The organism is Bradyrhizobium macuxiense, from assembly GCF_007993935.1.
In the GTDB taxonomy this organism is placed as follows: Bacteria; Pseudomonadota; Alphaproteobacteria; order Rhizobiales; family Xanthobacteraceae; genus Bradyrhizobium; species Bradyrhizobium macuxiense_A.
Window position 1 is genome coordinate 344,701 of record NZ_VITY01000008.1, and the last position, 96,675, is coordinate 441,375.

The 96,675-nt window shown below is 64.8% G+C and carries 87 protein-coding genes, 1 tRNA gene and 1 other RNA gene (1 of these 89 only partly in view); 42 read left to right on the forward strand and 47 right to left on the reverse strand.

The genetic code is table 11. The annotated features are described in order from the left end of the window. The 3 genes in view from FBZ93_RS22645 to FBZ93_RS22655 are tightly spaced (each overlapping or abutting the next) and all read left to right on the forward strand, a layout consistent with a single transcriptional unit that may run on beyond the window. Positions 1-553, forward strand: partial view of an isochorismatase family protein gene (locus FBZ93_RS22645; protein WP_146988595.1) — the 3' portion only. It extends 23 nt beyond the left edge of the window; the window shows 553 of its 576 coding nt (coding positions 24-576); the start codon falls outside the window, past its left edge; it ends in the stop codon at positions 551-553. Next, positions 540-869, forward strand: a complete 330-nt coding sequence (locus FBZ93_RS22650; RefSeq protein WP_146988596.1) for a hypothetical protein — start codon at positions 540-542, stop codon at positions 867-869. Before FBZ93_RS22645 ends, FBZ93_RS22650 begins: the two co-directional genes overlap by 14 nt. After that, a complete protein-coding gene (locus FBZ93_RS22655) occupies positions 866-2,113 on the forward strand; it encodes an MFS transporter (RefSeq protein WP_146988598.1) in 1,248 nt (415 codons plus the stop codon). The genes FBZ93_RS22650 and FBZ93_RS22655 overlap by 4 nt, the downstream gene beginning before the upstream one ends. A gap of 132 nt (positions 2,114-2,245) precedes the next feature. Here the strand turns inward: FBZ93_RS22655 and FBZ93_RS22660 are convergent, their stop codons facing one another. The 6 genes from FBZ93_RS22660 to FBZ93_RS22685 form a co-directional block, all read right to left on the reverse strand. Next, positions 2,246-3,463 (reverse strand): acyl-CoA dehydrogenase family protein, encoded by a 1,218-nt coding sequence (locus FBZ93_RS22660; RefSeq protein ID WP_146988600.1) that lies wholly within the window; start codon positions 3,461-3,463, stop codon positions 2,246-2,248. 61 nt (positions 3,464-3,524) lie between these two features. Beyond that, complete coding sequence (locus FBZ93_RS22665) at positions 3,525-3,953, reverse strand: phasin family protein (RefSeq protein WP_167529169.1); 429 nt, start codon at positions 3,951-3,953, stop codon at positions 3,525-3,527. Between the two features lie 16 nt (positions 3,954-3,969). Then, the gene (phaZ, locus tag FBZ93_RS22670; protein WP_246667598.1) at positions 3,970-4,908 is read right to left on the reverse strand and encodes a poly(3-hydroxyalkanoate) depolymerase; all 939 of its coding nucleotides are present in this window, start codon (positions 4,906-4,908) and stop codon (positions 3,970-3,972) included. After that, the gene (locus FBZ93_RS22675; protein WP_146988606.1) at positions 4,901-6,604 is read right to left on the reverse strand and encodes an alpha/beta fold hydrolase; all 1,704 of its coding nucleotides are present in this window, start codon (positions 6,602-6,604) and stop codon (positions 4,901-4,903) included. Before FBZ93_RS22675 ends, phaZ begins: the two co-directional genes overlap by 8 nt. Beyond that, complete coding sequence (locus tag FBZ93_RS22680) at positions 6,601-7,077, reverse strand: MaoC family dehydratase (RefSeq protein WP_146988608.1); 477 nt, start codon at positions 7,075-7,077, stop codon at positions 6,601-6,603. Before FBZ93_RS22680 ends, FBZ93_RS22675 begins: the two co-directional genes overlap by 4 nt. Before the next feature lie 42 nt (positions 7,078-7,119). Next, complete coding sequence (locus FBZ93_RS22685; RefSeq protein ID WP_146988611.1) at positions 7,120-8,772, reverse strand: fatty acid--CoA ligase; 1,653 nt, start codon at positions 8,770-8,772, stop codon at positions 7,120-7,122. Between the two features lie 431 nt (positions 8,773-9,203). Between FBZ93_RS22685 and FBZ93_RS22690 the strand changes: the two genes are divergently transcribed. Beyond that, positions 9,204-10,262 carry an AraC family transcriptional regulator gene (locus tag FBZ93_RS22690; protein ID WP_146988613.1) on the forward strand — a complete coding sequence of 353 codons (1,059 nt, stop codon included), beginning with the start codon at positions 9,204-9,206 and terminating at the stop codon, positions 10,260-10,262. Between the two features lie 141 nt (positions 10,263-10,403). Here the strand turns inward: FBZ93_RS22690 and FBZ93_RS22695 are convergent, their stop codons facing one another. The 16 genes from FBZ93_RS22695 to FBZ93_RS22770 all read right to left on the reverse strand — a co-directional run bounded on the left by FBZ93_RS22695 (position 10,404) and on the right by FBZ93_RS22770 (position 25,761). Further along, a complete protein-coding gene (locus FBZ93_RS22695; protein ID WP_349643263.1) occupies positions 10,404-10,580 on the reverse strand; it encodes an MJ0042-type zinc finger domain-containing protein in 177 nt (58 codons plus the stop codon). Positions 10,581-10,695: 115 nt separating this feature from the next. Further along, positions 10,696-11,112 carry a hypothetical protein gene (locus FBZ93_RS41365; RefSeq protein ID WP_246667599.1) on the reverse strand — a complete coding sequence of 139 codons (417 nt, stop codon included), beginning with the start codon at positions 11,110-11,112 and terminating at the stop codon, positions 10,696-10,698. A gap of 105 nt (positions 11,113-11,217) precedes the next feature. After that, positions 11,218-12,117, reverse strand: a complete 900-nt coding sequence (locus tag FBZ93_RS22705; RefSeq protein ID WP_349643264.1) for a lytic transglycosylase domain-containing protein — start codon at positions 12,115-12,117, stop codon at positions 11,218-11,220. Between the two features lie 38 nt (positions 12,118-12,155). Further along, on the reverse strand, positions 12,156-12,689 hold the full coding sequence (locus tag FBZ93_RS22710; RefSeq protein WP_146988617.1) for a YbjN domain-containing protein: 534 nt from the start codon (positions 12,687-12,689) through the stop codon (positions 12,156-12,158). A 13-nt stretch (positions 12,690-12,702) separates the two neighbouring features. Continuing rightward, the gene (locus tag FBZ93_RS22715; protein WP_146988619.1) at positions 12,703-13,755 is read right to left on the reverse strand and encodes a peptidylprolyl isomerase; all 1,053 of its coding nucleotides are present in this window, start codon (positions 13,753-13,755) and stop codon (positions 12,703-12,705) included. Further along, complete coding sequence (locus FBZ93_RS22720; protein WP_074131824.1) at positions 13,752-14,345, reverse strand: hypothetical protein; 594 nt, start codon at positions 14,343-14,345, stop codon at positions 13,752-13,754. Before FBZ93_RS22720 ends, FBZ93_RS22715 begins: the two co-directional genes overlap by 4 nt. Before the next feature lie 2 nt (positions 14,346-14,347). Further along, entirely contained in the window at positions 14,348-16,258 is a 1,911-nt protein-coding gene (locus tag FBZ93_RS22725) for a putative porin (RefSeq protein ID WP_146988621.1), read from the reverse strand. Between the two features lie 73 nt (positions 16,259-16,331). After that, complete coding sequence (locus tag FBZ93_RS22730; protein WP_246667600.1) at positions 16,332-17,150, reverse strand: TonB C-terminal domain-containing protein; 819 nt, start codon at positions 17,148-17,150, stop codon at positions 16,332-16,334. Further along, positions 17,147-17,692 (reverse strand): hypothetical protein, encoded by a 546-nt coding sequence (locus FBZ93_RS22735; protein WP_246667601.1) that lies wholly within the window; start codon positions 17,690-17,692, stop codon positions 17,147-17,149. Before FBZ93_RS22735 ends, FBZ93_RS22730 begins: the two co-directional genes overlap by 4 nt. Before the next feature lie 19 nt (positions 17,693-17,711). Then, positions 17,712-18,116, reverse strand: coding sequence for an ExbD/TolR family protein (locus tag FBZ93_RS22740; RefSeq protein WP_024578845.1), 405 nt, complete (start codon positions 18,114-18,116; stop codon positions 17,712-17,714). A 5-nt stretch (positions 18,117-18,121) separates the two neighbouring features. Then, positions 18,122-20,149, reverse strand: a complete 2,028-nt coding sequence (locus tag FBZ93_RS22745) for a DUF2341 domain-containing protein (protein WP_146988776.1) — start codon at positions 20,147-20,149, stop codon at positions 18,122-18,124. 5 nt (positions 20,150-20,154) lie between these two features. After that, on the reverse strand, positions 20,155-21,822 hold the full coding sequence (locus tag FBZ93_RS22750) for a ShlB/FhaC/HecB family hemolysin secretion/activation protein (RefSeq protein WP_246667602.1): 1,668 nt from the start codon (positions 21,820-21,822) through the stop codon (positions 20,155-20,157). A gap of 264 nt (positions 21,823-22,086) precedes the next feature. Continuing rightward, the gene (locus tag FBZ93_RS22755; protein ID WP_146988625.1) at positions 22,087-23,070 is read right to left on the reverse strand and encodes a FecR family protein; all 984 of its coding nucleotides are present in this window, start codon (positions 23,068-23,070) and stop codon (positions 22,087-22,089) included. A 462-nt stretch (positions 23,071-23,532) separates the two neighbouring features. Then, a complete protein-coding gene (locus FBZ93_RS22760) occupies positions 23,533-24,075 on the reverse strand; it encodes an RNA polymerase sigma factor (protein ID WP_146988627.1) in 543 nt (180 codons plus the stop codon). 190 nt (positions 24,076-24,265) lie between these two features. Beyond that, positions 24,266-24,994 carry an energy transducer TonB family protein gene (locus FBZ93_RS22765; RefSeq protein ID WP_146988629.1) on the reverse strand — a complete coding sequence of 243 codons (729 nt, stop codon included), beginning with the start codon at positions 24,992-24,994 and terminating at the stop codon, positions 24,266-24,268. Next, positions 24,991-25,761: an STN domain-containing protein gene (locus FBZ93_RS22770; protein WP_146988631.1), complete on the reverse strand. Its 771-nt coding sequence runs from the start codon at positions 25,759-25,761 to the stop codon at positions 24,991-24,993. Before FBZ93_RS22770 ends, FBZ93_RS22765 begins: the two co-directional genes overlap by 4 nt. Positions 25,762-26,180: 419 nt before the next feature. On the opposite strand from FBZ93_RS22770, the gene FBZ93_RS22775 reads away from it, so the two are divergent. The 6 genes from FBZ93_RS22775 to FBZ93_RS22800 all read left to right on the forward strand — a co-directional run bounded on the left by FBZ93_RS22775 (position 26,181) and on the right by FBZ93_RS22800 (position 33,720). Further along, a complete protein-coding gene (locus FBZ93_RS22775) occupies positions 26,181-26,888 on the forward strand; it encodes a TetR/AcrR family transcriptional regulator (protein WP_167529170.1) in 708 nt (235 codons plus the stop codon). A gap of 20 nt (positions 26,889-26,908) precedes the next feature. Continuing rightward, positions 26,909-27,880 (forward strand): ABC transporter permease, encoded by a 972-nt coding sequence (locus FBZ93_RS22780; protein ID WP_074126794.1) that lies wholly within the window; start codon positions 26,909-26,911, stop codon positions 27,878-27,880. 41 nt (positions 27,881-27,921) lie between these two features. Further along, complete coding sequence (locus FBZ93_RS22785; RefSeq protein ID WP_074126795.1) at positions 27,922-28,938, forward strand: sugar ABC transporter substrate-binding protein; 1,017 nt, start codon at positions 27,922-27,924, stop codon at positions 28,936-28,938. 71 nt (positions 28,939-29,009) lie between these two features. Further along, on the forward strand, positions 29,010-31,133 hold the full coding sequence (locus FBZ93_RS22790; RefSeq protein ID WP_146988635.1) for an ABC transporter permease: 2,124 nt from the start codon (positions 29,010-29,012) through the stop codon (positions 31,131-31,133). Beyond that, the gene (locus FBZ93_RS22795) at positions 31,130-32,227 is read left to right on the forward strand and encodes a hypothetical protein (protein WP_167529171.1); all 1,098 of its coding nucleotides are present in this window, start codon (positions 31,130-31,132) and stop codon (positions 32,225-32,227) included. Before FBZ93_RS22790 ends, FBZ93_RS22795 begins: the two co-directional genes overlap by 4 nt. Beyond that, a complete protein-coding gene (locus tag FBZ93_RS22800) occupies positions 32,224-33,720 on the forward strand; it encodes a sugar ABC transporter ATP-binding protein (protein WP_146988637.1) in 1,497 nt (498 codons plus the stop codon). Before FBZ93_RS22795 ends, FBZ93_RS22800 begins: the two co-directional genes overlap by 4 nt. Before the next feature lie 88 nt (positions 33,721-33,808). Here FBZ93_RS22800 and FBZ93_RS22805 read toward each other — a convergent pair whose 3' ends face one another. From FBZ93_RS22805 to FBZ93_RS22830, 6 genes are all read right to left on the reverse strand, one after another. Then, positions 33,809-34,186 (reverse strand): hypothetical protein, encoded by a 378-nt coding sequence (locus tag FBZ93_RS22805; protein WP_146988638.1) that lies wholly within the window; start codon positions 34,184-34,186, stop codon positions 33,809-33,811. Between the two features lie 270 nt (positions 34,187-34,456). Then, complete coding sequence (locus FBZ93_RS22810) at positions 34,457-34,741, reverse strand: DUF5658 family protein (RefSeq protein WP_246667603.1); 285 nt, start codon at positions 34,739-34,741, stop codon at positions 34,457-34,459. After that, positions 34,728-35,528, reverse strand: a complete 801-nt coding sequence (locus FBZ93_RS22815; RefSeq protein WP_146988640.1) for a sterol desaturase family protein — start codon at positions 35,526-35,528, stop codon at positions 34,728-34,730. Before FBZ93_RS22815 ends, FBZ93_RS22810 begins: the two co-directional genes overlap by 14 nt. A gap of 259 nt (positions 35,529-35,787) precedes the next feature. Beyond that, the gene (locus FBZ93_RS22820; RefSeq protein WP_146988642.1) at positions 35,788-37,527 is read right to left on the reverse strand and encodes an SEL1-like repeat protein; all 1,740 of its coding nucleotides are present in this window, start codon (positions 37,525-37,527) and stop codon (positions 35,788-35,790) included. Then, the gene (locus FBZ93_RS22825) at positions 37,524-39,233 is read right to left on the reverse strand and encodes an Hsp70 family protein (protein WP_146988644.1); all 1,710 of its coding nucleotides are present in this window, start codon (positions 39,231-39,233) and stop codon (positions 37,524-37,526) included. Before FBZ93_RS22825 ends, FBZ93_RS22820 begins: the two co-directional genes overlap by 4 nt. A gap of 101 nt (positions 39,234-39,334) precedes the next feature. Continuing rightward, the gene (locus FBZ93_RS22830) at positions 39,335-40,237 is read right to left on the reverse strand and encodes a LysR family transcriptional regulator (protein ID WP_146988646.1); all 903 of its coding nucleotides are present in this window, start codon (positions 40,235-40,237) and stop codon (positions 39,335-39,337) included. Positions 40,238-40,363: 126 nt separating this feature from the next. Between FBZ93_RS22830 and FBZ93_RS22835 the strand changes: the two genes are divergently transcribed. Together FBZ93_RS22835 and FBZ93_RS22840 are read left to right on the forward strand one after the other, a co-directional pair. After that, positions 40,364-41,140 carry an SDR family oxidoreductase gene (locus tag FBZ93_RS22835; RefSeq protein ID WP_146988647.1) on the forward strand — a complete coding sequence of 259 codons (777 nt, stop codon included), beginning with the start codon at positions 40,364-40,366 and terminating at the stop codon, positions 41,138-41,140. A 39-nt stretch (positions 41,141-41,179) separates the two neighbouring features. Beyond that, complete coding sequence (locus FBZ93_RS22840; RefSeq protein WP_146988649.1) at positions 41,180-42,202, forward strand: glutathione S-transferase family protein; 1,023 nt, start codon at positions 41,180-41,182, stop codon at positions 42,200-42,202. A 145-nt stretch (positions 42,203-42,347) separates the two neighbouring features. On the opposite strand, the gene FBZ93_RS22845 is transcribed toward FBZ93_RS22840, so the two are convergent. The 3 genes from FBZ93_RS22845 to FBZ93_RS22855 all read right to left on the reverse strand — a co-directional run bounded on the left by FBZ93_RS22845 (position 42,348) and on the right by FBZ93_RS22855 (position 46,061). Further along, positions 42,348-43,481, reverse strand: coding sequence for a helix-turn-helix transcriptional regulator (locus tag FBZ93_RS22845; RefSeq protein WP_167529172.1), 1,134 nt, complete (start codon positions 43,479-43,481; stop codon positions 42,348-42,350). A 232-nt stretch (positions 43,482-43,713) separates the two neighbouring features. Continuing rightward, on the reverse strand, positions 43,714-44,310 hold the full coding sequence (locus FBZ93_RS22850; RefSeq protein ID WP_146988651.1) for a hypothetical protein: 597 nt from the start codon (positions 44,308-44,310) through the stop codon (positions 43,714-43,716). 14 nt (positions 44,311-44,324) lie between these two features. Then, complete coding sequence (locus FBZ93_RS22855; protein ID WP_146988653.1) at positions 44,325-46,061, reverse strand: YadA-like family protein; 1,737 nt, start codon at positions 46,059-46,061, stop codon at positions 44,325-44,327. Between the two features lie 552 nt (positions 46,062-46,613). Between FBZ93_RS22855 and FBZ93_RS22860 the strand changes: the two genes are divergently transcribed. Together FBZ93_RS22860 and FBZ93_RS22865 are read left to right on the forward strand one after the other, a co-directional pair. Continuing rightward, entirely contained in the window at positions 46,614-48,644 is a 2,031-nt protein-coding gene (locus FBZ93_RS22860) for a YgiQ family radical SAM protein (protein WP_246667609.1), read from the forward strand. A 341-nt stretch (positions 48,645-48,985) separates the two neighbouring features. Further along, the gene (locus tag FBZ93_RS22865) at positions 48,986-53,809 is read left to right on the forward strand and encodes an NAD-glutamate dehydrogenase (protein ID WP_246667604.1); all 4,824 of its coding nucleotides are present in this window, start codon (positions 48,986-48,988) and stop codon (positions 53,807-53,809) included. Positions 53,810-53,999: 190 nt separating this feature from the next. On the opposite strand, the gene FBZ93_RS22870 is transcribed toward FBZ93_RS22865, so the two are convergent. The 3 genes from FBZ93_RS22870 to FBZ93_RS22880 form a co-directional block, all read right to left on the reverse strand. Next, on the reverse strand, positions 54,000-54,269 hold the full coding sequence (locus FBZ93_RS22870) for a hypothetical protein (RefSeq protein WP_146988656.1): 270 nt from the start codon (positions 54,267-54,269) through the stop codon (positions 54,000-54,002). 172 nt (positions 54,270-54,441) lie between these two features. Continuing rightward, positions 54,442-54,518, reverse strand: a tRNA-Arg gene (locus tag FBZ93_RS22875). 155 nt (positions 54,519-54,673) lie between these two features. Then, positions 54,674-56,152, reverse strand: a complete 1,479-nt coding sequence (locus FBZ93_RS22880; RefSeq protein WP_146988658.1) for a sensor histidine kinase — start codon at positions 56,150-56,152, stop codon at positions 54,674-54,676. Between the two features lie 364 nt (positions 56,153-56,516). On the opposite strand from FBZ93_RS22880, the gene rpmH reads away from it, so the two are divergent. From rpmH to dapE, 11 genes are all read left to right on the forward strand, one after another. Further along, positions 56,517-56,651: a 50S ribosomal protein L34 gene (gene rpmH, locus FBZ93_RS22885; RefSeq protein WP_008542748.1), complete on the forward strand. Its 135-nt coding sequence runs from the start codon at positions 56,517-56,519 to the stop codon at positions 56,649-56,651. Positions 56,652-56,683: 32 nt separating this feature from the next. After that, positions 56,684-57,082, forward strand: a complete 399-nt coding sequence (rnpA, locus tag FBZ93_RS22890) for a ribonuclease P protein component (protein WP_074127686.1) — start codon at positions 56,684-56,686, stop codon at positions 57,080-57,082. Between the two features lie 3 nt (positions 57,083-57,085). Beyond that, the gene (gene yidC / locus FBZ93_RS22895) at positions 57,086-58,969 is read left to right on the forward strand and encodes a membrane protein insertase YidC (protein WP_146988659.1); all 1,884 of its coding nucleotides are present in this window, start codon (positions 57,086-57,088) and stop codon (positions 58,967-58,969) included. 113 nt (positions 58,970-59,082) lie between these two features. Further along, complete coding sequence (gene yihA / locus FBZ93_RS22900; protein ID WP_146988661.1) at positions 59,083-59,736, forward strand: ribosome biogenesis GTP-binding protein YihA/YsxC; 654 nt, start codon at positions 59,083-59,085, stop codon at positions 59,734-59,736. Then, positions 59,733-60,101, forward strand: a complete 369-nt coding sequence (locus FBZ93_RS22905; protein ID WP_146988663.1) for a DUF423 domain-containing protein — start codon at positions 59,733-59,735, stop codon at positions 60,099-60,101. Before yihA ends, FBZ93_RS22905 begins: the two co-directional genes overlap by 4 nt. Before the next feature lie 211 nt (positions 60,102-60,312). After that, positions 60,313-61,206, forward strand: coding sequence for an acetylglutamate kinase (gene argB, locus FBZ93_RS22910; protein ID WP_029083632.1), 894 nt, complete (start codon positions 60,313-60,315; stop codon positions 61,204-61,206). Between the two features lie 86 nt (positions 61,207-61,292). Then, on the forward strand, positions 61,293-62,279 hold the full coding sequence (locus FBZ93_RS22915; RefSeq protein ID WP_146988786.1) for a DUF1036 domain-containing protein: 987 nt from the start codon (positions 61,293-61,295) through the stop codon (positions 62,277-62,279). 162 nt (positions 62,280-62,441) lie between these two features. Continuing rightward, positions 62,442-63,140, forward strand: coding sequence for a pyrimidine 5'-nucleotidase (locus FBZ93_RS22920; protein WP_146988665.1), 699 nt, complete (start codon positions 62,442-62,444; stop codon positions 63,138-63,140). A gap of 222 nt (positions 63,141-63,362) precedes the next feature. Next, entirely contained in the window at positions 63,363-64,208 is an 846-nt protein-coding gene (gene dapD, locus FBZ93_RS22925; RefSeq protein WP_146988667.1) for a 2,3,4,5-tetrahydropyridine-2,6-dicarboxylate N-succinyltransferase, read from the forward strand. A gap of 151 nt (positions 64,209-64,359) precedes the next feature. After that, on the forward strand, positions 64,360-64,980 hold the full coding sequence (locus tag FBZ93_RS22930; protein ID WP_167529173.1) for a DUF805 domain-containing protein: 621 nt from the start codon (positions 64,360-64,362) through the stop codon (positions 64,978-64,980). A 17-nt stretch (positions 64,981-64,997) separates the two neighbouring features. Beyond that, on the forward strand, positions 64,998-66,152 hold the full coding sequence (gene dapE / locus FBZ93_RS22935) for a succinyl-diaminopimelate desuccinylase (RefSeq protein WP_146988671.1): 1,155 nt from the start codon (positions 64,998-65,000) through the stop codon (positions 66,150-66,152). Positions 66,153-66,438: 286 nt separating this feature from the next. Here the strand turns inward: dapE and truA are convergent, their stop codons facing one another. The 3 genes from truA to def are packed head-to-tail and all read right to left on the reverse strand — an operon-like array spanning position 66,439 to position 68,680. Continuing rightward, positions 66,439-67,176 carry a tRNA pseudouridine(38-40) synthase TruA gene (gene truA / locus FBZ93_RS22940; RefSeq protein ID WP_146988673.1) on the reverse strand — a complete coding sequence of 246 codons (738 nt, stop codon included), beginning with the start codon at positions 67,174-67,176 and terminating at the stop codon, positions 66,439-66,441. Beyond that, positions 67,176-68,111, reverse strand: a complete 936-nt coding sequence (gene fmt / locus FBZ93_RS22945) for a methionyl-tRNA formyltransferase (protein ID WP_146988675.1) — start codon at positions 68,109-68,111, stop codon at positions 67,176-67,178. Before fmt ends, truA begins: the two co-directional genes overlap by 1 nt. 41 nt (positions 68,112-68,152) lie before the next feature. Then, positions 68,153-68,680 carry a peptide deformylase gene (def, locus tag FBZ93_RS22950; RefSeq protein WP_074130988.1) on the reverse strand — a complete coding sequence of 176 codons (528 nt, stop codon included), beginning with the start codon at positions 68,678-68,680 and terminating at the stop codon, positions 68,153-68,155. A gap of 169 nt (positions 68,681-68,849) precedes the next feature. On the opposite strand from def, the gene FBZ93_RS22955 reads away from it, so the two are divergent. Together FBZ93_RS22955 and FBZ93_RS22960 are read left to right on the forward strand one after the other, a co-directional pair. Next, positions 68,850-70,058 (forward strand): DNA recombination protein RmuC, encoded by a 1,209-nt coding sequence (locus FBZ93_RS22955; RefSeq protein WP_146988676.1) that lies wholly within the window; start codon positions 68,850-68,852, stop codon positions 70,056-70,058. A 298-nt stretch (positions 70,059-70,356) separates the two neighbouring features. Further along, positions 70,357-71,730, forward strand: a complete 1,374-nt coding sequence (locus FBZ93_RS22960; protein ID WP_146988678.1) for an AmpG family muropeptide MFS transporter — start codon at positions 70,357-70,359, stop codon at positions 71,728-71,730. Between the two features lie 139 nt (positions 71,731-71,869). Here FBZ93_RS22960 and FBZ93_RS22965 read toward each other — a convergent pair whose 3' ends face one another. The 5 genes from FBZ93_RS22965 to ffs form a co-directional block, all read right to left on the reverse strand. Then, positions 71,870-72,298: a hypothetical protein gene (locus FBZ93_RS22965; protein ID WP_167529174.1), complete on the reverse strand. Its 429-nt coding sequence runs from the start codon at positions 72,296-72,298 to the stop codon at positions 71,870-71,872. Between the two features lie 146 nt (positions 72,299-72,444). After that, complete coding sequence (recR, locus tag FBZ93_RS22970; RefSeq protein ID WP_074130985.1) at positions 72,445-73,050, reverse strand: recombination mediator RecR; 606 nt, start codon at positions 73,048-73,050, stop codon at positions 72,445-72,447. Between the two features lies 1 nt (position 73,051). Then, positions 73,052-73,372 carry a YbaB/EbfC family nucleoid-associated protein gene (locus FBZ93_RS22975; protein ID WP_146988679.1) on the reverse strand — a complete coding sequence of 107 codons (321 nt, stop codon included), beginning with the start codon at positions 73,370-73,372 and terminating at the stop codon, positions 73,052-73,054. 21 nt (positions 73,373-73,393) lie between these two features. Further along, positions 73,394-75,235, reverse strand: coding sequence for a DNA polymerase III subunit gamma/tau (locus tag FBZ93_RS22980; protein ID WP_146988681.1), 1,842 nt, complete (start codon positions 75,233-75,235; stop codon positions 73,394-73,396). Positions 75,236-75,346: 111 nt separating this feature from the next. Beyond that, positions 75,347-75,443: signal recognition particle sRNA small type (gene ffs / locus FBZ93_RS22985), an RNA gene on the reverse strand. A gap of 110 nt (positions 75,444-75,553) precedes the next feature. Here ffs and FBZ93_RS22990 point away from each other — a divergent pair. The 6 genes from FBZ93_RS22990 to FBZ93_RS23015 all read left to right on the forward strand — a co-directional run bounded on the left by FBZ93_RS22990 (position 75,554) and on the right by FBZ93_RS23015 (position 80,453). Next, positions 75,554-75,973, forward strand: a complete 420-nt coding sequence (locus FBZ93_RS22990; protein WP_050419929.1) for an HIT domain-containing protein — start codon at positions 75,554-75,556, stop codon at positions 75,971-75,973. Positions 75,974-75,979: 6 nt separating this feature from the next. Next, on the forward strand, positions 75,980-76,930 hold the full coding sequence (nudC, locus tag FBZ93_RS22995) for an NAD(+) diphosphatase (protein WP_146988683.1): 951 nt from the start codon (positions 75,980-75,982) through the stop codon (positions 76,928-76,930). A 79-nt stretch (positions 76,931-77,009) separates the two neighbouring features. After that, positions 77,010-77,957 carry a sugar kinase gene (locus FBZ93_RS23000; protein ID WP_146988685.1) on the forward strand — a complete coding sequence of 316 codons (948 nt, stop codon included), beginning with the start codon at positions 77,010-77,012 and terminating at the stop codon, positions 77,955-77,957. A 76-nt stretch (positions 77,958-78,033) separates the two neighbouring features. Next, on the forward strand, positions 78,034-78,534 hold the full coding sequence (locus FBZ93_RS23005; protein ID WP_024578797.1) for an Lrp/AsnC family transcriptional regulator: 501 nt from the start codon (positions 78,034-78,036) through the stop codon (positions 78,532-78,534). A gap of 160 nt (positions 78,535-78,694) precedes the next feature. Next, positions 78,695-79,006 carry a hypothetical protein gene (locus tag FBZ93_RS23010; protein ID WP_246667605.1) on the forward strand — a complete coding sequence of 104 codons (312 nt, stop codon included), beginning with the start codon at positions 78,695-78,697 and terminating at the stop codon, positions 79,004-79,006. Further along, positions 78,987-80,453 (forward strand): methyl-accepting chemotaxis protein, encoded by a 1,467-nt coding sequence (locus FBZ93_RS23015; protein ID WP_146988689.1) that lies wholly within the window; start codon positions 78,987-78,989, stop codon positions 80,451-80,453. Before FBZ93_RS23010 ends, FBZ93_RS23015 begins: the two co-directional genes overlap by 20 nt. A gap of 340 nt (positions 80,454-80,793) precedes the next feature. Here the strand turns inward: FBZ93_RS23015 and FBZ93_RS23020 are convergent, their stop codons facing one another. The 4 genes from FBZ93_RS23020 to hrpB form a co-directional block, all read right to left on the reverse strand. Further along, positions 80,794-82,293: a phosphomannomutase/phosphoglucomutase gene (locus FBZ93_RS23020; protein WP_146988691.1), complete on the reverse strand. Its 1,500-nt coding sequence runs from the start codon at positions 82,291-82,293 to the stop codon at positions 80,794-80,796. Positions 82,294-82,654: 361 nt separating this feature from the next. After that, positions 82,655-83,167: a TIGR02281 family clan AA aspartic protease gene (locus tag FBZ93_RS23025; RefSeq protein WP_146988693.1), complete on the reverse strand. Its 513-nt coding sequence runs from the start codon at positions 83,165-83,167 to the stop codon at positions 82,655-82,657. A gap of 177 nt (positions 83,168-83,344) precedes the next feature. After that, positions 83,345-84,811 (reverse strand): NCS1 family nucleobase:cation symporter-1, encoded by a 1,467-nt coding sequence (locus FBZ93_RS23030; protein ID WP_146988695.1) that lies wholly within the window; start codon positions 84,809-84,811, stop codon positions 83,345-83,347. 300 nt (positions 84,812-85,111) lie between these two features. Then, positions 85,112-87,580: an ATP-dependent helicase HrpB gene (gene hrpB, locus FBZ93_RS23035; protein ID WP_146988697.1), complete on the reverse strand. Its 2,469-nt coding sequence runs from the start codon at positions 87,578-87,580 to the stop codon at positions 85,112-85,114. A 225-nt stretch (positions 87,581-87,805) separates the two neighbouring features. Between hrpB and FBZ93_RS23040 the strand changes: the two genes are divergently transcribed. The 9 genes from FBZ93_RS23040 (at position 87,806) to FBZ93_RS23080 (ending at position 96,266) form a co-directional block, all read left to right on the forward strand. Further along, complete coding sequence (locus FBZ93_RS23040) at positions 87,806-88,897, forward strand: acyltransferase family protein (protein WP_146988699.1); 1,092 nt, start codon at positions 87,806-87,808, stop codon at positions 88,895-88,897. 517 nt (positions 88,898-89,414) lie between these two features. Next, positions 89,415-90,026 carry a sigma-70 family RNA polymerase sigma factor gene (locus FBZ93_RS23045; protein WP_146988701.1) on the forward strand — a complete coding sequence of 204 codons (612 nt, stop codon included), beginning with the start codon at positions 89,415-89,417 and terminating at the stop codon, positions 90,024-90,026. Between the two features lie 412 nt (positions 90,027-90,438). Further along, positions 90,439-91,146 carry a cytochrome c biogenesis CcdA family protein gene (locus FBZ93_RS23050; protein ID WP_146988703.1) on the forward strand — a complete coding sequence of 236 codons (708 nt, stop codon included), beginning with the start codon at positions 90,439-90,441 and terminating at the stop codon, positions 91,144-91,146. Between the two features lie 18 nt (positions 91,147-91,164). Beyond that, entirely contained in the window at positions 91,165-91,743 is a 579-nt protein-coding gene (locus FBZ93_RS23055) for a thioredoxin family protein (RefSeq protein WP_146988704.1), read from the forward strand. 127 nt (positions 91,744-91,870) lie between these two features. Then, entirely contained in the window at positions 91,871-93,277 is a 1,407-nt protein-coding gene (locus FBZ93_RS23060; protein ID WP_146988706.1) for a cytochrome ubiquinol oxidase subunit I, read from the forward strand. Beyond that, entirely contained in the window at positions 93,274-94,275 is a 1,002-nt protein-coding gene (cydB, locus tag FBZ93_RS23065) for a cytochrome d ubiquinol oxidase subunit II (RefSeq protein WP_146988708.1), read from the forward strand. The genes FBZ93_RS23060 and cydB overlap by 4 nt, the downstream gene beginning before the upstream one ends. Next, the gene (locus FBZ93_RS23070; RefSeq protein WP_146988710.1) at positions 94,275-94,403 is read left to right on the forward strand and encodes a DUF2474 domain-containing protein; all 129 of its coding nucleotides are present in this window, start codon (positions 94,275-94,277) and stop codon (positions 94,401-94,403) included. Before cydB ends, FBZ93_RS23070 begins: the two co-directional genes overlap by 1 nt. Positions 94,404-94,572: 169 nt before the next feature. Further along, positions 94,573-95,166 (forward strand): L,D-transpeptidase, encoded by a 594-nt coding sequence (locus FBZ93_RS23075; protein ID WP_146988712.1) that lies wholly within the window; start codon positions 94,573-94,575, stop codon positions 95,164-95,166. A 62-nt stretch (positions 95,167-95,228) separates the two neighbouring features. Next, on the forward strand, positions 95,229-96,266 hold the full coding sequence (locus tag FBZ93_RS23080; RefSeq protein WP_146988714.1) for an amino acid ABC transporter substrate-binding protein: 1,038 nt from the start codon (positions 95,229-95,231) through the stop codon (positions 96,264-96,266). Positions 96,267-96,474: 208 nt separating this feature from the next. On the opposite strand, the gene FBZ93_RS23085 is transcribed toward FBZ93_RS23080, so the two are convergent. Continuing rightward, on the reverse strand, positions 96,475-96,675 hold a 201-nt coding region (locus FBZ93_RS23085; protein ID WP_146988716.1), incomplete at its 5' end, for an IS30 family transposase.

Here is a 96,675-nt window from a genome sequence, read left to right on the forward strand (position 1 = left end):
GATCACCGCCCTCATCGTCGTCGATCTGCAGGCCGGGCTCGCCGGCGCGCCCTTCGTCCATCCGTTCGGAGACGTGGTGGCGCGCGCCTGCGCGCTCATCACTGCGTTTCGGCGGTGCGGACTGCCGATCGTGCTGGTCAATGTCGACGGCACGGCACCCGGACGAACCGAGCGCCCGCGCCCCGGCGGCGCATTTCCCGACGGCTGGACCGATCTGCTCCCGGAGCTTGACCCGCAGCCGGCTGACATCGTCGTCACCAAGCGGACCTGGGGCGCGTTCGCCAGCACCGATATCGAGAACCAGCTCCGAGCTCGCGGCGTTACCCATGTCGTGATCGTCGGCGTTGCCACTGGCACCGGCGTCGAATCCACGGCACGGCAGGCCTTTGAGGCCGGCTTCAACGTCACGCTCGCGATCGACGCCATGACCGATGCACGACCGAACGCCCATGACTACAGCATCGAGCACGTATTCCCGCGGCTCGGCGAAACCGGCTCGACGCAGGAGATCATCGATCTGCTTGAAAGGACCCACGCCCATGAACTGGCTTGACCTCGTCGCCTACTTCTTCGGCGGCGCCTTCCTCACCAACGCGATCCCCCACGTCGTCGCCGGCATGATGGGCGAGCCGTTCCAGAGCCCGTTCGCGAAGCCGCCGGGCGAGGGCCTGTCGTCATCGACCGTCAACATCGTATGGGGTTTCTTCAACCTCGCCGTCGGATATCTGCTGGTCTGCCGTGTCGGCGACTTCGGCCTCCGAACCACCAGCGATGTCGCCGCGCTCGGTCTTGGCGGCCTCCTGATCGGTCTGTTCCTGGCGCGGCGGTTCGGACGGTTTCACGGCGGGAATGATCCTCAGCGAACATGAGACGCGTCTTTCGATCGCTCGCGAGCTTCAACTACCGGGTCTGGGCCGCCGGCGCGCTGGTGTCCAACATCGGCACCTGGATGCAGCGCGCCGCCCAGGACTGGCTCGTCCTCACCCAGCTGACGAATCATAGCGCATCCGCCGTCGGCATCGTGATGGCGCTGCAGTTCGGCCCGCAGCTCCTGCTGATGCCCTGGTCGGGCCTCGCCGCCGATCGCTTCAACCAGCGCCGGCTCCTGATGGTGACGCAGGCGACGATGGGCACACTGTCGCTCATCCTCGGCATTCTCACCGTCACCGGGCTGGTGCAGCTCTGGCACGTCTATGTGTTCGCGTTTCTGTTCGGCTGCAGCGCCGCCCTCGACGCTCCGGTCCGCCAGACCTTCGTGGCCGAGCTGGTCGGCGATAAAGACCTGTCGAACGCCATCGCGCTGAACTCAACCTCGTTCAATGCCGCGCGCATGGTCGGCCCCGCGATGGCCGGCTTGCTGATCGCCTCGGTCGGCACCGGCTGGGCGTTCCTGTTCAACGGGGCGTCCTTCATGGCGGTGCTGACCTCGCTGTGCCTGCTGCGCAAATCCGAGCTTCGGCCGAATGCGCGCGCGCTAAGCACCAGGGGCGGCATCACGGAAGGGTTTCAGTATGTCTGGTCCCGCTCCGATCTCAGGGCGACCCTGGTCATGCTGTTTCTGATCGGCACCTTCGGGCTGAATTTTCCGATCTTCATCTCGACCATGGCGGTCGGCGTCTTCCATACCGACGCGCGGGGTTTTGGTCTGTTGTCATCGATGATGGCGATCGGCACGATGTCGGGAGCGCTGCTGGCGGCGACCCGCGATCGGCCGCGCTTTGTCGCGTTGACGCTGGGCTCCGCGATCTTCGGCGTTGGCTGCACCCTGGCCGCACTGGCGCCGAACTACTGGCTGTTTGCCGCCGCCCTCGTCGTGATCGGCATCGCTTCGTTGACGGTCCTGAATACCTCGAACGCACTGATGCAGCTCTCGACCGAACCGGCGATGCGCGGGCGTGTGATGGCGCTGCGGCTCGGCGTTGCGCTCGGCGGCACGCCGATCGGCGCACCGATCGTCGGCTGGGTCGCCGATCATCTCGGCCCGCGCTGGGCGCTCGGCGTCGGCGCTGCCGCAGGCTTTGCCGCCGTACTCGTCGCGCTCGGCATGCTCTCGCAGGCCAACGCCGCGGCCGGGCATGGCAGCGGACATGGCAGCATGCCGCCGGCCGAATGAGGGCAATCGCGGAGCTCAATCCACGTCATTGCGAGCGAAGCGAAGCAATCCATCGCTGCCGACCGCGCGGAAAGGTGGATTGCTTCGTCGCTTCGCTCCTCGCAATGACGGGGTTGGACGCCTTGCAACGCCTCACACGAAGGCGCTCAACCCCGTGATCGACTTGCCGACGATCAGGGTGTTCATCTCGCGGGTGCCCTCATAGGAGTAGATCGCCTCGGCATCCGCCACGAAGCGGCCGATATGGTTCTCGAGCAGGATGCCGTTGCCGCCGAGCAGCTCGCGCGCATAACCGACGGTCTCGCGGCATTTGACGGTGCAGAATGCCTTTGCCAGCGAGGCGTGCTCATCCAGCATCACGCCCTCGTCCTGCATCTGTCCGAGCCGCAGCATCATCGCCTGCGTCGCGGTGACATTGCCGAGCATCCTGACCAGCAGGTCCTGCACCAGCTGGAAGCCGCCGATCGGCCTGCCGAACTGCTGCCGCTCGGTCGCATAACGCAGCGCGTGCTCATAGGCGCCCATCGCGCAGCCGACGGCGAACCACGCCACGCCGGTGCGGGTCACGCGCAGCACTTTTGCGGTGTCCTTGAACGTGTTGGCGTTCTGCAGCCGGTCCGCCTCGGGCACGCGGCAATCCTTCAGGGTGATCAGCCCGTTCTGCACCACGCGCAGCGCCATCTTGGTCTTGATCTTCTCGACCGAGAAGCCGGGATTGTCCTTGCCCACCACAAAGCCCTTGACCTGGTTGGAGCCCTCCTCGCGCGCCCAGATCACGTTGATGTCGGCGAAGGTAGCGTTGCCGATCCACTTCTTCTGGCCGTTGAGGATCCAGACGTCGCCCTCGCGCCGGCAGGTGGTCAGCATCCCGCCTGACGTCGCCGAGCCGACCAGCGGCTCGGTGAGACCGAACGAGCCGATCGTTTCGAAGCGCATCATCGCAGGCAGCCAGCGCTGCTTCTGCGCCTCGTCGCCGCACAGATAGATCGAGCCCGCCGAAAGCCCGGTATGCACGCCCCAGAAGGTCGCAACCGAGGAATCGACTCGCGCCAATTCCATCGCGACAAAGCCGTTCAGCAGCCAGCTGCCGCCGGCGGCGCCATAGCCCTGGTAGCCGACGCCGCCGATGCCGATCTCGGCCATCTTCGGGATGATCGCGAACGGGAATTCGTCGCGGCCCCAAAACTCCTCGATGACGGGCGCCACCACGCCTTCGGTGAACTCGCGCACGCGCCGCACCAGCGCGCGCTCCTTCTCGTTCAGGACGCGGGCAATCCCGTAGAAGTCGCCGTTGATCGGCGGTGGCGCATAGTCCGGCTTGGCCGCCCGTGTTGCCTGCGCGTTAGCCATGGTGTCCTCCCTGATGCGTGGCGAGGCTTTGCTTGATGGGCCGTGATCCCGACAGACGATCTCAGGCCGATTTGTTCGGACGCACGCTGGCGCGGAACTCCTCGAAACTCTCCTTCATGCGATCCTGAATGATCTTGACCGCATCCGATGTCGACTGCCGCGCCGTCGACGCACTGTCCTGGGCGCCCTTCACCGCGATGTCGAACATCTTCCGGGCGAACTCGGTCTGCAGAGCGAGGTTCTCGTGGACCTTCCCGAGCGGCTTGTATTCGCGCGCCAGCGTCGAGGCCTCGCGCAGGCCCGCCTCCAGCACCTCGCGCTGCTTCTGCGCCACAGATTGTGCGCCTTCGGCCGCGACCCTCGCGCTCTTGCCAAGCGCCTCGAGGTTCTTCTTCTGGGCCTGCAGCAGTTCGTCCACGTTCAGCTTCGGCAGGCCGAGATCGCCGCCGAACTTCCGCAGCATATCGATATATGAGCTGTTATCCGTCATGATATCCTCCCTGGGGTTACGACTTCTGGTGCCCGCCTCCGGATGTTGGAACGAGATCCCTGAGGTAACTGGTCGTGCGCGAAAGCAGGGTCGACGACGTGGCCTGACGGCTCTCATCGGCGAGAAACACCTCGATCAGGCCAGCGGTCTCCGCCGGCCGCGTCACCATGAACAGATGCCCGTCGTCGATCAGGTGCAGCTCGGCATTCGGGATCATGCTCGCCATGATCTGACCGTTGACCGGAGGAACCAGCGGATCGTCGCGGCCCATCAGGATCAGCGTCGGCTGTGGCAGCGACCACAGCCAGGGCAGGCTGGTCCAGCCGGTCATCGCCAGCAGCTGATAGAAGTAACCCATGCTGCGCGCGCCATGCATCGCGGCCGCATGCCGGCCGATCAGTGACGGGTCGTCGCGAAACGCCCCGCCATAGATGTCGGCGGCGATGCTCTTCATATAGCCCTTGTCGGTGTAGCGGCGCGGCGTCGCCATCTTCCACAGCACCGAGGGGCTTGCCGGCACCATGGTGAAACCCGGCGCGGTCGCGGCCAGCACCAGCCGGCGGCAGCGCTTCGGAAACTGATGCGCGAATTGCTGCGCGATGCCGCCACCCCAGGACACGCCGGCGACGTCGACTTCGGCATAACCCAGCTCGGCAACGAGTTCGGCGGCAAGCCGCGCCAGTGTCGACGGGCGATAGGGCCACGCCGGCCTCGGCGAGCCGCCGACGCCGGGCACATCAAAGATGATGGCGGTGGTGCCGGTGAGCGCATCGAGGAACGGCTTCGCCAGCTCCCAATTGGCGCCGATGCCGTTGAACAGCAGCAGCGGCGGCGCGCGGCCGTCGCCGTGCCGGATCGCGACCTGAAGCAGCTGGCCATCGATTGTGACCTGCCGCGTCTCGATCGCGCCGCGCTGCGCGCTCGCCGTATCGGCGCTGATAATATCCTCAGTCAAAGACATAGGTTCCTGGTGCTTTCGTAAGGGGCGGATGGCGCGCGCTGCCGAGCGAAGTGGGCGCGCTGATCTCGTCGCCCGAGCGCGGCTGCAACCAGTCGCGCCAGTCGAGCCACCAGCTGCCCTTGCGCTTCTCGGCCGAGGCCATGAACGCGTCGGGCTTGTCCGCGGACACCGGCCCGATCATGAAGGACGCCTTCGGATTGCTCGGCGGATTGAGCAGGCTCTGCAGGTGCCCGCTGTTCGACAGCACGAAGGTGGTGCCCTCGCCCATGATCTGGGCCGTCTTGTAGACGCCCTTCCACGGCGTGATGTGGTCAGTCACTCCGGCGACGACGTAGCTGTCGGCCTTGACCTTGCTCATGTCGATGGTCTTGTCGTTGAGCGTGAGCTTGCCGGCGTTGACGAACGGGTTGCTGAAATAGAGATCGAGATAGTCGCCATGCAGCGCCGCCGGCAGGCGGGTGGTATCGGCGTTCCAGTACAGGATGTCGAAAGCCGGCGGCTGATTGCCGAGCAGATAGTTGTTGACCCAGTAGTTCCAGATCAGGTCGTTGGGCCGCATCCAGGCGAACATCCGCGCCAGATCGTGCCCGTCGACGATGCCGCGCAGCTGCGAGGACGCCTTCGCCGCACGCATGGTCTCCGGCGTCATCAGGCAGCCGAACGCGCTCTCCTCGGCCGAGTTGGGATCGAGCAGGCAGACCGCCAGCACCAGGTTCTTGATCTTCTTCTCGGCCGCGGAGCCGAGCGTCGCGAAATACGCCGTCGAGGTGATGCCGCCGGAGCAGGAGCCCATCATCGAGATGTCCTCGCTGCCGGAAATCTCGCGCGCCGCGTCGACCGCCTCGTCGAGCGCCGCAACATAAGTGTCGAGCCCCCAGTCGCGGTGCGCGGCGGTCGGGTTGCGCCAGCTCACGGCGAAGACCTGGATGCCGCTCTCCAAAAGGAAGCGGACCATGCTCTTGTCTGGCGAGAGATCGAGCGCGTAGTACTTGTTGATCTGCGGCGGCGTGATCACGAGCGGTCGCTTCCTGACCACCGGCGTCGTCGGCGTGTACTGGATCAGCTCCAGCAGCTCGTTGCGGAAAATGACTGCGCCGGGCGTGGTCGCGAGGTTCTCGCCGACCTTGAAGGCGCTCATGTCGACCATCGACGGCATGCCGCGATTCTGCGTCAGGTCGCCGATATAGTTCTTCAGGCCGCTCCACAGGCTTTGCCCGCCGGTGTCGATGAACTTGCGGACCGCCGCCGGGTTGGTGATCATCGTGTTGGTCGGCGCCACCGCATCGATCAGGATTTCCGTGATCAGATGCGCGCGCTGCTTGTCGATGTCGCTGAGGCTGGTCTTGTCGACCAGGCCGTTGACCGCTTCGCCCCAGGCCAGATAGGCCTTGAGCAGGCCGCTATGCAGCGAGCTCTCCTTCCAGGTCGGATCGGCAAATCGCTTGTCGCCCGCCTTCGGCGCACGCTCCGACTTGCCGGCGGCAATGGAGCCGAGCTCGCTGACGAACGACAGCCACTGCTCGGTCGCGACCTTCGGTTCGTTGATGACGGCCTTGAACAGGATGCCGGCGCCCTCGACCAGATCCTGGCCCTGAATGCCGACCAGAGGATTGAGCGCCAGCGTGTTGCGCGAGGCGGCCTCGGACATGTCGGAGGCCGGCTGATCCGGACTGCGATTTTCGGTGCTCATTGCTTTGCTCCCGCTGCGGGGATCAGAAGCGCCAGCGTCTCGGCGATCAGAGCAGGCTTCTCCGATCCCTCGACCTCCAGCGTGTTCAGGGTCTTCATGATCACCTGGCCGCCGTCCCTCGGCTCGATGGCGGACAGCACGACGCGCAGCCGCACCCGCGCGCCTGCCGGCACCGGCGCCAGGAAGCGGACCTTGTCGACCCCGTAGTTCAGCCCCGCGGCGGCATCGCACGGAATGATGCCGACCTGCATCGCCAGCGGCGCGACCATCGCGAGCGTCAGATAGCCATGCGCGATCGGACCGCGGAACGGACTTTCGCGCTTCGCCCGCTCAACGTCGACGTGAATCCATTGGTGATCGCCGGTGCAGGACGCGAAAGTGTCGATACGCTGCTGATCGATCGTAACCCAGTCGGAAAGTCCGAGCTCCTTGCCAACGTGCTCGCCCAGCCCGGCCATTGTGAGGCTGCTCATGATGTTGTCCCTCCTCGATCCGTTCTCGGCTGCACTTGACCGTCACATGTCGCCGTATTGCTCGCGCAGCTCCTTCTTGTTGATCTTGCCGACGCTGGTCTTGGGAATGCTGTCGATGAACAGGATCGTCCCGGGGATGCCGTATTTCGAGATCACGCCCTGGTCGGCGAACACCTTGAGATGCTCCTTGATCACGGCATCGCTGACGTCGTCGGCGCCGGAGGGCTTCTTGACCACGAGCGCGAGCGGCCGCTCGCCCCATTTGTCGTCCTTGACACCGATCACCGCGGCCTCAGCCACCCCTGCGCATTGCGAAATCAGATCCTCGATCTGCAGCGAGGAAACCCATTCGCCGCCGGTCTTGATCACGTCCTTGATCCGGTCGGTGATGTGGACGTAGCCGCCCGGGCTGACCACCGCGATATCGCTGGTGTGCAGATAGCCGCCGGCCCAGAGCTGCTCCGAGCCTTCGGGATTGTTGTAGTAGCCCTGGGTGAGCCAGGGCGCGCGCAGCACGATCTCGCCGGCGGACTTGCCGTCATGCGGGATGTCCTTCATGTCGGGATCGACGATGCGCAGGTCGACCAGCGGACCGGCGATGCCCGCCCGGGTGCGGAATTCGACCTCGCCGTCGGGGTCGCCGCTGAGATCCTTGGAGCTGACGTGGGACACCGCGGCCAGCGGGCCGGTCTCCGACATGCCGTAACCGGCGAAGATGTCGATGCCGGCCTCCATTGCCTGCTTGGCCAGCGCCTTCGGCAAGGCGGAGCCGCCGATCACCATCTTGAGACCCTTGAGATCGACCTTGGCCGCGGCGGCGGCGTTGAGCAGCATCTGCAGGACGGTCGGCACGCCATGGGTGAAGGTGACGCCTTCGCTCTTGATCAATTTGACCAGCATCGCCGGCTCGTAGCGGCCGGGATAGACCTGCTTGGTGCCGGCCAGCGTCGCCGACCAGGGGAAGCCCCAGGCGTGGACGTGGAACATCGGCGTGATCGGCATATAGACGTCGTCGCGCGAGAAGCGGCCCTGCGACCCCGCCATGCCGAACAGCGCCAGTCCCGCGATCGTGTGCAGCACGAGCTGGCGGTGGCTGTAATAGACCCCCTTGGGCAGACCGGTAGTACCGGTCGTGTAGAAGGTGGTGGCCTGGGTGTTCTCGTCGAAGTCGGGAAAGTGGTAATCGGGCGAGGCTGCCGCAAGCAGGTTCTCATATTCGCCGATGAAGGACAGGCTGCCGGTCTGCGGCGCCGGCCGGTCCGACATCACGATCATCCGCTTCACATTCGGGAGCTGTCCCTTCATGCCTTCCAGCAATCCGACGAACTCGTCGTTGACGAGCAGCGTCGACGCGCCGGCGTGGTTGATCGTGTAGGCGATCTGCTCGGGCGACAGACGGACATTCACCGTCTGCAACACGGCCGCCATCATCGGGATCGCGAAGAACGCTTCGAGGAAGCGATGGCTGTCCCATTCGAGCACGCCGACCGTGTCGCCGGGCTCGACGCCGGCCTTGCTGAGCGCCGAGGCGAGGCGGCCGATCCGTTCTCTGGTCTGTCGATAGGTCTGACGCTTGAGATCGCGATAGACGATCTCCTGGTCCGGCGCCTGCACACGCGGCGTGTGCCAGAGCTGCTTGAAGATGAGCGGATATTGATACGCGGATGGTGCAGTCTGAATCAGCCTTCCAACCATGGAAGCCTCCCTCGACCTGGCATGTCCTCCGACCGTGACGTCCGCAGTTCTTGAGCGCGCGGATCGCGTGGTCTGCCGTCTCGCGTCACGACGGTCTGACCGTGTGACATTAGGACGAAGCCTCGCGTGATGCCCGAGATTTGTGAAGGTCCGAATCGGACATCGGCAGGGTCTTAAGCGGACAAGCTGCTCTCACAGGCGGCAACGGTCCTGGCGAAATTTGCTCGGCTTGCCGGCTTCACCGTTGTCTCGCCGTTGCCGTTCTTGTTGCTACGCAACATGGATGACCCATTGATAGGTTGGATTGGCCTTGGGTTGCGCCGCGAACCGGATATGTTTCGAAGCGATGGCGGGCGGGAATCGGCTTGCCCTGATATTGCGATGTCCTGCTTCCGGATTGAAGGAAAGGCTGGTTCACCTTGCAACCAACCGTGCGACTGAAGACGCCTGGGGGCTCTCGCAACGACATCCTGACCGTCGGCACCCGCGACAAGGTCTATGAGGCGACCAAGCTTGGCGCTGTCTTCGACATGCTGGCCGGCGCCGGCGTCCCGGCCGACGCCATCCTGCGCGACACGAACATTCCATTGGCCGACGTCCATTCGCCACAGGCGCGGATCTCGCTGACGCAGCTGCTGACCGTGTGTCAGAACGCATTGCGCCTGTCGAAAGACCGTCATCTGCCCTATCGCATCGGCGCATCGATCCACGTCTCGACGTACGGAATGTACGGCTATGCGCTGCTGTGCTGCCCGGACTTCCGCAAGGCGATGGAATTTGCGATGCGCTACCACGCGCTCGCGGCACCGCTCGCGGCAATCGACTTCACCGAGGACAAGGCCCATGCGCGATGGACCATCGAGCCCAATCTGCACGCACTGACCGATTCCGCGCTCTATCGGTTCGTCGCCGAGATGCAGATCGGCATCCACATCTCGCTGATGCGCGACGTCATGGGGCCGGGCTTCGCCCCCACCGAAATCACGCTCGCCTATCCGCAAGGCTCAGACTTCGATCTTCCGCTCGATCATGTCGGATGCCCGGTGCGGTTCGATCAGCCGGCCAACCAGATCGTGTTCAAGGCGCAATGGCTGGATCGGAGCGCCGATCTCGGCAACAAGACGACGTATCCGACCATCGTGGCCTTGTGCGACGACTTACTGGGAGACTTGAAACTACGGACCGGGGTGGCCGGGAGAATCCGCGCCATCCTGCTTCGCGACATCGCAAATCCCCCGACTTTCGAGGCGATCGCGAAGCAGCTCGGCATGAACGACCGGTCGCTGCGGCGCCAGCTTCGTCAGCAGGGCTTTTCCTTCCGCGGGCTGCACGACGAGTTGCGCACCCAACTTGCGCTGAAATATCTCCGCAACACGACGCTGGCCAACGAAGATATCGCATTGGCACTCGGGTTCAGCGACGCGGCGAACTTCAGGCGCGCGTTCCACCGGTGGACCAACAAGGCACCGAGCGATATCCGCGGCGAATAACTGCCGGTCACGATCGCTCACTGCCTCGCTTGCGAGGATCCGACGCAGCTTCGGTTCTGATTGAGTCAGAACCGAAGCTCCGGATTCTTGCTTGACGCGCTTTCTTCACGCGAACCGGGGTCCACTTCGCTCGAAAACGCTCTAATAGGCGTAGGACGTCTTGCCCGGCTGCACGGTCAGCCGAAAGGCAACATCGGTCGAACCGTCCATCAGCTCGATGATGTGGTCGCACACCAGGCAGCGAAACTCGCCGGCGATGCCGCCCTTCGACGTCAATTCGATCCGGCGATAGCCGGCCTGGCAATGGGGGCACGTCACGTCAGATTTTCGCATGGAATCAGCAAACCGTTGCTCTCTCTATTTTCCATATGCCCATCGTCAGAAATGTGACGGCGTCACGATCTGTGAGAGATAGAAGTGACTTCGCGTAAAATTATCGATGGCTGTAAACCGGCGCCGCCGGGCGATAGGGAAACGCCGAGACCCCGAAGTTGCGGCCATATTGCTGCTGCACCGCCGGGACGTTGACCACACCGACCTTGAGATCCGACGATTTCGCGTCGATCGGCGGCGTGTTGGTCACGGGCGGATTGACCTGATCGACCTGCTTCTTCAAGCGCTCGTTGATGCAGCCGAGCGAGGCCGCATCGCCGCAACGCTCGGCCGGCGCGCCGCTGCCACCTCGTGTCGCAGCCCGGCCGGCGCCGCCATTGGTGTCGCGGTTGAGGTTGAGGGCCGGCGGCGGTGTGCCGACGACAATTTCCGGCAGCGGCGTGTGTTGCTGCGTCTGTGCTTCCGCCTGCATCGCCGTCAATCCGGCAACGGCGATCGCCAACATGATCACTTTCATCGGTGCTGCTCCTTGCAGAACCAGAGCTGTTTCAAACGATAGGAAGTCAGGGGCAGATATCAAGCGAGGATAGGCAACGCTGTGAACATGAGAGGCGCGGCCTTGCTATTTCCCTCCCCGGGCCTGGATCACAAGCGCGTTGAGCCGCGTGTTGAGCGCGACGAGATCGACGCGCCCGATGCGTCCGCCTCCGCCGAGGCACTTGCGGCCACATCCGCCGCCACCACCACCGCCGCGCCCGGGTTCACCGAACGTTGCGACCGGTACGGTTCCCGTCACCCGAAACCCGCGGGCAAACAGCCGGGCGCGCACCGCCACGCAATAATTCACCGACAGATAGGAGAAGCGGGTCTCGCCATGGCCGGCGCGGTACTTCATGACCGCGGTGCACAGGTCACCGCCGGCAAGACGCCACGCCTGTGCAAGGTACATGACACCGAAGTGAATGTTGTTTTCGGGAATGGCGAGTTCGGCGAGCGAGCCGGAGAAGCCGAGCATGCGCGCGGTCGAGGGCAGCAGCTGCATCAGCCCGATTTCACCGACGCCGCCGATCACGTCGGGATTGTAGCCGCTCTCTACCCCCATCACCGCCTCGGCGATCTCCGGCGCGAGCCCGCTTCCCGCCGCCTCCTTCTCGATCAGCGCGCGATAGCGCATGCGCGAATCCGACAGCGCGGGCTGGCTTGCCGGCGGAGGCAGGAATGTCTTCCCGCCGGCATCCTTCGGCGTATCCTTCATCGCATCCTTGGCCGGCGCGGCCGGCTTCGTCGGCTCGGCCGGCGGCTTTGCCGTGACATCGGCGGAAGGCTCGGCCTGGTCGACGGCGGCAAAGCGCGTGCTGAACGATGACGCCGGCGTCTCTCCTTCGGCATGAACCGGCTGCGCAAGACAAAGCGCGAGTGCAAATGCGCCGGCGACGCCGCCGCCCCGACGACGCGCAGGATCGATCAGCTTCCGCGTTCGGCGGAAGCTGATCGCCTTCATCGTGGGACCGTCGTCTTTCATCGGTCGCTTGCGGTCCTGATGGTCGCGCGTCGGCACGACTACTGGATGGTGGGAACTGCCTCGGCTTCCGCGGCGCGCTCAAGCGACGGCTGCTGGGCCGGCGCAGCGGGCTGCGGGGCGGCCGCAGTCGCGCCGTTGCGCACCGCGAGCTTCGGCAGCTCCTCGCGCAGATAGGCGATCAGCTCCTGAACCAGTCGGTCCCAGATCTCGATCTGCGCGCGGACAAAGTTCGGCGCCACCCCGCCGGCGACGGAGACATCGAGGCAGAACATCAGGAACGGTTGGCTGTACTGCAGCCGTCCGAACCGCCGCGTCGTGTTCCAGCGATTGACGAGGTCGAGCGGCAGCTCGCCCTGCACTTGAAGCGTGGTGACCAGCGTGGCGTCGACAAAGCTCTGTTCCTCGCCGACCAGCTGGTTTCCCGGCCGGATCTCGAAGCCAAGCCCCGCCGTCGCCGAGCGCAGATAGGTCGTGTTGGCGACCGGATCGGTCAGCGTTTCGACGCGATAGCCGACGCTCTGGAAGCTGTCGCGCAATCCTTCGATGGTGAGCCTGGTGATGGTCTCGGACATTGTGGTCTCCGTATTACTTCTTCGATGCGTCGAGCAGGCTCGACAGCGCAAGTTCGTTGAGGACGGGCGGATGCTGCTTCAGCAGCTCGGCGAGATAGGCTCGCCGCATCATGTTCGACCGCTCGGAGCGGATCTGCAGCACCAGCTGGTCGCGCACTTCCGGCAAGGTGCGGGTGTAGGACGCCTTGGTGTCGATCAGCTTGATGATGTGCCAGCCGTCGTCGAGCTTGATCGGCTCGGACACGCTGTTCTTGGCGAGCCCTATCACCTGGCTGCGGATCTCCGGACGGATCTGGGTCTCGGCAACCCATCCGAGGTCGCCGGCATCCTTGGCGGCGTTGTTGTCGCCGCGCGCGATCGCCGCGAAGTCGGCTCCCGGCGCCTTCAGCTTGCGCTGCACGTCGTCGAGTTCTTGCCTGGCCTTGTCCTCGGCGGCCTTGTCGCCCTCCTTCGGAGCGGCGATGAAGATCTGCGAGAGCTGGAATTGCCGCGGCATCAGGAATGCGGCGCGATTGGCCTCATAGACCTTTTGCAGATCGTCCTCGCTCGGGAAGTTCGCCGGCGGCGTCGACACCGATTGCAGATAGAGCTCGACCACCGCGCCCTCGCGGGCCCGCTCCAGCTGCGCCGCGATGGCCGGTTGCTGATCCCACTTCTTCGCCACCGCCTCTTGCAGCACGAGGCGGTTGGCAAGCAGCAGCCGGACCGCCTGGCTGAGCATGGCCGGATCCTTGGCGAGCGCAGCCTGCTCGCGCGGCGCAAGCGCTGCGACATAGCTGCGCAGATCGTCGGCCGAGATATTGGTCTCGCCGACGCGGGCGATGACATTCTCCGGAGCGGCGGCGGGCTTCGGCGCGGCCGCGACCGGAGCCGGCGCGGGCGTGGCGGCGGCTTGCGCCTGCGCCGCGGGCTGCGGCTGCGGTTTCCTGACCGGAGCCTGCGTAGTGCGCGGCGCGGGAGCCTGTGTCTGGACCTGCGCCGGTGCATCGATCGGCGCAACGAAGGTTGCGACGACGGCGGCGAGGCCGATCGAGCGAAGCGGCTTCACGAGAATGGCGGTCGTCATGGATTCACCTTCTGATCGAGGAACTTGTCCTGGCTTTCCTGCAGCTGGTTCTGGATTTCGACCCGGCGCTGCTGAATCATCGGCTCGCGCGACACCACGATCTCGCCGATGGTCAGGTCCTTGTAGCGCTGCACCATCTCCTTGCCGGCCTTGACCAGTTGGGTGTTCTTGGCGATGCAGCTCTTGGTGCTGGCCTTGTAGGCGGTGGCCTCGCCTTCGAACTTGGCGCGCTCGGCGTCCTTGGTGCGGGCGACGGTGGCCGCCTCCTCATAGGCCGACTTCCACTTCTCCAGTGTCTCATCGCGTTCGGCGAGCCGCTGATTGAACTCGTCGACCGCCTCGCGATGTTCCTTGTCGGCCTTCTTCAGCTGCGCCTTGAGGTCGTCGACCTCCTTCTTGGCCGCCGCCTTTTCGCGATCGGCGTCGGCGATCTTGGCTTGCATCGCCGTGCGCTGGTCTTCCAGCGCACGGGTCTGCGCCGTCGCGCTGCGCAGGGCCTCGCGCAGGCGGTCGGTCTCGGACTGGGCGAACGCGGTGCCGGAGCTCAGCGCTCCGACCACCATCATCAGGACAAAGAGTGCGATGCGCATGGTCAGAACTTCGCGTTGAGGTCGACTTGCAGGACGTCGACGGCATAGGGGCTGCCGGCGATGCTGTTGGCGCTCATCCAGCGCAAGGTCGCCCAGACATTCTCGCCGAGGCCGATATTGCCGCCGACGAAATAGCCCTTGAGGTTGGTGCCGCCGAGACCGAAGTCGGAGTCCGCGAAGGCATCGATGGTGGCGTCGGATTCCAGGTATTTGTAGCCGGCGTGGACGTTCCAATCCCAGAGATGCTTGATCTCCCTGTTGCCGACGGTGACACGACCGAGCCAGCCCTGATTGCCGCCGTTGAATGCGCCGGGCGTGGTGCCGCCATCCGGGCTCGGCCCGCGATTGTTCATCAGCACGCCGTAGGTTGCGGCCGCGGCGTTCATGGCAGAGCGGCTGAACGCCGTGTTGTTGACGTACTCGCCGTCGAGCACGATGTGGGTCGGATGGAAATGTCCGAGATCGAGCTGCCCGCTGACGACCACCGGGCGATACTGGCTGACCAGTCCGAAGTACTCGAACTGATTGATCTGGCCGCCATTGTTACCCGTCCCGATCGGATCGGCGATGATCTGACGCAGCGGGAAATAGGTGTTGCCCTTCTGCGCGAAGCCCGGCCGCGTCAGGTCAGTATCGCAGACGTCAGATGCCGACGAGACCCGGCAAGGGCTCGAGAACTGGCCCTGAACGTTGTCGAAATCGTAGAACGCGACGCCGAAGCGGAATGAGTATTCCGGGCTGAAGCGGGCGTTGAAACCGACCTGGCCTCCGAACAGCCATTTGTCGTGGCTCGGAAACTTGCTCGGCGGTGAATTCAGATTGTTCGGATCGACCGGCAGATTGTTGCCGGCGTTGAAATCGGTGTTGTAGATCGGGAACGCACCGCCCACCACGAACGGCGTGAAGCCTTCCCACACCTCGTGCTTGGCCTGAACGGCGAAGCCGTCGAAGCCGAGCTCCCGGTACCAGACGAGATCGGTCGGCGACCAGAATGGATTGTCGATACGGCCTGCGGAGATCCTGAGATCGTCGCCCCACGTCTGCCAGTTGATGTAGCCGCGGTCGAGCCAGACGCCATACTTCGAGAAGTTGCCCGCGCCTCCGCCAAGGGTCTGGTTGGTCGACACCGGCGAGCTGTTCTCGCCGGTCGCAATGCGCAGGCCGGCCGAGAACCCGTAAAGCAGATCCGCTTCCATGCCGAGCCGGCCGCGGAACCGGAACTGGTTGCGATCCTGCGTGGCGTCGTAGGTCGGCCCGAACGTGGTGCTCGAGATGTCATAGGGCGGGCCGGAATTGATCGCGTTGTAGTTGGCAGCACCGGCCTGGTCGTTGCCAGCAGGGAAATAATTGCCCTGATAGCGCACGCGCGCATCGCCGTAGAAGCGGATGCGTTGCGCCCATTCGGGATAGGTTCCGGGCGACGCCCAGTTTTCTTTCTGCGCCTTGGCCATCACCTCCTGCTTAATCTCTTCCCGTAACTGTCTTTTGACGACTTCGGGAACGTAGGTGACGTGCCTTGTGCCGGGCGGCTGCGCCGCCGCGGCGGCCGCGGTTGCGGCCTTGGTGGCGTCGTCGGCCTTGGCCGTGGCGTCCTTGGCGGCCTGGCGGGAGACATAGGCTTCGTCCTCGGCCTGCTTGATCAGCGCCTGGGCCTGCTCCTCCTTGAGGACGCCCTGCTGCACCAGCAGATTGACGAGGTTGACGGTGGCGTTCGACGATGTCGGCTTGGTGCTCGACACTTTCGGCTTCTTGACATCGGTCTTGGCATCGGTGCGCTTCGCCGCGGCGGCGGGAGCCTGGTCGGCAGCCTGGTCCGCGGTCTGGCCCACGGCCGGCGTTGCGCAGGCAAGCGCGCCCAGCGACACCGCAAGCGGCAACGCGCGCCATTCTGCGTGAGCTCGTTTCTTAAACATCAGTCCCCCAGTTCTCACTCGCACAATTGAAGTTCGCAGGTTGGTCGTTCGTAGGTTGGTCGTCGGTTGATCGTCAGCTCGGCCGCCGCGCGGTGACGCGTGTGACCACCGGCATCGGCATGTCCTTGGGCGGCGGCTCGCGCAGCGTGAGCTGGCCGATCACCTCGTTGCGGAGCGCCGCATCGACCTCCGGACTGCCGGACGACGGCGTCAGGACGACGCGGGTGATGTGGCCGGAGCCGTCCACCCACAGCCGCACCTGGATCTGCGTCGCCATGTTGCGCGTCTTCGGATTGGCGCGGATCGCGGCCTCGATCTGCGAGGTGATGATGGTGGCGTACCAGCCGAAGCGGCTGCCGCCTCCGCCGCCACCGCCATACGGGCTGCCGCCGGGCTTGCCGCCGAGATTGAACAGATCGCCGGGTCCGGTCGGCTTGGCGTCGAGCGACAGCGGACCGGGCGGCTCGTCGTTCTTGGCCTCCTTGGCCGGCTCGTCCTTCGGCTTGTCGACCGGCTTCTCTTCCTTGAACTCGGGCTCCGCCATCTTGGGCTGCTCGATCATCTTCTGCTCGGGCTGCGGCGGTGGCGGCGGAGGCGGAGGTGGCGGCGGCAGCGTCACATTGACGATGGTGAGATCGCGCACCTGGCGCGGCGGCGGCATATCGTCGTGGCCGAGGAAGAAATAGACGATGCCGCCAAGGAACAGCGCGATCACCGCCACAACAGCACCGTAACGCAGCAGCACACTGCGCTCGCCCTTCCGGGCGGCCGTGCTGTTGCGGGCGGGCGTCGGCGCCGCGGCAGGTGCGGGCGCCGCGGCTGCCTCGTGTTCATCGGCCGGCGGCGTTGCGCGCGCGGCCTGCGCGTTCTGGTCCCGCATCGGCGCGTTCATGGCGCGGCCTCCACCGAGGCGCGATCGCGCAACCTGTCATTGACGTACTGCGTGACGAAGCTCGCGAGCGCGCCGAAATCCGTGGTCTTCAGGATGACCTTGGTGTCGGGGCCTGCTTCGATCGCGGCGTGAAAGGTCTCGATCTCGCTCAAATAGTCCACATAGGCCGACGCATCGATCGAGAGGCGGGCCCACGGGCAGCGCGAGATCGTCAGCCACAATGGATCGTCGGCGGGCTCGCGGCCGGCGACGTACCGGCGCAACGCATCCGCGAGCTTGACCAGCAGCGCCTCGCCGTGAAGCGGAAATGCCACCACCTCGCCGCGCGGTTCCTCGCGCAAGTCCGCGGCGACCGGCGCCAGCGGGAGCCCTTCGCCGATACCGGCGCGGATCGACGCCTGCGACACCGGCTCGGCGCGCGTGACTTCCGCGGCACCGCAGCCGTGATCGCAACCTTGATCGGACGACCGCGTCATGCTGCTCAGCCACGACCGCAGCGTCCTGCGCTCGGTCAGTGGGAAGGGTGCTGGCTTGGTGATCATGGCGTCGCTTCCGGCCGGCTCACTTCACGAGCGGCTTGGTGGCAAGACCGACCTGGCTCAGGCCGATGCGGCTGAGCAGGTCGAACACATCCATCACGCTCTGATACTGCGCCTGCGCGTCGCCGCGCAGCACCACGGGAAATTCCGGCGTCAGCGCCTTCTGCTGCACCAGCCGCTGCTCGAGCTCGGGCAGCGTGACCGGGATCGTGTCGAGGAAGATCTTGCCGTCATTGGCGACCGTGATCGCCTTGGTGGTCTGGGTCGCAAGGCTTGGCGCTGCCGAGGCCTTCGGCAGATTGACCTTCTGCCCCTGCACGGTCGCGGTCGTCATGATGATGAAGATCACCAGCAGCACGTAGGCGAGGTCCAACATCGGCGTGATGTTGATGTCGTCATAGGGCTTGGAATCGGCCTGGATCTGCATCGCCGTTACTCCGCGGCGATGCGGTGTTCGATCGGGTCCGGCCGGTCGGCGGAATAGAATTCCGCCATCTTGGTCACGAACTCGTCGACGAAGACCTGAATGTCGTTGGTCAGGTCCTTGATCCGGGAGATCAGGTAGTTGTAGCCGAACAGCGCCGGGATCGCGACGCCGAGACCGGCGACGGTTGCCACCAGCGCCGCGGCGATGCCGGGTGCGATCGCGTTGACGTTGACGTCGCCGCTCGCCGCGATCGCCGCGAAGGTGATCATGACGCCGACCACGGTGCCGAGCAGGCCGAGGAACGGACCGCCGGAGATCGCGATGGTCAGCACCACCATCAGGCGGTTGAGCCGCTGCATCTCCTTGACGACGCCGCTATCGAGCGCCGCGCGGATCGCCGCGATCGAGACTGCCGACAGCACCGGAGCGCGCTGCGAGTTGCTGAAGCGATGACGGATTTCCGCGGCGCCGATGTGGTAGATGCGGTAGAGCGAGGACGAGCGCATCATCTTGGCGTCGGCTTCGGTGAGGCGTCCGCCCAGCGTCGAGACGTCGTCGGCGTCGCCGCGATCCAGCATGGTGAGATCGGCGGCGATCTCGCGGAAGCCCTTCATGAACTGGGCATTCGCCCTGGCCTGCTTGTTGAGATACGAGGCCTTGTCGATCATCACCACCCAGCTGATCGCGGCCATGATCAGAAGAATGCCGATCACCACCCAGCCGTCGAGCGTCACCGACTTCAGGATCACCGCGAAGTAGCCGGACAGCCAGCTTGCGGTCTCTTCATCGACGCTGAAGGCCATCAGCTTGGCCTGGTCCGGCCCCTGCCCGATCGCCATCACCTTGATGAGCCCGGCGGGCCGCGCGACCTTGCTGATCTGCAGCTCGTCGATGTCGCCGACAAAGCCGGCCATTGCGGCAGCCGGCGCCGGTGCCGGCGTTGCCGCCGCATCCGGCGTCGCCGCAGGCGCGGCGCCACCGTCCGCAGCCGACGCATCAGGGGGCACTGACGGTGTTGCTGCGGACGGGGCCGTCGCAGGCGCGATCGGAGAAGCGGAGGTCGACGAATCCCCTCCGATCAGGCCAACAGTATTGAGAGCCGGCAGGCTCGCGCTGAGCGCGGCGTAGGATGCGCCGTCGAGATAGAGCGTGACCTGGCCGTTTGCCGCAACCACGGCGACGTGATGCCAGCTGCCGGCCGCGACCGGCGCTCCGGCGGTCGAGCGCTGCACGGCGCCCGCCTTGGTGACTTCAACGAACGGGCTGCCATTGTCGACACCGATCACCAGCGCGTTGGCGCCATCACGCCGGCTGAACAGCGCAGCATTCGGCTGCAGCGCGGCCGGCTTGATCCAGGCCGACCAGGTCAGCGCGGCGCCATCAGGCGATGCGAGCGACGGCGAGGCCGGCACGGTCACCGGCGCGCGGCCGTCGAGCCGCAGCCCGGTTCCGATCAGCGAGCCATCCGCCGGCTGGCCGACGCTTTGCGCGTTGTTGGCCCAAACCGAGGAATCGATCGCCGGCGTGCCGCGCTCGTTGAAGTGATAGACCGTCAGGGTGTCCGGATCGTAGGTTCCCTTGGGGTCGCTGGTCGCGAGCGCTTTCTTGTTGCCGTAATAGAGCCAGATATCGGTCCGCGCGCCCGGTGCGATGTTCGGCACCGCAACCCAGACCAAGCCTTCGCCGAGCAGCGAGTCGAACTTCTCGATGTGATGCTTCAGCGGCGTCTTGTCGTCACCGGCGACGAATCGCAGATCGCTGCCGTCGTCCTTCGCCGCGCTGAAGCGGAAATTGCCGACATGCAGCCGCACCAGCACCGGCGTCGCCCCGATCGGATCGGTGACGTTGGCGCCCGACGCGCTGACGTCGACCGTGATCTTCTTGCGCAGCGACCATTCGTCGTTCCACCAGGCATTTGCCGGTGCGAGCGTCGTCAGCAGGGCGACGAGCCCGAACAACAATGCCGTCGCGACGTTCGCAATACCTCGGCGCAGCGCCGGCCGGCGCGTGCGTCGCTCGAGAGTAAGATCCATCCCCATCAGAATTCACCCCAGATTCGGAAGTTCACGCGCGGACTATTGGCGTGCGTGTATGCTTGAGTAACGCCCGGCACCGAAAACGCGACCATGCCGTTGAAATATTCGAGCGTCTTGAATCGCGTGCCGACGCCGTAGCTCCATGCGACGAATGACGACTCCTGCCCCGGAAGCGGCTGCTGAATCGACGCGTACCCGCCGTCCATGAACGTGAAGAAGCGCCAATCGTTGAAGGTGACGAAGCGCGGCTTGCCGTCGCCGGTTTCGCTCTTGAGCTCGCCTTGCAGCATGCTGCCGACATTGGGCGTGCGCAGCTCGAAATTGGCGACCGCACCGTTGTCGCCGAGCACCTCAGACTCGAGGTAGCCGCGAACGGTATCGAGACCGCCGAGGCTGAACTGCTCGCTCGAGACCAGCGGACCGTCGGCGATCTGCCCCTGCACCTTGCCGTAGAGCTGGAAACCTTCCGGCAGCTCCTGGGTATGCGAGACGTCGAGGTTGAGGTGGGTGAAGCTCGGCGAAGCCTTGAAGCGTTTCGCGTCGAACTCGTCCCACGGGCTGCTCAGCGTCCGGATGTTGTAGGTGACGCCGGCATTGAACTGCGTCGTGAACTTCTCTTCCTGGAACGTCGCGCCATAGCTCGCGACGACAGGATAATAAGTGACCGGCGACGAGAAGCCGTCGGTGCCGAGCTTCACGGTCTGGTCGAAATGCTTGTAGTCGACGCCGACCGACAGCGTGTGGAACAGGCCTTCGCGCGTCGGCAGGGTGATCACGGCTCGCTCGCCGATGATCATGCCCGGACCGACCACGTTGGTGCCGCCGATGGTCGCGACATTGCTGTTCGACTTGACGCCGTAGAACAGCAGATTGAGCCAATCGGCGTTCGGGATCCGCGCCATGTAGGAGCCGGAGAACACCTCGGCATCGCTCGGACGTTCCGGCGCAACCTGATAGGTGAAGCTCAAGGAATGACCGAGCTGCCACAGATTGTCATAGTGCACGGTGGCGGAGACGCGGCTCGCCGTGGTCGACGGCGATTGCCGATTGTTGGCTTCGAGGCTGGCGTGGAACGGCGCCTTGTCCTCGACGTTGAGGTCGACGTCGACGGTGCCCGGCGCCACGCCGGCACGCAGCGCCGGGGTGACGCGGCGATCCGGCCACTGGTTGAGCGACACGATGTCCTTGGTGACATCGGTGAAATTCGGAACGCTGCCTTCCTTCAGCGAAGGCGCACTGTCCTTGATCCGGTCGAGATCGAAATAGCGCGAGTTCTTCACCCGCAGCCGCCCGACCTTCAGTTCGGTCACCTTGAGGGTGACCACGCCGCCGGTGACGTTCTGCTGCGGGACCGCGACGCTGACTGTCTGGAAACCCTTGTCGTGATACGCCTTCTCCAGCGCGGCCCGCGCCTTCTCGACGTCTTCCGAAGTCTTGCCCGGACCGAGGAACGGGTAGATCGCCTCCTCGATCTCGACCTGCGGCAGCTTTTCGGCGCCCTGTACGGCAAAGTCGTCGATGTCGAAGCGCTGCAGCGGCGCCGGCGGCTTTTGCGCCGGCGCATTCGCCTGGGCCGGCCGCTTGCCCGCTGCCGGCGCGGCGGCAGCAGAATCCTTCGCTGCTTCCTTCGCCGCATGCGCCGGAGCGACGGCTGTTACGGAGCCAGCCACGGTGAGTGCCGCAGCCGACACAAGCAACCCGACCCGACATCGCGGACGATGCCCAGAAACCCAATGATGTCTTCGACTACGCACAGACGTCCCACTTAGTTCGCGCAGACGCGCGCCATCGCGACTGGAAGGCCGCGATGACGACGCCTTACTCAGAAGACGTCTGGGCGAACGCAAACCCGCAAAAGAATCTGCGGCGTCGCGGAATAAATTTTTGGTTTGTTAGGAAGTCGAGCGGCGCTGCGTCGATTCGTTCGACTTTAGTCAGCTCATCAGCACCACACCGCCAGGCAGCGATGTGATCCGCGCGCCGAACAGCTGCTCGACCTGCGCGACGAAATTGTCGAGCTTGTCGACCTGGAATGTGCCGTTGACGAGCCGGCGCTTCAGTTCCGCGTTGGTGATGATGATCTTTCCGGCCCGGTACCGGTTCACCTCGTCGACGACGCTCGCCAGCGGCCGGTCGCGGAAGATCAACAATCCGGTCTGCCAGGCCGCGACCTGCTTGGCGTCGACCGGAAGCGATGCCTGCAAACCCGCGCGCGAGTAGCTGACCTGTTCGGCCTTGCGGAGCTGCACGGAGTGGCCGTCTTGCTCGACGGTGACGATGCCGTCGAGGCACGTCACCGAAACGACGCCATCGAGGCAGCGCGCGTTGAAATCGGCCTGCAGCGCACTGATACGTCCGTCCCGCGCCAGCATCACCAGCGGCGTCGACGACGACCTTCGCGCGACCACCGAGGCCTCGCCCGAAATCAGTTCGACCCGCGTCTCGTTCGGCGCGGGCCGTAGCGCCAGGCTGGTCTGGGTGTTCAATTCAACCGAAATGTCGGGCGCCAGCATCACCTTGCGCTGTTCGCCCTTTCCGGTCCGGTAGTCAGCCGAGAGCTCGTCGATCGACGGCCACATGTCGAGTGGCGGACGGATCATCATGTAGCCGGCCGCAGCCGCAATCGCGCCACCGAGCACGATGCGGCGCGTCAACAGGCGCGACGACCGGGGCGGCAACGCCACGACCGAAGCGGTTGCGGCCTGTTCTTCGGCAAGCTCCTTCGCCGCGACGCCGGCGCTGCGAAACAGCCGGGCCGCCCTCCTGAACGCATCCTCGTGGTCAGGACTTTGCGCGCGCCAGCGTTGCAAAGCATCGACGTCGGCGCGTGTCGGCGCACCGGCTTTCAGCCGAACAACCCAGTCAAGCGCCTCATCCAGCAACGGATCGGGCCCGGAAGTGCGGGTCGGCTCGGTCACGACGGATCGCTCATCACCCTGCTCGCCAAACCTCAACCTCCACGCGTCGAGCACATAGCGAAGGTCGCTATATAGACGATTCCGACGGCAGCAGGGCACCGCAATCGGCTGTTGCGCACAACGCAGGCAGAAACATCCGGCAATCGCAGCTCGCGCAGCATCGCGCACGACATGGCAGCGCGGCGACTGCCTGCCGGACCGATCGGGTCTGAACCTGTTTTCAAGCGGCTCAACACTTCCAGCGAACCTTTCCCAGGCACCCAAACGGTCCTTATGCGATCGCTCTCTACTCTATAGACGACGGAAAGCCTGCTATCCCGCAGAACAGAGGTCGAAAATCCTGCAGCTTGTGACCCCTGACTTCTGGTCAAGCGATTGCAGGCGTTGGAAATAGTTCCGCGCAATAAATTTCGACGGCGCGTTGCGCGTTGACTGCGCGCGTCACGGCCGCGGCGAATTCGATCACGAACGGGGACGAGGACCGCCGAGACGACGGATCAAAGTATAGTCGAGGCAATGGGCGCAGTGGCTCAAGGCCAGCTTCAAATCGCTTTCCACCGTTCGCACGCTGACGCCGAGACGGGTCGCCACATCGTGCGGCGTCCGTCCCTCGATCGTAATACTATAAAGTACATCGCGCGGCCGCTCCGGCAATTCGGCCAACGCCCGCTTGAAGGCATCAATATCGGATCGCGCCTCGACGATTCTCGCCGGGCCTGGTCCGTCGTCACTCACATCAAGCAATGAATCGATTTCGGCCGCGCTGACGCGGAGATTCTGCGCCTTCTGGCGATCCCGCGCGATGTTGATCGCGATGCGGAATATATAGTCGGCGGGGCTGCGGATCGGCACTGCGTCCGTGACCCGCTCCAGCCGCAGGAATGTCTCGTGCAGGGCCTCGTACGCGAAGTCCGACGATCCCAGACGGCGGGTCAATTTCTTGACGAGCCCGTCGTAATTGTCTGCCAGCTGGCCCCGCAGCCGCACTCGATTGATTTCAGCCACGTTTCGCGGCCTCCCAGACACCAGCCTGATATCCAGATTGCATTGTTCTTGAAGCTGCCAATCTCGTAACGGCCTGGCACAACACATTTATGACGGCAACAAGTCGACACCGAACGACACGCAAGCTGGTGCACCGCGGTCACATCCAAACAATGAACCGGCGCAGCAGGCCGACGGTGCCGCGATCGGATCAGGCCGGGTCGAACACCAGGGTGATCTGGATATTGAGCCGGTCGGGCAGCGCCGACGGGATCGACGGCAGCGGCTGCGCCCGCCGGATCGCGTCGACGGCCGCCTTGTCGAGCACGGCCTGTCCAGAACTGGTCTTGACCCAGACTTCAAGCAGCGTGCCGTTCCGCTGCATGGAGAACAGCGTCTCGACCGCCCCGTGCAGCCGCCCGAGCCGCGCCGCATTCGGATAGCGCTGGTAGCGCGCGACATGACGAAGCAGCGTCTGCTGAAACTTCACCGCGACACTGTTGGGCGGCGCATCGGCAGGCGACGGCGTCGGACGCAGGCTCGGCACGGCCGGCTCCGCCGGCATCGGCTCCCGCGCCGGGGCCGCGGTCAGATTGTCGATCGGCGGATCCGAGCTCTCCAGCGACACCTCGGTCCGGCTCGCGAGCGTCGCGGTTTGCGGCTGCGACACCGGAGCAACCGGGATCGGCGCGGGCGATGGGCTCGGCAGCAGCCGAACCTGGACGATCGAGCTCTGCTCCCGGCTTGCCGGCCCAGCCGGCGGTTGCAGCCGGATCCAGTAGATTCCTCCGACGAACAGCAGCGTCGCGATGGCCGGCACCAGCAGCAGGCGCAGGATCTCACCCGAAGTCCACGCGTTCGGATCCTCGGGATGGAACAGCAGCGTCATCGGCCTCATGCCGCGCGCGCCGCCGGGTCCGCTGGTGTCGTTGGCGCTCATTGGAACGATTTCACCCGGATCGCGATCCGCACCGGCTGCGAGGCGTTCGCGGGGGTCGTTCGGCTGACGGTCAGTCCTTGCAGCGCCGCGGTCACGGCTGCATCGCGGTTCTGATCGCCGGTCGAGCGCAACAGCTGGGTTCGCTGGATCGTGCGCGAGGGATCGATCCACAGATCGACAACGAGCTGATAGCTGCCGCCGCGCGACCCGATATTCTTCTGCAACGCCTTTTGAATGTCGAACTGCAGGCTCTCGCTGTAGTCGCGCAGCGCGCCGGCGTCGTTGCCGTCGCTGCTCGCCCGCACCTGCAGCGTGCCGAGCGACAGATCCGCGGTCGCAAGCGGGCTCGCCGGCGGATGGTCGGTGCGCACGCTGCGCGACGCGAGGGTGATGGCATCCGGACGAATATACTGGACCTTCAGGTCGGTTCCCGTCAGCAGCAGGTTCAGTGCATCCTCCGGCGTGAGGCTGCCTTCGACCGACGTCGACTTCCGGCCGGTTGCAGAATTGCTCTCATAGAGCACCTGCACGCCGGTTCGCTCGCCATAGGCCTGGAGCGCGCCGGCAAGCTGCTGGGCTGGGATGTTGAACTCGATCGGCGCCGATGCGGCAACCGTCACGTGCTGCTGCGCGGCAACCGCGCAGATGCTGCCGATCAGCAGCGCGGCACAAATCCCGAACAGATACCGCGGCGTTGCGGAGGCCCCCGGAGCGTTGGCGCTGATCGAAGCGCCCGCGCGTGCACCATATGATCCAACTGCCGTCATAACCTTGCTTCGGCCCAAAGTGACCGCGGGTGAAATTCGGCCAGCATGTCTGTGCGGGTTAGGCTTCCGGCCAGCGAACCTGCGTTCTTTATATCTGGAATGTGACGGCCGTCTAACCGGCAATCCGGCCGGCAGGCTGCCGGAAATTTGTGCTGACCTTTCAGCGTGAAAAGTTCCCGAGCATCGCAGCAGCGGCGCCGAGCTCGGGGCGAGCGGTGCGGCGCGACAAAAAAACGAGCGAGCGCTCTCTCAGAAAATTTGCTCATCCCCCTTTTCCGAACGCCGGTTCGTGGGCTAGGAATTAGGCAAGGGCGTAAAAGCCCAGCCTGGACCGGCAACAAAATGAAATGGTCCGGGAACATAGCCAGGGAGGCAACGTGGGTCTCGCGCGTCAGCGGCCGGGGACGAATGCGTTCGCTATGGACGTGCTTTGCGCACGCATCCTCGAACGGCATCGGGATTCCGTTCGAGTCCAGAAACCGCATCTCGCCGTTCCGAACCTCACGCGCATCATCGGCGCCACGCTGACGCTTTCCAACAAGCACGGCTTTCACGCCACCACGCTGCGCCAGCTCGCGGAAGCCTCCGGCCTCAGCATGGGCGGCCTCTACACCTATTTCGACAGCAAGCCGACGCTGCTGTCGATGATCCTCGGCGAGGTCGCCGAGACGGTGGCGGAGGTCCTCAACCAACCGCCCGCCGACGTCAAGCAGGATGCGCGCAAGCATCTGCACTGGATCATCGCCACCCATGTCCGCATGAGCGAGGCGATGCAGCCCTGGTTCGTGTTCTGCTTCATGGAAGCGAAGTCGTTTCCGCCCGCGGAGCGCCAGCGTGCCATCGAGATGGAGGTGATGACCGAGAAGATCATCGCCGGCGTCCTCAAGCAGGGCGTCGCCAGCGGCGCGTTCGCGATCGATCAGGTCACGCTGACCGCCTCGCTGATCAAGCCGCTGCTGCAGGACTGGTACGTCAAGCGCGCGAAATACCGCCGGCGCGGCACCTCGATCGAAACCTACATCAACGCCGTCAGCACGTTCGCCGACGCCGCGGTCGCCGGCAAGACGCGGCCCGGCCGCATCGCGACCGGCTCGCGCAGCAAATCCAGGCAGACGGCGCACCCATAGCCCTAGGGAAGGACGAGGCAATGAAGCGATTGCGATTCAATCAACAGGAGATCGTCTTCGCCGTCTTTGCCGTGCTGTTCCTGGCGTTCTCGATTTTCCTGCGCGGCTTCCTCACGCCCGAGAACATGCTGACGCTGCTGCAGAACGTCGCGGTGCTCGGCATCCTCGGGCTCGCCATGGCGATCGTCGTGATCGGCCGCGGCATCGACATCTCGCTGATCGCAGCCCTCGCGGTCCCTCCGGGGCTGGTGCTGCAGATGGTGCAGAACGGCCACTCGCTGCCGGCCTCGCTGCTGACCGCCGTGCTGCTCACGATCGCCTTCGGTCTGGTCAATGGCTGGCTGATTGCCTATGCCGAGGTCCCTTCGCTGTTTGCGACACTGGCAACCGGCCTGCTGCTCGCCGGCCTCGGGCAGGCCGCGCTGTTTCAGCTCGACGTCGTGCAGTGGAGTGACGGCATGAAGGGCTTCGAGCGGCTCGGACAGGGCACCATCCTCGGCATCCCGACCTCGATCGTGATGTTCGCGATCGCCTGCGTGGTGGTCGCCTTCCTACTGCGCCAGACGCGCTGGGGCGCCTATATCTACGCGATCGGCGACAATCCCTACGCGGCTCGCGTCACCGGCATCCCGTCACGCCCGATCATCGTGCTGCAATATGTCGTCGCGGCGCTGATCGGCTGCTTTGCGGGCCTGGTGATGGCAGCGTCCGTCAACTCGATGCCGACCCGCGTCTTCAATTCGACCCTGATCTACGACGTCATCCTCGTCGTGGTGCTCGGCGGCATCGGCCTGTCGGGCGGCCGCGGCGGCGTGCTCAACGTCATCATCGGCACGCTGCTGATCGGCACCATGCTGAACGGCATGACCATCATGGACATCTCCTACGCCGGACAAAACCTCGTCAAGGGTGTCGTCCTGCTGCTCGCCGTCATCACGGATTCATTCCTGAATCCGCGCAACGAAGAAACGGCACAGCAGGGCGACATCTGAACCAAGTCCAAGAACGATCAATCACGACCAAGGAGGAAGCAATGAAATACGCTGTCAGGACTGCAAAGGTGATCGCCGCAGCGCTCGGCCTCGCGGCCATCGCCGCACCGGCTCTGGCCCAGCAGGGCCTGGACGAGCCGTTCCAGAAGCCGTTCAAGGAGTCGCTCGCCGGCAAGACGGTGGCCTACGTTCCGGTCGCCATGAACTTCGACCTCACCGAAGGCTGGTACGCCGGCATGAAGAAGGAGCTCGAGCCGTTCGGCGTCAAGTTCGAGATCCGCGATCCCAACTGGAACACCAATGCCGGCGCGCAGGCGGTGACCTCGCTGATCTCGGAGAAGCCGGCCGTGATGGTGATCCACAATCCGGACGTGCAGACCTACGCCAAGCTGCTGCAACGCGCCGAGAACGAAGGCATCTACGTGATCCAGATCAACATGGGATCAGCCTATCGCTCTTCGGCCTTCGTCGGCGCCAACTGGATCGAGATCGGCGAGAAGGACACCGAAGCCGTGGTCAAGGCCTGCCAGGGCAAGTCGAACAAGATCGCCGTCGTGCAGGGCGCGCTCTCGGCGGCCGCCAGCGCCTACACGCTCAAGGGCGTCGAGAACGTGCTCGCCAAGCATCCGGAGATCAAGGTGGTCTCGAGCCAGGCCGCCGACTGGGATGCCGCGAAAGCCAAGGCGATTACCCAGACGGTGCTGAAGCAGAATCCTGATCTCTGCGGCATCGTCGGCTTCTGGGACGGCATGGATATCGGCACCGCGGCCGCAGTGAAGGAAGCCGGCCTGACCGGCAAGGTGTTCGTCGCCACCTCCGGCGGCGGCGAGCGCAAGGGCGCCTGCGAACTCGTCAAGTCCGGCGCCTTCGACCTCAACTTGAGCTACGACGTGCCGACCCAGGCCGCACAGATGGCCGGCACCATCAAATGGCTGCTGTCGTCGGGCGCCAAGGCCGGCTCGATCAAGGGTTCGGAGTACACCACGCTGATTCCGATCACCAAGGAGAATGCGGACAGCCAGACCGCGTGCTGGAATCTCAGTGACCTGAAGAAATAACCCGGCCACTCCGCTTGACGTCCCGGGCGCCCCCCGGGACGTCAATCTCAGAAAATCGAAGCCTTGCTGGAATGCCGATGCGCGACACCTTGACGAGCCTGCGTTACCGCTACTGGCCGGATCATCTCCTCGGCGAGATCCTGTCCAAGCGTTGGACCGAGACCGCAATTCCGGTGATCCTGCTCCTGATCGTCGGCTTCGCGCTCAGCCGCTCCATCGATCATTTCCTGTCGCCGTCGAGCCTTGCCGATACCGCACGGCAGGCCGGCGAGATCGGCTTCATCGGGCTCGGCATGGCGTTGGTCGTCATCGTCGGCGGCATCGATCTGTCGGTCGGCTCGATCTTCGCGCTGACGGATTTCTGCGCGCTCTATCTGCTCGACGTGCTGAACTGGCCGGTGCCGGCGGTTGTCGTGGCCACCCTTGCCTGCGGCGCGCTGCTCGGCGCCGTCAACGGCGTTCTGATCGGATACTTGCGGCTACGCGCCTTCATCACCACGCTGATCACCCTGATCATCTACCGCTCGGCGTTCGATCTGTTGATCCAGCGCTACTCCAACTCGATCGCCGCGGCGTTTCCCGACATCCCGTCCTGGAATTTCATCGGCGGCGGCGACGTGTTCGGCATTCCGAGCGTCGCCTTGGTCTATATCGCGATCGCGATCTTCGGCCATATCTTCATGACCCGGCTGCGCCCGGGCTGGCACATCACCGCGATCGGCGGCTCGCGCCGCTCGGCCTATAATTCCGGCATTCCGGTTCGCCGTACCATCGCGCTGTGCTATGTCGCCAGCGGTGCGCTGACCAGCATCGCCGCGCTGTTCTTTGCCGCGCGCCTCGGCACCGTCGGCGGCGACATCGGTGTCGGCCTCGAGGTGATCGTGCTGACCGCGACCGTGCTCGGCGGCATCACGCTCGGCGGCGGCAAGGGCTCGGTCGCCAAATCGCTGGTCGGCGTGCTGATCGTGCTTCTCATCACCAACGGCCTGACCACGCTGAACGCGCGCGGCGGCATCAACCGGATGGCGCTCGCGGGCATCCTGCTCGTGGCCGCCATGGTCGACATCCGCTGGCAGAAGAACCGCACCCGCATCATCAGCAAGGTCTATGTCGCGCCGACCTATCACGCGTTGCCGCCGCCGCCGGCCACCGAGATCGGCCGGGGCGGCCCGTTCGAGCAGAACGACAAGCTGCGCGACGTCGAACTGATCGGGCTCGGCCGCATCGAGGCGCCGGAGGACGTGATCCTCGATCGCCACAACAATCTCTACGCCGGCTCGCGCCATGGCGACATCATGCGCTTCTTCGCCCCCGACTATCAGCGGATGGAGGTGTTCGCCCATATCGGCGGCCAGCCGCTTGGCATGGCCTTCGACCGCCAGGACAATCTCTATGTCTGCATCGGCGGCATGGGCCTCTACCGCATCAAGCCCGATGGCACCGTCGAGAAGGCGACCGACGAGACCAACCGCAGCATGCATTCGGTGAACGACGACAGCCGACTGCGGCTGGCCGACGACCTCGACATCACCGACGACGGCCTGATCTTCTTCTCGGAAGCAACCGTCCGGTACGAGATGGATGAATGGCCGATCGACGGCCTCGAGGCGCGCGGCAACGGCCGCATCATCTGCTACGACACCAAGACCGGTGCCACGCATACCGCGCTGCGCGGCCTCAAATTCCCCAACGGCATCTGCGTCGCCAGCGACGGCCGATCGATCCTGTTCGCCGAAACCTTCGGCTGCTCGATCAAGCGGCTGTGGTTCGCGGGGCCGAAGAAGGGCCAGGTCGAGGTGGTGATGGACAATCTGCCGGGCTATCCCGACAACATCAATCTCGCCTCCGACGGCAATTACTGGCTGGCGCTGGTCGGCATGCGCAGCCCCTCGCTCGACCTTGCCTGGAAGATGCCGGGCTTCCGCCGCCGCATGGCCAAGCGCGTGCCGGTCGACGAATGGCTATTCCCGAACATCAACACCGGCTGCGTCGTCAAGTTCAACGAGCAGGGCAAGATCCTCGAATCGTTCTGGGACCTGCGCGGCGAGAACCATCCGATGATCACCTCGATGCGCGAGCATCGCGGCTATCTTTATCTCGGCGGCATCATGAACAACCGGATCGGCCGCTACAAGCTGGAGAACGCCGACCCGAACTTCGTGCAGTACGACAAGCGCTGGGGGAAGGCGTCGTGATCGCGGCCGTCAGGGAATTCGCCAACCGCTTTCTCGGCCGTGGCGAGGCCACCATCACCGTGCCGTCGTTCGACGGCGCGCTCAAGCCAAATCAAAAGCTTGAAGCCGCGACCACCTTGCTGGAATGCGAGGCGCCCGAGGACCTCGCAACCGACGGCCGCAACCTTTATGTCGCCGACGGCCGGCGCCTGCTGCGGCTCGACGGCAGCACAGCTGTCGAGCTGCGCAGCTTCGAGCAGCCGATCTCGGCGCTCTGCGCGCTTGCCGACGGCGGCATCGCGGTCGCGCTTGGCGGCCGCGAGGTGCGCCTCTACGCCAATCCCGTCTCCGGCGAGCCGAGCGTGACATTCAGCGACGCTGCCTTCAATGCGATCAACGCGCTGGCGTCGGCGGGTGACGGGACCTTGATCGCCACCGACGGCTCGGCGACCTGCGGCGTCGACGATTGGGCGCGCGACCTGATGGAGCTGAATCGAAGCGGCCGTGTGTTCCGGCTCGATCCCAAGACCCGATCGGTGAAGCCGCTGGCCGCAAAGCTCGGCTACGCCTTCGGCGCCTGCGCGCGCGGCGATGGCGTGCTGGTCAGCGAGAGCTGGCGGCATCGTCTCGTCCTCGTCACGGATGGCAAGGCGCCGCAGATCGTGCTGGGCCACCTGCCGGTCTATCCGTCGCGGCTGTCGAAGGCCGCGGGCGGCGGCTATTGGCTCACCGCGTTCACCGCCCGCACCCAGTTGATCGAATTCGTGCTGCGCGAGCCGGCGTACCGGCGCCGCATGATGGCCGAGATCGACCCGGCCTATTGGGTGGCGCCGCGGCTGCGCTCGGGCTTCTCGTTCAAGGAGCCGATGCAGGGCGCGCACATCAAGACGATGGGCGTCATCAAGCCATGGGCGCCGCCGCGCTCCTACGGCCTCGTGATCCGGCTCGGCGAAGACGGCAAGCCGCTCTATTCGCTGCACAGCCGGGTCGACGGCATCAACCACGGCGTCGTCGCGGCGCTCGAGCTCGGCGGCGACCTCGTGCTGATCGCCAAGGGACCGGGCCGCGTGCTGAAACTGGCCCTCGCAGGGCTTGCCGAGGAGGTCGGCTCATGAGCGACACCGTGCTGTCCCTGCGCAAGGCCACCAAGCTCTACGCCGGCGTGCCCGCCATCGAAGGCGTCGACTTCGACCTTCGCCGCGGCGAGATCCACGCGCTGGTCGGCGAGAACGGCGCCGGCAAATCGACGCTGACCAAGGTGATGGCCGGCGTCGTGACATTGACCTCGGGCAGCATGACGGTCGACGGCTCCGACGTCGCGCCGCGCACGCCGCTCGAGGCGCGCAATCTCGGCATCGCCATGGTGTTCCAGGAGAACAGCCTGGTGCCGACCATGACGGTCGCGCAGAATCTGTTTCTCGGGCAGGAGAAATTCTACAACCGGCTGCGCGGCATCTACATCGCCGCCCAGCAATTCCTGCAATCACTCAATTTCGACGTGACACCGACCGCGACCGTGAGCGGGCTCGGCGCCGCCAAGAAGCAGATGGTGGAAATCGCCCGCGCCGTCCTGCACAAGGCCAAGGTCATCATTTTCGACGAGCCGACCGCATCGCTGACACCGGAGGAGAAGAAGTACTTCTTCGACCTGGTCCGCGACCTCAAGAAGCGCGGCGTCTCGATCGTCTTCATCTCACACGCGCTGGAAGAGGCCCTGCTGCTCGCGGACCGGATCACCGTGCTGCGCGACGGCAAGCACGTCATCACCGATGACGCGGCGAAATTCGACCGCGCCGCGATCGTGCAGGCGATGGTGGGCCGCGACCTCTCGAACACGCTGTACGGCGCGCGGAAGGCCAGCGTCCGGCCGGCCGGCGCCCGCGTGCTCACGGTGCAGAATCTGAAGATGGCGCCGATGGTGAAGAACAATTCGCTGTCGGTGTTTGCCGGCCAGATCACCGGAGTGTTCGGCCTGGTCGGCGCGGGCCGCACCGAGACCTTCAAGATCGTATCCGGCGTCTTGAAGCGCGACTTCTTCCACGGCGGCGAGATCCTGCTGCATGACAAGCCGGTGCGCTACCGGGTTCCGGCGCCGGCCGTCAAGGCCGGCATCGCCTATGTGACCGAGGATCGCAAGGTCGAGGGCTTCTTCGAGACCGCCTCGATTGCCCGCAACATCTATCTCGGCCTGCTGTCGAAGTTTCCCGGCGGGCGGATGATGCTGTCGCGGCGCGAGACCAACACAGTGGGCAAGAGCTGGATCCAGCGGCTCAAGGTCCGCGCCATCGGCGACGAGGCCAAGGTGGTCGAGCTGTCAGGCGGCAACCAGCAGAAGGTGGTGATCGCGAAATCCCTGGTGCAGGAGCCCGAGCTGATCATCTTCGACGAGCCGACACGCGGCGTCGACGTCGGCGCCATCGTCGAGATCCACGAGCTGATCAACCAGCTCGCCGACGAGGGCAAGGCGGTGGTGGTGATCTCGTCCTATTTGCCCGAGATCATGGCGCTCTCCGACCGCATCCTGGTCTCGCGCCAGGGCAAGGTGGTCGAGGAATTCTCCGCGCTCGAAGCCACCGAGGAGAAGATCATGTACGCGGCGATCCATTGATCATCGGGCGCTCCACCGGCCGGTAGACCAGCCAGGACGCTACGCGAAACGCGTCATCGGCGTCACCGCGAGCCCGATGTCGTGCACGCTATTGCTTTGGACCAACGGTCCCGGTCGCCTTCAATCTCGCCGACCTCACCCAACCCGAGACGTCGTTGCTCGTGCCTGGATGGAAGTACGTCACCGACGACCAGCCATCACTGGTCTGCGCATAGGCGACGAGCTCGTCATTTGGAATCACGAACACCCCGCTGATCGGACAGTGAAGATTCGGCGCGGAGTAGAATTGCAGCCGTCCCTTGCCCGTCACCACATTGGCGAGCGGCGGCGACAGTATCGGGACGCGGCTGGTGCCCGACCGCGGCTCCTTGCAGCTCGACGGCGTTTGCGCGTGCACGGTTGCATCCAGGGCCCCCAGCATCAGGGCGCCGGCGGCAATGCAGGCGAGAGCAAACCTGTCCGACATCATTCATTCTCCCGATCGCGCTACGCGATCACACGTCATTTCAGAGTTTGTCGCCGGACAGGACGGGCAGGTTCTGCGCGCTCAAACGAAAGTTTGCGCGCCCGCAGCCCGGAGCGCTCGCGCCGCACATCGATCGCGCCGTCGAGAAGCTGCTGCTTGAGCGAACCGATGGTCGGCGCGACGCGCCGTTCCGCTTCATCGTGCCTGCAGCAAGAAGCGCTCGGCAGGACGAGCGCTTCGCAGGTTCCGGCGACGAAATGCGTGTCCGGTTCAGTTTCCGGCGATGATGACGAGGTTGTTCAAGACCGGCGTCGAGCAGAAGGCGACGACGAGAGCGATGTTGTAGACATTGTTGCTGCGCCAAAGCAGCCACGTCAGGACGAACGTGAGACCGAGCTTGGGGACCAGCCACCATACGCCGAACCATGTCTGCGCCATGTGCATGAACGGGTTCAACTCGCCCAGCCCGAGATTCAGGATCACATTCGTCGACTCGAGATCGGCGTATCCGAGAAGCAAGGCGACGAACAGCAAGAGACCCTTAACCCAGTTCATTCTTAGACTCCCCACGCCGAAGATGCCGGATCGGCCAGATTATGCTGTTGATGATGTCCGCCCGCTCAGGAGGCACAAGTCCTGTTGCCGGATACTCGTCCGGCTTCGGCACCCACGCCGTGCCGAACAGAATGTCCAGGAGCGGGAAGAAGGCGGCAAAGTTCTTGTCGCGGTGCTCGATCTGGACCGAATGATGGATCCGATGCCATTGCGGATTGTTGATCCACGTCACGAAACGGCCGAGCGGGATGCGGACGTTGAGATGCGCGCAAGCATCGGGCACGAAGAAGATGAATGCCGCAGCGATCGCCATGTCCGGCGGGATCCGAAACAGGATCGCCATGATCGGAAGAAAGGCGTCGGACAGCACCCTTTCCAACCAGAAATGCCGGCCGCCGGTGATGAACGTAATGCCGTTCGCACTGTGGTGGAACGAGTGCATGGCCCAAAGAAAGGGGATCGCATGCTGGAGCCGGTGGAATGTGTATTTGTAGAGATCGAGCGCCACCACGACGATCGCGAACGAGACGTACCACCAGTAACCTTCGGTCGGCAGCTTGATCCAGCCAAATCCGGCATAGCTTGCAATCGCGCCCGCGCTGATCGCAGCAAGCGGGGCGAACAGGTGCTCCAACCCGACGCTCACGATGACCGCCAGCCAATCAGCACGAAACTCGTCGCTGGAAACGGGCGCAATGGGCCACGTCTTCTCCAGGATACGGCTGCCGTAGACGATCCCCAGAAGGACCGCCGCGCAAAAGACGGCGTTTGAAATCTCACTCGACATGAGAAACGACCCGCCGGTTCAAAGGCCGGACAAAATGAACAAAACATTCTGCCGCCTATAGACTGAAAAAGCTTATTTTTTCTCAACGCCCCGACGGACGCAAGCGGGGTTTTACGGGCGTTCCCTCGTCTTCGAGCCGATTTTGGCCGGATACTGGCCCGCGCGGCACATTTTCGTGGCCGCCCCTTGATCCAAGGTGGTGCGAGCCGACGGGTCCGAGCCTCTGCCCCCCGCTTCGCAAAAGCAGACGCGCTCCGAGTTAACGCGACGATGGCACCGGGGATTGCGTGTCCGCCTTCCAATGCGCCACAGCCGTGTCGAGCCGCGTGCGATTATCGACCGAAAGCATCGTGCAAATCTTCTCGTACAAATCCCGAAGGACAGGAAGTTTGTCATCTGAACTTTTATAGGTACGAAGCGCAAGCGATGCCCAGATATAAGCCTGCTCCAGATTTCGCGGCGTCACCGTGCCGTCGAAGAGCAACGCGGCTTGCGTATGCATTGCATTTGGCTGCCCTCGGTTGGCCGCCGCCGCCAACCAGCTGAGACCCTTCGTGATGTCCCGCTCGACCCCACGGCCGAACACGTAACACATGCCGGTGCCATTCATCCCGGCGATGTCGCCCTGCTCCGCGCCTGCCAGGAACCAGCGAAACGCCGTTGGAAGATCGACGGCTCCTCCTTTGCTCGTCGTCAGCAGCGCGGCAAGGTTCACCTGGGCGAAAGCGAGGCCTTGGACCGCACCAATCTCGTAAAGGCGACGAGCCTCGGCAAGATCCTGCGGTATACCCGTTCCGTTTTCGCACAGTTTGCCAAGATACGCCGCGGCCCGCACATGCCCCTGGGCCAAGGCTTTGCGATACCAGGATGCAGCGACGGCGTGATCTTGCGGGACGCCGCGGCCTAGATGATAGCAACGGCCGAGATGGAACTGGCCCTCCGCATCGCCTTGGTCGGCCGCCGCGCGCAGCCAATGTACAGCCAGGCGGTCATCGCGCGGCGCCGACTTGCCGTTCCAGTAGATCATTCCGAGCTGGCGCTGCGCGTACATATGTCCCAATTTGGCTGCGATCTCGTACAAGCGCAGCGCCTCTACGTGATCTTGTGCAACGCCTCGGCCGGTCCGATAGAGAAGAGCAAGATCGAAGGTCGCCGCCGGGTGTTGTTGCTCGACAGCCAACCGAATCCATTTCAGAGCCTCCGCGCCATCAAGCTCCGCGCCAACACCGTTGCGATAGGAAACTGCTAGATCGTATTGAGCATTTGCCAAGCCCTGCTCAGCAGCGGCCTTCAACCATCGCACCGACTGCGCTAAGTCCCTTGGCACTTGTTCGCCGGCCTTATAAAGCCTGGCCAAGCTCAATTGAGCGCTGGCGTCGCCGGCCTCCGCTCGCCTCAACAGAATGGGCAACCAGAGCCGTTCTTCCAGCTTCGCCAGAGGGCTCCGGTGGTTCGATAGGAATCGGCTACGCGGCTGATTGATCCGGTCGTGCAACCCGGTCCGGTCGACGATCTGCAGGAGTTGCTCGGCGGGCAATGCGACGTCGTAGGCCAGCAGTTTGACAAGCCAGTCGGCCAACTGCAATTCATCGCGCAGTGCGAGTTGCCCCTCAGTCAGCGCTTTCGCAAACAAGGACGAGCCGACAACAATGTCTCCAGACGCAAATGCGTTGGCGATTGCTTGGGCGGCACCTCTCGGTAACGGTTCAACCACATCGGCACGTGTCTCATCCGCCCACTCGCGCGGGGGCGGATCCTGCCGGTTGGGCGTGTCGCCCCGAAATACAAACTGTTCGCTTCGCTTCAGAACCTTCGCATCCGAACTCACTGCCCAGGCAAGCGCCGCATCATAAGCTTCGCGCAGACGCAGAAACCCGGCTCGATCGTCATCGGGCCGGGTCTCCTTCAGTCGCACTGCGTAGGCCTTGCGTATCGTGGCGACGTCTCTCGTCGGCGCAATGCCCAGCGCGTCCCACGGAGACATCGACGCAATGCTCACGAGAAGACCGTCGTGTCCACGCGATCCAGCCACTCGCTGAACCGGGTTCGATAGTTTTCGATCTCGCTTGGGAGCTGGCGCTCGAGAAGAATGCGAAAATCATCAATCAGCTTGCCAATTGCGGTGCGCTCGTCACCCAATCTCTCTTCATAGAGTCGCTCGGCCCTGGCGATGACAGCCTGATTCTCTGCCTGATCGCGCGGATGAATCTTGAGCCCCCTCAGGCCGGCTAAGCGCTCATCGATCTCCTGCTGGCTGAGGATGCCGGGATTGCCTTCGATAACGAGCTGGACAGTTTGGCCAGTGCTGACAACCAGCAAGTCGACTTCCAGAAGCCCACTCACATCGTATGTGAAGCGAACATCGATGCGTTCCTTGCCGGCCGGCCCCGGCGGGACGGGCACCGAGAGTTGTCCAATCTCGATGTTGTCGGCGACCATCCGGGCTTCGCCCTGGAATATGCGAAACCTGACCTCGCGCTGGCCGTCAGCCGCCGTGCTGACCTGCTTCGAGCGGCTGACCGGAATCACGGTGTTGCGCTCGATGATCGGCAGATAGAGGCCGTCCAGAAACGAATTGTCTGCGAGGCGGCTCCTTGTATTGATGCCCAGTGAATACGGGGCGACGTCCGTCATTACGACATCGTCGAGCGCCACATCGCGCATCTTCAGTCCGGCCTGAACTGCCGCGCCACGCGCCACAACCTCATCTGGACTGATCTGCGCAATCGGCAGCCGCTGGAACAGCCGGGCCGCCATCCGCCGCACCACCGGCATGCGGGTTGCGCCACCGACCAGCACGAGGTCAGTGACCTGATCAGGATTCAGATCGGCGTCCCGGATCGCTCGCTCGATCGGTGCACGGAGCCGCCTGAGCAGCGGCTCGCTGGCGGTCTCGAAATCGTTCCGCGTGATCGACCATCGCGTGACGACGCCACCGTGGACCAGTTCGATCTCGTGCTGCTCGTGATCAGTAAGCGCGCGCTTGGCAATTTCGGCCTGACGACGAAGATTGGCATGTAGCTCTTTAGACGCAGATCGCGGTGGAATGCCTGCCGAGACGCCGGCTTCGGCCATGAAGCGATCCACGATCACGTCGACGAAATCTTCGCCGCCGAGAAAATTATCGCCGGCCGATGCCCGCACCTCCATGACGCCTTCGAACATTTCCAAGATGGACACGTCGAACGTTCCGCCGCCGAGATCGAGCACGAGAATCTTGCGGTCGCCCACTCCTTCCTGAAGTCCATAGGCGAGAGCCGCAGCCGTTGGTTCGTTCAAAAGACGTTCAACCTTCAAACCAGCCATTTCGCCTGCAGCCTTAGTGGCCTTGCGCTGGGCGTCATTGAAGTAGGCAGGAACCGTAATGATCGCTTCGCTGACCGGCTGCCCCAGAAAGGCTTCCGCATCAGCCTTCAGCGATTGTAGGACCAGCGCGGACAGCTCTTCGGCGCGAAACGTCCTGGCGCCGAGTTGAAAGCTGCGATTGCTGCCCATATAGCGCTTGAATGAGGCCGCGGACTGGCGCGGATGGGACAGCAGCCGTTCTCGTGCCGGCAGACCGACCAGGATGGCGCCGTCGTCATCCACACTGACCGCCGAAGGCGTCAGCAATGATCCAAGGGCATTGGGAATCAGTTCTGCGGCAGCGGCCTTCCACACGCCAACCAGACTGTTGGTCGTGCCAAGGTCAATTCCAATGATCATTCGCCGATGCCTCGTCGAACCTGTGATGTGCGCCAGTGAAACCGGGACCATCATATCTATGGTAGCATCGCCGGGGAACTACTATCCCGTGCGATCGCTCGTCAATCCCACGGCGGCTTGCCGCGGAATGCCTCGACCAGGAAGTCCACCATCACCCGCACCTTTGCGCTGACATGGCGGCGGCTCGGGTAGACGGCCAGCACGTCGATCTCGGGTGTGTGATAGTCCGGCAGCAGGCGGACCAACCGGCCCTGCCGCAGCAGCTCCCCGATCAGGAACGTCGGCTGCAGAATCAATCCGAATCCGGCCGCCGCTGCCGCGCAGGCCGTTTCGCCGTTGTTGGTATGGAAGATGTTGGATACCGGCACCGTGTGAAGCTTGCCGTCTCTGTCGAGCAATCGCCACTCCTCGGCCGAGGCGGAATAGGCGTAGGCAATGCAGGCGTGGTTCCTGATGTCATCCGGGGTCTGCGGAGCGCCATGTCGCGCGACGTAATCCGGTGACGCACAGACGAAGTGATGAATCGCCGCGAGCTTGCGGCTGATCAAGCTCGGCGATCCCCCGCGCGAGATCCGCACCGCCAGATCGAAGCCCTCGTCGACGAGGTCGACGAGCCGATCGACCAGGCTGATGTCGAGTTCGATGTCCGGATAGCGCGCCATGAAACGCGGCCACAGCGGCGCAAGATGAAGAATGCCGAAGCTCAGTGGTGCGTTGATCCGCAGACGTCCGCGCGGCTGCATTGCGGCGGAGGACGCGATCGCCTCCGCCTCGGCAACCTCCTCCAGAATCGAGAGCGCGCGGTCATACAGCGTCTTGCCGGTTTCGGTCAGTGACAGGCGCCGCGAGGTCCGGTTGAGCAGGCGCGCCCCGAGCATCTCCTCCAGTTCATTGACGTAGCGGGTCACATTGGCCGGCGAGGTCTCCAGCTTGTCCGCGGCGCGGGTGAAGGAGCCTTGGCCGACCACGGTGGCAAACATCTCGAACGCGCGCAGACGGTCCACGGTATCTCCGGTTATTCATAAAAGCTGAATAATATAACCATTTTCTGTGCCTTCTTTCCAGTTATGTGAGGGTCTAATCAGGTTCCCATTACGCCGCGATGGGCGCGGCCGAAACGGAGAACGGACATGGCACAAGGTACGGGACGTCTTTCAAACAAGGTTGCAATCGTGACCGGCGCGAGCTCGGGCATCGGCCGGGTCACGGCGAAGCTGTTCGCGGCCGAAGGCGCGAAGGTGGTGGTCGGCGCACGGCGGGAAAGCGAGCTGGCGAGCCTGGTCGACGAGATCAAGGCCAGCGGCGGGACCGCCGTCGCGCTCGCCGGCGACGTGCGGTCGGAAGATTATGCCAAGGCTCTCGTTGCACTCGCGGTCAAGGCATTCGGCCGATTGGACATTGCCTTCAACAACGCCGGCACGCTCGGTGAGGGCGGTGCCTCGACCGGCGTCTCCGAGGCCGGTTGGAGCGATGCCGTTGCGATCAACCTCACCGGCTCGTTCCTGGGCGCCAAGCACCAGATCGCCGAGATGACCAAGCATGGCGGCGGGTCGGTGATCTTCACCTCGACCTTCGTCGGCTACAGCTCCTCATTCCCCGGCGTTGCCGCCTATGCCGCAAGCAAGTCCGGCCTGATCGGCTTGACCCAGACACTCGCCGCCGAGTTCGGCCCGCAGAACGTCAGGGTCAACGCGGTGCTGCCCGGCGCGATCGAGACCGAGATGTATCGCGAGATGAATGACACCCCCGACAAGGCGGCCTTCGTCACCAACCTGCATGCGCTCAAGCGGGTGGGACGCCCCGAGGAAGTCGCGCGCTCGGTGCTTTACCTGGCGTCGGAAGATTCCAGCTTCGTCACCGGGACCGCGTTGCTGGTCGACGGCGGCCTCTCGATCACCCGCACCTGAGGCGGCCGACCAACCACGGCAACGTTCAAGGAGGCTGACATGGGATTGCTGGTCGACGGTAAATGGCAAGACGCCTGGTATGCGACGAAGCCAAGCGGCGGCCGCTTCATTCGCAAGGACAGCTCCTTCCGCGACTGGGTCACGGCCGACGGCAGCGCCGGCCCGACCGGAATCGGCGGCTACAAGGCCCAGGCCGGCCGCTATCATCTCTACGTCAGCCTCGCCTGCCCCTGGGCCCACCGCGCGCTGATCATGCGCGCGCTGAAGGGGCTCGAGGACAAGATCTCGGTCTCGGTGGTGCACTGGCTGATGCTCGAGCACGGCTGGACCTTTGCCGATGGCCCGGGCGTGGTCCCGGACACCGTCTACCACGCCCGGTTCCTGCATCAGGTCTATACCGCGGCAGATCCATACTACACCGGTCGCGTCACCGTTCCCGTATTGTGGGACAAACACACCGGCAGCATCGTCAGCAACGAATCGTCCGAGATCATCCGGATGCTGAATTCGGCCTTCGACGAAAGCGGCGCCGAACCCGGCGACTATTATCCGGCCACGCTCCGCGAAGAGATCGACGCGATCAACGCGCGCGTCTACCACACCGTCAACAACGGCGTTTACAAGGCGGGCTTCGCCACCACGCAGGAAGCCTATGAGGAAGCCGTCGTGCCGCTGTTCGACACGCTGGACTGGCTCGAGCAACGGCTTGCCGGCCGGCGCTTCCTGCTGGGCGACAGCCTGACCGAGGCCGATATCCGCCTGTTCACGACACTGATCCGCTTCGACGCGGTCTATGTCGGACACTTCAAGTGCAACATCCGGCGACTGGTCGATTACCCAAATCTGTTCGCCTATACGCGCGACATCTATCAGTGGCCCGGCGTCGCCGCGACGGTGAATTTCGAGCATATCCGGCGGCACTATTACGAAAGCCATCGCTCGATCAATCCAACCGGGATCGTTCCGCTCGGTCCCGTCCTTGACTTCACCGCAGCCCACGGACGCGCGCAGCCGGCGGCCGCAAGTCTTCCGCGAGCTCATGTGCTTCGGCACGCGGGATAGATCGAGAATCCGCGAGCACAGATGCTCCGTCGAAGCAGCTACCCGGTTGAACACCAGAGATCGCGGCGGCGACGAGCATCAGAACCGGACGCCACTTCGTTGGAGGATGGACGATCCGGGAGACCTGCGGCTCCGAAGCCGAAATTCATTCCTGCTCGGACGGCGCGAAGCCGGCAATCAGCTTCACGAGTTCGGTCTGACCTGCGGTGTTGGTCTTGCGAAACACATTATGAAGGTGCGTCTTGACTGTGGCCTGCGTCAGCCCGAGCGTCTCGGCCAGCGCCCGTACGCCAGTGACCTTCATGACCGCATCGACAATCCGGACTTCACTCGCCGTGAGCTTGTAGAGCTTGGCGAGCGCCTCCAGCGGCGGCGGATTTGCCGGCGAAGTCTTACGGACGAAAACGGCGGCGACGGCCGAATGCAGCGCGCCGGTCCGCTGCCGGTCGCCCGTGGTCAGCGGCAACACGTAGGCAAAGGAGTCGCCGCGCAGCGAGGTCAGCAGCGGAATCGGACCAGGGTTGCCGCCCGCGGCATTGCCGTTCTCGGCTGCAGCAAGCGCTGCGCGCAGCGCGCGCTGCGCCTCCGGCGAGACCGCCGTCAATGCCCCCATCCTCTCGACGAGCAGCGCACCTTCGTCAAGCAAGGCGCGTCCGGGTCCATTGGCGAAGACCAGGCGGGCGCTCGGGCCGACCAGGAAAACGGCGGCCGTGACGTGATCGAGCGTCTGCGTCAGGACCGCCTGTGCGGCCCTGCTCTGGTCGAACAGCCGTCCGATCGAGACCGCGCGTTGAAGATGCGGCAAGATCAGCGCAAGGCGCCGGCGATTGTCCGCATCGACCGGGCCGTCCTCCTCGTTCATCAGCACGGCAATGATGGACGAACTGGTCGCGCTCTTCTCGACGCTGGCGCCGACAAAATCGATGATGCCCTGCGGCCTCATCCAACCGTCATAGAACACCGTCTCGACCATTTCCTCGAACGGAACGAGATCGGTGGATCCGTAGACGTGACCGGCGTCATAGAAGGTGGCCGCTGGAAAGATTGGATTCAGCGGAAGATACTTCTCGTAATAGAGCTTGGTGTAGTGCGGCTCGATATTGAACAGATGCAGCACCGCGGACTGTTCGGTCGCCGCATCGTGCCAGAACAGATTCCCGGAGGAGCCGCCGACGAACACGCAGGCTTGCTCAAGGGCCCGCGGCCAAAGGGCGGGATCGAGCGCAGCATCATAGACGAGGCCGATCAGCTCTGAGAGCAGCGCAGCTTCAGACGTCACGACCAACTCTTCATCATCGCAAACAAGATATGGGGCATTGGCGCCTCGGTGGAGTTCTACCATACGTTCCATGACGACGGCAAAACTCCGCGTGCACGAATGTTGGGAGGCCGTTGCACGAGGGCGCGGCATGCGATGGCCGATCGGACCGCTGCGCGGGGCCGCCGTGCCTATCCTTGAGCCAGCGGCACCCAACGTTGCTCACCAATCGTCGCATCGAAGATTTGTTCGGCTATTTCGCCGGCACACCGGGCTTCGGCGGCGCTGCCTGCTTCTGCGAGACCACGGCCTTGCCCGGTGTCGCCTCAGGCGGGGCGGGGGCGACCGGCGCGGACTGGCCGACCGACAGCGACACGCCGAACACGCGCCATTGGCCATCGACCGGCGCGAACAGCAGCTCAAAATTCACCTGCGCGGGCACCGATGGGAAAAATCCGGCCATGTGCAGCAACCCGTTCGGCTCGATCTGCGGCAGCAGCGACAATTGCGGATCGATCACGGCGACGCCGGAGAGATCGAGCTTATCGCCGCGCTGTTTGGCGAAGATCTCCGCGAGCCTCGCCGCTGTGTTCGCCTGGAAGCCAGGCGCGCCGAGATCGCGCAGCACGGTGTAGTTTCCGGTCTTGTTGGCCTGATCGAGCGCGAGCAGCGTCGAACGGATCAGCATCAGCACGCCATTGCGGTCGATGTTGGCGGGCTTGGCCGCCGGTTGCTGCGCCGACGGCGGTGACGAGGATGGGTGCGGCGGCGGCGATGATTGCTGCGCGAACGTCGCCACCCCGCCCAGTATCAGGATCAAAAGACCGGCACTCACCCAACGCAGCGTCATGGCTAAGGTGCAGCCTACCACTGGATGGACACCGCTCCGCGCCCGCCCGCCACGTTGCGTTCGAGCCCGATCCCACCGCCGGCATTGGCGATGATCGCATAATGCTTGCTGTCATAGAGCAGCGCGGTTGCACCGACTGCAAATGCGTTGGCGCCCTCGAAATTGCCGTAACCGGCGGACAGCGCGAATTTGCGGCCCGGCTGCAGCGCCGGCATCGAGCCGGCGGCGAGAGCAACCGCGGTGCCGCTGCGTGCCTCGAAGCGGTTGTCCATCACCTGCGATTGCAGCGAGGTGACCTGTGACTGCAGAGAGGTGAACTGCGACTGCAGGGAGGTGACGCTCGCCGGGTTAAAGCTTGATGTCGCCAGATTTCCGGTGGCGTCCGACGTGACGAAGGACACCGGCCCGCTCTGCGCCGCAAGGCTGGCCGCGGAGGCGATGCCGGCCATGCGATAGGTATTGCTCGCGGTCCCGATCGCGACCTGATTGGCGGCCGTCGCCGTTGCGCCGGCCCCGACCGCGGTGGAGTTCGAAAAGCTCGCGGTGGCGCCTGCACCGAGCGCAGTCGCGCTGGCCGCGGATGCCGTGCTGCCCTGACCGTAGGCCGTCGCGGCCGCAGCCGTTGCCTTGCTGCCGGCGCCGGTCGCCGTCGCGTTGAGATCCGAGGCCACTGCACCGTTACCGAAGGCGGAGCCGCCAACGGCGGTCGCGCTGGCGCCGGCACCGAGCGCAGTCGCGCTGACTGCGGATGCTGTGCTGCCCTGGCCGTAGGCCGTCGCCGCGGCAGCCGTTGCCTTGCTTCCGGCGCCGGTCGCCGTCGTATTGAGATCGGAGGCCACCGCGCCGTTGCCGAAGGCAGAGCTGCCCGCGGCGGCACTTGCCTTTGCCCCATCGCCGATGGCGGTGTTGCCGAGCGCTGCCGCCGAGCTTGCGCCGATCGCAATCGATCCGGTCGCGACCGCGCCGGTGCCGATGGCAATGGCATTCGCGCCGGTACCGGCGGTCGCGCCATCGCCGATCGCGACGGCGCTCGCCCCGGTGGCGTGGGAGTTGTTGCCGGCAGCGAAGGCATTACTGCCGGTCGCCGTCACCGTATTGCCCAGCGCGACGGCATTTGCGGCGCTGGCGCTGGCGAAGCTTCCGATGGCCGTCGAGGACGGCCCCGCTGCGAAGCTGCTCACACCAACCGCAACCGATCTTGCACCGCTCGAACTTGCCCCCGTCAGGCCGGATACGCCGTCGCCGCCACCGATCGCAACACTGTAGGCGCCCGACGATGTCGCGGCAGTACCATTTAGACCGGCACCAATGGCCGTACTCCAATGATTGAAATCGCTTGCCCCTCGATTGGCGTATGCGCCGACGCTCGTCACGCCCGTTCCAGCACCGATAGAAAAGGCGCCAGCACTTTTGCCCAATGATGTGTCGGAGTCACTCGCGTACGCACCAGCGCCGACCGCCGTCGCATTGTTATTTGCGCCCGCATTGTCGCCAATGGCCGTGGCGCTGAATCCGGACGCACCGGCGGAATTGCCGATGGCGGTCGCTTCCGCCGGGCCCGCTGAGGCGTCGCAATTGCCTACGAATGCAGTTCCGGACGAGTAGCAATTCTGTGCCGCCGCCGGAGAGACCCCCAGCCCAGACATACTCAGCGCCAGGATGATGCCGGCGAAGGTGACACAACGACCAAGCGTGGTTCGAGCCGAGGATTTGATCAGAGGAAATATCGATTCAGTAATTGCACGAGGCATTTGCGCTCTCAGCTCCAGAACTCCGGCCGGTCCTGATGGGTCCGGACGCAGCGGCTGCGACTGTGGGCCAAGACGGCGGGCCCGACATCAACCGTTCGATTGAACTCGTCTTGGACGACGTCGGGTGCCGGGATTTTCCCGGCCAAGTGTTGCCGAATTGCTTCAGGCCGCGTCGCGATGTTTCTGCGCGCGCAATCGGCCTCGCCATCACGCCGAGGGGCGCGTGAAGCGCACGCTACCGTTCGATTGAAGACGGCAACGTTGAGCCGGATGACAGCGGGACCGCACCGCCGATCTGAAATCCCAACGGGAGCGCACCAAGGTCACTTCTCGATCAAGCCCGAGCCCGGTGCGGCGCCGGCCGGAATGATGCAGAATAATGGCGCGACGTTAATCTCTTATGCCGTTGATATATCAGCAAGATTTTCCAACCGCCATTCCGATCCCCTTACGCCCGATCCGGAACTCTTCGGCCAAGGCAATACGCGATCGGGCCGGGCGGGCATGCTGATTGGTTGAATTCGCGACGCCGGAGTCTTATGCGTGGCCGCTATGAGCACCCTTGCCAACGCCGAAATGTCCCTGACGTCGTGGCCGCGCCACCGGGCGCGCCCCGACAAGCCGGCGCCGTTCCTGCCGATGAACCGCGCCGAGATGGCTGCGCTCGGCTGGGACCAATGCGATGTCGTGCTGGTGACGGGCGATGCCTACGTCGACCATCCAAGCTTCGGCATGGCGATCATCGGCAGGTTGCTGGAGGCCCAGGGCTTCAGGGTCGGCATCATCGCGCAGCCCGACTGGCAATCGGCCGAGCCGTTCAAGGCGCTGGGAAAACCGCGCGTGTTCTTCGGCGTCACCGGCGGCAACATGGATTCGATGGTCAACCGCTATACGGCGGACCGCCGGCTGCGCCACGACGACGCCTACACGCCGGACGGCGAAGGCGGCCGCCGGCCGGACCGCTGCACCGTCGTCTATGCCCAGCGCTGCCGCGAAGCGTTCAAGGACGTGCCGATCGTGCTCGGCGGCATCGAGGCGTCGCTGCGCCGCATCGCTCATTACGACTATTGGTCCGACAAGGTGCGCCGTTCTGTGCTGGCGGACGCCAAGGCCGACCTTCTGCTCTACGGCAACGCCGAACGCGCCGTCGTCGAGGTGGCGCACCGGCTCGCCAATGGTGAGGCGCCGCGCGATCTCGACTCGATCAGGGGCGTTGCGCTGTTCCGCCGCGTGCCCGAGGACTATGCCGAACTGCACGCCGACGATCTCGATTCCGCCGACGAGGGCGCAGCGCGCCAGGCGGGCAATGTCGTGATCCGCCTGCCGGCCTGCGAGCAGGTCGAGCAGGACCGCGACGCCTATGCCCGCGCCTCGCGCGTGCTGCATCGGGAGAGCAATCCCGGCAACGCGCGGCCGCTCGTGCAGCGTCACGGCGACCGCGATTTGTGGCTGAATCCGCCGCCGATCCCGCTGTCGACGGCCGAGATGGACTCCGTCTACGACTTGCCCTACGCGCGGGCGCCGCATCCCTCCTACAAGGACGCCAAGATTCCGGCGTGGGAGATGATCCGCTTCTCGGTGACGATCATGCGCGGCTGCTTCGGCGGTTGCACGTTCTGCTCGATCACCGAGCACGAGGGCCGCATCATCCAGAACCGCTCGGAGGGCTCGATCCTGCGCGAGATCGAGCGCATCCGCGACAAGACGCCGGGCTTCACCGGAGTGATCTCCGACATTGGCGGGCCGACCGCCAACATGTACCGGATGGCGTGCAAGAATCCGAAGATCGAGGCCGCATGCCGGCGGCCGTCCTGCGTCTTCCCCGAGATCTGCCCGAACCTCAACACCTCGCATGACGACCTGATCCGGCTCTATCGCAAGGTGCGCGAGGTGAAGGGCGTCAAGCGGGTGATGGTGGCGTCCGGCGTGCGCTACGACCTCGCGGTCGAGAGCCCCGAATACATCAAGGAGCTCGTCACCCATCACGTCGGCGGGTACCTGAAGATCGCGCCCGAACACACCGAGCGCGGTCCGCTCGACAAGATGATGAAGCCGGGCATCGGCGCCTATAATCGCTTCAAGAAAATGTTCGATGCCGCGGCCGAGCAGGCCGGCAAGAAATATTACCTGATCCCGTACTTCATCGCCGCGCATCCGGGCACGACCGACGAGGACATGATGAACCTCGCGCTCTGGCTCAAGAAGAACCGCTACCGCGCCGATCAGGTGCAGACGTTCCTGCCCTCGCCGATGGCGACCGCAACCGCGATGTACCACACCGGCGTCAATCCGCTGCGCGGCGTGCGCCGCGGGGCGAGCGACAAGGTCGAGGCGATCAAGGGCCTCCGGCAACGCCGGCTGCACAAGGCGTTCCTGCGCTATCACGATCCGGACAACTGGCCGCTGCTGCGCGAGGCGCTGAAGCAGATGGGCCGCGCCGATCTGATCGGCTCGCGTCCCGACCAGCTGGTGCCCGCACACCAACCGCCCGGCACCGGCAAGGCCGCCGGCACGCGGCGACCGCTGCGCGAGGGCGGCCGGACGCAGCGCTTCACCACCAAGGGCCTGCGGATGGGCAAGTAACGCCCGGCCGGGCTTGGAAACTTGGCTGCGCTTTTTCAGGTTGGCGCCGAAATGGCGCGCCGTGCAGAACACCATAACGAACCTCTATGCAATTGAAATTGCGCGAGATTCCTGCGAATCCGCCAGCCCGTCGTCGCCGGCTTTGGCCCGGACGCTCTAATGTAGGGTATTTCGGTTCGCGCCCCACGGCTCCGCGCGCCTTGGCCGCTCCGGGGTGATAATGTCAAAGCTGCGGGACAGAGATTTCGCGCAACCTGGATAATGGCGCTCGAAGAAGTGCGCTCCAGGATCGACCTGATGATCGCGACTGCGGTTGGATGTTGCGAGAAAGGGAGGACGTTATGGAAGCGTGGCGTGACGACAAGGCCCGCGCAACCCTGATTCGTGATGCCGCGGGGATCGTGCAGCCGGGCAAGACACCCCGGACCTTTGCCGAACTTCTGTTCGGCCACACCAACATCGAGGACCTCGCCAACCACGACGCCTCATCGCTTGCCCTTCTAGCCGAGCAGACCTGGGAGCATGTGCAGAGCCGCACAGCGGGCAGCGCAGATATCCGCGTTGTCAATCCGGCGATGCCGGACGGGCGCGAGATTTCGGTGCTCGAGATTCTCAACGACAACATGCCCTTCCTGTTCGATTCCACCATGGCCGAGCTTGCCGAGCAAGGCATCGAGGTCACCCTGGTTGCGCATCCGATCATCGCGGTGGAGCGCGATCACCAGGGCAAGCTGCTGCGCTTCCATGGCGAAGCACTGCCGGAAGGCGCAAAGGGTGCACGCGAGAGCCTGATTCATTTTCACATCGCGCGCCTTGACGCCGACGCCGACCGCCAAAAGCTGATCGACGGCCTCACCAGGACATTGAGCGAGGTGCGCGCTTGCGTCGCTGACTGGCGAGCCATGCGCGAGCGCGTGGAGGAAGCAATCAAGACGTTCTCCTCCAATCCGCCGCCGTTGCCGATCGACGAGGTCGCCGAGGCCAACCAGTTCCTGCAATGGCTGTGCGCGGACAATTTCACCTTTCTCGGCGTGCGCGAATATCGCTTCTCGCCCGACAACGATGTGTCGGACGACATCACGACCGGCGATGGTCTCGGCATCCTGCGCGATCCCGACGTGAAGGTCCTGCGCCGCGGAAACGAAATGGTGGTGATGACGTCGGAAATCCGCGAGTTCATGCGCGAGCCGACTCTGCTGATCGTGATCAAGGCCAATGTCAGTAGCCGCGTGCATCGCCGTATCCGGATGGATTATGTCGGCATCAAGCTCTATACGCCCGACGGCCGGCTCGAGGGCGAATTGCGCCTCGTCGGCCTGTTCACCTCGGGCGCCTACACCCGCTCTGCGCGACAGATCCCCTATGTCCGCCACAAGGTTTCACAGGTGCTGCAGCGCGCCGGCTTCGACCCGAACAGTCATTCGGGCAAAGCGCTGACGCACATTCTTGAAGACTATCCGCGTGACGAACTGTTCCAGATCGACGTCGACACCCTGTACAATTTCGTCATGGAGATCCTGATCCTTTATGAGCGTCCCCGCGTCCGGGCGCTGGCACGGATCGACAAGTTCGATCGCTTCGTCTCCATCCTCGCCTTCATTCCGCGCGACAAATACGACACCGACGTGCGCACGCGCGTCGGTGCCTTCCTGGCGCAGGTCTACAAGGGGACGTTGTCGGCCTCCTACGTGTCCTTCCCCGAAGGGGCGCTTGCGCGCGTCCACTACATCATCGGGCGCTATGAAGCCAAAACGCCCGTCATCGAGCGTGGCACGCTCGAAGCCGGAATCGCCGCCATCGCCGCGACCTGGGCCGACAAGCTGAAGGCCGCGCTCACGGCGTCGACCGACGGCATGCGCGCGCGCATGCTCGCCAGCCGTTACGCCCGGGCCTTTAGCGGCGGCTACACCGAGGTGTTCGGCGCCGACCAGGCGATCGCCGATATCGCCACGATCGAAAAGCTCACGCCCGCACGCCCCGTGGCGATCACGGTTCACCGCACCGGGGGTGAGGACGATCCGACGCATTTCGGCTTGAAGGTGTTCTCGCACGGCGCCCCGCTGTCGCTGTCCTATCGCGTGCCGGTGATCGAGAATCACGGCTTGCGCGTGGTCAACGAACGCACCTATCAGATCGCGCCGCATGCCATGCCGGCGCCGCCGCCGGTCTGGCTGCACGACATGACGATCGAGACCAGCGACGGCCAGCCGATCGGGATCGGCCCGGAATTCAACCGCCGCCTGGAAGCCTCGATCATGGCCGTGGTCGGCGATCGCGCCGAATCCGATGGCTATAACGCCCTGATCCTGCGAACGGCCCTGGGCTGGCGGGAAGTTTCGACCATCCGCGCCCTGTCCCGCTACCTGCACCAGATTCGCGCGCCGTTCACCCAAGACTATATGTGGGAGACCCTGCGCAAGAACCCCGCGATCACCGCCAGCCTTGTCACGCTGTTCCAGACCCGCCTCGATCCACGCCTCGCCTGCACCGATGCCGAGCGTTCGGCACGCGAGACGGCGCTGCTCGCCGAAATCGAGGAGCAGCTTCAATCCGTCGCCTCGCTCGATGAGGACCGCATCCTGCGCCGCTTCACCAATCTGGTGCAGGCCACCATCCGCACCAATCTGTGGCAGATCGGCGAGGACGGACATCCGCGTCCGGTGATCTCCTTCAAGTTCGACGCGCACCGGATCGACGACCTGCCCGCTCCGCGACCTCTCTACGAAATCTTCGTCTACTCACCCCGTGTCGAAGGCATTCACCTGCGGTTCGGAAAGGTTGCGCGCGGTGGCTTGCGCTGGTCCGACCGGCCGCAGGATTTCCGTACCGAGATCCTCGGCCTCGTGAAAGCGCAGCAGGTCAAGAATGCCGTGATCGTGCCGGTCGGCGCCAAGGGCGGCTTCGTGCCCAAACGCCTGCCGCCGCCTTCGAATCGCGACGCCTGGCTCGCGGAAGGCACCGAAGCCTATCGCATTTTCGTGCGTTCGCTGCTCGAGCTTACCGACAATCTCGACGGCGACACCGTCGTGCAGCCCGACTCGACCGTGCGCCATGACGGCGATGACCCCTACCTCGTCGTCGCCGCCGACAAGGGCACGGCCACCTTCTCCGACGTTGCCAACTCGATCTCCGCCGAGAAGAACCACTGGCTCGGCGACGCTTTCGCCTCCGGCGGCAGCCAGGGCTACGACCACAAGAAGATGGGGATCACGGCGCGCGGCGCCTGGGAGGCGGTCAAGCGCCACTTCCGCGAACTCGGCACCGACATTCAGACCATGCCGTTCACCGCGGTCGGCGTCGGCGACATGTCAGGAGACGTCTTCGGCAACGGCATGCTGCTGTCGCCGGCGACGAACCTCGTGGCTGCCTTCGATCATCGCGACATCTTCATCGATCCGTCGCCGGATCAGGCGATCAGTTTTGCCGAGCGCAAGCGCCTGTTCGACCTGCCGCGATCGAGTTGGCAGGACTACAACAAGTCACTGATCTCGCAAGGCGGCGGCGTATTCTCGCGGCTGCTCAAGGCGATCCCGCTCGCACCGGAAGTGCGCACCCTGCTCGATCTCGACAAGCCGCAAGCCACGCCCTCGGAGGTGATGACAGCGATCCTGAAATCGCGCGCCGACCTCCTGTGGTTCGGCGGCATCGGCACCTATGTCCGCGCCTCGGGAGAAAGCGACGATCAGGTCGGCGACCGCGCCAACGATCCGATCCGCATCACCGGCGGCGACGTGCGCGCACGCGTGATCGGCGAAGGCGCCAATCTCGGCGTCACCCAGCGCGGCCGCATCGAAGCGGCGCAGAAGGGCGTCAAGCTCAACACCGACGCGATCGACAATTCGGCCGGCGTGAACACCTCCGACGTCGAGGTCAACATCAAGATCGCGCTGGCGCGTCCCGAGCGCGAGGGACACCTCAGCCTTACCGACCGCAACAGCCTGCTCGCCGTCATGACCGACGAGGTCGGCACGCTGGTGCTGCGCAACAACTACCTGCAGACGCTCTCGCTATCGCTTTGCGAGCGCAAGGGCATGGCCGAGACCGGCTTCCTCACCCGCCTGATGCAGTCGCTGGAGCAGCGGAGACTGCTCAGCCGCGCCGTGGAATTCCTGCCTGATGACGCGGCGCTCACCGAACGCACAAGGCGCGGTCAGTCCCTGACACGGCCTGAACTTGCCGTGTTGCTCGCCTACGCCAAGCTGACGCTCTACGATGACCTGCTCGGCACCCACGTGCCCGACGACCCCTATCTTGCTCGCGAACTATCGCAGTATTTCCCGCGCGAGGTTCAAGACAGATTCCCGGCGGCGGTCGAGTCCCATCGGCTGCGACGGGAGATCATCGCGACCAGTCTCGTCAATGCCGTGATCAACCGCGGTGGCCCGGCCGGCGTTGTGCGCCTGACCGACGAGACCGATGCCGATGTCGCAACCATCGTCATGGCCTACGTGGCGGTGGATGAATCCTACGGACTGAAGTGGCTCAATGATGCGATCGACGCACTCGACACCTGTATCGACGGACAGTTGCAGCTTTCCCTTTACGCTTCGATCCAGGATCTCTTGCTTTCCCGTATGGTCTGGTACGTGCGCAACGTTGATTTCAAGGACGGCCTGGAGGCGGTCATCGCGCGCTTCGGCCCGGCGATCCGCGAGATTGTTGCAGGGCTCGACAATACCCTTCCGCCGGACTTGCAAGCCGCGCGCAGCAAGCGACGGCAGGACCTGACCGATGCCGGCGTCCCGGCCGGCATAGCCGGCGAATTCGCTGATCTCGATGCTCTGGTCTCGGCCCCGGATATCGTGACGGTTGCGGAGCGCACCACGCGCGCCATCGGCGATGCGGCTGCGACCTTCTTTGCCGCGGAAGCCAAGTTCCGACTCGACCTCATCATCGCTGCCGCACGCAGCGTGCCGGCAAACGATTATTTCGAACGTCTCGCCATCGACCGCGCGATCGACCAGATCGCGGCCGCTGAAAGAAGGCTGACCGCGGATATGCTGACGACCGGCCAGTCGGGCCAGGAGGCCGTCGAGACCTGGCTCGCCGCGCATCCCGAAGCGACGCGGATTCGCCGCTCGGTCGAGGAAATTGCGGCCAGCGGCTTGACGCTCGCCAAGCTTGCGGTGGCGGCGAACCTACTGGGGGACCTGGTCAAGGCCTGAGAGTGCTTCGTCAACGATCACGTGAGACATTTGCGCTCTCAGCTCCAGAACTTCGTCCGGTCCTGATGGGTTGACCGGACGCGGCGGCCCGCAAACAAGCGGCACGTTTTCTTCCAGACCACCGCGATCCGGTGGGACGACGAGACCCGCGGCGTCGTCGCGGGTCTCGTGGAAGGACCGGCTATGCCAGTCAGTGCAGCGAGTGGTCGGTCCGGGCGGAAGCCCGCGCGGTCGTGATCTTGTTTCGCGGTGTCAGAACGCTGAGCTGATGCGGCGACGCCGACGTCGCGGCGACCGGCGCCTGCTCGTGGACGTTGGCGGCGCCAAGCGCGCCAGCCTGCACCGGCGAGATCGGCAGGCCCGCGGCTTCGTAAGTCGGAAGCTCTGCGGCGGACGCGGCCGTTGCACTCGCGAACGCAAGGGTGGCGGCGGCGATGATGGAGAGGGAAATCTTGGTCACGTGAAGGCTCCTCAATCGGACTTGAGAAGCCGACATAGGCCAATTTTGTTGCAATGCAATAACATATACTGCGCTGCACAAGTATTTGACCGCACCCGGCATGAGAGGTCAGGGCACAGCGGTCTCGCCGCTGGGCACACGCCTCAAAAAATCCAATGAAATCAAAGACGAATGGCGCGCCCGGAACGATTCGAACGTCCGACCCTCAGATTCGTAGTCTGATGCTCTATCCAGCTGAGCTACGGGCGCATTTTCGCGGATCAGGCTTGAAGCCCGGATGGCTCCGGGAGCCCCGGAACGTCGCGAAAGAGCGCTCTAGCTACAGGCTCCCGGTCCGGTTGGCAAGCTCTGGAAACGCCAATTTCGGTCGCGGTTTCAGCCGCCCTGGAATACCGGGGGCGGTCTCAGGCCCTCGCACGCTCGCTGCGGACCGACAGCAGCTCCACCGGGCGATCCGGGATCGAGATCCGGAAGGTGGCGCCGATGGTGCCCTCGACCAGATGGATGTGGCCGCCATGGGCCCGGATCAGCTCGGCCGCGATCGCAAGGCCGAGCCCGCTGCCGCCAGGGCGGCCGGAGGTCTGAAACGCCTCGAACAGATGCTCGCGCGCCTTGGCCGGCACGCCGGGTCCAGTGTCGGAGACCTCGATGATCGCAACCGTCCCCTCGCGGCGGCCGGTGATGCGGATCTGCTGGGCGCTGCCATCGCTGTCCTGTCGGGTTTCCAGCGCCTGCGTCGCGTTGCGCACCAGATTGAGCAGCACGCGAAACAGCTGGTCCGGATCGGCGTCGATGGTGAGGCCGCGTTCGATCGCGCTGATCCAGGTGATCGAGACGTCGGTCGCAAGCCCGGCCGATTCCCGCACTTCGGCAACCGCAGGCTCCACCATGATCACGCGGCGGTCGGGCGCAGCCTCCTGCGCGCGGCCATAGGACAATGTCGACTGGCAGAAGGCGATGGCGCGCTCGAGCGAGCGCAGCAGCTTCGGCGCAAAGCGCTGCACCCGCGGGTCGGGCACGCTGGCGAGCTGATCCGACAGCAATTGCGATGATGCCAGGAGGTTGCGCAAATCGTGGTTGATCTTGGAGACGGCGAGCCCGAGCGCGGCGAGCCGGCTCTTCTGATGCAGCATCGAGACGAGGTCGCGCTGCATGTCCGACAGCTCGCGCTCGGCCACGCCGATCTCGTCACCGCGCTGGCTCGGCACGATGATTCGCGCCGAACTCTCCGGGTTCTCGTGGAAGCCGACCAGGCTCGCGGTCAGCCGCCGCATCGGCCGGACGAACAGATAATGCAGCGCCAGGTAGACCAGGCCGGCGGTCAGGCCGGCGATCAGGAGTGCGACCACCAGCACGTTGCGCGAGAAGCGGTACATCGCCTGGCGCAGCGGCTTCTCGTCGATCACCACTTCGATGAATTGCGCCTGACCGGGCGCCGGGCCGACCACGCGGATGGTCTGGTCACCGTGCTCCAGCATGATCTCGAAGGCATCGACGATCGCCGACCACACCGTCATGGCCCGCATGTCGACATCATGGTCGATCGAGGCCGGCAGGTCGGCGCTGGCGAGCAGGCGGCGCTGTTGGCCGAGCTTGATGGCAACCGCGCGAGCGCCGATGCTGGTCAGGATCTGCCGGGCCAGCGAATCCGGCACCAGGCCGGAGGGGGCGGCATCCAGCACCAGCGCCGCGGTATTGGCGGCGGCCAGGCGATCATTGAGCCGGTTCATCCGGAAGTTGGCGATGGCCGGCACATAGATCAGGAGCCCGGCGATCATGACAAGCGGAATCGTCAGCAGCAAAAGCTTGCCCGACAGCCCGAGCCGAAGGGACGGCTTGGGCCGCAGGTTCTGCGCGGTCGCCTGATCGTCAGTTAGAGCCACAAGATAAGGCCTTGTTTGGCTTAGGGGTCGGAAGATGCGGCCCGGCCCCCAAGCCGGTCAAATTACGGATCGCTAATGTCGGCGGTTCCCCGAACGCCTCAAAGCGTACCCTTACCGTCAAATACCCCGCGAAATCAGATATATTCGCCCCAATTGCGACGTTTCAAAGAACCATTTTTGCGACGCCCTGCGACATTGACGAAAACAGGGCGCTCCCTTATAAGCCGCGCCAACTGTCCGCGATGGCCCGGTTCTTGACCGGGGGCGGCTCATTTGGGGCCGTAACGGCTCGTTTGGGCCCGCCAGCATCACCGGACTCCATCTCAATATAACGGCAAATTGCCCGGTCAGCGGAGAATTACCCGTGAAGCGGACTTATCAACCCAGCAAACTGGTGCGCAAGCGCCGTCACGGCTTCCGCGCCCGTCTCGCCACGGCCGGCGGCCGCAAGGTTCTCGCTGCGCGTCGTGCGCGTGGCCGCAAGCGCCTGAGCGCCTGAGCCCGGACGTCTCCTCCCCGGAGATACCCATTATGGATCGGCTGAGGCAGCGGGCGGATTTCCTCGCCGTTGCCAATGGCGCACGGGCGAATACCGCAGCTTTTGTGCTGCAGGGCCGCCGGCGCGACGATCAGGGCCCGATCCGCGTCGGCTATACCGTCACCAAGAAGAATGGCACCGCGACCGAGCGCAACCGCATTCGCCGCCGGCTTCGCGAAGTGATGAGACGGGTCGATGCCGTATTCATGCGGCCGCACCATGATTATGTGCTAGTCGGCCGTCGTGACGCGCTGACCCGCGACTTTGCGACCATGATTGACGACCTGCGGTCGGCGCTGCGCCGCCTCGACCGGCCTGCTGCGCCCAAGACGGGTAACGACAAGGCAGGTAACAAACGCGCGCCCAATCCGAATGGAATGACGAGACCCTAAGAGATGTCCGACAACCGCAACACGATCCTTGCCGTCATTCTGTCCGGCCTCGTCCTGATCGCCTGGCAATATTTCTACAATGTGCCGCAGATGGAGAAGCAGCGCGAGGCGCAGAAGCAGGCCGAGTTGCTGAAGCCGACGCCGCAGGCGACCCCGGGTGCCGCGCCTGGCGCAGCTCCTGGCGCCGCCCCCGGAGCCACGGCGACGCCATCCCCCGCACCCGGCACGCCTGCCGCTGACGCGCCGGTGGCGAGCCGCGAGACGGTGCTCGCCTCAGGCCCGCGCATCAAGATCGACACTCCGCGCGTCATCGGCAGCATCGCGCTGAAGGGCGCCCGGATCGACGATCTGGCGCTGGTCCAGTTCCGTGAGACGGTCGATCCCAAATCGCCGGCCGTGGTGCTGCTGTCGCCGTCCGGCACCGCCGAACCTTACTATGCCGAGTTCCTGTGGCTGACCGCGAACGGCGCGTCGGTGAAGACGCCGAACGCCGAAACCGTCTGGCAGCAGGAGGGATCGAACAGCCTGTCGCCGAGCACTCCGGTGGTTCTGAAATATGAGAACGGCCAGGGCCTGACCTTCCGCCGCACCATCGCGATCGACGATCGCTACCTCTTCACGATCAAGGATGAGGTCAACAATCAAGGCAGCGCGCCGGTAACGCTGTATCCGTTCGGGCTGATCTCGCGCGGCGGCAAGCCGCCGGTCTCGGGTTACGCCATCCTGCACGAAGGCCCGATCGGCTATCTCGGCGACCAGGGCCTGCAGGAATTCACCTACAAGAACCTCGACGAAGCCAAGACCTCGACCGGCGGCAATTCGCGCGGCGTCGTGTTCTCGAAGGTCACCGACGGCTGGCTCGGCATCACCGACAAATACTGGGCGACCGCGCTGCTGCCCGAGACCAACGCAACGCTCGAAAGCGCAAGGTTCACCACCGGCGACAAGCGCTACCAGGCCGACTACATGCTCGGCGCGCAGACCATTCCGATCGGCGGCACCGGCGTTGCCAATGCGCGGCTGTTCGCCGGCGCGAAGGAGGCCGCGACCGTCGGCCTCAACTTCCCGCTGGTCGGCTTCGGCGGCTACAACAAGCAGCTCGGCCTCAACCATTTCGATCTGCTGATCGACTGGGGCCACTTCTACTTCATCACCAAGCCGATGTTCCTGGCGCTCGACTGGTTCTACCGCCTGGTCGGCAATTTCGGCATCGCGATCCTGTTGGTGACCGTGATCGTGAAGCTGTTGTTCTTCCCGCTCGCCAACAAGTCCTACGCCTCGATGGCGAAGATGAAGTCGGTACAGCCGCAGCTGCAGGCGCTGAAGGAACGCTATCCTGACGACCGCGTGAAGCAGCAGCAGGAGATGATGGAGATCTACAAGAAGGAGAAGATCAACCCGATCGCCGGTTGTCTTCCCGTCGCCTTGCAGATTCCGGTGTTCTTCTCGCTCTACAAGGTGCTGTTCATCACCATCGAAATGCGGCACGCGCCGTTCTTCGGCTGGATCAAGGACCTCTCGGCGCCCGATCCGACCAACCTGTTCACCCTGTTCGGGCTGATCCCATTCGATCCGATCGCGCTGCTCGGACCGCATTTCGGCGCCTACCTGGTGATGGGCATCTGGCCGATCATCATGGGCATCACGATGTGGGTGCAGATGAAGCTCAACCCGGCGCCGCCGGATCCGACCCAGAAGATCATCTTCGACTGGATGCCGCTGATCTTCACCTTCATGCTGGCCGGCTTCCCGGCGGGTCTCGTGATCTACTGGGCCTGGAACAACACGCTCTCGGTGCTGCAGCAGAGCTTCATCATGCGCAAGAACGGCGTGAAGGTGGAGTTGTTCGACAATCTGAAGTCGACGTTCGCCAAGAAGCCGACGTAGGTAGCACCGTCATTGCGAGCGAAGCGAAGCAATCCACGCCTCCACACGGGGACAGATGGATTGCTTCGTCGCTTCGCTCCTCGCAATGACGGAACGAGAGCGAGCCCCCGCGCATGACCACCGAACCCGATGCGGAGCTGATCGAGCAGGGGCGCAAGCTGTTCGCCGGCGACTGGCGCTTCATCTGGGCCTCGCCCTCGATCGAGACGCTGCCGCCGATGGCCGGCCTCGAGGTCGCCTTTGCCGGCCGCTCGAATGTCGGCAAATCGAGCCTGATCAACGCGCTGACCGGCCGCAGCGCGCTCGCGCGTACCTCGCATACGCCGGGCCGCACCCAGGAACTGATCTTTTTCGAGGGCCCGGAGAACTCGAACTTCCGCCTGGTCGACATGCCCGGCTACGGCTACGCCTCGGCCCCCAAGACCAAGGTGGCGTCGTGGACGGCGCTGATCCACAAATTCCTGCTCGGGCGCGCGACGCTGGCGCGGGTCTATGTGCTGATCGACGCGCGCCACGGCATCAAGGACGTCGATCTCGACGTGCTGAAGACGCTGGATAAATCCGCGGTCAGCTACCAGGTCGTGCTGACCAAGGTCGATCAGGTCAAGGCCGGCGAACTGAAGACCACGATCGCCGATACCATCGCGACGCTGGCAAAGCATCCCGCCGCGTTCCCCGAGGTGCTGGTGACTTCGTCGCGCACCGGCGACGGCATGCCGGAGTTGCGGGCCGCCATGGTGCGCCTGATCGAGGAACGGCGCCGATGAACGGCGCATCCCGCCTTCTGATCGTCTGTGCCGCCATCATGGGCGCCTGCGGCGTGATATTGGCGGCGGCCGCGGCCCATTTGCCCGACGCGACGCGGCTGGCGGCGGCATCTTCGATGCTGTTGTTCCATGCACCGGCCGCCATCGCGACGATTGCGGCCGCGGACCGTGCGATCGTTCATCCCAAGCTCGGATTCGTGGCAGCGGCCGGCTTCGTCATCGCGGCGTCATTGTTCGCGGGCGACCTGGTGCTGCGCCAATATGCCGGCCATGGATTGTTTCCGATGGCCGCCCCGACTGGCGGAACGCTGCTGATCCTGAGCTGGCTGGTGCTGGCGGTTTCGGCCATGTGGCCGAGGCGTTGAACCGTAGCCCGGATGGAGCCAACGGGTCGCGCGAACGCGCGCCCGATGACAGGCTCAGCGAAATCCGGGAATCGTGCCGCGGGCGGAGATCCCGGATTGCGCTTCGCTTCATCCGGGCTACAGATACGACGAATACCTCTCCCGCTTTGCGCCCTGCCCGGCAATCAGATAGAACCGCGCCCGTCCCTCCGCTGACGATGAGACCCGCCCCATGACCGACCAGCACATCAGCCCGCTCGATCAGGCCCGCATCCTGTCCGAGGCGCTCCCGCACATGCAGGAGTATGACGAGGAAACCATCGTCATCAAGTATGGCGGCCATGCCATGGGCGCCGAGGACACCGCCAAGGCGTTCGCGCGCGACATCGTGCTGCTCGAGCAGACCGCGATCAATCCGGTGGTCGTGCATGGCGGCGGGCCGCAGATCGCGACCATGCTGAAGCGGCTCGGCATCCAGTCGGAATTCGCCGCCGGCCTGCGCATCACCGACGCCGCCACCATCGAGATCGTCGAGATGGTGCTGGCCGGCTCGGTCAACAAGCAGATCGTCGGTTACATCAATGAAGCCGGCGGCAAGGCCGTGGGCCTCTCCGGCAAGGACGGCAACATGGTGAAGGCGTCGAAGACGACCCGCACCATGGTCGATCCCGATTCCAACATCGAGAAGGCGGTCGATCTCGGCTTCGTCGGCGATCCCGAAAAGGTCGACCTGACGCTGCTCAACCAGCTGATCGGCTATGAGCTGATCCCGGTGCTGGCGCCGCTGGCGACCTCGCAGGACGGCCAGACGCTGAACATCAACGCCGACACCTTTGCCGGCGCGATCGCGGGCGCGCTGAAGGCCAAGCGCCTGCTGCTGCTGACCGACGTACCCGGCGTGCTCGACAAGTCCAAGAAGCTGATTCCGGACCTGTCGATCAAGGAAGCCCGCAAGCTGATCGCCGACGGCACGATCTCCGGCGGCATGATCCCGAAGGTCGAGACCTGCATCTACGCGCTCGAACAGGGCGTGCAAGGCGTCGTCATCATCGACGGCAAGACGCAGCACGCGGTGCTGCTCGAGCTCTTCACCAACCAAGGCACCGGCACGCTGATCCACAAGTAATGGCAGACGCGGCAGCGCGAATGAAGGCCGCCATCGCGGGACGCACGGCGAGGATTCCTCGCCGGTCGCCGGCGACGCGGCTCGCGATGTCGCTGCCGGCCGCGCTGGTGTCGTTCCTGTTCTCGGCGGCGCCGGCGCATGCCGACCTCAAGCTCTGCAACCGCATGAGCTATGTGATCGAGGCCGCGATCGGTATCGATGACAAGGCCGCAACCGCAACCCGCGGCTGGTTCCGCATCGATCCCGCGACCTGCCGCGTCGTCGTGCAGGGTGCACTCACCGCCGACCGCGTGCTGCTCAACGCCCGGGCGCTCGGCGTCTACGGCGCCTCGCCGATCCCGCAGAACGGGACTGACACGCTCTGCGTCGCGCAGGACAATTTCGTGATCGCCGCCGCGCGGCAATGCCGCTCCGGCCAGACGCCGGCGCAGTTTACCCAGATCACGCCGACGCAGAGCGATGACGGCAACCTTGTCGCCTACCTTGCCGAAGACAGCGAATATGACGACGAGCAGGCGCGGCTCGCCGGCATCCAGCGCCTCTTGGTGATCGCGGGTTACGACGCGGCGCCGATCGACGGCGTCGACGGGCCGAAGACCCAGAGCGCGCTGTCGGCCTTCCTCAAGAGCCGCGGGCTCGCCAGCGACATCGTGCAGTCGGCGAACTTCTTCACAACGATGGTCGACGCCGTGCAGAAACCGTCGCCGACGGGGCTGACCTGGTGCAACGACACGCAGTACAAGGTGATGGCCTCGGTTGCGACCGACGACGGCAAGGCCGTGACCAGCCGCGGCTGGTATCGGATCGATCCCGGCAAGTGCCTGCATCCCGACGTCACGGGCACGCCGAAGCAGATCTATTCCTTCGCCGAAGCGGTCGACAACGACAACCGCGCCATCCGCATCAAGGACAAGCCGCTGAACTGGGGCGGCGCGGTGCAACTCTGCACCCGCGACAGCAAGTTCGAGGTCAACGAGCAGGGTGACTGCGCCACCCGCGGTCTCACCGCGCTCGGCTTCACCACCGTCGACATGACCAGCGGCGGCAAGACGCTGCGCTTTGCGATGCCGTGATGATTACTTTCGTCGTCCCTGCGAAAGCAGGGACCCATAACCACAGGCCGGTGTTTTGCAGTTGTCTATGACCCCAAGCGAAGGTTACTTCCGCCTTGCTCAACAATATCAGTCACGGAGTATGGGTCCCTGCTTTCGCAGGGACGACGGGTGGAGAAAGCCATGACTAAAACTCCCCGCAGCTTCGGCCATGTCGAAACCTGGGTGTTCGACCTCGACAACACACTGTACCCGCATCACGTCAACCTGTGGCAGCAGGTCGATGCGCGGATCGGCGAGTTCGTCGGCAATTGGCTGAAGATCTCGCCCGAGGAGGCGCGGCGGCTACAGAAGGACTATTACCTGCGCTACGGCACCACGATGCGCGGCATGATGACCGAGCACGGCGTGCAGGCCGACGACTATCTCGCCTATGTGCACAAGATCGACCACTCGCCGCTGCAGCCGAATCCGGAGATGGGGGCTGCGATCGCCAAACTGCCGGGGCGCAAGCTGATCCTGACCAACGGCTCGGTCGACCATGTCGATGCGGTGCTCGGCCGGCTCGGCATCGGCCATCATTTCGACGGCGTGTTCGACATCATCGCCGCCGATCTCGAGCCGAAGCCGGCGCCGCAGACCTACCAGAAGTTCCTCAAGCTGCACGACGTCGATCCGGCGAAAGCCGCGATGTTCGAAGACCTCGCGCGCAATCTGGTGGTGCCGCATGAACTCGGCATGACCACCGTGCTGGTCGTGCCCGACGGCAGCCAGGAGGTGGTGCGCGAGACCTGGGAGCTCGAAGGCCGCGACGCCGCTTATGTCGACCATGTCACGGACGATCTCACCGGATTCTTGCAGCGGCTGAACGGAAAGCCCTGATCTCTCCGTAGCGTCGTCCCGGCGAAGGCCGGGACCCATTGCCCCGAATGTCAGTGATGAGGCACGCTGGGGCCGCAGCGTATAACCCAACCAAGATTTGTGGTTATGGGTCCCGGCCTTCGCCGGGACGACAATGGGGTTTGCCTTGACTCCACGGCCCCAAATTCCGAAAAAGCCCGGCAAAATTCCTCTGATATCCCGATACGCCCAAGGATTGTCCCGATGCCGCTGTCCGCCCTCGAAACCACCGTCAACACTGCGTTCGACGCCCGCGAAGGCATCTCGACCTCGACCAAAGGCGAAGTCCGCGAAGCCGTCGTTCACGCGCTGGAGCTGCTCGACAAGGGCGAGGCCCGCGTCGCCGAGCGCGAGGCCAGCGGCAAGTGGAAGGTCAATCAGTGGCTGAAGAAGGCGGTGCTGCTCTCGTTCCGCCTCAACGACATGGGCCAGATCGCAGGCGGCCCCGGCAAGGCATCGTGGTGGGACAAGGTGCCCTCGAAGTTCGAGGGCTGGGGCGAGAACCGCTTCCGCGACGCCGGCTTCCGCGCCGTGCCCGGCGCGATCGTGCGCCGCTCGGCCTTCATCGCCAAGAACGTCGTGCTGATGCCCTCCTTCGTCAATCTCGGCGCCTATGTCGATGAAGCGACCATGATCGACACCTGGTCGACGGTCGGCTCCTGCGCCCAGATCGGCAAGCGCGTGCACATCTCGGGCGGCGTCGGCATCGGCGGCGTGCTCGAGCCGCTGCAGGCCGAGCCCGTGATCGTCGAGGACGACTGCTTCATCGGCGCGCGCTCGGAGGTTGCCGAGGGCGTGATCGTGCGCAGGGGCGCGGTGCTGTCGATGGGCGTGTTCCTCGGCGCCTCGACCAAGATCGTCGATCGCGAGACCGGCGAGATCTTCGTCGGCGAAGTGCCGGAATATGCCGTCGTGGTGCCCGGCACGCTGCCGGCCAAGCCGCTGAAGAACGGCCAGCCGGGACCTGCCACCGCCTGCGCCGTGATCGTCAAGCGCGTCGACGAGCGCACCCGCGCCAAGACCAGCATCAACGAGCTGCTGCGGGACTGATCGAACCTCCGCAATGGCTGTCCATCACCGTCACCCCCGCGCAAAGGCTTCGCCTTTGCGCGGGGGTGACGGATCACATTTCGAACCAAGCACCTCTCCAAAACGACAAAACTCCGGGCCGCGAAACATTGCCGCCGTCCGGAGTTTTTTCATGGACTGGGCCAATTACCTGTTCGGCTTCAAGGGCCGCGTCAACCGGGCCAAGTTCTGGCTCGGAGTGCTGATCATCGTCTGCTGGATGATGTTCCTGGCCGCGCTCGTGGTCCTAGCCGGCCTCGGCGGCAAGACCGGCTCGTTTGGCTTCAACATCGACGACATCTTCCGGGCCTTCGACCCCGACAGCTACAAATCACTGACATGGGCCGGATTGCCGGCGCTGCTGGTCAAGGCCTGCGGAACGTTCTTGTTCGTCTGGGTCTATATCGCGGTCTCGATCAAGCGCCTGCACGACCGCGACAAGAGCGGCTGGTGGATGGTGCCGTACTTCGTCCTCCCCGGCCTCATGAGCCAATTCTCGGATCGCCTTCCAGACCAATCCTATTTGATGGCGGCTGCGGGCATGATCGTCTTCGTGCTCTATGTCTGGGGCTTCATCGAGCTCGCCTTCCTGCGCGGCACGAGTTACCCCAACCGCTACGGTCCCAATCCGCTGGGAAAAACCCATGTGAGCCGCGGAGGCGGCCGCGGCACTGGGTCGCGCTCCACGCAGGGCTGGGATCAGCAAAGCGAGCTCGATATCGTGCCGCACAAAGCTGGTCCACCCGCGGTGTGACGTGTTAAGCGAGGCGCATGAATGATGCCGTCTCGATTACCCGCGATCTGGTCCGCTGCCCGTCCGTCACCCCGGCCGACGCCGGCGCGCTTGGCGTCCTCGAAAACTTGCTGAAAACCGCAGGCTTCGACGTCCACCGCGTGACGTTCTCCGAGCCCGGCACCGCCGATATCGACAATCTCTATGCCCGCATCGGCACTTCGGCGCCGCATATCACTTTTGCCGGCCACACCGACGTGGTGCCGCCGGGCGATGAAGCGGCGTGGACGCTCGGTGCGTTCTCCGGCGAGGTCAGGGACGGCTATCTCTACGGCCGCGGCGCCGTCGACATGAAGGGCGGCATCGCCTGCAGCGTCGCCGCGGTGCTGCAATATCTCAGGGATCATGGTGGCAAGCCACAAGGATCGATCTCCTTCCTGATCACCGGCGACGAGGAAGACGTCTCGATCAACGGCACCGTGAAGCTATTAAAATGGTGCGCCGAGCGCGGCGAAAAGTTCGACCATTGCGTGCTCGGCGAGCCGTCGAATGTCGAGGTGCTCGGCGACATGATCAAGATCGGCCGGCGCGGCTCGCAATCCGGCACGCTGGTTGTCGAGGGTGTGCAGGGCCACGTCGCCTATCCGCACCGTGCCTCGAACCCGGTGCCTGATATCTCCCGGCTGATCGTGGCGCTGAGCGACGAGCCGCTCGATCACGGCAGTGCGCAATTCCAGGCCAGCAATCTCGAATTCACCACGGTCGATGTCGGCAACACCGCGAGCAATGTGATCCCCGGCCAGGCGCGCGCGAAGTTCAACATCCGCTACAACGACAACCACACCCAGGAGAGCCTGCGGCAGCTGGTCGATGCGCGGCTGGAGAGGGCCTGCGGCAACCGTATCCGCGCCCATATCGACTGGCAGCCGTCGAACTCGAACGTGTTCGTCACCCAGCCCGGCCCGTTCACCGATCTCGCGGTTGCCGCGATCGAGGAGATCACCGGCCGCAAGCCGGAGCTCTCGACCTCGGGCGGTACCTCGGACGCACGCTTCATCTCGAGCTATTGCCCGGTGATCGAGTTCGGCCTGGTCGGCCAGACCATGCACCAGATCGACGAGCGCACGCCGGTGGCCGACCTGGAGAAGCTGACGCGGATCTATCGGGGCGTGTTGGAGCGGTATTTCAGGTAGGCTCACGACCGTAGGATGGGTGGAGCGCAGCGATACCCATCATGTACGCCGCGGACTCGAAGTGATGGGTTTCGCTTCGCTCTACCCATCCTACAAAGTCATTTCCAAACAAAGCATCGAAAACAACCCCATGCACAGTAGGGATTGGGACTGCAGGCAATCTGCCCCCACCAGATGCAGTAGTCCGTAGGATGGGTGGAGCGCAGCGATACCCATCAATGTGCACCCGCGGATTTGAAGCGATGGGTATCGCTTCGCTCCACCCATCCTACGAAGTCACTTCCGCCTAGTAATCCACCCGCATCAGATAGAGCCCGTCCGGCGGCGCGACGGGGCCGCAGGCGGCGCGATTGCGGGCGCTGAGTGCGGCGAAGAGATCGTCCGCGCTCCAGCGGCCTTCGCCGACCCAGACCAGCGAGCCGACCATCGAGCGCACCTGGCTGTGCAGGAACGAGCGCGCCGAGGTCACGATGTTGATGGCGCTGCCGTCGCGCGTGACGTCGAGCTGATCGAGCGTCTTCTCCGGCGACTTGGCCTGGCACTCGGTGTCGCGGAAGGTGGTGAAATCGTGCTTGCCGAGCAGAAGCTGCGCGGCGGCGTGCATCGCGTCGGCATCGAGCGCGCGCGGCACACGCCAGACCCGGCCGACATCGAGCGCGAGGTTCGCGCGGGTGTTGGTGATGCGATAGAGATAGTGCCGCTTGGTCGCCGAGAACCGTGCCTCGAAATCGTCGGGCACGATATCGGCTGCGAGCACGGCGATCGGATCGGGCCGCAGATGCGCGTTCAGCCCGTCGCGAAAGCGGCCCGGCGGAAAATGCTTGGCGATGTCGCAATGCGCGACCTGGCCGCGCGCGTGCACGCCGGCATCGGTACGGCCCGCGCCATGGACGCGGACGTCCTCGCCGCAGATCGCCTTGACCGCCGTCTCCAGCGCGCCCTGCACGGTCGGCGCGGTGTCCTGGATCTGCCAGCCGGAGAACGGCGTGCCGTCATATTCAATGGTGAGCTTGTAGCGGGGCATCAGCTGAGCCGCGCGGGCGGCTTCAGCGGCGTGCCGCGCAGGAAGTCCGCCGCCTTCATCGGTCCCTTGCCGGCGCGCTGCAGCTCGATAATCCGGACTGCGCCATCGCCGCAGGCGATCGCGAGATGATCGTCGAGCACTTCGCCCGGTTGGCCCGAACCTTTCGCCAGCTCGCAGCGCAGGACCTTGAGCCGCACCGGCTCGCCTTCGCCTGTCAGTTCGCACCAGGCGCCGGGGAACGGCGACAGCCCGTGAATGTGCCGCAGCACCGCGTGCGCCGGCTGCTTCCAGTCGATCCGCGCCTCGGCCTTCTCGATCTTGGCGGCATAGGTGACGCCGTCCGCGCTCTGCTTGGTCAGCTGCAAGCCGCCACGCTGCAGCCCGCCCATCGCGCGCACCATCAGATCGGCGCCGAGCGGCGCCAGCGCGTCGTGCAGATCGGATGCCGTCATGCTGTCCGTGATCGGCAGCCGCTCGGCCATCGCGACGTCGCCGGTGTCGAGGCCGACATCCATCTTCATCACCATCACGCCGCTCTCGGCGTCACCGGCCATGATCGCGCGGTTGATCGGCGCGGCGCCGCGCCAGCGCGGCAACAGCGAAGCGTGCAGGTTGAAACAGCCGAGCTTCGGCGCGTCGAGAATGGCCTGCGGCAGGATCATACCATAGGCGACGACCACCGCGGCATCCGCGTCGTGCGCGCGAAACGCCTCGAGCGCTTCGTCCGTCCTGAGAGTCTTCGGCGTCAGCACCGGAATGCCGAGCCGCCGCGCCTCCTGCTCGACCGGCGTCGGCTGCAACTGCAGACCGCGCCGGCCGCCGGGCTTCGGCGCGCGGGTGTAGGCGGCCACGACCTCATGGCCGTGCGCCACCAGTTCCAGCAATGTCGGCACGGCGAAATCGGGCGTGCCCATGAAGATCAGGCGGAGAGGCATGCGATCAGATTCTTCCGGGCGTGAGACAGCGGAGGGCGCGCCTAGTCCGCTGCGCGCTTGGCGGCCTTCTCGAATTTCTTGAAGACGCGGTCGCGCTTCAGCTTCGACAGATAATCCACGAACAGCACGCCGTTGAGATGGTCGATCTCGTGCTGGATGCAGGTGGCGTAGAGCCCCTCGGCATCCTCCTCATGCAGCTTGCCGTCGAGATCGGTGAAGCGCAGGCGCACCCGCGCCGGGCGCTCGACCTCCTCGTAATATTCGGGGATCGACAGGCAGCCCTCTTCGTAGACCGACAGCTCTTCCGAATGCGAGATGATCTCCGGATTGATGAACACCCGCGGCTGCGGCGTGGTCTCGCCGTTCTCGTCGCGCTTGGCGAGGTCCATGGTGATCAGCCGCAGCGGCTGCGCGACCTGGATCGCCGCAAGCCCGATGCCGGGCGCGTCATACATGGTCTCGAGCATGTCGTCGGCGAGCTTGCGGATCTCCGGCGTCACCTTCTCGATCGGTTTCGACACCAGCCGCAACTGCTTGTCCGGCAGGATGATGATTTCTCTTAAAGCCATGGCGGCGATTTAAGCTGCGCGCCTGATGCGGTCAATGCGCTCAGGAACTCGTTAGGACAACCTTAACCACGTTTCTTTACCCCCGGTTAACCAAGAAAATTCGGAAAGCATTTATCATAATTGTTCCCCCTTCGTTCGCATCCAGCCGCGAATCGGCTACAAGGCCGGCATGAACGAGATTCTCCTCACGATCGGCGACCTTCCGGTCCGCGTCTCCGACGCGTTGATCGGCCTTGGCGCGCTGGCGCTGATCCTGCTGTTCGCCATCGCCCTGGTGATCGCGCGGTCCAGCCGGCGCGGCGCGGAACTCGCGATGGCCCAGGCCATTCGCGCCGACGAGCTGGAGGAGCGGCTTGCCGACATGCTGCGGGCCCAGAGCGAATCCTCCGGCCGGGTCGACGCCATGGCGCAGGCGCTGGCCGGCCGCCAGGCCGAGATGGCCCGCGCCGTCAACGAGCGGCTGGATTCGGTCACCCACCGGGTCGGCCAGTCGATGGAACAATCGACCCGCAACACGATGGATTCGCTGCGCGCGCTGCACGAGCGGCTCGGTATCATCGACCATGCCCACAAGAACCTCAACGAGCTCACCACCCAGGTGACGACCCTGCGCGACGTGCTCGCCAACAAGCAATCGCGCGGCGCGTTCGGCCAGGCGCGGATGGAGGCGATCGTCCAGGACGGCATGCCGAAGGGCTCGTTCGAGTTCCAGTACACGCTGACCACGGGTAAGCGGCCGGACTGCGTGGTGTTCCTGCCCGACCAGCGCCCGCTCTGCATCGACGCGAAATTTCCGCTGGAGGCCATGACCGCGCTGCACGACGCGCGCAGCGACGAGGAGCGCAAGTTTGCCAGCCAGCGATTGCGTGCCGACGTGCTGAAGCATGTCAGCGACATCGCGGAAAAGTACCTGATCCCGGGCGAGACCCAGGACACCGCGCTGATGTTCGTGCCGTCGGAATCGGTCTATGCCGAAATCCATGACGGCTTCGACGACGTGATCCAGAAGGCCTATCGCGCCCGTGTCGTGCTGGTGTCGCCCTCGCTCCTGATGCTGGCGATCCAGGTGATGCAGCAGATCCTGAAGGACGCCCGCATCCGCGACGCCGCCGACCAGATCCGCAACGAGGTGATGCATCTCGGTGATGACCTCGGCCGCCTGCGCGAGCGCGTGCTCAAACTGCAAACCCATTTCGGCCAGGTCAACGAGGACGTCAGGCAGATCCTGATCTCCGCCGACAAGATCGAGAAGCGCGCCGGCCGCATCGAGGAGCTCGACTTCAGCAAGGCCGAGACCCCGATCGAAGTGCCGCGCTTCGTCAAGCCCGCCGCCACCGACCTGTTCCCCGCCCCGCGCAAGCTGCAGGCCGGGGAGTGAACGACAAACTCGGTGTCATCGCCCGGCTTGACCGTCGAGCCGGGCGACTACAGACGCGCGTGGAACAAGATTATCTCCACTTGTCGTCCCTGCGAAAGCAGGGACCCATACGCCGCGGCTTTCATTGTTGAGGAACTCGTCGTTCCGACATCGCCCACCAACCACCATTCGTGGTTATGGGTCCCTGCTTTCGCAGGGACGACACCGAATTTGACGTGGCCTCCCCGCCACGCCTTCGGTGTCATCACCGGCCGGGCGATGACAGTCTTTTGCAGCCGAATCTGCTACCAACGACCCTATGACCGCACCTGAAGCGACGTCAGACGCCCCCGTAAAGCCGCAGGAGCCCGCCGCCACCTCCTGGCGCGACAGTTTCGCGGTGTACCTGCAGCCGCGGGTGCTGATCGTGCTGCTGCTCGGCTTCTCCTCCGGCCTGCCGCTGGCGCTGTCGGGGTCGACGCTGCAGGTCTGGATGAAGGAGGCCGGGGTCGATCTCGGCACCATCGGGCTGCTGGCGCTGATCGGGACGCCTTACACGCTGAAGTTCCTCTGGGCGCCGCTGGTCGACGCGCTGCACGTGCCGCTGTTCACGCAAGTTTTCGGGCGCCGCCGCGGCTGGCTGCTGCTTTCGCAGTTGCTCTTGATCGCGGCGATCCTGGTGCTGGCGGTGGCCGATCCGGCACGATCGCCGTGGTTCGCGGCCTTTGCCGCGCTATTGGTCGCAACGGCGTCGTCGACGCAGGACATCGTGGTCGACGCCTTCCGCGTCGAAAGCCTCCCTGAGAGCGAGCAGGCCGCCGGCATGGCGTCCTATGTCGCGGCGTATCGCGTCGGCATGCTGGTCTCGACCGCCGGCGCGCTGTTCATCGTCAGCGGCTTCGAGTCCGCAGGGCTCGCGCGTCCGTCGGCGTGGATGTGGGGCTATGTGGTGATGGCCGCGCTGGTCGTGATCGGCATCGTCACCGCGCTTGTGGCGACCGAACCGGCGCAATCGAAAGGCGCGGAGGCGGCCACGCAGGCGCAGAATGCAGCCGAACGCGTGTTTCACGCGGCGCTCGGCGCATTCTCCGAGTTCCTCAGCCGCAAGGACGCACTTGCGGCGCTCGCGTTCGTCGTGCTGTTCAAGTTCACCGACGCGTTTTCCGGCACCATGACCGCGCCGTTCGTGATCGACATCGGCTTTTCCAAGGTCGATTACGCGGCGATCGTGAAGGGCGTCGGCCTCGCGGCAACCTTGATCGGCGGCTTTGCCGGCGGCTTCGTGGCACGGCGCTATTCGCTCGCGCAGAGCCTCTGGATCGGCGGCGTGCTGCAAGCAGTCGCCAACCTGTCGTTCTCGTGGCTTGCGCATGTCGGCGTCGATCAATGGGCGCTCGCGATTGCGATCACCGCGGAGAATTTCACCAGCGCGATCGGCACCGTGATCTTCGTCGCTTATCTCTCGGCGCTGTGCCGCAACCCGCTGCACACCGCGACCCAGTATGCGCTGCTGACGGCGCTCGCGGCGGTCGGCCGCACCTATCTGTCGTCGGGCGCGGGCTATGTCGCCAAGGCGGTCGGCTGGCAGATGTTCTTCGTGATCTGCGTGCTGGTCGCGATCCCGAGCCTGATCCTGCTGGCGTGGCTGCAACGGCGCGGGCACTTCGATGAGTTGGGGCCGGTGAGAGTCTAGCCCACATCCGTCATCACCCGCGATCGTCGTCCTGGCGAAAGCCAGGACGACGATGAGGATAGGTCGCAACTCAAGATGTCGAATGGCGCGGTGTCATCACCTGCACATCCGGGCGATGACACCGCAACTACGACACGGCCTACTTCGCCACCACGCTCCACTTGGTGACGATGGCTTCGCTCATCTCGCCGGCGTCCTTGGCGCAGGCGACCTCGTCGACCTTCACCGAGATCGCCTTGCCCGAAAGGCTCTTGAGCTGCGCGGCCTGGGCGTCGTTGGTCGGAATCAGCTGGAAGGTTTCCGGCCCGGTTTCGAGATTGCACAGACCGCTCGGCGGCGGCAGGCGGCGCGGCTCGCTGGTGATCTGGTAGGTCGCGACGCGCTTGCCGCGATTCTTGGCGTCACGCACCTTCATGACGCCGAGTTCCCCCGACAGCACGTCGCCGGCGTGGATCATCTTGCCGGGCTTCTGCGGCGCGTCGCTCTGCTGCGCGATCGCGCCCTGCGCAACGAACATTGCCGCCAGAAACGCAAAGCCCAAGCGTACGCCCAATCGGTGTGTCGTCATTTTCAGGTGTTCCGTAGCTGGTCCGTCAGAGCGTGAATGACCGTCCCCGAATCGTCATCCACCCTATCATTTTGTTTCGGCGCGATCTTTTCGACTTGTGACTGATCGCTTGGCAAAATCAGCCGTGTCCGGCTCTCGAGCGTGCGCTAGAACAGCGTCCGCTGCCGCATCGCAGCCGATAGCGTACCTTCGTCGAGGTAATCAAGCTCTCCGCCGACCGGCACGCCATGCGCCAGGCGCGTCACCCGCACATTGGCGTCCGCCAACAGATCGGTGATGTAATGCGCGGTGGTCTGGCCATCGACGGTCGCATTCAAAGCCAGAATGATCTCGCTGACCTCAGGCGCGTGCGCGCGTGCCACCAACTGGTCGATGGTGAGATCCTGCGGACCGACGCCGTCGAGCGGCGACAGCGTTGCGCCGAGCACGTGATAGCGGCCATTGGTCGCGTTCGCCCGTTCCAGCGCCCAGAGATCGGCGACATCGGCGACCACGACGATGATCGAGGGATCGCGGCGCGGATCGGTGCACACCGTGCAGGGGTTTTGTGTATCGATGTTTCCGCAGGTCTTGCAGACCTGGATCTTGTCGATCGCAACCTGCAGCGCCGCGGTCAGCGGCGTCATCAGGGCTTCGCGCTTCTTGATCAAATGCAGCGCCGCGCGCCGCGCCGAACGGGGACCTAAGCCCGGCAGCCGCGCCAGCAGCTGGATCAGGCGCTCAATCTCGGGGCCGGCAACGCTTGCGGCCATTTTAAGTAGGACCAAATCCCGGCGGCAGGCCGAGGCCGCCGGTCAGCGCCATCATCTTCTCCTGCATCGCCGTCTCGGCCTTGCGGCGAGCATCGCCATGCGCGGTGACGAGCAGATCCTCGAGCACCTCACGTTCTTCCGGCTTCATCAGCGACGGATCGATCTTGACGCCCTTCACTTCCATCTTCGCGGTCATGCGCACGGCAACCAGGCCGCCGCCGGAAATGCCCTCGACTTCGACATTGCCGAGCTGCTCCTGCATCTCCTGCATCTTGGATTGCAGCTGCGCTGCCTGCTTCATCATGCCGAGAAAATCAGCCATGCGTGCGTTCCTGTAATCAGATCAATCGTCGTCGCTGTCGGAAGTTTCAATCGAATCTTCGCCGGTTGCATCCGCCACCGGAACCTCGGCGGCAAGGCGGCGGACCTCGATCACCTTGGTGCCGGGAAAGCGCGCCAGCACCTCCTGCACGCGCGGATCGGCCTCCGCCGCGCGCTGGTGCTCGCTGCGCGCCAGCTCGTTCTGCGAACGCACCGTGGGCTGGCCGGCCTCGTTGGAGATGATCACGGTCCAGCGCCGCCCGGTCCACAGCTCGAGCTTGCGCGATAGGTCGGTGACGAGCGCGCGCTGCGCCTTCGGCTCGAGCGCGATCTCGAGCTGGCCGTCCTCGATGCGCACCAGCCGCACATCGGCCTCCAGCGCGCTCTTGGTCATGATGTCGCGCTTCTCGCCGGCGAGCGCGATCAGCTGCGGAAAGCTTGATATCCGAAGCACCGGCGCGGCATCGGTGGCCGGCGCCGCCATCTGCGGACGCGCGGCGAGATCGGCGCGCGGGGCAGCCTGCGGCGCGCGCAGCGGTGCCGACGGCATTGCCGACATGGACGAAGCCGGCGCACCGCGCGACGGCGACGAGGCGGCGGAGCCTGACGTCGCGGGCGCCGCGCCGCCGCCATTCTGCTCGATCATCCGGATCGCCTCATCCGGCGTCGGCAGGTCGGCGACATAGGCGATCCGCACCAGCACCATCTCGGCAGCAGCGGCCGGGCGCGTCGCGGTCTGCACCTCGGCGATGCCCTTGAGCAGCATCTGCCACATCCGCGACAGCACCCGCATCGAGAGCTTTGCGGCGAACTCGCGCGCCCGCACCCGCTCGGTCTCGCCGAACGCGACATTGTCGGCGGTTGCCGGAATCGCCTTCACGCGGGTGACGAAATTGACGAACTCGGCGAGGTCCGACAGCACCACGACCGGATCGGCGCCGACATCATACTGCGCGCGGAATTCGGTGAAGGCGGCGGCGAGATCGCCGCGCGCCAGCGAATCGAACAGGTCGATCACGCGGGTGCGGTCGGCGAGGCCGAGCATCTGCCTGACCGCGCCGGCCTTCACATTGCCGGCGGCATGCGCGATCGCCTGATCGAACAGCGACAGCGAGTCGCGCACCGATCCCTCGGCCGCGCGCGCGATGATGCCGAGCGCCTCGGGCTCGACCTCGACGCCCTCCTTGGTCGCGATATTGCCGAGATGCTTCATCAGCACGTCGGCCTCGACGCGGCGCAGGTCGAAGCGCTGGCAGCGCGACAGCACCGTGATCGGAACCTTGCGGATTTCGGTGGTGGCGAACACGAACTTGGCGTGCTCCGGCGGCTCCTCCAGCGTCTTCAGAAAGGCGTTGAAGGCCGCCGTCGACAGCATGTGGACTTCGTCGATGATGTAGACCTTGTAGCGCGCGCTGGCCGGCGCATAGCGCACGCTGTCATTGATCTGGCGGACATCGTCGACGCCGGTGTGGGACGCGGCGTCCATCTCCAGCACGTCCATGTGCCGGCTTTCCATGATCGCCTGGCAGTGCACGCCGAGGTCGGGCATGTGGATGGTCGGCCCGGTCACCGAGCCGTCCGGCTTGGCGTAGTTCAAGGCACGGGCGAGGATCCGCGCGGTGGTGGTCTTGCCGACCCCGCGGACGCCGGTGAGGATCCAGGCTTGGGGAATCCGCCCGGTCTCGAACGCATTCGAGACGGTGCGGACCATAGCCTCCTGGCCGATCAGGTCCTCGAAGCTGGAGGGGCGGTATTTGCGGGCTAGAACGCGGTACGGCTTGGCGGTATCAAGCGCGCTGCCGAGATCGAAGCCACTCTGGCCTTCGCCGTCGGGCGGTTGGGAGGGGGCGCCAGCGTCATTCATGCGTCGATCCGCAACTTAAGGGTCTCTTGCAGCCGGCGTGCGGATGGGAGCCGAAATCGAGCGCCGGGCGCGGAGACCGCCATTCCAGCGCGATTCGCTCAGAAAAAACAGGTAGGAGACTGACGAGCGACCCGATCCGGACCTCGTTAGGGCTGCTTCCTTCCGGACCTGACCCGGTTGGCGAGTGGCTCGTCCACCGCCAATCTCCCGATCCCTATTTGGGGCCAAAAGCGCCGGAAAGCAAGCGGCCTGACCCGGCTTTGTAAGGCCGGCTTTGCGGGGCTTGTCTGGGAACACGGAAAGGCATTATTTGCCCCCATGCCCGCCTCCAATTGGTCGCTGCATTCGCAGCTCAAAAAAGACACCATCGACATCGGCGACCTGCCGCTGTGCAAGGTGCTCGTCATCAAGGATGCGCATTATCCCTGGCTGCTCCTGGTGCCCCGGCGCGACGGCGCGGTCGAGATCATCGACCTCGACGAGGTCGAGCAGGCGCAGCTGATGACCGAGATCACCCGCGTCTCGCGGGCCCTCAAAGAGGTCACCAAATGCGACAAGCTGAATGTCGCAGCCCTCGGCAACCTCGTCCCGCAGCTTCACGTCCATATCATCGCGCGCCGGACCAGCGACGCTGCATGGCCGCGTCCCGTTTGGGGCGTGATGCCGCCGCTGGCGCATGACGCCGAGGAAGTGCAGAATTTCATCAGCGCGCTTCGCCGCAAGATCTGGTTGGGTTGAAATTCAATGTCCGCATCCGATTCATTTCCGCTCGGCCAGCCGGCCTTCGTCACCCATGTGCTCGACCGCGCCGCGCATCTGCGCAGCAATGACGAGAAGCTGTTCGCGCTGGAGGGCCACCGCGAGGCGCGCGCCTATGTGATCTATCGCGACTCGCTGGTCGTGAAGCAGGAGGAAGGCGGCGCCCGCGCACTGCTGTCGCTGGAGGAAGCCCGCAGCTACGGCGCCAATCCCGGCACGATCTTCTTAGGTTTGCGCGATGCGGCGCCGATCTTCGGCATGGGGATCGCACCGCAGGCGGCCGAGAAGCTGGTCGGGCGCGCCGACGTCGCGATCACCGAGTTGCGCGGCATGGCGATGCAGGGCGTGGTGCCGCCGGAGCAGCTGTCGGCGATCGCGATGGCGAAATCGATGGTGACCTGGCATCAGCGCCATGGCTTCTGTCCGAACTGCGGCACCCGCACGGCGATGAAGGACGGCGGCTGGAAGCGCGAATGCCCGAGCTGCAAGGCCGAACATTTTCCGCGCACCGATCCGGTCGTGATCATGCTGGTCACGTCGGGCGACCGGGTGCTGCTCGGCCGGCAGAAGCAGTTCATGCCCGGGATGTATTCCTGCCTCGCCGGCTTCGTCGAGGCCGCCGAGACCATCGAGGACGCAGTGCGGCGCGAGATTTTCGAGGAAAGCGGCATCCGCTGCACCGACGTCAATTATTACATGACGCAGCCCTGGCCCTATCCGTCGTCGCTGATGATCGGCTGTACCGCGCGGGCGACCAACGAGGACATCGTGGTCGACCGCACCGAGCTGGAAGATGCGCGCTGGTTCGACCATGCCGAGGCGACGCTGATGCTCAAGCGTCAGCACCCCGAGGGCCTGGCCGGCCCGCATCCGTTCGCGATTGCCCATCATTTGCTCGGCCGCTGGGTGCACCACCGGAATCCGTTGGACCAATAGCGGGAACCGGACATCGTTCTGCCGATTAGATCGGGACACAGTTCTGGCAGCTAACGGAACCATTGCGACGGATCCCTGCATGAATTTTCAAGACGGTGCCCCGAAAGTCCCGCCCCGCATCCTCTGCATCGGCCTGCCGGTGCGCGACCTGACCTTCCGCGTCAACGTTCCGGCGCGCGGCTCCAAGGAGAATGCGACGCATTTCGACGAGATCTGCGGCGGCAACGCGCTGAACGCGGCGATCGGCATCGTCCGGCTGGGCGGCCGCGCCTCGATCTGCGGGCCGATGGGCGATTCGCGGGAGACTTCCAGCCGCTACATCTTCGACAAGCTGGCCGAGGAAGGCATCGAGACCAACCATCTGATCCACATGCCGGACCTGGTCACCCCGATCTCGGCGATCATGATCGACGACACCGGCGAGCGCACCATCGTCACCTTCCGCGATCCCGAGCTCTGGAAGGTCAAGCTGCCGCCGACCGAGCTTTTGCTGGAGGATTGCGCGGCGATCCTGACCGAGAGCCGCTGTGCACCGTTCTGCACCGAGCTGTGTGCCGAGGCCGTCAAACGCGGCATTCCCGTGGTGGTCGACGTCGACCGCGCGATGTCGATGCGGGAAGGGCTGCTCACCGCCTCCTCGCATCTGGTGTTCTCCAGCGAGCCGCTGCAGGAGACCGCCGACGTCACCGATGACGGCCAGGCGCTGCACAAGCTCGCCAAGCTCACCCCCTCCTTCCTGGCCGGCACCCGCGGCCCTCAGGGCACGATCTGGCTCAATGAGAAGGGTGGGCTCGAGGAGACCCCGGCCTTCCCGGTCCATACCGTCGACACGCTCGGGGCCGGCGACGTCTTCCACGGCGCGTTTGCCCTCGCCATCACCGAGAAGCAGGAACTGCGGCAGGCGCTGCGTTTTGCGTCCGCGGCTGCGGCGCTGAAATGCACCCGCTTCGGCGGCGCTTATGCCGCACCGCAACGTACTGAAGTTGAAGCGTTTTTGGGCGAACACGCCGACGCCCGGCCGGCCTGATCGGTTACGACCCGCTTGATTTGGAAGATTTTTCTCTATATGAGGGAGTTTGAACCTTCATGTGGAACTTTCTTCTATGACCGATGTCGCCATTCAGCTTCATGACAACAACCGCCGCCTCGACGCGATCGATCGCAAGATCCTGACCGTGTTGCAGGAGGATGCCTCGCTCTCCGTCGCCGAGATCGGCGACCGGGTCGGGCTGTCGTCGACGCCGTGCTGGAAGCGCATCCAGCGGCTCGAGGCCGACGGCGTGATCCTGCGCCGCGTGGCGCTGGTCGATCAGAACAAGATCGGGCTCGGGATTTCGGTGTTCGTCTCGGTCGAGAGCGCCGACCATTCGGAAGCCTGGCTGCGCAAATTCGCCGACGCCGTCAGCGCCATGCCCGAGGTGATGGAGTTCTACCGGATGGCCGGCGACGTCGACTACATGCTGCGCGTCGTGGTCGCGGACATGCAGGCCTACGACGTGTTCTACAAGAAGCTGATCTCGGCCGTGCCGCTGAAGAACGTCACCTCGCGCTTTGCGATGGAGAAGATCAAGTCGGTGACGGCGCTGCCGGTGCCTGCGGCGTAACCGCCGCCGCACAACCTCATACGAACGTCGATACGCCCCCAGGTAGTTCGCCTGCACGGCATTTACCGGAAGTTAGCGCCAGCGGCAGTATTGTGCTGCGATGGTGCCGGGGGAGATCATCCCAGCGAGCCGACGGCCCGTATGGCTGGGCGCGGCTGCATTGCTGATCGCGAGCTGGATCGCGGTCGCAATGCTGTCGCTGCAGGCGCGTGCGGGCAGCGACGTGGTGGCCGTGGCGTTTCCGCCGTGGTGGCGCGCCGAGCGCGCGCTGATGGCCGCCGCGTCCGCCAATGCGTCGATCGTTCGGATGACCGCGATCCCGGCCCTGCTGGTGGTGCGGCCTGACCGCGATGGCGGGCTGCGCCGGCTGTATGAGGCGGGCGCGCTGCTGACCATGGATCCGCAGGCGATCGCCGGCTGCTTCAAGTCGGACGACGATCTGGGGGTTGGGAATGACCTTCGAAGGCGATGAAATGGCCGCGCTGCGCGAGACGGCCAGCAAGATATTGCTCGTGGTGCTCTGGCTGCACGTTCCGATCGCGATCATCGTCGGCATGGCGCTGCACACCGACTGGCTGATCCCGGCCGGCTTCATGGCCGCGATGGCGCTGACTGCTACGGCCTCGTGGCGCATGTCGGGGAACGGCGTTTCAACCCGCCTGATCGTGGCCGTGGCCCTGATGGCCGGCGTGTCGATGCTGGTCTACCAGTTCGCCGGCCACCGCTGGCAGGTCGACATGCACATGTACTTCTTCGCCGCGCTGGCGTGCCTCGTCGCCTATTGCGACTACCGGCCGATCGTCGCCGGCACCGCGGCCGTTGCCCTGCACCATTTGACGCTGAATTTCATCCTGCCGGCCGCGATCTATCCCGGCGGCGCCGACTTCGGCCGCGTCGTTCTGCACGCCGTGATCCTCCTGATCGAGGCCGGCGTGCTGATCTGGCTCGCGCACACGCTTGCCGAGCTGTTCAGGACGTCGGCGCAGAAGGCGGCCGAGGCCGAGGCCGCCGTTGCCGCCGAGGCGCGCGTCAATGCCGAACGCATCGAGGCCGAACGGGCCAAGCAGAACCGTGACGCCGCGCGGCGCGAGCTCGCCTTGGGTTTCGAGCGCAAGATCGGCGAGGTCGTCGAGGCCGTCGCGGTGGCGGCGAACGCGATGCAGGGCCTCTCGACGACGATGAACGGCAGCAACGCGGAAACCATCCGCCAGGCCACCGCCGCCGCCTCCGCATCGACGCTGGCGTCGAGCAACGTGGAGACCGTGGCGTCGGCGACCGAGGAGCTGACGGCCTCGATCAACAGCATCGCCGAGCAGGTGACGCGCTCGGCGCGGATCGCCGCCAAGGCCGCCGACGAGGCGCGCCGCACCAACACCGTCGTGCAAGGTCTTGCCGCCGGCACGCAGAAGATCGGCGAGGTGGTGACGTTGATCCAGAGCATCGCCAGCCAGACCAACCTGCTCGCCCTGAACGCAACCATCGAAGCGGCGCGCGCCGGCGAGCATGGCCGCGGATTTGCGGTCGTTGCGAGCGAGGTCAAGGCGCTGGCCAACCAGACCGCCAAGGCGACCGAGGAGATCTCGGTTCAGATCCAGGACATCCAGAACGCGACCGGCGCGGCCGTCAGCGCGATCGGGACCATCGGGACCACGATCGCGGAAATCGACCACGTCTCCGGCGAGATCGCAGCCGCCGTCGATCAGCAGGGCGCTGCGACCCGCGAGATCTCCAGCAATTTGCAGCAGGCCGCCGACCGCACCCGCGACGTCAACAAGGGCATCCTCAACGTCAACCGCGCCTCCGAACAGGCCGGCGGCGCGACCGCGCAATTGCTCGATGCGGCGAACGGCCTGACCTCGCAGTCGGAATGGCTGAAGACCGAGCTGGACCGCTTCCTCGCCTCGCTGCGGGCGGCGTGAGGAACTGTCATCGGCCGGCTCGACCGGGCGATCCAGTGCGCCGCGGCCCGTCGGTTCAATAACGACTGCCTCTGGAATACTGGATCACCGCTTTCGCGGGTGATGACACCGCGTGTTTGAGATCTTGAATCGAGAACCATCCTCAGTGTCGTCCCTGCGAAAGCAGGGACCCATAACCACGAATGATTGTTGGTGAACCGTGGCGGAACGACGAGTCCCGATCACGACATCCGCCGCGGAGTATGGGTCCCTGCTTTCGCAGGGTCGACACCGAATTTGGCTTGGCATCGCCCCCGAATGCATGCGCTGGTGATGACGAGTCGGTTCGCGGAGCCCCGCCTCAGATCTTCTGATTGTACTCGCCGACCTCGGGATGCGTCCGCAGCACCGAATCCATCGCCTCGAACATGTCGCGCATGCGCTGCTCGCTGACCGGGCTTTCGACCACGACCACGAGCTCCGGCTTGTTCGAGGATGCCCGCACCAGACCCCAGCTGCCGTCCTCGACCGTGACGCGCACGCCGTTGACGGTGACGAGATCGCGGATGTTCTGGCCCGCGACCTTCTCGCCCTTCTGCTGCAGCGTCTCGAAGTGCTTCACCACGGCATCGACCACGCCGTACTTCGCCTCGTCGGCGCAATGCGGCGACATGGTCGGCGACGACCAGGTCTTCGGCAGCGCGTCCTTCAGATCGGCCATCGACTTGCCGGGGGCGCGGTCGAGCATCTCGCAGATCGCGATCGCCGACACCAGGCCGTCGTCATAGCCGCGGCCGAACGGCTTGTTGAAGAAGAAGTGGCCGGACTTCTCGAAGCCGGCCAGCGCACCGAGCTCATTGGTGCGGCGCTTCATGTAGGAGTGCCCGGTCTTCCAGTAGACCGTGTTGGCACCCTGCTTCTGCAACACCGGATCAGTCACGAACAGTCCGGTCGACTTCACGTCGACGACGAACTGCGCATTGGCGTTGATCGCCGACATGTCGCGCGCCAGCATCACGCCGACCTTGTCGGCGAAGATCTCCTCGCCGGTGTTGTCGACCACGCCGCAGCGGTCGCCGTCGCCGTCGAAGCCGAGCCCGACATCGGCCTTGTGCGCCAGCACCGCATCGCGGATCGCGTGCAGCATCTCCATGTCTTCCGGATTCGGATTGTATTTCGGGAAAGTGTGATCGAGCTCGGTATCGAGCGGGATCACCTCGCAGCCGATCGCCTCCAGCACCTGCGGCGCGAACGCGCCCGCGGTGCCATTGCCGCAGGCCGCCACCACCTTCAGCTTGCGCTTCAGCTTCGGCCGGCTGGTGAGGTCGGCGATGTAGCGCGCCGGATAATTCTCGTGAAACTGGTAGGAGCCGCCGGCCTTGTTGTTGAACGCGGCATTGAGCACGATCTCCTTCAGCCGCGTCATCTCGTCGGGGCCGAAGGTGAGCGGGCGGTTGGCGCCCATCTTGACGCCGGTCCAGCCATTGTCGTTGTGCGAGGCGGTGACCATCGCGACACAGGGCACATCGAGATCGAACTGCGCGAAATACGTCATCGGCGTCACCGCGAGCCCGATGTCATGCACCTCGCAGCCCGCCGCCATCAGGCCCGAGATCAATGCGTATTTGATCGACGCGGAATAGCCGCGGAAATCATGCCCAGTGACGATCTCCTGCTTGACGCCGAGCTCCGCGATCAGCGCGCCGAGCCCCATGCCCAGCGCCTGCACGCCCATCAGGTTGATATCCTTGTTGAACAGCCAGCGCGCGTCGTATTCGCGAAACCCGGTCGGCTTCACCATCGGCTCGGATTCGAAGGCATAGGTGTTCGGGACCAGCACGGATTTCGGCTTCGGAAACATGGATCGGCCTTATGGTCGCATACGGAAAGACGTCGCCGCAGCCTTTAGCGAATGCGCGGGCCGGGCGAAAGCTGAGACTGCGGCTGGTGACCGACAATTACGGCGGAAATGGCGGCGACTATCCCGCGAATTCGACGCCGGATCGCGCCGGCCTCCTCAGCATGACAATGAGAGATTCGAGCCCGCGATCGTCGTCCCGGCGAAGGCCGGGACCCATACGCCGCAGCGGGTGTTGGGTTCGGGACTCGTCGTTCCGGCGCTGCTCACCAAATACGGCCTGTGGTGATGGGTCCCGGCCCCCGTGCGCAATTGCGCACTAGGCCGGGACGACAGCAAGTGCGCGGCACCCCGTGAGGATAGTTTATTGCTCCAGCAACAATTTGCCGTTGGCGTATTCGAAGCGCTTCAGCTTCGACAGGAAGGAGAGGCCGAGCAGGTTTTCCGAAAGGGCCTCGTCCGGCAGCACCAGGGCGTCGACGTCGCGCACGGTGAGGCCGCCGATCTCGATCATGGCGATGTGGGCACGCGCGGCCTTGATGGTGCCGTTGGCGGTGGTGACGCGCGAGGTGTAATCGCCCGGCACCGGACGCAGGCCGAAGCGCGCGGCCGAGGTCTCGTTCAAGGCCACCACGGACGCGCCGGTGTCGACCATGAAGTTGATGCGCTGGCCGTCGATCCGGCCGTCGGTCGCGAAATGACCGCGCGGGTCGGGCGCAATGCTGAGCGTGCGGGCGCTGGCCTGCGCCACCGTGACGGCGGGGGCGATGCTCTGCTTGGCGGTGGTCGCGGCGGCGGGCGACATCTTGCTGGCCATCTGGGCCATGAAGGTGCCCAGCCCAATCAGGATGGCCGCGAAAATCATCAAGGTACGCATGACACCATACTCGGAAAGCCGAACACGCAATTTCACCACGCCGTCCGCCCCGCCGCGAGCGAGGGCGGCAGCGCAAGGATGCCATTTTGGCGAAAAGGATGAGCGAAGAGTTAATGCGCCCGCGCTGAAGCGGCCGAATGACGTCGGCCGCCCTGCCCGGATCGAATTTGTCAGCCTTTAGGCGGTTCTGGCGACCGGGCTCGGCATCGCTGCGCGCAGCGCGTAATAGACCGCGCCGGCGATGGCGACGCCGAAGAACCAGCCATAGACCGCCCACCAGGCCGGCAGGATCGAGGTGAAGTTCGGCAGCACCGACGAGAACAGGGCTCCGACCGCGGCTGCGATCAGGGCGCTGGCGTTCCAGCCGTTCTGGAAGCGATATTCGCCGTGCTCCTGGTACAGCGCCGGCACGTTCACGCGACCCTTCGCGATCAGATAATAGTCGACCATCATGATCCCGTAGATCGGCCCCATGGTCGCGCCGATCAGCCCGACGAACGAGGCCGCGCTGCCCTCCCAGGGTGCGAACGGATACAGCGCCAGCGCGATCAGCGCCGCGATGTAGCCGCCCTTCTTGAAGTCGATCTGCCGCGGAAACACGTTGGAGAAATCGAACGCCGGCGAGACGAAATTGGCGACTACGTTGATGCCGAGCGTCGCGACCGCGAAGGTGACGGCGGCGAGCAGCGCCAGGAACCAGCTGTCGAACTTCGCCGAGATCTGGTCGGGATGCAGCAGCACCTCGTGGTAGACGTTGAACGCCGCGATCGTGGTGACGCCGGCGACCAGCGAGAACAGGATCAGATTGACCGGCAGGCCCCAGATATTGCCCTTGCGCAGCGCCTGCACGTCAGGCGCGTAGCGCGAGAAGTCGCAGAAGTTGAGATAGAGCGCGGCGAAATAGGTGATCCAGGTCGCGGCGACGGCGCACAGCGCCGGGAACGAGCCGGGCACGCCGGGCACGCCGGCCTCCTTGGTCTTCTCCAGCAGCACGTCCTGCGGGATCGGTGCGGTGAGCGAGATGCCGCCGGCCGCGATGCAGAGATAGATCGCGAGGATCAGCATCATCAGCCACACCGCAGGTCCGGCCCAGTCCTGGAAACGGCGCACCGTCTCCATGCCGCGCTGGATGATCAGGAGCTGCAGCGCCCAGATCACGACGAAGCAGATCACCTCGAGCGTGGAATGGCCGAGCATGTGGCTGGACTGGTGGAACGCCTTGAAGCTGTCCATCCGCGTCAAGAGCGCGACGATCGCGCCCGAGGCCGCCGCGGTCTGCGCGCCGTACCAGAAGCAGGCGACGATGGCGCGCACCAGCGCCGGGATGTTGGCGCCCCAGACCCCGAACGAAGCCCGCGCCAGCACCGGATAGGGCACGCCGGTCCGCACCCCGGCATTGCCGATCAGGCTCATCAGCACGAAGATCACCAGCGAGCCGACGCCGATCGCGAGGATGAAATTGACGAAGCTGCCGCAGAGCAGGAACAGGCTGGCGGCGAGATAATAGCCCCACAGGCTATGCACGTCCGAGGTCCAGACGTTGAAGATGCTGAAGGCGCCCCAGTTGCGTTCCCTGGCTGGCGCCAGGTCTTCGTTATACAGCGACGGCGATGCGTTCTTGATCTCCAGATTCTCGAGGTTCATGGCAGCGTCCCCAATTGCGAGCCCGTGATCCCATCCCAGCATGCAAATCTAATCACCGTTTGCCGGCGCTCGCCAGAGCCAGACCTCAGAGGTGTTAATCTTTGCGACCCGTCGTCCCTGCGAAAGCAGGGACCCATAACCACTAAAGGTCATAGTTGCGCGACGCTGTGGCTGCAGCGGTCTTCAACGACCCAACGCTGTGGCTATGGGTCCCTGCTCCCGTGCGCAATTGCGCACTAGGCAGGGACGACACCGAATGTTTGGTGCTAATCGTGGGTCACCTAAGGAACTCGCAAGTCCTCAAGTGCCGCGGGGTTTCACGCGCCTGGTCGGCATCGCGCTGGCGGGATCTTCCGGCCAGGGATGGCGCGGGTAGCGGCCGCGCAGGTCGGACCGCACCGCGGCGTAACTGCCGCGCCAGAAGCCCGGCAGATCGCGCGTCACCTGCACCGGCCGCTGCGCCGGCGACAGCAGTTCCAGCACCAGCGGCACCGCGCCCTTGGCGATCGAGGGATGGGTGTTGAGCCCGAACAGCTCCTGCAGCCTGACCGCGATGGTCGGGCCCTGCTCGGCCTCGTAGTCGATCGCAAGCTGCGTTCCGGTCGGCGCCTCGAAATGCGTCGGCGCCTCGCGATCGAGCCGCGCGCGCAGCTCCCACGGCAGCAGCGCCATCAGCGCGTCCGACAGGTCGCCGGCCGACAGATCCTTCAGCGCGGTCTTGTCGTAGAGCGCTCCCACCAGCCAGTCGTCGGCCCGCGCGGCAAGCGCGGCATCCGACAGATCGGGCCAACTCTCATCCTCGGCCTTGCGCAGAAACATGACACGGTCGCGCCACTGTTTCGAATGCTTCGACCACGGCAGGCGGTCGAGGCCCGCCGCGATCAGGCCGTCGGCGAACACGCGCGCGGTCTCGGCCGACGGCTTGAGCGGCATGGGCGCTTCCGACAGCGTGATCGCATGCAGTGAACGCCGGCGGCGCGCGCGCAGCGCCATCGCGCCGCGGTCGAACGTCACCTCCTCGACATTCTCGATCTGGTCGGCGAAGCGCTGCTCGATCTCGTCCTGGGTGATCGGCGCCGCCAGCAGGATGCGGCCGCTCGCGGCCGTGCCGGTCAGTTCGGCGACCGCGATGGTGGGCAGCCGCGCCAGCGCCGCGGTCTGCTCGACGGCGGCGCCGCGGCCGTTGGCCAGCACGAAGCTGCCATTGCCGCGGTTCTTCGCGACGCGGTCCGGAAACGCGAAGGCCAGCATGACGCCGGTCGAGAGATCCTTCTCTTCGCTCACCGCTGCCTTCACCTGCGAAGCCCAGCGCGCGGCCATGCTGCGCGCGCTCGATGCCCGCTGCGAGCGGTCGCGGCGGAATTGGTCGAGCCGGACGTCGAGATCGACACTGTCGCCGCCGAGCCCGCGCTCGGTCAGCACAGCCGCGATCTCGGCCGCCTCCTCACCCATGCCGAAGCGGGCGGAATCCACGATCATCCGCGCCAGCCGCGGCGGCAGCGCCAGCGCGCGCAGGCTTTTGCCCTCCTCGGTGATGCGACCGTCTGCGTCGAGGGCGCCGAGTTCGGACAGCAGCGATCGCGCTTCCTTCAGTGCCGGTCCCGGCGGCGAATCGAGGAAAGCGAGGCCTGAGGGATCGCTGACGCCCCATTGTGCGAGGTCGAGCACCAGCGAGGACAGGTCGGCGGAGAGGATTTCGGGCGCGGTATAGGCCGGCAGCGATGCGGTCTGCGGCTCGTCCCAGAGGCGATAGCAGACGCCGGGCTCGATACGGCCGGCGCGGCCGCGGCGCTGATCGACCGCGGCGCGCGAGGCCCGCACGGTCTCGAGCCGGGTCAGCGCGATATCCGGCTCGTAGCGCGGCACCCGCGCGAGGCCGGAATCGACCACGATGCGCACGCCCTCGATGGTCAGCGATGTTTCGGCAATCGAGGTCGCCAGCACCACCTTGCGAATCCCCTTCGGCGCCGGCGCGATGGCGCGATCCTGCACGGAAGCATCGAGCGCGCCGAACAGCGGCACGATCTCGACCGAGGCGTCATGCACGCGCTCGGCCAAGAAAGTCTGCGTGCGGCGGATTTCGGCCGCGCCCGGCAGGAAGGCAAGCACCGAGCCGGCGTCGGCGCGCAGCGCGGTCGCGATCGTCTCGGCCATCTGCCGCTCCACCGGCGCATCGACCTTGCGGCCGACATAACGGGTCTCGACCGGAAAGGCGCGGCCCTCGCTCTCGACCACAGGTGCATCGCCGAGCAGTTTTGCGACCCGCGCGCCGTCGAGCGTTGCCGACATCACGAGGATGCGCAGGTCCTCGCGCAGGCCGGTTTGCGCGTCGCGCGCCAGCGCCAGCCCGAGATCGGCATCGAGCGAGCGCTCGTGGAATTCGTCGAACAGCACCGCGGCAACGCCGTTGAGCTCGGGATCGTCGAGGATTTGGCGCGAGAAGATGCCCTCGGTGACGACCTCGATCCGCGTCGCCCGCGACACCTTTGAGCCGAAGCGCACCCGATAGCCGACGGTCTCCCCCGGGCGCTCACGAAGCGTCTTCGCCATCCGCTCGGCGCTGGCGCGCGCGGCGATGCGGCGCGGCTCCAGCACGATGATCTTCTTGCCCTTGGCCCAGGGCGCATCGAGCAGCGCCAGCGGCACGCGCGTGGTCTTGCCGGCGCCCGGCGGCGCGACCAGCACGGCGGCGTTGTGGCGATCGAGCGTGCGGTCGAGTTCGTCGAGTACGGCGTCGATCGGCAGCGGGCTATCGAATTGGTGCGGCAAGGAGTCTCATCGCGGTAGCGGCGCTCGGCCGACCTACGTCCTGTGGTTAACGAGCGTCGGATTCTCTTGGGATTCCCTTATGATTTCCGGGCCTCTTAGACCATTCGCCTGGTCCAGGGAACCGGGGACAGGGCCCAGATTCGCTGGCACAGCATTTGTACTGATAAAGGAGAAAGCAACCGATCGGGCCGATGATAGGGCCGATTACGCCGAAACGGGACAAGGATGACCACAAACGGCACAGTCGCTGCGACAGATCGTTCCCTTGATCGATCACTTGATCGATCGCTTGGGAACGCGAGCGCGCGTGTCGATTGGGTCGATTATGCCAAGGGCATCTGCATCATCATGGTCGTGATGATGCATTCGGTGCTGGGGGTCGAGAAGGCCGCCGAGCAGACCGGCTTCATGCATTATGTCGTGATGTTCGCCAGACCGTTCCGGATGCCGGACTTCTTCCTGATCTCGGGCCTGTTCCTGTCGGTCGTGATCGACCGCGACTGGCGCACCTATCTCGACCGCAAGGTGATGCACTTCGCTTATTTCTACGTGCTGTGGGTGACGATCCAGTTCGGCTTCAAGGCGCCGTCGCTGGCTGCCGAGGCGGGTTGGGCCGAGGTCGGGCGGCAATACCTCGTCTCCTTCGTGCAGCCGTTCGGCACGCTGTGGTTCATCTATCTGCTGCCGATCTTCTTCATCGTCACCAAGCTGACCCGCAACGTTCCCCCGCTCATGATCTGGCTGATCGCAGCAGCATTGGAGTCGGCGCATGTCACAACCGGCTGGTATGTGATCGATGAGTTCAGCGCCCGCTTCGTCTACTTCTACACCGGCTATGTCCTGGCCGATTACGTGTTCGCACTGTCGGATCGCGCGCGGGCGCGGCCTGCGGTTGCCCTGCTCGGGCTTGGGCTGTGGGCGCTCGTCAATGGCGGCCTGGTTGCGCTCGATGTCAGTGAATGGCCGGTCGTCTCGCTGGCGCTCGGCTTTGCCGGCGCTTGCGCGATCATCGTGACCGGCACGTTGCTGGCACGGGCGCACCGGCTCGGCTTCCTGCGCTTCTGCGGCGAGCACTCGATCGTGATCTACCTCGCCTTCTTCCTGCCGATGGCCGCGACACGCACAGCTCTACTGCGGCTCGATGTCATCCCCGACATCGGCCTGGTCTCGCTGATCGTGACCGCGGCCGGCGTCGCCGGCGCGCTCCTGATCTGGCGGCTGGCGCTGGCGGTCCGGGCCAATTTCCTGTTCGAGCGGCCCGACGCATTCTGGATTGCCCCGAAAAAGGCGACGCCCGCTTTGCAGGCCGCCGAATAAGCCGCGACAGTGGGCTTTTCAAAGAAGCTGGATCTCCATGCCGCAGCTGTCGCCGGCCGTCAGCTCCATCCTCTCTTAGTCAGAAGCGGGCCAACCGTCACCGCGATCAATATCAGAGCGATAAACAACATAAAAAGGATGAAGCCACAGCCCGCTCCGAAAGACCGCTCGGGAGGCGGAGGTGGAACGTAAGTCATGCTGGCCCCTCAGTTACGACTTCCAGATAGTCGCTGCTCAGCATCCTAATTCTCGGTTGCAAGTGTCCTAACCAGGCATCCGATAGTGCCAAAAGTCATGACCGGGATTCGTTCCGACAGGCGCGATTCCGGCCGTCCGAATTTTCCGTGCGTTGAAATGACTGGCTTTTTGGTCCCGAATGTTTCGTTGCCAGGGCCGCGACGAAACAATTCTCCCGGTCACGAAACCATTTTCCGTTTTTCGCGCAGACATCCGGAAACCGGCGCTAACTAGCTTTCTCCCAACGAACCGCCGCCCAACGGCGAACTGGGAGCCTGTCATGCCGAACGTCATCGCCATCAACTCTGCAGCCACGAAGCATATCGATGCTGCCCGCGCGACCTCGGATGAAATGCTGCTCGCGCGTATCGCCAAAAACCACCGCACCTCGATGCACACGCTCTATGCCCGCCACAACGTCCGGGTCTACCGCTTCGTGCTCCGCATGGTGCGCGACACCACAATGGCCGAGGATCTGGTCAGCCAGGTGTTCCTGGACGTCTGGCGGACCGCGGCCCAGTTCGAGGGCCGCTCGCAGGTCTCGACCTGGCTGCTCTCGATCGCCCGCTTCAAGGCGCTGACCGCGCTGCGCCAGCGCAAGCACGAGGACATCGACCAGGAAGACGTGCTGGAGATCGCCGACGGCGCCGACACGCCGGAAACCTCGCTCGACCGCGCCACCACCAGCGAGATCCTGCGCGCCTGCGTGGCCAAGCTGTCGCCGGCCCACCGCGAGATCATCAATCTGGTCTACTACCATGAGAAGTCGGTCGAGGAGGCCGGTCAGATCATCGGTATCCCGCAGAGCACGGTGAAGACCCGCATGTTCTATGCCCGCAAGCAGCTCGCCGACCTCCTGCGGGGCGCCGGCGTGGACAGCGTCGCGGCTTAAAGCAAAGCAAGTTCAGATATTTAGGAGGAGATCAAGGAGCCCGGGCAATTGTCCACGAAGCCAAAAAGGTTCGGCGACGAAACAATTGAAACAATCGACGACATCACCCGGAAAAACGCGATCTCTATACCCATATCCAACGACGCGACGCCAACCCCAATTCACCGGACCAGTTTCGATACTTCCCTAGTTTAACCTCCCAAGTAACCTCCAACGACCCGGCCGGGATGCCCCCCAGCCGGGTCGCTCTGTTTTTGGCGCGGCGTCGTGAGATCGGACCCGCCTCGTCTCACACAGACGTGACGGCACCTGCGGTGGTGCCGCCGTAACGGCCGCGCCGCTCCAGCGAAGACCATCATGCGTACCCGGCACGGCCCTCAGGCGCGCCGGGACTTCTGATGGACGGACGACGATGCTCAGCCTTGCCCCTGCCCTTACCCTGGCCCTGCTTGCCGGTGTCGCCACCGTCGCCGCCCCTTGCACCCTGCCGATGCTGCCGATTCTACTTGGGGTATCGATAGGCCAGACCGGCAAGGCGCGGCCCGCGATGATCGCGCTCGGCTTCGTGATGTCATTCTCTGCGGTGGCATTGCTGCTGAGTGCGATCACGCGCGCCTTCGATTTCGATCCCAATGTGCTGCGGACCGGCGCGGCCGTCCTGCTCGCCGGCTTCGGCCTGTTGATGATCTGGCCGACGCCGTTCGAATGGCTGGGGATCCGGCTCACCGGGACCGCCGGCAGTCTCGGTCAAGCCGCGCCGTCGCAGAGCCTATTCGGCGGCTTCGTGCTCGGCACCACGCTCGGCCTGGTGTGGACGCCCTGCGCCGGTCCGGTGCTGGGCTCGATCCTGACCATCGTCGCGACCTCGAAGGATACGGCGTGGGCGAGCCTGCAGCTCGTCACCTACGCGATCGGCGCCGCGATCCCGATGCTTGCCATTGCCTATGGCGGGCAGGCGGTCACCACCCGCGTGCGCAGCATGGCGCGGATCGCGCCGCGCCTGCAGCAGGGCTTCGGCGTCGTGATCATCGCCTTCGCCGCGCTGTCCTACCTGCAATACGACACGCTGATCGTGGTGTGGCTGACCCAGTTCTATCCCAACGGCCAGATCGGCCTGTGAGCTCATAAGGAGGTATCGATGTCCCTGCGCTTGATTGCTGTATCCGCTCTGGTTGCTGGCCTTGGCCTCGGCGGCGCGGTGATCCCCGGCCTCTGCACCGAGTCAGACGCGCCGGCGCAGCCGGTGCCGCGGGCGGTCGCGATGACGACCGAACAGAGCCAGACCGCGCCAGAGTTCGCCGGCATCAGCAACTGGTTCAATTCGCAGCCGTTGAAGCTGGCGGATCTGCGCGGCAAGGTCGTGGTGGTGGATTTCTGGACCTATGGCTGCGTCAACTGCGTCAACACGCTGCCGCACGTCACCCAGCTTTATTCAAAGTACCGCGATCGCGGCCTCGTCGTGATCGGGGTCCATACGCCGGAATTCCCGTTCGAGCATTCGGCCACCAATTTGCAGGCCGCGCTGAAGCGGCACGGCATCCTCTATCCGGTGGCGCAGGACAACAATTCGCAGACCTGGAACGCGTACCACAACGAGTATTGGCCGGCGCAATATATCATCGACCAGAACGGCAAGATCGTCTTCCAGCATGCCGGCGAGGGGCAGTACGAGGAGATCGACCGCACCGTCGCCCGGCTGCTCAACGCCAACAGCTGATTGGACGTTCCGTCCTGTATTGTCGTCATCCCCGGCGTGGTAGGGTCCACGACGGGGATGACGCGATCGCGAACGCGCATGTCGTGACCGCATCGCGCCCCAGAGCGTTGGCAATGGATGGTGCGTGATGTTCGAAGGTTGGGATGCGGTCGTACTCGCCCGCGCGCAATTCGCTTTCACGATGTCGTTCCACATCGTGTTTCCCGCATTCTCGATCGGGCTTGCGAGCTATCTCGCGGTGCTGGAAGCGCTGTGGCTGATCACCAAGCGCGAGGTCTACATCAACCTGTTCAATTACTGGCTGAAGATCTTCGCGGTCGCGTTCGGCATGGGCGTGGTTTCGGGCATCGTGATGTCCTACCAGTTCGGCACCAATTGGTCGTCCTTTGCCGACAAGACCGGGCCGGTGATCGGCCCGATGATGGCCTATGAGGTGCTGACCGCGTTCTTCCTCGAGGCCGGCTTCCTCGGCGTGATGCTGTTCGGGCTGTCGCGCGTCGGCCCGAGGCTGCATTTCCTGGCGACGCTGATGGTCGCGATCGGCACGCTGATCTCCGCGTTCTGGATCCTGTCGGCCAATTCCTGGATGCAGACGCCGGCCGGTCACGCGGTCAATGCCGACGGCCAGTTCGTCGCCGCCGACTGGCTCAAGGTGATCTTCAATCCCTCATTCCCCTATCGCCTCGTGCACATGGTGCTGGCAGCCTACCTCACCACCTCGCTGGTGGTCGGCGCGGTCGGCGCCTGGCACCTGCTGCGCGACCAGCATCTGGCGGGGGCGCGCGTGATGTTCTCGATGGCGATGTGGATGGCAACGCTGGTGGCGCCGATCCAGATCCTCGCCGGCGACCAGCACGGCCTCAACACGCTGGAACACCAGCCCGCCAAGGTGATGGCGATGGAAGGCCATTTCCAGAGCCACAAGGACGGCGCGCCGCTGATCCTGTTCGGCTGGCCCGACCAAAAAGATGCCAAGGTGAAATACGCGATCGAGGTGCCGAAACTGTCGTCGCTGATCCTGAAGCATTCGCTCGATGCGCCGCTCGCCGGCCTCGACACCGTGCCGCGCGAGAACTGGCCGCCGGTGCCGATCATCTTCTGGGCGTTCCGCATCATGGTCGGGCTTGGCTTCCTGATCATGGGACTCGGCCTGTTCAGCCTGCTGATGCGCTGGCGCGGCATGATGTACCAGTCACAGCTGCTGCATCGCTTTGCGGTGCTGATGGGCCCGGCCGGCTTCATCGCGGTGCTCGCCGGCTGGATCACCACGGAGACCGGGCGGCAACCGTTCACGGTCTATGGGCTGCTGCGCACGACGGATTCGGCATCGCCGCTGGCGGCGCCGGCCGTGGGCTCCTCGCTGATCGCCTTCATCATCGTCTATTTCGCCGTGTTCATCGCGGGTGTGATCTACATCCTCCGGCTGATGGCGCAGCCGCCGCACCCCGGCGAGCAAGGCCCGGCGACGAATATCCCCGCGCGCGCCGCCGGCATCACGCCGGCCGCCGGCGCTGCCGTGGAGGGCGCGCGATGATCGACCTGACCACGATCTGGGCCTTCATCATCGCCTTCGCCGTGTTCGTCTATGTCGTGATGGACGGCTTCGATCTCGGCCTCGGCATCCTGTTTCCGCTGTTCCCGCAAAAGACCGATCGCGACGTCATCATGAACACGGTGGCGCCGGTGTGGGACGGCAACGAGACCTGGCTGGTGCTCGGCGGCGGCGGCATGATGGCGGCGTTTCCGCTGGCCTATGCCGTGCTGATGCCGGCGCTCTACACGCCCATGATCGCGATGCTGCTCGGCCTCGTGTTCCGCGGCGTCGCCTTCGAATTCCGCTGGCGCACCCAGAAGGCGCGCAACAAATGGGACCTCGCCTTCGCGGGCGGCTCGCTGGTCGCGACGCTGGCGCAGGGGATCGCACTCGGCGCCATCCTGCAGGGCATCCATGTCGAGGGACGCCACTATGCCGGCGGCTGGTGGGATTGGCTGACGCCGTTCAGCGTGCTGACCGGCATTGCGCTGGTGATCGGCTATGCGCTGCTCGGCGCGACCTGGCTGGTGATGAAGACCGAAGGCGGGCTGCGCGAGCGCGCCTATCAGCTGAGCTGGATCTTGCTGGTCGCGATGCTCTGCGCGATCGGCGCCGTCAGCATCGCAACCCCGTTCCTTGCCGTGCAATACACCCAGCGCTGGTTCGCCTGGCCCAACATCATCCTGACCGCGCCGGTGCCGATCGCGGTCGCCGCCGTCACTGCGCTCTTGCTGCGAGCCCTCGGCAGCAAGAACGACCACCAGCCGTTCTTCCTGACGCTGGCGCTGTTCGCGCTGTCCTATGCCGGGCTCGGCATCAGCATGTATCCGTACATCGTGCCGCAGAGCATCACGATCTGGCAGGCGGCGGCGCCCGCCAACAGCCAGATCTTCATGCTGGTCGGGGTGTCGATCCTGGTGCCGCTGATCCTCGGCTACACCGCCTGGGCCTATTGGGTGTTCCGCGGCAAGGTGCGGCCCGGCCACGGATACCATTGATGTCGCCGCCCCTGAATCAGCGGCCGCTCGGCCAGCGTCTGCTATGGTTCGCAGCGCTGTGGCTCGGCGGCGTCGGCACCGTGACGCTGGTCTCGTTCGCGTTGCGACTCTGGATCGCGCCGAAATAAGGCCGGCGGCGTGACGCGGCTCGGCCCGCAGTGACAAAAAACAGAAGCATTACAGTGATCTAGTGTGACGCCCGCCCTAAACTTGCCATCAACCTGCCGCTGAGATTTGATGGTCACCGTGATTTGGGTGGAGCAACCATTGGCTGCGCGCCAACAAGGAGAGCTTTGCATGACGAAACTTCGTCACCTGGTCTGGATGTTGATCGCCACGGGCGCGCTCGTGCTGTCGACGTCGCAGGGCTTCGCCCAGAATCGTCCGGATGCCGACGAGCCGGGCCTGATCGCCGACGACAACTACGAGCTTGACCCGGAATGGCAGAAGCAGGTCGTGTACTACCGGACCAATGAGGCGCCGGGTACCATCATCGTCTCCACCGCCGAACGCCATCTCTACCTCGTGCAAGGCAATGGCCGTGCGCTCCGCTACGGCATCGGCGTCGGCCGCGACGGCTTTCAGTGGCAGGGCCTCGTGACCATCACCCGCAAGGCCGAGTGGCCGGATTGGGTGCCGCCGCCGGAAATGATCGCGCGCCAGCCCTATCTGCCGCGCTTCATGGCAGGCGGCCCGGGCAATCCGCTCGGCGCGCGCGCGATGTATCTCGGCACCACGGTGTATCGCATCCACGGCACCAACCGGCCCGACACCATCGGCACCGCGATCTCGTCCGGCTGCTTCCGCCTGGTCAACGCCGACGTCGCCGATCTCTACAACCGTGTCCCCGTCGGCACCAAGGTGATCATCCGCCAGAAGCCCGAACTGTAATCTCTACCCCGCCTTCGATATCCGACCCGCTTTTTCCCCCGATCATTCGCGAGAGAGAACCCATGCGTACATTTCGAGGCGGCCTGACGATCGGGCTCGCGGTCGCCGCGCTGGTTGCGGCCGCCGCCATTACCTATGAGCGTTACGACACCCGCACGCTGAAGCGCACCGTCCGCCGCGGCGACGTGCTGTGCGGCGTCAACAAGGGCCTGCCGGGCTTCTCGATTCCGGACGACAAGGGCAACTGGACCGGCTTCGACGTCGACTTCTGCCGCGCGGTCGCATCGGCGATCTTCGACGATCCGACGAAGGCGAAGTTCGTTCCGCTCGACGCCAGCGAGCGCTTCAAGGAGCTGCAGAACCGAAAGGTCGACATCCTCTCGCGCAACTCGACCTGGAGCATGTCGCGCGAGACCAATTACGACCTCTATTTCCCGGCAGTCGCCTACTATGACGGCCAGGGCTTCATGATCCCGCGCTCGCGCAACATCGATTCCGCGCTCGATTTGAACGGCAGCAAGGTCTGCGTGCAGGCCAACACCACGACGCAGCTCAACCTCGCCGACTATTTCCGTGCCAACAACATGAAGTACACGGAGATGAAGTTCGACAAGCTGGACGATGTGGTGAAGGCTTATGACAGCGGCCAGTGCGACACGCTGACCTCGGACGCCTCGCAGCTCTATGCGCTGCGGCTCAACCTCTCCAAGCCGAGCGACCACACCATCCTGGCCGACATCATCTCCAAGGAGCCGCTGGCGCCGGTGGTGCGCTTGCGCGACGACGACTGGATGATGATCGTGAAGTGGACGCTCTACGCGATGATCAATGCCGAGGAGCTCGGCATCACCTCGAAGAACATCGACGAGGCGCTGAAGTCGAGGAAGCCGGAGGTGATGCGGCTGGTCGGCACCGAGGGCGCCTATGGCGAGGATCTCGGCCTGACCAAGGACTGGGCCGTGCGCATCATCCGCCACGTCGGCAATTACGGCGAGGTCTACGACCGCAACGTCGGTGCCGATTCCAAGCTGAAGATCCCGCGCGGCATGAACCAGCTCTGGAACGCCGGCGGTGTCCAATACGCGCCGCCGATCCGGTAACCCTTCTCCGGCGTCATTGCGAGGAGCGATAGCGGCGAAGCAATCCATCGCTCCGCACACGCGGTGAAATGGATTGCTTCGCTTCGCTCGCAATGACGAGCCTACTCAGGCTGCCTACTCACCGCTGTCATCACCCGCGAAAGCGGGTGATCCAGTACGCCGCGGCTTCTCCGCTCAAGCACCACTGTCTCTGGAATACTGGGCGGATTCAACCGCTCGTCGCAACACTTTGTGTATCGCTCACTCGGAGCAGTTCGTCGAGGGTTTCTGCCGGTGTTTTCCAGCCGAGGGTTTTGCGGGGCCTGGTGTTGAGCGCAAGAGCCACGGCCTCAAGATCATCAGCATCGTGCATGCTGAGATCCGTCCCCTTTGGAAAGTACTGGCGCAGCAACCCATTCGTGTTCTCGTT

Coding starts and splice junctions, on each gene's coding strand:
- nudC (WP_146988683.1), top strand. CDS start 75,980: ATGTCCGCATCCGATTCATTTCCGCTCGGCCAGCCGGCCTTCGTCACC.
- FBZ93_RS22765 (WP_146988629.1), bottom strand. CDS start 24,994: ATGAGCGCCAACGACACCAGCGGACCCGGCGGCGCGCGCGGCATGAGG.
- FBZ93_RS22855 (WP_146988653.1), bottom strand. CDS start 46,061: ATGCCTCGTGCAATTACTGAATCGATATTTCCTCTGATCAAATCCTCG.
- FBZ93_RS22715 (WP_146988619.1), bottom strand. CDS start 13,755: ATGACGACCGCCATTCTCGTGAAGCCGCTTCGCTCGATCGGCCTCGCC.
- cydB (WP_146988708.1), top strand. CDS start 93,274: ATGATCGACCTGACCACGATCTGGGCCTTCATCATCGCCTTCGCCGTG.
- FBZ93_RS22720 (WP_074131824.1), bottom strand. CDS start 14,345: ATGCGCATCGCACTCTTTGTCCTGATGATGGTGGTCGGAGCGCTGAGC.
- FBZ93_RS22990 (WP_050419929.1), top strand. CDS start 75,554: ATGCCCGCCTCCAATTGGTCGCTGCATTCGCAGCTCAAAAAAGACACC.
- FBZ93_RS22955 (WP_146988676.1), top strand. CDS start 68,850: ATGAACGAGATTCTCCTCACGATCGGCGACCTTCCGGTCCGCGTCTCC.
- FBZ93_RS23080 (WP_146988714.1), top strand. CDS start 95,229: ATGCGTACATTTCGAGGCGGCCTGACGATCGGGCTCGCGGTCGCCGCG.
- FBZ93_RS22850 (WP_146988651.1), bottom strand. CDS start 44,310: ATGACGCTGCGTTGGGTGAGTGCCGGTCTTTTGATCCTGATACTGGGC.
- FBZ93_RS22740 (WP_024578845.1), bottom strand. CDS start 18,116: ATGCAGATCCAGGCCGATTCCAAGCCCTATGACGACATCAACATCACG.
- FBZ93_RS22745 (WP_146988776.1), bottom strand. CDS start 20,149: ATGGATCTTACTCTCGAGCGACGCACGCGCCGGCCGGCGCTGCGCCGA.
- FBZ93_RS23050 (WP_146988703.1), top strand. CDS start 90,439: ATGCTCAGCCTTGCCCCTGCCCTTACCCTGGCCCTGCTTGCCGGTGTC.
- FBZ93_RS22915 (WP_146988786.1), top strand. CDS start 61,293: ATGTCGCTGCCGGCCGCGCTGGTGTCGTTCCTGTTCTCGGCGGCGCCG.
- def (WP_074130988.1), bottom strand. CDS start 68,680: ATGGCTTTAAGAGAAATCATCATCCTGCCGGACAAGCAGTTGCGGCTG.
- FBZ93_RS22735 (WP_246667601.1), bottom strand. CDS start 17,692: ATGATCACCAAGCCAGCACCCTTCCCACTGACCGAGCGCAGGACGCTG.
- FBZ93_RS22650 (WP_146988596.1), top strand. CDS start 540: ATGAACTGGCTTGACCTCGTCGCCTACTTCTTCGGCGGCGCCTTCCTC.
- FBZ93_RS22865 (WP_246667604.1), top strand. CDS start 48,986: ATGGAAGCGTGGCGTGACGACAAGGCCCGCGCAACCCTGATTCGTGAT.
- FBZ93_RS23075 (WP_146988712.1), top strand. CDS start 94,573: ATGACGAAACTTCGTCACCTGGTCTGGATGTTGATCGCCACGGGCGCG.
- FBZ93_RS22685 (WP_146988611.1), bottom strand. CDS start 8,772: ATGGTTGGAAGGCTGATTCAGACTGCACCATCCGCGTATCAATATCCG.
- FBZ93_RS22785 (WP_074126795.1), top strand. CDS start 27,922: ATGAAATACGCTGTCAGGACTGCAAAGGTGATCGCCGCAGCGCTCGGC.
- FBZ93_RS22835 (WP_146988647.1), top strand. CDS start 40,364: ATGGCACAAGGTACGGGACGTCTTTCAAACAAGGTTGCAATCGTGACC.
- FBZ93_RS23000 (WP_146988685.1), top strand. CDS start 77,010: ATGAATTTTCAAGACGGTGCCCCGAAAGTCCCGCCCCGCATCCTCTGC.
- FBZ93_RS22775 (WP_167529170.1), top strand. CDS start 26,181: ATGGACGTGCTTTGCGCACGCATCCTCGAACGGCATCGGGATTCCGTT.
- dapE (WP_146988671.1), top strand. CDS start 64,998: ATGAATGATGCCGTCTCGATTACCCGCGATCTGGTCCGCTGCCCGTCC.
- FBZ93_RS22960 (WP_146988678.1), top strand. CDS start 70,357: ATGACCGCACCTGAAGCGACGTCAGACGCCCCCGTAAAGCCGCAGGAG.
- FBZ93_RS22965 (WP_167529174.1), bottom strand. CDS start 72,298: ATGACGACACACCGATTGGGCGTACGCTTGGGCTTTGCGTTTCTGGCG.
- fmt (WP_146988675.1), bottom strand. CDS start 68,111: ATGCCTCTCCGCCTGATCTTCATGGGCACGCCCGATTTCGCCGTGCCG.
- yidC (WP_146988659.1), top strand. CDS start 57,086: ATGTCCGACAACCGCAACACGATCCTTGCCGTCATTCTGTCCGGCCTC.
- FBZ93_RS22825 (WP_146988644.1), bottom strand. CDS start 39,233: ATGATCATTGGAATTGACCTTGGCACGACCAACAGTCTGGTTGGCGTG.
- FBZ93_RS22680 (WP_146988608.1), bottom strand. CDS start 7,077: ATGAGCAGCCTCACAATGGCCGGGCTGGGCGAGCACGTTGGCAAGGAG.
- FBZ93_RS22975 (WP_146988679.1), bottom strand. CDS start 73,372: ATGGCTGATTTTCTCGGCATGATGAAGCAGGCAGCGCAGCTGCAATCC.
- FBZ93_RS22810 (WP_246667603.1), bottom strand. CDS start 34,741: ATGAACTGGGTTAAGGGTCTCTTGCTGTTCGTCGCCTTGCTTCTCGGA.
- FBZ93_RS22675 (WP_146988606.1), bottom strand. CDS start 6,604: ATGAGCACCGAAAATCGCAGTCCGGATCAGCCGGCCTCCGACATGTCC.
- FBZ93_RS22905 (WP_146988663.1), top strand. CDS start 59,733: ATGAACGGCGCATCCCGCCTTCTGATCGTCTGTGCCGCCATCATGGGC.
- FBZ93_RS23025 (WP_146988693.1), bottom strand. CDS start 83,167: ATGCGTACCTTGATGATTTTCGCGGCCATCCTGATTGGGCTGGGCACC.
- FBZ93_RS23045 (WP_146988701.1), top strand. CDS start 89,415: ATGCCGAACGTCATCGCCATCAACTCTGCAGCCACGAAGCATATCGAT.
- FBZ93_RS22800 (WP_146988637.1), top strand. CDS start 32,224: ATGAGCGACACCGTGCTGTCCCTGCGCAAGGCCACCAAGCTCTACGCC.
- argB (WP_029083632.1), top strand. CDS start 60,313: ATGACCGACCAGCACATCAGCCCGCTCGATCAGGCCCGCATCCTGTCC.
- recR (WP_074130985.1), bottom strand. CDS start 73,050: ATGGCCGCAAGCGTTGCCGGCCCCGAGATTGAGCGCCTGATCCAGCTG.
- FBZ93_RS22815 (WP_146988640.1), bottom strand. CDS start 35,528: ATGTCGAGTGAGATTTCAAACGCCGTCTTTTGCGCGGCGGTCCTTCTG.
- FBZ93_RS22655 (WP_146988598.1), top strand. CDS start 866: ATGAGACGCGTCTTTCGATCGCTCGCGAGCTTCAACTACCGGGTCTGG.
- FBZ93_RS22780 (WP_074126794.1), top strand. CDS start 26,909: ATGAAGCGATTGCGATTCAATCAACAGGAGATCGTCTTCGCCGTCTTT.
- FBZ93_RS23070 (WP_146988710.1), top strand. CDS start 94,275: ATGTCGCCGCCCCTGAATCAGCGGCCGCTCGGCCAGCGTCTGCTATGG.
- FBZ93_RS22980 (WP_146988681.1), bottom strand. CDS start 75,235: ATGAATGACGCTGGCGCCCCCTCCCAACCGCCCGACGGCGAAGGCCAG.
- FBZ93_RS22725 (WP_146988621.1), bottom strand. CDS start 16,258: ATGTTTAAGAAACGAGCTCACGCAGAATGGCGCGCGTTGCCGCTTGCG.
- FBZ93_RS22705 (WP_349643264.1), bottom strand. CDS start 12,117: ATGAAAGACGACGGTCCCACGATGAAGGCGATCAGCTTCCGCCGAACG.
- FBZ93_RS22805 (WP_146988638.1), bottom strand. CDS start 34,186: ATGTCGGACAGGTTTGCTCTCGCCTGCATTGCCGCCGGCGCCCTGATG.
- FBZ93_RS23005 (WP_024578797.1), top strand. CDS start 78,034: ATGACCGATGTCGCCATTCAGCTTCATGACAACAACCGCCGCCTCGAC.
- FBZ93_RS23040 (WP_146988699.1), top strand. CDS start 87,806: ATGACCACAAACGGCACAGTCGCTGCGACAGATCGTTCCCTTGATCGA.
- FBZ93_RS23015 (WP_146988689.1), top strand. CDS start 78,987: ATGACCTTCGAAGGCGATGAAATGGCCGCGCTGCGCGAGACGGCCAGC.
- FBZ93_RS23030 (WP_146988695.1), bottom strand. CDS start 84,811: ATGAACCTCGAGAATCTGGAGATCAAGAACGCATCGCCGTCGCTGTAT.
- FBZ93_RS22840 (WP_146988649.1), top strand. CDS start 41,180: ATGGGATTGCTGGTCGACGGTAAATGGCAAGACGCCTGGTATGCGACG.
- FBZ93_RS22770 (WP_146988631.1), bottom strand. CDS start 25,761: ATGACGGCAGTTGGATCATATGGTGCACGCGCGGGCGCTTCGATCAGC.
- rnpA (WP_074127686.1), top strand. CDS start 56,684: ATGGATCGGCTGAGGCAGCGGGCGGATTTCCTCGCCGTTGCCAATGGC.
- FBZ93_RS41365 (WP_246667599.1), bottom strand. CDS start 11,112: ATGAAAGTGATCATGTTGGCGATCGCCGTTGCCGGATTGACGGCGATG.
- FBZ93_RS23060 (WP_146988706.1), top strand. CDS start 91,871: ATGTTCGAAGGTTGGGATGCGGTCGTACTCGCCCGCGCGCAATTCGCT.
- FBZ93_RS22790 (WP_146988635.1), top strand. CDS start 29,010: ATGCCGATGCGCGACACCTTGACGAGCCTGCGTTACCGCTACTGGCCG.
- yihA (WP_146988661.1), top strand. CDS start 59,083: ATGACCACCGAACCCGATGCGGAGCTGATCGAGCAGGGGCGCAAGCTG.
- FBZ93_RS22660 (WP_146988600.1), bottom strand. CDS start 3,463: ATGGCTAACGCGCAGGCAACACGGGCGGCCAAGCCGGACTATGCGCCA.
- FBZ93_RS22710 (WP_146988617.1), bottom strand. CDS start 12,689: ATGTCCGAGACCATCACCAGGCTCACCATCGAAGGATTGCGCGACAGC.
- FBZ93_RS22860 (WP_246667609.1), top strand. CDS start 46,614: ATGAGCACCCTTGCCAACGCCGAAATGTCCCTGACGTCGTGGCCGCGC.
- FBZ93_RS22930 (WP_167529173.1), top strand. CDS start 64,360: ATGGACTGGGCCAATTACCTGTTCGGCTTCAAGGGCCGCGTCAACCGG.
- FBZ93_RS22920 (WP_146988665.1), top strand. CDS start 62,442: ATGACTAAAACTCCCCGCAGCTTCGGCCATGTCGAAACCTGGGTGTTC.
- FBZ93_RS22730 (WP_246667600.1), bottom strand. CDS start 17,150: ATGAACGCGCCGATGCGGGACCAGAACGCGCAGGCCGCGCGCGCAACG.
- dapD (WP_146988667.1), top strand. CDS start 63,363: ATGCCGCTGTCCGCCCTCGAAACCACCGTCAACACTGCGTTCGACGCC.
- FBZ93_RS22665 (WP_167529169.1), bottom strand. CDS start 3,953: ATGACGGATAACAGCTCATATATCGATATGCTGCGGAAGTTCGGCGGC.
- FBZ93_RS23020 (WP_146988691.1), bottom strand. CDS start 82,293: ATGTTTCCGAAGCCGAAATCCGTGCTGGTCCCGAACACCTATGCCTTC.
- FBZ93_RS23055 (WP_146988704.1), top strand. CDS start 91,165: ATGTCCCTGCGCTTGATTGCTGTATCCGCTCTGGTTGCTGGCCTTGGC.
- truA (WP_146988673.1), bottom strand. CDS start 67,176: ATGCCCCGCTACAAGCTCACCATTGAATATGACGGCACGCCGTTCTCC.